The sequence below is a fragment of the Vreelandella subglaciescola genome, from assembly GCF_900142895.1.
In the GTDB taxonomy this organism is placed as follows: Bacteria; Pseudomonadota; Gammaproteobacteria; order Pseudomonadales; family Halomonadaceae; genus Vreelandella; species Vreelandella subglaciescola.
In genome coordinates, this window is sequence record NZ_LT670847.1 from 1,202,234 (window position 1) to 1,314,923 (window position 112,690).

The window sequence follows — 112,690 nt, forward strand, 5'->3', positions numbered from 1 at the left end:
CATCACGATGGGCAGTCTTGCCCCAATGCGGCCAATGCCCAGCGACTGGATCAGCGTCGCCACCCCGGCCACAAACATCGCCGCCTGAATCATCAGCGTGGTCTTGGCCTCGGAAAGATCAGCGGCGTTAGCGATGATAATAGGCACCGTCACGTTGCTGACAAACATTGCCAGCACGTGCTGAATGCCCAGCGGAATGGCCTTGCTCCAGGGCGGCATGGCGTTTACAGCATTGGTGCTGGGAGCCGACGCATTCGCGTCATGGGATAGCGTATTAACTTCAGACATCGAAATGTCTCCTGCCAGTTTCCATTGTTGTTATAGGCGCCGGCGTTGGCCCGGCGCCGTTTGCGTCGTCATCGTGTTGTCGGAGAGAAAAATACCACTAGGCGCGCAGGCGCCGGGCAGCGGCATCATGGCGGTGCAGCAGTGCATCCAGATCAACATCGCAGGGCGCGCCGTCTTGCACTTTCCAGCGCCCAGCAACCATCACGCGATCCGCCCGGTGAGCCCCGCATAACAGCAGCGCGGCCAGCGGGTTTTCAGCGCCGGAAAAGCGCGCCTCATCCAGCGTAAAGAGCGCCAGATCAGCCTGCTGGCCGGGCTCCAGCCCGCCAATGTCGTCACGCCCCAGGCACGCCGCGCTGCCTTGTGTGGCCCAGCGCAGCACCGTTTCGTGAGACAGCTGATCAGCGCCGTAACGCAGCCTTCCGAGCAGCAGCGCCTGACGCATTTCTTCGGCCAAATTGGAGTGATCGTTGGACGCCGAGCCGTCTACGGCCAGCCCCACCGGCGCACCGGCACGCTCCAGATCCAGCGTGCGACACATGCCAGAACCCAGCACCATATTGGAAGACGGGCAGTGGGCAATGCCGGTGCCCGCCTGCCCCAGGCGCTGGATTTCGTCGTCGTTGAAATAAATGCCGTGGGCCAGCCAGGTGCGATCAGACAGCCAGCCGCAGTCTTCCAGATAGTCCAGTGGGCGCATGCCGAACAGTTTCTCGCAATAAGCGGTTTCGTCCTGGGTTTCGGCCAGGTGGGTATGCAGGCGTACGTCTTTATCACGGGCCAGCTGAGCGCTGTCTCGCATCAGCTCGCGGCTAACCGAAAACGGCGAACACGGCGCCAGCGCAACGGTCACCATCGCGCCTTCGCCACGCTGGTGATAGCGCTCGATCAGCCGCTCACTGTCCTTGAGAATGGTCGCTTCGTCCTGCACCACGGACTGCGGTGGCAGCCCGCCCTGATCCTTGCCTACGCTCATGGAACCGCGGGTCAGCGAGGCGCGCACGCCCAGCCGCTCGGCCGCTTCGACCTGACGATCAATGGCGCCGGTCAGCTTGCCCGAAAACACGTAGTGATGGTCGGCCACCGTGGTGCAGCCGGACATCAGCAGCTCGGTCATGGCCAGCTCACTGGCCAGGCTGAGCTGCTCTTCATCCAGCCGTGCCCAGACGTCGTAAAGCGTGGTCAGCCAGGGGAATAGCGCCTTGTTAAGCGCCGGCGAATACGCCCGGGTCAGCGTCTGGTAGAAATGGTGGTGGGTGTTCACCAACCCCGGCAGCAGCACGTGCTGGGAGGCATCAAACACCTCGTCCACCGGTGTTTCAGGGCACATACCGGCGGCCACTTTTTCGATGATGCGCGTGCCGCGTATCACCACGCCACCCCGTGCTTCTTTATCAAGGCAGTCCAGCGGGTTACGCACCCACAAGGTACGAGTGTTATCGGTCATGAAAACTTTCCTCATCAGGAAAGACCGCCCTCCGTAGTGACGAAGGGTTACCCACGGCTGTGGTTCAGGTGCCTTTCAGGTACCGGAGGCAGTCGTTCAACGTTGCGTCGTGTTTCACCACACCTTGTGTATCGCGCGTTAGCGCAGCTTGTTGTGTGCGATGAATCCCGAGTCTCACTCAAAGCTGACCGAAAGGTCAACTACTCATTTTTATTCTTCCCGCGAACGTTAGTTCATGAATTAACAATGGACAGAGATTATTTCGCTACGCGCAGGCCGGCGGATGCGGCCACGTTCTGAAACCAAAAAACCCGCCTGGCGGCGGGTTTTGCATCAACAGCGCAGGCTATTGCACGTCCTGCTACCCTTCGCGCGTATTGCGCCAGTCGGGCGAGCCGTTTTCCAGTAGTACGCGTTCACCGTCAGGCTTGTTCTCAAGGCGAGTAGTGCGCACGCTTTCACCGTCGCGCCATGAGACGTCGTAGCCTTCGGTTTCCTGGTGGGTGTCTACCACCGTGCGGCATTCTTCACGGGTGACCGTGCGCGTCTGCGGCTGAGACTGCCCGGCCTGGGCACGCTGCCGGTTTTCCACCCGATCCTGCACCTCGCGCCCGGCCAGGGCACCGCCGATGGCACCGGCAGCCGTGGCAATTTTCTTGCCGCTGCCGCCGCCCACCTGATTCCCCAGCAGGCCACCAACTACGGCACCGGCGGCCGAGCCCAACAGCTTGTTCGGATCGCTGCTTCTCGCTTGTGGCTGCGACTGCTGCTGAACGGGCTGCTGTACCTGCACGTTTTCGCACACTTCTCGCGGCGTCTCGACGGTGCGGGTCAGCGCCTCCACGTCAACAATCTCGGCGTAACGCGGCCCGTCGGGCTGTTCCTGAATCTGCCACGCGCCAAATGCCAGGCCACCCAGCCCCAGTATCGCAAGCGTTGACCCTACCACGATGGATTTGCTCATCATTACTCTCCCAGGCGCGAGCCTTGTGTCTGTTCGCTAGCGTATGTGCTTAGCGTGATGACCAGAGAATACCCAAGCCCGAGCACACCTTGAAGGCATGCACGCAGATTTCACAAAGTTTGCCGAAGTGAGGCGGAATTAACACAGCATCGCCACGACACGCCCAAAACGCCTGACGCATCCCCCAAGTGCTTGACACCCGGCGCACGACTTTTTATGGTTGATGCTCAACAGATGCAGCAGCACCGCCGATTTAAGCAACCAACTTGCGGGCGGAATACAAATACAGCTAAAGCGGCGTACGGCTTCATTCCCCTGGGTCGGCGCTAGCCGAACTTTTCTGTGCCGCGCCTTAGCCGCAGCACGCAGGGGTAAAGGAGCCGACCATGACCCATCGTACCCAGCCGCATCACAACCGCCCTTCCAGCAGCCTCGCGTATCTTGCCGCGCTTGATCTCTCAAGCGACGATCTCGTGCGCCCAGCGCTTTGCAACGCCGCTATTCTTGCAGGCCGTGCCTGCCGATCCGCGACGAGCGATGAACGGACGGAAAAAAGCCGAGCCGTGCAGTCCGAATAATGGCCACTCCAAGCAGGGAACATGCAATTTCGCCTCCGAGCCGGCCGGAGGCGTCGAGCTACTGCAGAGAGCGGCGTGATGCCTTCTCCTGATACATACTGCGATCTGCCTCGCGAACGGCATGCTGGAGCCCGAGCTGGGGTTGGCGTGTCGCCCAGCCGATAGACGCCATAATGCCGGCATGGGCAAGCGCCTCACGAATACGGTCGACGACGTTATTCAGCTCGAGGCCATTGCACTCCACGCAGAGCACGCCGAATTCATCGCCGCCAAACCGGGCGACAATGTCGCCCTGACGCACGGCACTGTTCAGTACTTGTGCCGTACGGCGCAGCAGGTCGTCCCCCGCGGCATGCCCTTGGGTATCGTTGATTTCCTTGAGGTTATCCAGATCAAGCACCGCAATACCAGTGGGACTGCCGTACCGGCTGGCCCGCGCTTCTTCATGGGCGATCACGGACTCCCAGCCGTGGCGATTAAAAATCCCGGTCAGGCAATCAGTGATGGCATCACGCCGACTGCGCTCCAACATCCTCTCCTGCTCGACCGTTCTGAGCTCGTGAGACAAAATAGTTCCCAACAGCTTGCCACACAGTTCAATCAAGGGCAGCTCGTTTCGAAGCGACTCCGCCTGCTCTTTGGGATCGATCGCACAGAGCGTACCGAACAGGCTGCCGTCGTCCTTACACACGGGAACGCCAATATAGGCCCCGATTTCAGCCTGTTCATTGATCAACGCCTCGACAAACACGGGGATTTCGGCGGAGCTGGGGGCAACTCTTGGCCCGTCACCGCCCACCATGCGCGAGCAGAAGCTGTCCGCCCATTGAAAAACAGCCCCGTCCTGTATGCCATACGACCGGTCATCAGCCTGCAGCACGATCCACTCGGCCCCCTCTGTCCTGGTCATCATCCACAGGCCCATGTCGATGCGACCTCGAAGAAAGCCAAGCACGGCGCGGCTTGCCGACTCGAACCCCTGGAAAGGCAGCATATCCAGCGTCGTTTGTCCCATTGGCTCCCCTCCCGTCGACCAGAAATAAGTGAGACGCGTATTTCGCGACCTGAGTGAGAAAGTCCGCACGGCGGTGTGCCGCCAGCACGGTTCACTTTTATCCTTAAGATACGGATATATGATAGAGAAACCAATTTCTTATTGGCAGCAGGCCGCACAACCGCTGCCTCACGGGTTGCCCTTCTTCATCGGCTCGTCCCACTATGGTAAGCCATAGCCCACTCATCACAGGAGCGCCACATGAGCCACAAGGCCTTGCTGAATATCGACTACACCCACGACTTTGTCGCCGACGACGGCAAGCTTTCCTGCGGCGCGCCGGGGCAAGCACTGGAAGACAGCATCGTCGGGATTACCGAAGCGTTTATCCAGGCCGGCGATGACGTCTTCTTCGCCATTGATGCCCACCTGGACGATGACCCTCATCACCCGGAAGCCAAGCTTTTTCCGCCGCACAACATTATGAACACTGCCGGGCGCGACCTCTACGGCAAGCTCGCCGGCGTCTACGACCAGCACAAACATCTGCCCTACGTGCACTATTTCGACAAAACCCGCTACAGCGCCTTTGTCGGCACGCCGCTTGAACTCAAGCTACGCGAGCGCGGCATTACCCAGCTGCATCTCGTGGGCGTTTGCACCGACATCTGCATCCTGCACACGGCGATGGATGCCTACAACAAGGGCTTTGACATCGTTGTTCATCGCCAAGGCGTTGCCAGCTTCAATCAGGCAGGCCACGACTTTGCGCTTGAGCACGTTAAAAACGTGCTGAGTGGGAAGGTGGTGTAGGAAAGACGACGAATGCAGAGCGGGCCGCATAGCGACATGCTTCAAACACCAAGCGCCTCAATTTCCTCACGGCCACGCACCCGACCATAAAGGCCAATCAGCCCTTTAGGACCGAGCATCGAGAGCCTGACGACGGGCAACTGAGTTTTGGCAAAGCCATCATATATGGCTTTCTGCTACTGTTTCCTGGTAAGCAAACCAATACGGATCGGCGTGTAGTGCTCGCCCAACTCAATCAGCAAAAGCTGGTTCCAGCTTGGCGTCAGGCGCACGCTGCGACCGCGCTGATTCTCTTGGGTGATGGCCTTTACCTGAATAAAAGCATCGCCTTCGATCAGATCATAGCCAGGATTAGACAGCCCCTCGGCTTTACATGGCGCATAGCCCAAGGCCTCCAGAAAACGCATGCCGAGGAACTCGCCGATACGGCCAATGATATTACCGTTGCCGCCAATGCGTTCCGGCACCTCGCGACCCAGCGCCAATAGCGCTTTGCGCGCTTGGAGATAATTCTCAATCGCGGACTTGATGTCGGCGTCCCTACTTTGGATAGGCACGGTAAGTTGATTCATCTCATAACGCTCCATGTCTTTATGATCTGCATCATCAATACGAATGTGACAGTACCTTTTCTATTTGCTTGCTTCTCTGACCGCCTCACTCACCTGCTGGTCCTGCCAGTCGCCGTAGGTCAAACCGCTTTCTTCCGTCTTCCAGGAAGTCCGTCCGTTGGCGCTACGGCCCGACACTACCGCAGCAGCTGCACTGGGGCTGTTAAAACTCTGATCTACGTTGAAGATCTTCGTACCGTTACTTTCCGTCAGCACCCCATCCTCGCAAAGCTGATTATAGAGGCTCTGATAGCCACGCTCAGTACCGGCCCAGGCACCACGGGCCAGGGAGCCTTTGAAGACGTAAAATTCACCGTCAATTTCCTGGCTTGTGGCACGGATGCCGTGCCGCGGCACTTCCAAGGTGAAATGGGGGGACACCTCGGGTTCCGTCGCTAGCGTCGCTTCAGGTTCTCTTGAGGGACGGGCTGTCTCGCGCAGAAAATCCAACCCCAGCACCGGCAGCACGGTGCGGATCTGCTCCGCAAAGAATGCCATATCGGCACGATCCGACTCAGGCAGACTGATGTATTCGTGGGCGGTGCCATTCATCAGCCTGCAGCGGCCGATTTGGCCAGCACTCTGGATCAGCAGGCTTTCCAAATATTTGACGTGTGCCTTGGTGAGGTTCTGGTCTTTACTGGTCACCAGGCACACTTTCTCCCAGAAGTCCTTGCCACCCTTGTCTTCCGGGCGGTTATGCTGCTTGAGCCGCGTGCCGACGTCGTCGCTTTCGCCGATGTAAATCAACGGCCGCAGGCTATTCTCGGGGTCAGGGCCGATAAGGAAGTAAATTCCGGTGCGTCCGCACTCCGGACGCTGCACTAGCTCACTAAGCTTGCTGCGCGGGCTAGTGAGCACGCGGCCAGTCCAGTTCATGATCTCCGCGGTAAGCAGGCCGTTGGGCGTGCCATCCACCAGAAAAAGTCGAATACTGCGTCCCTGAATCATGAGCCTTCCTTCGATTAATCGGTCGCGCGCGGCTCAACGAGCATTAGCACCTCCTGAGAAGTGGCATTCTCGGAGAAGCTTCATTGACGATGCAGCCGCACTCACGTAAATGCTGAAAATGGCAAAAGGGCCACATGATACACAGCGCCGAAGGTAGCTTGCAGGATAAATACCGCTCGCCGTACGCGGAAAGCCGGCGCTGCCAAGCTCACCCCGCTACACTGTTTTTGCGTGACTGTTTGTACGTAACTGATTGAACGTGCGGTTCAGCATCTTCCACGTGCTGAGCCACGCCACCGCCCCACTTCTTCTCGCCAAGTGAGTGAATCATGATCAAACCCTTTTACCCCTGCTGCCTGATAATGCTACTGGCAGCTCCCGTCATTGCGGAAGATGACCTGACGTTCTCACCGTACGAGATCAATGCCTGGCCGACACGCTCCTTCGAGGGAGAAACCGGCTATCGAGTCGTCGAGCGGGAAGGCACCCCACTCCTCCAGGCCAGCGCCCAAAAACAGGCCTCGGCCAAATACCTGGAACGCGAGATCGACCTTGGAAAAACGCCTTACCTGCATTGGTGCTGGCAGGTATCGGGCATCTATAAAGGCCTCGACGAAACGCAAAAATCCGGTGACGATTACCCGGCCAGGGTCTATGTAGCCCGCAAAACGGGGCTGCTGCCCTGGCAAGTGGAATCGGTGAACTACGTGTGGGCCTCAAGCCAGCCGGCCGGCACAAGCTGGCCCAACGCTTTTACCTCACGCGCCCAGCTGCTGGCCCTGCAAAGTGGCAAAGCCCGCGTGGGCGAATGGGTGGCCGAAGTGCGGGATATCCGCGACGACTATCAACGGCTCTTCGGAAGCAGCCCGGACAGCATCGACGGCCTCGCCCTGATGAGCGATGGCGACAATACCGGCGGCAATGCCACGGCATGGTTTACCAAGCTTGGCTTATCCGCCAGCCCCGAACCGCCGGAGTGCCCGTAAGCCGAGAACCGGCTGTCATCAGGGCGTCATGGCACGCAGTTAACGTCTCTCGCCGTACGCTGCCCCCGGCCGCCGGCCTGCTCGCCGCCTCTGCCGCCCACGCCCAGAACGTGTTCGACTACCCCCAGACCGACGACGCCCCGGACACCTTTCACGTGGTCAACGAAATCCCCGCCGGCAGCTTCACCAAGTACGAAATCAACGCCGACAACGGCCAGCTGATCGTCGACCGCTACGTTTCGATGCCGGTGCGCTACCCGGCCAACTACGGCTCAATCACCAGCTCCACCGGCGGCGACAACGACCCGCTGGACGCGCTGGTCATCACCCGGGACGCCATCTACCCCGGTGCGGTCATCAAGGCCCGCGCCATCGGCGTGCTGCGCATGATTGACGACGGCGAAGCCGACGACAAGATCATTGCGGTGCCGGCAAGCGACGTGGACCCGACCTACGCCGACATCAAGGAAATGGCCGACCTGCCGAAGATGGACGCCGAGCGCCTGAACGCCTTTTTCCGCGTCTACAAAAACCTCCCCGACGGCGGCGACATCCAGCTTGACGGCTTTGGCGACGCAAGCGACGCCCGGGAAATTCTCACACAAGCCTTCGACGCCTACGCAAAGGAACACGGCGAGTAAGCACCCGCTTCAGCCCGGCTACAGCCACAGCAGGCGCACCACGGCAATGTTGGCAAAGCTCACCAGCAGCAAAAAGCTTACGTAGGTCAGCACCAGATAGCGGAAATAGTTGCGCCGGCTGTGCTGCACAATGCCGGCTTCTTCCTGGTGGGCGCGGTGCGCCGCGGCAATTTTGGCAAACAGCGTCAGCTCAAAATGCATCAGCGCAAGCGTGATCAAGGCCAGCATGCTGCCCAGCAGCGGCGCGATAAGAATCCAGCCTTTCAACACCTGGGTAATTTCAGGCTTGAGGTACGGCACCGCGCCCAGCACCACCACGGCGATGGTGATCTGAAACAGCTTTTGCCAAATATGATCGTGGCGGTATTTGTACTCGTCCCACAGCAGCGCATCGGGGCCATCTATGTAGTACATACGGTGCTCCTTGCCGAGATGTATGCTGAGTTCAAGAATCCCGCGGCTCGATGAGAGCTCTTGAAGGCAAGCATTGGGACCCTAAACTAGCCCTCCTAGCCGAAAAAACAATCGTTTTCGTCGGCATTCACCACGGCAAAAACCTCCTCAACGGAGCGTGCCTCGGGCTTGGGCGTGTACGAATGCCACTTTAGATCGCTGCGCATCCAGTAGAGTTTCCAGCATTGATGCTTTTTTACGTAGGTGGCTTTTGCCACCGGTAACTCGATAATTCTGGAAGGCTCGCGGATGTCCGGGCGAAGCTCGACAACCTGCACGTTTTGGCCAGCAATGCGAACGTCAATATCTAACTGCGAGCGGATATGCACGGGCGGCCGACACGCTTCCAGAAATACTGCCGCGGCTTTTTGAATTTTCTTCTCTTCGAGTTCGCTGAATACCATGTAGATTCTCTATGGAAACCCCTGTTCAATGTATGATAAAGCGGTAAAAAAACCGCGCAGTGAATTTCACGATCGACCTTAATCGACCTATTAACCCGCCTTATTCATCAGGACGCCGAACGAGCGTTTTACGTCCCGTGGTGACCGGGACCGACCGGCTTTTATGTCATACGGTCGCTGAGTAGCCGATTAGCACATAGCTTTATCGTATCAATGCCGTGATATTTATAACTGAAGTTCATTGGTTTCGAGTGACGGCGCAGCCGTGGTCGTCGGCCTCCATAGTGGCCGTTTTGTCTGCTGGAAAAGGCTGAGTAATGCGACGTGTCAGGTCAATGCCGTCAGCCGCGGCAACCCTTTCAGTAAAGATGGCCACCATTTATCGGCGGCATCGCCGAGGTGCACGGTGATGCGCCGGGCGTGCACTGTCAGCGTGGCGGCCACCTTGAGCACCTGCTCGCGCATCCGCTTCAGGCTCCAGCCCTGCCGGGTCTGTCGTTCCAACAGGCAACGCAGCCCGTGTAGCACCTGATAAGCGCAGAGAGTCAGCAGCAGGTTTACCTCGTTGCGGGCCATGACGTCCTGGACGGTGGAGACACCGCGATCAGTCGAGGAGAGATGCATATCGAGCGACGACTTCACCTCGCCCATGTGGGCTTCGGCGCTGCCGCGCTTGCGATAAAGCGCCAGGACCTTTTCCGGCGGCCAGTCGAACTTGCCGAGATTGGTGACCAAAAAGAAGGCATGCAGCAGCAGATCATCGGGCCGCTCTTGTACCACCAGCACCACGCGCCGCGGCGCCGGCCAGGTACCGGCTTGGTACGCCAGGTCATGGCACCATTCCCGAGGTTGCTCGGGGGGCCGGCCGCGTGGCCGCTTCAGATGTGGCGCTGCCAGTGTCTGCAGGCCCGTATGACTGCGCAACCGGCCCAGATACTCGATGTCGCGATCTTCCAGCGCCTCAAGCGTGTCGTTGTCGGTGAAGCCGGCGTCGATGCGCACCTTGACCTTGGCCCCGGTGCTCTCGTTGAGTCGCCGCACCAGATGTGGGATCCAGGTATCGGCATTCTCGGCTGGGCCGGCGTTACCTTCACGCAGCAGGCCGCCCACCATGTCGCCGGTCTCTGCCAGCGAGGCCACCAAAGGCGAGTAGATTCTGGCCCCGTAAAGTCCATGAAACGCCGAACCGCCCTGGTGGCCGTGAACGTCGATCGGCAAGCCGTCGATGTCCAGCGTCAGATGCTCGGGGCGTTCGCCGCCGTTCAGCGAGGTCAGTCGCCAGACCGCCAGCCGCAGCAGGCCCTCATGCACGGTATCGATATTGTCGTCGCGGCCCAGGCACGTCAGCAGCCGCGACAGCGTCGCTTGAGATGGCCGGTCCTGAGCCAACGGCGTTGTCCCGCGGGCATCACTGCAGGCTAGCTGCCAGAGCGGGTCACGGCGGAGCGTGTCGGTATCGCTGAGGTCGATCCAGCCCATCGAACGCTGCAGCACCAGGGTACGCAGCTGGCTGGCTAACGAGTGGCGGACGCGATCCGGGTCGCGATGATCGACCAGATGGTCGTCCAGCGCATCGATCATGCCGCTGTTGTCGAGGGCTTCACGCAACAGCAAAGCACCGCTGTCGCTGGTGGTGCGATGGCCGCTGAGCTCGACGCGGATGGACCCGTTGCATGACGGGGTCCAGGGGGATAGGCTTTCACCCATGGCGAGTGGTCCTCTTGAGTCAAGTTCGGTTAGGAACATATTGATTCTACAAGAGAAACTGCTCGCCATCTTCTTTTCTGTCTCAGCCCGGTGAATAAGGCGGGATAAGCGGGCGTGCGTGTGAAAAAGTAATAGTATTTGGAGCTATACATTTCCTCTAACGAAACCTGCCATAATCTATCTGGCAGATAAATACCAGCTGGGGCATCAAGCACCAGACCAGCAGACCCAACTAAATCGGGTGTGTTCATCCTGCTAACAATCAGTGTATTTTCACGCACCGGGCAAGAGACCCGTCCTAAGTCCTCTCGATTAACCGTTTTATTTTCACGCCAATCAAACCATCCCTTATAAACGCAACTGGTCTTCAGCACGCCTAACTCACCTTGAGCTGCTGGAACATCAGCCGCGTTGACACTTGTACCCGACTCCACCGAGTTAATAGCTCGCTTCAGCGGCTTCACCTCCCAATGCGCCGGCACGTCACCCAGCCATTCCACGCCGGAGTCTTTCATCGGTGCGTCGGGGTCGAGGCCTTTGGTCACGGCGTGGGAAATCACCGCCTGGCGCTTTTCCTTGAGCAGCTTGATCAGGCGCTGCTGCTCGGCGATCAGCGCGTCGATGCGGGCGGTTTCGTGGTCGAGGAAGGCGGCGATACGCCCTTGCTCTTCTAAGGGAGGCAAAGGGATTGGCAAATTGTCTGACGCATACTGACCGAGGCCTACACGTGTTAAACCGTTTGCAGAAATGTTGAAGTAAAACTTGGCAGAAGCAGAATCAAAATAATGCTTCAAAAACTGACCAAAGATAGAAAAGTGGGGTCTAACAATGGACAAATGATAACCACATACTACCCCAGGAAGCGTTTCGGGGACATGTGCAGCAATAGCTATGTCGTCTGATGATTCAGAGTCTTTAGTGAAAATAACATCGCCTTTCTGAAGGGAAAATTTTTCAATCTGTCCTTCTGAGGCTGTGGCTTTCATGAAGCACATACCTTGGACGATTTCACTATGGTAATATACATCAGTATAGTTACACAGCAGGACTGTCCGTTCCCCTTCTACCGACTTCTTATCAACATTACTCGGCATAACATTGCATTGCCGCTTAAGCGGTTGAACTTGCCAATGCACCGGCACCGCGCCCAGCCACTCGACACCGGAGTCTTTGTACTCGGGGTATCCTGTAAAACTCATATTTTTGCCCCCTCCCTTGCGCTCATTACTGCTTCTCGCCAAAAAAGCTCCGTGTCCCAATGGCCAGGGAAACCCATGTGCGGACGTGAGAACTGAGGATAACGATCCAGAAGTATCACCAGCCGCTCGGCCCACTGGCTAGCAGGCGATACGACTTGCATCAGCGATTCAATCACCACGAGCTGTAGATACAGGCGTCTTTTCGGATTAAGGCGCTGCTTAGGATATTGTTGAGCCCCAGTCTCGATATTGTCTGGAATACTCGGCCAATCGGCCGGGATCTTTCTCGGCATCTCGGGGCGACTACCAAATTCACGGTTCCATACGCGGCCATGATGCGCGCAAACGTTGCGCAGGTCGGACAAGCTTCGAAACCAGGATCTTAGTACCGGCATCTTCCAGCCAAAATGTCCCTCAAGGCGCTGGGTATCCTCGGGCAGCCGCAGTTTCGCCACTAGCGTCGAGACCTCCTTGAAAGTCAATAATTCCACCGCCATCCAGATCGGCGGCTGATTTGGGGCTTCACGGTACTTCTTGCGATAGTGCGCTAGAAAGGTCTCGGTCTCTCGCCCCTTGGCCGCGTTCTCCAGCTTCTCCAACAGCCATCCATGGTTGTATCGGGTGTCAAAGATGTCCGGATTCAGGTAGCCGTGAGGGCCATGGTGCTCCGCTAAAGTATTAGTCAACTGGGCGCGCAGTGCGACCTCAAGCCGTTCGATGGCATCAAGCAGCAGCAAGCGAAGTTCTCGATCAAAGACATAGAGCCTCAGCACATCATCGAAAGAAGTGCCCTCCAAAAAACGATGCTCCTGGAGCCCTGGCTGGTAGAAAGGGCGCGTGTAGGCTGAAAGGCGAAAATAACTGATATTGGCCAAGTAGTGACGCACCCGAGCCTCGTCGGGCATTGCTAGGCCACGGCTGCGTAGCGTCGTGACTTGCTCTTCAATGCTGTGCGCAGGCTTGTGGAAATCGCTCATGCACGACCTCCAGACACAAAAAACCCGCCAAAGTGTGCTTCATCGAGAGGCATGGCGGGTGTGTTAGCCGGGATATTGGGGCACAGCCCTTTCATTGTCAATACGTATTTTACGTGGCCAGTAGACATCATACCGCCATCTCCTCGATCATCTGCTTGATGCGGTCGGTGCAGGCTTTGAGGTCGGCGTCGATAGCTTCCAGCGGGCGCGGGGGCTCGAAGATGTAGAAGTGGCGGTTGAACGGGATCTCGAAGCCGACGATGCCGAGGCGCTCGTCCAACGCGTCGCGCTTGTCTTCGTCGATCCAGGCATCGGGTACGTGGGGCTTCACTTCGCGCTCGAAGTAATCAAACACTGACTCGCCCAGCGGTACGTTTTCGTGGTCGCGCAGGCCGGTGTCGGGTTCGGGGTTGCCCTGTTTGTCGCGGCAGATGTCGGCCTCGGGGTCGCGCTCGCCAAGGGCGGCAAGCACGGCCTTTTGCAGCGGCGCGCCGACTTTCATGCCGGCCGGCAGGTGTTCGGCAAAGGCGGCCTTTAGTGCCTTGAGAAACGCCTCGCGGTTGGTGAACACTTGCGCATCATTCAGGCTTGCACAGGCGGTTAGCGCGTTGCGTTCGGGATCAGCAAGCTTTTGCACGGGCTTTTGCTCGTCAAGCCGCGCCAGGCGCTCGGCGCTTGCCTGAAAGCTCAAGCGCAACGGGCGCTCCACAGTAATGCGGCGGTAGCCGAAGGCTTCCACCGGGAACAGCTTGCTCTCTTCGCTTTCTTGACAGGTGCCGTAGAGGCGCACGATCTCATCGAGGTCGCGCTCGGCGATAAAGTGGCGCTTACTGCCCAGCGACTTGCGCATTTTGCTGCCCCGGGCGGTGGCGTCGATCAGCTGCACCTTGCCCCGGCGCGCGGCAGGTTTGTTATTCGAAAGCACCCAGATGTAGGTGGCAATGCCGGTGTTGTAGAACAGGTCCGTAGGCAGGCCGACAATAGCCTCGACCATATCGTGCTGCAGCAGATAGCGGCGGATTTCTGACTCGCCGCTGCCCGCGCCGCCGGTAAACAGCGGCGAGCCGTTGAGGATGATGCCAATGCGCGAGCCGCCCTCTTGCCGGGGGCGCATCTTGCTCACCAGGTGCATGAGAAACAGCAGCGAGCCGTCGGAGACGCGCGGCAGACCCGGGCCAAAGCGGCCGTCATAGCCTCTATGCTTGTGCTCGTCGACCACGCCTTTCTGGACCTTCTTCCAGTCCACGCCGAACGGCGGGTTGGACAGCATGAAATCAAACGGCTGACCCGCCAGCTGGTCGTCAGACAGCGTGTTGCCCAGCTTGATGCGCTGGACCGCCTGCCCCTTGATCAGCATGTCGGCCTTGCAGATAGCGTAGGACTCGGGGTTAAGCTCCTGGCCGTGGAGCGAGACGCTCATGCCGCCGCTGATCTGCTGCATGTAGGCGTCGCTTTCGGACAAAAAGCCGCCGGTGCCCGCGGTAGGGTCATACACGGTGACGATGCCGCCGCTTTTGAGCTTGTCGTCCTGCCCGGTGAGCACCAGCGAGGTGGTCAGGTGGACCACGTCGCGCGGGGTGAAGTGCTCCCCCGCGGTCTCGTTGGAGCTTTCGGCAAACTTGCGGATCAGCTCTTCAAACACCAGCCCCATGCCGTAGTTGGACAGCCGCTCGGGGCTTAGGTCGGTGGCGGCGAAGCTTTGCACCACCTGATACAGCAGGTTGGCGGCGTCGAGCTGCTGGACGTAGTTGTCGAACTCGAAGTGCTCGAAGATTTCGCGCGCATCCGCACTGAACGAGCGCACGTAGCTCATCAGGTCGTCGGCGGTTTGGGTCGGAGACAGCGTGCCCAGCGTCAGCGGCGAGGCGTTGAAGAAAGGCTGACCGGCCTCGCGCAGCAACAGCTGGTCGCGCACCGTATCGGGTTTGTTTTGATGGGCTTGGGCGGCGCTGAGCACTTTGTCTTTAGAGGGTTCGAGTATGCATTCCAGACGACGCAGCAGCGTCAGCGGAAGAATCACGCGGCCGTATTGGGACTGCTTGAAATCACCGCGCAAAAGGTCCGCCACGGACCAGATAAACGCCGCCAGCTGAGAGTGGTCTTCCGTATTCACCGTGCCTTCCCCTTTACCGTGCCTGCCGCGCGGCCGTGGTGGCCGCGCAAAAATGACAAAAGGGCTACATGATACACAGCGCCGGGGGCGGGTGCAGGGCAAGGGCTCTGCACCCGCCCTGAAGAGTCTGGAGCTGGCTTAGCCGGCAAGCTCCTTTCTGACGATCTCCGCACCGGCACTCAACGCTTGCTGCTTGGCGCGGGCCACGTGGCGCGGCAGCGGGGCCATGCCGCAGTTGGTGGTGGGATAGAGGTTCTCGGCGTCGACAAATTGAAGCGCCTTGCGCAGCGTATTGGCGACTTCTTCCGGCGTTTCGATGTCTTGGGTGGCCACGTCAATCGCGCCGACCATCACCTTCTTGCCGCGGATAAGCTCAATCAGCTCCATGGGCACGTGGGAGTTCTGGCATTCCAGCGAGACGATATCGATGCCGGATTTTTGCAGCTTGGGGAACACTTCTTCGTACTGACGCCACTCGGAGCCGAGGGATTTTTTCCAATCCGTATTGGCCTTGATGCCGTAGCCGTAGCAGATGTGGACGGCGGTTTCGCACTTCAGGCCTTCAATGGCTTTTTCCAGGGTAGCGATCCCCCAGTCGTTCACCTCATCAAAGAAGACGTTAAACGCCGGCTCGTCGAACTGGATAATATCCACGCCCGCCGCTTCCAGCTCGCGGGCTTCTTCGTTGAGCGCCTTGGCAAACTCCCACGCCAGCTTCTCACGGCTTTTATAGTGGCCGTCGTACAGGGTGTCGATCATGGTCATGGGGCCGGGCAGCGCCCATTTGATCGGCTGGTCGGTTTGCCCGCGTAAAACCTTGGCGTCTTCCACAAACACGGACTTTTGCCGGGATACCTCACCCACCACTGACGGGACGCTGGCATCGTAGCGGTTGCGGATTCTGACGGTTTCGCGCTTATCGAAGTCGACGCCGTTGAGATGCTCGATAAAGGTGGTGACAAAGTGCTGGCGCGACTGCTCGCCGTCGCTGACGATGTCGATACCCGCGTGCTGCTGTTCGTGCAGCGCCAGGCGCAGGGCGTCCTGCTTGCCTTCTACCAGCGCTTCATCCTGCAGTTTCCAGGGGGACCACAGCACCTCCGGCTGCGCAAGCCAGGACGGTTTGGGCAGGCTGCCGGCGGTCGACGTGGGTAACAGTTTTGCCATGATGGAAGACCTCGTGATGAATGGGTACTGAACTCAAGGTTCAAAGAGCAACGCTTGCCGACCACTGCTCAAGAACATGCCGATACGGCTTGATGAAGTTTTCTTCAACAAACTTGCCCTGTTCGGTCGCCAGCCGGCTGCGCTCTTCCCGGTCATAAACGATACGAGTCAGCGAATAGTCCGGTGCCTCCAGGCTCGGCTGGTAGACGGCTTCTGCCGCCGAGTTGGCGTTGTAGATTTCCGGACGATAGATCTTCTGGAAGGAATCCATGGTGCTGATGGTGCTGATCAGCTCAAGACTGGTGTAGTCGCTGAGCAGGTCGCCGGTGAAATAGAACGCCAACGGCGCAACGCTGCCCGGCGGCATGAAATACCGCACCCGCATGCCCATCTCGTTGAAGTACGCATCGGTCAGGGAGTCTTCTTCTTGGCGGTACTCCACGCCCAGCACCGGGTGGACATTGTCCGTGCGGTAGTAGGTCTTGGTGCTGGATACGCTGATGCAGATCACCGGCGGCTTGTTAAAGTTCTCCTTGTACGCATCAGAGTTCAAAAAGGCCTTGAACAGACGGCCGTGCAGCACGCCAAAATCACTCGGGACGCTGAAGGAGTCCCGGCCTTCGTTGTGCTCTTTCAGCACCACGCTGAAGTCGTAATCCCGCACGTAGGAAGAAAAATTATTGCCCGTAATCCCCTCGATGCGCTCGCCGTTTTCCCTGTCGAGAATATCGACTTTCAAAATCTCGATCAGCGGCAGGTCGCTGTCTTCGGCGGTTTCGTCCACGGCCATTTCCGCCGAAATGATATTCAGCTCCACGGCGTAGCGGTCGCCGTTGGGGTTATCCCAATTCGCCAGGGCGTTGAAGCGGTTGTCGATCATCTTCAGGGTATTGCGCAAATTTTCTTCACGCACCTCCCCTCTGGCCAGATTGGCAAAATTGGTGGTGATGCGGGTAGCGTCCGCCGGCCGATAGTTTTCATCGAAGCGGATACTCTTGATCGAAAATGCGAAATCTTTGCTCATGGGAAATGACCATCCTGGTGCCTGAAACATGAATCCAGGGCAACTGTCTGTGGAGCAGCCCTGCGGCGCGATGTAGCGGGCCAGCGCTCGGCGGGGTGCGCCACGGCTGTAACAATGGGAAGGAGTATCCAGCCCGGCCGTGCACAAGGCAAACTGGAGATACTCATGGTCAATATTAGTTTCATTCATGGTGAGCGGCAGCGCCCGGCCCCGGCGCCTAAAACACCATATGCGCCACCAGCGCGATCACCGGCAGAGTGACCAGGGTACGCAGCAGAAAAATCACGAACAGCTCAACCACGTTGACCGGCACCTTGCTGCCCAGCAGCAAGGCACCCACTTCCGACATATAGATCAGCTGGGTGACGGAGAGCGCGGCAATCACAAACCGCGTCATCTCGCTTTCGATGGAGCTTGCCAAAATCGCCGGAATAAACATGTCGGCAAAGCCTACCACCATGGTTTGCGAAGCGGCGGCGGCCTCGGGGATGCCCAGCCATTCCAGCAGCGGCACAAACGGCAGCCCAAGCCAGCCAAACAGCGGCGTGGTTTCGGCGATGATCAGCGCCGTGGTGCCAAACGCCATGACCACGGGCAGCACGCCCAGCACCATGTCCAGCGCGTTGTGAACGCCGGTACGCACCACCAGCCCCAGGCTGTCTATCCTGCTGGCCCGGGCAAGCGCCAGGGCGTAGCCGTGGCTTAGCCGCGAATAGCCCGCCGGGGTGGCTTCGCTGCCGGCCGGGCGAGGTTCGCCGTTGATAAAGGTGTCCTTTTTCCAGCGCAGCGGCGGCAGGCGCGGCACCACAATAGCGGCCACCACGCCTGCCAGGCACACCGCAAAGTAGAACGGCAAGAACAGGTGCTCCAGCCTTACCTGAGCGAGCACCACCAGGCTAAAGGTGATCGACACCGCCGAAAACGTGGTGCCAATCACCGCGGCTTCGCGCTGGGTATAATGATGGCTTTCGTACTGCTTGCTGGTGAGCAGTATGCCCACGCTGCCGTCGCCAAGCCACGAGGCCATGCAGTCCACCGCGGAGCGCCCGGGCAGGCGAAATACCGGCCGCATGATGCCGGTGAGCAAGGTGCCAATAAACTCCAGCAGGCCAAAGTCCAGCAGCAGCGGCAGCAGCAGGCCAGCAAACACAAACACCGCAAACAGTACGGGCAACAGGTCATGGAGCACCAGGCCGCCGGTGTCAGCGCCGTACAGAAGCTCGGGCCCCACCTGCGCGTAAACCAACACCACAAACACCGCGCCCACCAGCCGGCTGGCAAGCCACACCGGGCTGATATTGAACAGGGTGTTCAAAAAGGGGTGTTCAAGCACCGATGTTGGCCTGAGCAGCTTAACCAGCAGCGAAAACACCGCCGAGACCACGATCAACGCCGTGACAATGCTCGGCAGCGCGCCGTCCAACAGCGCCTGCAGGCTTTTTGCCAGCACCGCGATCATGATGGTGAGATCGCCCTGGTAGCTCACCGGCGTCATGAACAGGAAAATCCCCAGCAATGAGGGCAACACAAACATCAGCACGTTACGCGCGCCGGGCTTTGGCGGCTTGGCCGGTGACTCTTTCATAACAACTCCCTCAAGCAGGCCCGGCCTCCCCTGCCTGGGTAAAGATCAAGCATGCGATTGATTCAAGGCCTTCGCGACAGCGCATAAAACATCCCGGCAACGAACGACCACCGCCGGAAAATATGCTGGAAAACCGCGCATTTTACGTCAAAAACCTGCTGCCAGAAAGTAAACGCCAAGGCACATCCCCTGCCTGCAAAGGCGGCCGCCGCACGCACCTGCCAATATTTGCCGTGCCGCTTGCAGTCAGCGACTTATGACCTGAAGCTGCCTTGTCAGCAGCATCTGCGTTTTGTCATACCCGGAGACATCCCATGCGCCGCAACCACTCCACTACGCAAGGCCCCTCCGCTGCCGAAGACATGAGCCACGAGACGGCGGACGACATCCAGCAGCACGAGCGGGATTACTCGGAAGAAGGCTTCTGGAAGAAAATCTCTCAGTACGCCAAAAAGGCAGGGGAAGGCACAATTATCCAGGCCTTGAAGCTGTACTACGCGGCCCAGGACCCGGATACGCCCACCTGGGCCAAAACCACCATTTACGGCGCGCTGGGATATTTCATATCGCCCATCGATGCGCTGCCCGACTTCACGCCGGTGCTGGGCTATACGGATGATTTGGGCGTAATGGCAGCCGCCATCGGCATCGTCGCCGTACACATCAAAGAAGAGCATGCCGAACAGGCACGGCAAACCCTGAAGCGCTGGTTTTGGTGAGGGGGTTGGCAGATGGCCGGTGTGTGGCAGTGTCTCACCATGGCCAACTTCCCCGGCAGACCTTGGCTGCCCCAAAAACAACAAAACCCGCACAAGGCGGGTTTTGTCATTGAATATCTGTCATTAAGACAAATGGTGGGCCCAGTAGGACTTGAACCTACGACCAAAGAATTATGAGTTCTCTGCTCTAACCAACTGAGCTATGGGCCCCTCGTGCGGAGGCGTATGATACCGGATGCGGGAAACCGAGGCTAGACTTCAGCTGAAAAGTGTCGGTACTCGTCGATTTTTCAGACAGCATCCGGTGACCGATCCAATTGATAAGGAGCTTGCGTATGTTGAAGAAGACCTGCCATTTGGCCTGTGCGTTAGGCGTAGCGTGCTTGAGCCTGGCATTGCCGGCGCAGGCGAGCTGGACGCTGATACCGTCAGAGTCGCACATGGGTGTGACGATTACCGAGCTGACCGCTAGCGGCGAGACCGCGCATCAGCATCAGCTAAGCGGCCTTTCCGGGCGCGTGGCGGATGACGGTACGCTACGCCTGCCGCTGCGCTTGAACCAGCTCGATACGCTGGAGCGCTTCGAGACGCTGCAGCCCTGGCTTGCAGGGCTGGCCGACACCACGCTTGCCACGCTGACGACAACGGTAGATACCCAGCGCCTGGCGGCGCTGCCCGTAGGCAGCACACTGGTAGACACCCTCGTGTTTCACGCCAAGGGGCAGCAAGCGCCGATCAAGCTGCGCTTTATTCGCCTTGATGAAGCAACCATACGGGTGACTCAGGCCGAGCCGCTCACGCTTGATAGTCAGGAAGTCAGAGCCGACTCGGTGGGCCGCAGCGTGCTCGCGCTGCTGGGCTACGGCGAAATTAAACGCGATATTCCCGTAACGTTTGAGGCGTTTCTGCAGCGCGAGGAGTGAACTTGCTCATGCTGGAAAGATGCGACCAATAAAGTTAATGATAATCAGTATTATTGATTATCACGAATGATCCCGCTACCCTTTGCGCCGACTAACCACTAAACCCGCTCACTGAGCAGAGCATGGTCGTTATCCAGCAAGGGATTCCAGCATGAAAAAACGATTCTCCATCGGCGCAGCGATGCTTGCCGGCACCGCTGCGTTTGGCCTTCAGGCGCAAGAAGCGCAGGACACCATGGTGGTAGTGGGCTCGCGCACACCGTCGCAGATCAGCCAGATTCCCGGCGCGGTGTGGGTCGTGGAAGGTGATGAGATAAAGCAGCAGCTGGAAACCGGCGCCGACCTCAAGACCACGCTTGGCCGGCTGGTGCCGGGTATGGATCTGGCGCCACAAGGGCGCACCAACTTTGGCCAGAACCTCCGCGGGCGCAGCGTGCAGGTGCTGATCAACGGCGTGTCGCTGAACAGCTCCCGGGGCTTGTCGCGCCAGTTTGATGCCATCGACCCGTTCAACATCGAGCGGGTCGAAGTGCTTTCCGGCGCCAGCAGCCTGTACGGCGGCGGCGCTACCGGCGGTATCGTCAACATCATTACCCATAAGGGTGAAGCCGGCCGCCCCAACTGGCATACCCAGATCAGCACCACCAGCGGTTTTAATGCCGGCGATGACCTGAAAACCCGAGTGGCGCAGTCGGTCAGTGCGGGTAACGAGCGGGTGCAGGGGTATCTGGGCGTGGCCTATGAAGACAACGGCCGCACCTATGACGGTAACGGCGACGAGATTTTCCCGGATATCGCCCAGACCGACCTGCAGGACAACCGCCGTATCGACGTTACCGGCAACCTGACCTTTCAGCTGGCCGACGAGCAAACGCTGGAACTGGGCGCGCAGGTGTATCGCTCGGGCTACGAAGGGAATCGCGGCGTGTATTTCCCCAACATCGACAAGGCGCCACAGCCCAGCCTTGGCGATGCCGAGATTCGTGACGGCTACGCCTCGGATCGCGATCCGGCGACGGACCGCAAAATGCTCAACGCCCAGTACCACAACGGCAACTTGCTGGGGCAGAACTTTTATCTGCAAGCGTTTCACCGCGAAGAAGAAGCCAGTTTTCAGGCCTTTCCGTATACGCGCCCGTTGCCCAGCCAAGGGCGTTACGGCATTGAGTTTGCCGCATCCAAGCAAAATACCGACGTCAGCGGCATCAAGGCACTATTTGACGCCGACCTGACCGATAGCGTCAGCCTGACCTACGGCGTGGACGTGGATCGCGAAACTTTCGACGCCGATCAGATGTTTTTCGACCTACCCTCTTCCGATGCCAGCGGCGGGCTGGTGCAGGCCGAGTCGCGTACCGAAGAGCGCTACCCCGGCTATTCGGTCGACGGCCTGTCAGGCTTTGTTCAGGGCGACTGGCAGGCCACCGACGCGCTCAAGCTTGCCGCCGGCGTGCGCCAGCAACACATGGACGTCGACGTGGACGACTTCACCAAGCGCCGCTACAACCCCGCCACCGGTGCGCGAACCGGCGTGCTGATCCCCGGCGGCAAGAACGACTACGATGCCACCCTGCTTAACGCCAGCGCTCTTTACGACTTTGGCGCCACGCAAACCTGGCTGCGCTACAGCCAGGGCTTTGAGCTGCCCGACCCCGCCAAGTATTACGGCAAGGCACCGGGAGTGAGCGTGGGTGCCAACCCGCTGTCGGCCATCAAGACCGATCAGGTAGAGCTGGGCATGCGCTACCGCGACGCCAACTGGACGGGGCAGGCCGCCGTTTACTACGCATGGTCGGACAAAGTCGTGGAAAATGCCGACGACCTGAGCGTTTCCGTCGTCGATGAGAAAAAGCGCGACTATGGTTTTGAAGGCGCGCTCACTCGCTACTTTGATCACGGTTTTGAAGCCGGCGGCACGCTGCATCTGGTGCGCTCGGAGCAAAAAAACAACGGTAGCTGGGACAAACGCGATGCACGCTATGCCTCGCTGTCTTCAGCCACGGCCTTTGTTGGCTGGACCAACTACGAGCGATCGGTGCGCTTGCAGGCCAACCACGCGTTTGATCTGGAAGACGACAGCGACCACGAAATCGACGGCTACACGACTCTTGATCTTGGCATGAGCCAGCAAACCGGACTCGGCAAGTTCAGCCTGGGAGTGGATAACCTGCTGGACGAAAGTTACTCCACCGTATGGGGGCAGCGTGCCGCCATGTTCTATTCGCCCACTTACGGGCCGAAATACCTGTTCGACTATCAGGGGCAGGGCCGCACCTTTACGTTGGGCTGGTCGGCCAGATACTAGGGCGTGTTGACGTTTCATGGCAGGGGTATTGGCAGGATAGGGGCAAGCTCGCAGAATAAAGGTTCCTACGCCAACAAACTGCAAGCCTGCCATGCCCCGACAAATGCTCACGGATGAACACTGGTCGAAGCTGAAACCTATCCTGCTTCAACAAGGTATTTATGACAAGGCTGACTTGCGTACCACGGTGGAAGGCATCCTGTATCGGATGCGCACCGGCTGCCCGTGGCGGGATCTACCGGAGACGTTTGGCCCCTGGAATACGGTCTACAAGCGTTTTAACGCCTGGTCAGCGAGTGGAAAGCTGATGAGGATTTTCAACACGCTGGTGGAAGATCCTGATGTCGAGTGGCTGTTCATTGATGGCTCCTACGTCAAGGCTCATCAGGACAGCACAGGGGCTGCCACGGAAGACGCAGAAGCCATCGGCAAAAGTCGTGCAGGCAATACCAGCAAGATCCACTTGACCGTGGATGCTTATGGGTTACCGATTGCCTTCAGGATAACCGGGGGTGAGGTGCACGACAGCACGGAAGCCCAGGCATTGATTGACGACTTGCCAGCAGGTGATGCGCTGGTGGCTGACAAGGGCTATGACAGTGAACGTATCCGTGAGCAGATCGAGGCCAAAGGCATGGCGGCGGTGATTCCACGCAGGCGTAACTCGAAAAAAGGAAATGCCAATCTGGACAGGGGGTTATATCGCTACCGGCATCTGGTTGAGAATGCCTTTGCTCGACTGAAACCGTATCGCGCCATTGCGACGCGCTACGATAAGCTCAAGCGAAACTACGAAAGCATGGTGGCCTTGGCGTGCTGTTTGTTGTGGCTCCCAATGTGAAACGTCAACAGGCCCTAGGTTCTGTCTGAAAAGTCGACCCTCATACATCGTTCGATGCAGGCCAGCGTGACCATCGCTCTGTAACTGCTGGCAAGCTTGTCGTAGCGAGTATTCAGCCGACGCTTTTCCTTGAGCCAGCCAAACAGACGCTCTACCACGTTGCGCTGACGGTATTTGGGTCTATCAAACTGATGCGGCAGGCCTGGCCTCGGGCGTCGATGCATGCGCCGTCTGGGGATGATCGGGCGCATACCGTAACGTGTGCAGTAATGTCGTAATGCATCGCTGTCGTAGCCCTTGTCCGCCACAAGATAGCGGCTGCGCTTGCGAGGACGACCCGCACGCCCCGGCAATCGAACCTTCTCCAGTAGCTCCGTTAAGTAGGTCGAATCCGCGCGCTGGCCTGCAGACAAAGAAAATGTGATGGGAACGCCCTGGCTGTCACACAGCAGGTGGATCTTCGTGGTCAACCCGCCACGACTGCGGCCGAGTGCATGATCCAGCGGTTCTATTGACCCCCCTTTTTGCCGGCACCGCTGGCCGACCGGGTTGCTCTGATGGACGTCGAATCCACCATCCAAGTATTGAGGTCCATATAGCCATCTTCACGCAGACGCAGATGTAGGCGGGACAGAATGTGGTCGAACGTGCCGTCGTCACGCCACTGTCGGAAGCGCTGATAGACGGTTTTCCACGGACCATAACGCTCCGGCAGGTCGCGCCACTGTGCCCCGGCGCAGAGAATCCACAGAATGCCGTTGAGCATCTGGCGATCATCCCGGCGTGGGCGTCCCATAGCCTGCGGCGGAGAAACAATATCTTCGATCACTTGCCAGCGCTGATCGGAAAGTTCGTAACGGCCTGCCATAGCGGTCTCCTGCTCAATCAACAGGGACAGCATAACAGCCATGACTTTTCAGACAGAACCTAGGTTGTGCCCGCAAAGCCCCTGCGCTTTTCCGCTGTTCTCGATACGTCTTGTGCGCCGCCATTCTGGCGGCGTTTTTGCTGCTATTTTTCTTCTTCCCGTCCTTGTCGCGATATTCTGTCGGCCAAATACCGTTAAATGCGCCTTGTGACACGGTTACGGCATGTATGTATAATAAAGCGTAATACTATTCACGTATCGCATGCTCCTTTTTCTTATGGTTCTCGACAGGATGCGGCTCACCCGGTGCATTCGGGTTGGGTTCGTTGATGTCATGCTTCCTTTCGGGGCGTGTTTTTCTTTCCACTAAAAAGGCATCGCCGATGGACGAGAAACAAAACGTCAAAATTCAGGTACGCGGTTTAAGTAAAGTCTTTGGCAAACATCCAAAAAAGGCATTAGAACTGCGCAATCAAGGCCTGAAGCGCCCGGCAATACTGGAACAGACTGGCCAGACCCTGGGGCTTTCCAACATCGACTTTGACGTCTATGAAGGTGAGCTGCTGGTGATCATGGGGCTTTCCGGATCGGGTAAATCCACGCTGATTCGCTGCCTGAATCGCTTGATTGACACCACCGAGGGGGAAATCGTCATCGATGGCGAAAACATCCCTACCCTGAGCGACAAAGAGCTCCTGGAATGCCGTCGCCGGCATTTCTCAATGGTCTTTCAAAACTTTGCGCTTTTCCCGCACCGCACGGTGCAGAAAAACGCCGAGTTCGGCCTGGAAATCCGCGGCATCAGTCAAAGCGAACGCTATAAAATTGCCCGCGACTCGCTGTCTCAGGTCGGGTTGGACGGCTGGGAAGACGCCTACCCCAACCAGCTTTCCGGCGGCATGCAACAGCGCGTAGGTTTGGCGCGGGCGCTGGCCAACGATGCCAGCGTGTTGCTGCTGGACGAAGCCTTTTCGGCGCTGGATCCGCTGATCCGCAAGGAAATGCAGCAGGAACTGACTCAGCTGCAGGCCGAAACCCAGAAAACCACGGTGTTCATCACCCACGACCTCGACGAAGCGCTCAACATTGGCGATCGCATCGTGCTGCTAAAGGATGGTGAGATTGTCCAGATCGGCACGCCCGAAGACATCCTCACCAACCCCGCTGACGACTACGTGCGCCGCTTTATCGAAGGCGTAGACATGTCGCGTATTCTCACCGCAGAAAGCGCCATGCGCCCGGTGCGCTCTACCGCACGCGAAAGCGACGGCCCGCGCACCGTGATGCACAAGATGCGCGAAAACAGCATCGATTCCATTTATGTGCTCAGCCGCGACCGCAAACTGCTGGGGTTGCTTGAAGTCGACGCTGCAAAAGAGGCCGCTGATCAAGGCGCTACCACTGTCCTTGACTATATGACCCAGGATTTCCGCCGCGTTAAGCCGGATGAGCCACTGCAAAACCTGTTTGCCATGTTCAGCGAAAAAGGCTTCCCCATCGCCGTGGAAGACGACGAACAACGCCTTCTCGGCGTGGTGGTGAAAGGCGCCGTTCTGGATGAACTTGCACGGGCAGGAGATCAATAATGGACATCGTACGCATTCCTCTCGGTGAATGGATCGAAGGCGGCCTTAACTGGCTGACCAGCGAATATTCGGTCGTCACACGGAGCATTTCGCACTTTACCAAAATCGGTATCAACAGCCTCAATGATGGGCTGATGTGGCTACCCCAGTGGGCACTACTCGCCATGATTGTCCTCTTGTGCTGGCGCGTATCGTCCTATCGCCTGGGCATTGGTGCCGCACTGGGGCTGGCGCTGATCTGGAACCTGGGGCTCTGGGATCCGATGATCGAGACGCTGACGCTGGTGGTGATCGCCACCCTGGTGGCTGTGGCCTTCGCCCTGCCGGTGGGTATTGCCGCCGCGCTTTCCGAGCGGCTTTACCGGCTCAGTATGCCGATCTTGGACTTCATGCAGACCATGCCGGCGTTTGTCTATTTGATTCCGGCTATCCCGTTTTTCGGTATCGGTTCGGTATCGGCTATTTTCGCGACGGTGATTTTCTCCATGCCGCCGGCGATTCGCTTCACTACCCTTGGCATTCGCCAGGTGCCGGTAGAACTGATTGAAGCTGCCGACGCCTACGGCGCCACACGCAGCCAAAAGCTGTTTAAAGTGCAGCTGCCGCTTTCGCTGCCGACCCTGATGGCCGGTATTAACCAGACCATTATGCTCGCGCTTTCCATGGTGGTTATCGCCGCGATGATCGGCGCCGACGGCTTGGGTAGCGAAGTATGGCGCGCTATTCAGCGCTTGCGCCCGGGCGATGGCTTTGAAGCCGGCATTGCCGTAGTTATTCTGGCCATGTTGCTCGACCGTTTGACCCAGTCGCTGCGCCGCTCGCGCCGCTAAATTGGCCTGTTTGAATAAACCGCGTGATCAGGCCCGCCTTGATACGCGGTCTATTCATGGCCATGCTGTACTAGTATTCAGCTATATCAGCGTGCAAGACAACACGAGTACAACAAGGCACCGGCCATCTGTACGACTCGGGTACACCGATGCTTTTGGACACTCCTCGTTTGTCACACAAAGCACTCAACGCGTGCGCTCTTCACCAAGCTTCACCGCGCGCGTCATATCCCCAGGGAGCGACAACACTATGACAACATCTCTACTGAGCTATCGCATTCGCGCGGCGTCACTGGCCCTCCTCGCCGGTGCTGGCCTGACGGCGGGCGCTGTTCAAGCCGATGACCAAGACAAGGGCACCGTCAAGCTGTCCTACGTTGAGTGGGCGTCCGCTGTTGCCTCCACCAACGTGATGAAAGCCGTGCTTGAGCAGGCCGGCTACAACGTCGAAACCTCTTCGCTGTCGGCCGCGGTAATGTGGCAATCCGTTGCTAGCGGCGATACCGACGCCTTCCTGGCCGGCTGGCTGCCCACCACCCACGAAGACTACAACGAGAAACTGGGCGACCAGGTCGACGACCTCGGCGCCAACCTTGACGGCACCAAGCTCGGCCTCGTTGTGCCCAGCTACGTGGAAGCCGACAGCATCAGCGATCTCAACGAATACGCCGACGACTTTGACGGCCAGATCGTGGGTATTGACCCGGGTGCCGGCATCATGCGCCTGTCTGAAAACGTCGTCGACGAATACGATCTCGACTTGAACCTGCAGAGCGGCAGCGGTGCCACCATGACCGCAGCGCTGAAATCCGCAATTGCCAATGAAGAAAGCATTGCCGTCACCGGCTGGACGCCGCACTGGATGTTTGCCCGCTGGGATCTCAAGTACCTGGACGACCCGAAAAACGTCTACGGCGGCGCCGAGCATATCAACACCGTCGCGCGTCAGGGCCTTGAAGACGACATGCCCGAAGCCTACGCGATTCTGAATGCTTTCGAGTGGACCGCCGACGACATGGGCGAAGTTATGCTGATGCAGGAAGAAGGCAACGACCCGTACAAGGCGGCCAAGCAGTGGGTGGACGAGCACCCGGACATGGTCAACGAATGGCTTGAAGGCTAACTCACGCAGTAGCCATCCTTTTAGGCCACGCCCTGGTGCGTGGCCTTTTCACTCCCAAGAAATGGCCTAGCAGTCTGTCGGACTTTCCGCCGCACCGTGAGATACTAACCGCTGTCACCCCGAACTGAGAACATCGCCATGAGCCGCTTTATCCCTGTGGACCGTCAGACCGATTACTTACTGCCGCCTTCGGTAGACGAGTGGTTGCCGGATGGCCACTTGGCGCGGTTCGTCGTCGATGTCGTCGAGCAACTGGACCTCTCAGCCCTGACTCGGCGTTACGCGGGCCGGGGCTCCAAGGCCCATCATCCCGCGGTACTGCTGAACCTGTTGGTCTACGGCTACGCTACCGGCGTGGTCTCCAGTCGCAAGATTGAGCGTGCCACCTATGACTCGGTGGCGTTTCGCTATTTGGCCGCCAACACCCACCCCGATCACGACACCCTGGCTACCTTTCGTCGGCGTTTTCTGCCGGAACTGGAGCAGCTGTTCGTTCAAGTTCTGCTGCTGGCCCGAGAAATGAAGCTACTCACGCTCGGCACCATCGCCTTGGACGGCACCAAACTCAACGCCAATGCCAGCAAGCACAAGGCATTGTCATATGGTCATGCCAAGAAACTGGAGGCGCAGTTCAAGGCTGAGGTGAAGGCGCTGACCCAGCGGGCTGCATCGGCGGACAAGGATGACGCGGCCGACGGCATGGATATTCCTGCCGAGATAGCCCGGCGTGAAGCACGCTTGGAAGCGATCGCCGTAGCGAAGACCAAGATCGAGGCTCGGGCCAAGGAGCGTGAGGCCGCTGAAAAAGCGGCCTACCAGGAAAAGGTGGCACGGCGTGATGCGCAGCGGAAGACGGGAAAGAAACCTCGCGGACGTGACCCTGAACCGCCAACAGGTGGCCCGCGTGACAAAGATCAGGTTAACCTTACTGATCCGCAGTCACGCATCATGCCGGTCACAGGCAAGGGCTTCGATCAATGCTATAACGCCCAGGCCGCAGTCGATACTGACAGCATGCTGGTGACTCATACCCATGTCACCCAAGCGACCAACGACAAACAGCAGGTCATGCCGCTACTGACGGCGTTGGCGAGACTCCCCGCACCGTTAGCAAAACCAGACCACTTACTGGCCGATACCGGCTACTTCAGTGCTGCCAATGTTCAAGCCTGCCACGACCACCGTATCAAGCCTCTGATAGCAATGAAGCGCGATGTCCACCATCCCCCGGTCCTTGAGCGCTTTGCCGCTGACCCGCCTACTCCAGCGAGCAAGGAGCCTGTTGAGCAAATGGCACACCACTTGAAGACACAGGCGGGGCGAGCGCTTTACGCGTTGCGTAAACATACCGTGGAACCGGTCTTCGGGATCATTAAACACGTGATGGGGTTCCGGCAGGTCTCGCTGCGAGGGCTGGAGAATGTCAGCGGTGAGTGGCGGCTGGTCACCATGGCATGGAACATTAAACGGATGCACCGGTTGGCAGCGGGCTGAGGCGCGTAGCGCTCAGCCGGTAACGACGGATAATCACCTCGCAGAGTAGAAGCCGAGGGGCAGGTTAAGGGTCATATACCATCACCAACATAAGGGATGGTTGAAAGACCTACGTCTCAATGCCTTTATCAACATCAAGTCCGACAGACTGCTAGAACGATACGTACAAGCAGCCAAGGAGTTACGTATGTTTCAGCACATTATGGTGCCGGTAGATCTTGCTCATATGGAAACACTGGAGCCGGCACTGCAGGTCGTCGCGGACATGGCACGCTACTACGATGCCAGCATTACCTACGTGGGCATTACCTCCAACTCGCCTAATAGCGTAGCCCGCACGCCCGATGAATATCAGCAAAAGCTGGAGGCCTTCGCACAGCAGCGCCATGCGGTACACGGCCGCCCCGTTTCCGCCAAGGTGTATGGCTCAACCGACCCCATTGCCAACCTCAGTGACCTACTGGTTAACGCGATCAACGACGTCAATGCCGACCTGGTTATCATGGCGACCCACTTACCCAAGTCTCTCGACGTTTTTATCCCCGCCCACGGCGACAAGGTAGCGGCACGCGCTTCCAGCTCGGTTTTTTTGGTACGAGCCCCGCAAGACAAATAATTCCACTATGTCGATAACTGCAAGGGAGACAGCTTATGGATAATGAGGATAAGCCAAAAGCACCTCAGGAAGACGCTGGTCAGGGGATACCGGCGCCCACGGGGGCGGCCAACCTGATCGATACCGATTACGTCATCGGCCAGGACAATATTACCTCGAGCAAGTTTGGCATTAACTTTGACCTTCACGGCAAAGTCTTCATGTTTTCCGCGCTCATCATTTTAATTTTTGTGGTGCTGACGCTGGCATTGCCCGAGCAAATGGATCCGTTATTTTCCGGTGCCAAAAGCTGGCTGACCGGAAACCTCAGCTGGGTGTTCTTGTTTGCCGCGAACATTTTTGTGCTCCTAACCATTGGCCTCATTTTTACGCCGTTAGGCAAAGTTCGCCTGGGCGGCGTGGATGCCAAGCCCGATTTTAGCTATGCCGGCTGGTTTGCCATGCTGTTTGCTGCGGGCATGGGTATCGGGCTGATGTTTTATGGCGTGGCCGAGCCCCTGACCCACTTCAGCACCTCGTTGGAAGGAAGCTCATGGGCACCGTTGGGCGGCGCCCAGGGCGATACCGACGGCGCTACCTCGCTGGGGATGGCCGCAACGATCTATCACTGGGGATTTCACCCGTGGGCCACTTACGCCGTGGTTGCGCTGGCTCTCGCGCTGTTTTCGTATAATAAAGGGCTGCCGCTCACCATGCGCTCGGTCTTCTATCCGGTATTAGGCGAGCGCATCTGGGGCTGGCCGGGCCACCTGATTGATATTCTGGCCGTCTTTGCCACACTCTTCGGGCTGGCAACGTCGCTCGGGCTCGGTGCAACGCAGGCGTCTGCAGGGCTTAATTACCTCTTTGGCATTCCCAACAACAACGTGACCATGGTCGTGCTGATTATCGGAATCACCCTGGTGGCACTCGGCTCCGTAGTGGCCGGCGTCGACAAAGGCGTGCAACGGCTTTCCCAGCTCAACATGGGCTTGGCCATCCTGCTGCTGTTCTTTGTTATCGCCGTGGGCCCGACGCTTGCTATCGCGACGGGCTTTTTCGATAACCTGCTGGCCTACTTTCAAAACCTGCCGGCGCTCTCCAACCCCTTTGGACGTGAGGACTCCGACTTCGTCGGCGGCTGGACGGCCTTTTACTGGGCATGGTGGATTTCCTGGTCCCCGTTTGTCGGCATGTTTATCGCCCGCGTCAGCCGTGGCCGTACGGTTCGCGAGTTTTTGATCGCCGTACTGCTCGTGCCCATGCTGGTATCGGTCCTTTGGATGACCGCGTTTGGGAGTACCGCGATCGAGCAGTTGAACTCTGGGTTTGAAGGCGCCAAGAATGCCGCTAACGAACTTCAGCTGTTTGAAATGCTTGGCCAGCTGCCGCTTTCGTCCATTACCTCCTTTGTGGGTATCGTTCTGGTGATGGTGTTCTTTATTACCTCATCGGACTCGGGCTCACTGGTGATTGACTCGATCACCTCCGGTGGCAAAGTTGATGCGCCCAAGCCGCAGCGCATTTTCTGGGCGCTTCTGGAAGGCTTTATCGCCATCGCCCTGCTGCTGGGCGGGGGGCTTGGAGCCTTGCAGGCCGCCGTTCTCTCGACGGGGCTGCCGTTTGCCTTGATTCTGCTGGTAGGCTGCTACTCCATTGTGAAGGGGTTGATGAGCGAACCCCGCGGGTAGCAAGCGCCACCTTCGCGCATGCGAAAACCTCCCATGAGAAAGACATCTCGGGCAGCCCACGGGCTGCCCATTTTTTTGCCTATCACCTGTGTTTTTCAGCATCGTCATTTTTAGCACCACAGCGCACTCAGTGGTGTTTCCGGCCGGTAGTGCGTGGCAATTTGTGCCTGCAACAGCTCAGCGGTGGCCAGCGCATCTACCAGCGCGTGGTGGCCTTGGTAAGCCGGCAGGCCATAGCGTGCGCGGCTGGCGTTAAGCCGGATCGACACCGGCGGGCGCCCCAGCCAGCGCCGAAACCGCGCCCATGGCGTCTGACGATACATTCGTGCTTCAAGCGACATAGTGTCGATCATGGGAAACAACACGCCTTCCCCGCGCCGCACACGCACCGCTGCGTCGAGAAAAGGCCGCTCGATATTACGAAAATGCACCACCACAAGCTTGCCGGCGATGGCCTCGAGCAACTCGTCAATCACCGCATCAAAATCCGGCGCACCGGCAATTTCCGAATGGGTGATGTGATGATAGGCAATAGATGTCGCGGACAGCGGACGCGACGGTTTCACCATCCAGTAGCGCCGTTTGGCGGGAGTGATGCGCTCAAGCGTAAAAGGCACCACACCCAGACTGACAATCGCGTGACGGCGCTCGTCCAGGCCCGTGGTTTCCATATCCAGCGCGACCATCGGCACCTCGGCAATCGGCGTATCGGCTGCCGGCGGCGGCGTCTCAAAAAACCGCCTGACGGCGGGGGTCTGCGCGCCGGCGGCGCGAGCGCGCATGTAGGCTGCCCAGTCGGCCTGGATAATTTTCTGCCGTGGCCGAATGTCCAGCATCAGCGCCGCCCTGACTGGCCGCTGGGCAGCGGATAACGAAACTTCAGAAATTTCTGCGCGTTACTTAGCACCTGAAAGGCATCCTTGAGTGCGTGGCGCTCGCTGCTCTCGACGTTCTCCGGCTCGATGTTGTTATTTGGCGCCCGGTCCTTTTCGATATCAATGGCCTGATGACGCAAGCGCGACATACACAGATACTCAAAGGCATAACGCAGTTTGTCGCTAACGCCCGGCGCCAGCAGCGAGGCCTGATGAATCTCATCCAGCCGCTCGAAGGTATTTTGTGCCTTGGAACCGCAGGCCAGCGCGTGTATGCGGATCATATCCACCATCGGCGCGGTACCACGGCGCTTCAGGTTGATCGAATTATTCTGCTTGCCGTCATTCTCCATCACGAAGGTACGGAAAAAGCCTAGCGGTGGCGTGCGGTTCAGCGCGTTGCGCGCCATGGCGGCCAGAAACCGCGGCGAGTGCGGCGCCTGCTCGGCGATCAGGTCCTGCAGCTTCTCAACCAGGCAGGCGTCACCGTAGGCGCTGTCCAGATCAAAAAAGATCGAGCTGTGCAGCAGCGTCTCGGGCGTCGGCTCGTTCATCCAGCCGCGAAAATAGTCTTTCCATACGCGCAGCGGTTGGCGCCACCGGACGTTGGTGGCCATTATGTCGCCTTTGCAATAGGTGTAGCCGCAGGCGTCCAGCCCATCGCTGATGAATGCTGCCAGCCGCTGAAAATAGTCGTCATGCTGCGCCGGGTCAAAGGTATCATCCAGCACCAGGGCGTTATCCTGATCGGTCACGATGCTTTGTTCATTGCGCGCCATCGAGCCATTGACCATAAACGCGTAGGGTACCGGCGGCGGGCCCAGCGCTTCTTCGGCAAGCTCGGCAAGCCGACGGGTAAAGCTGCGCCCGATAGTGGAAAGCGCGCTGCCGATCATCTGCGAATTGGCGCCCTCCTGCACCATACGCACAAAGGCCGCGCGCACGTCTGGCGCCAGCCGCGCCAGCCCTTCAACGCTCAAACGGCTGAAGATATTGCTGACCAGATACAGCCCGCTGTGGGTTTCATAGCGGATGATATCGGACAGGTGCACAATGCCCATCGGCCGCTGACGATAGAGCACCGGCAGATGATGCACGTTGTTACGCAGCATAGTCAGCATCGCCTCGTAAATCGACACGTCCGACTGCACGGTAATCAGCGTCGGCGAGACGACTTCGCCCACCGGGGTCTGTGCCGACAACCCCTGCGCGACGATACGGGTACGAAAATCGCTGTTGGTCATGATGCCGCAAATCTGGCGCGTCTCGCTCTTGTCGTCGCGAAAGCAGCGCGGCGCGTCGGGTGCACACGGCCGGGTGACCAAAAGCGCCGAAGCCTGATCCTCGCTCATCTGACGGGCGGCATCCTGTACACGAGTCTCGACGCTGACCATGACCGGCGCACGAGACAGCAGGCGACGAATCCGCGTCACCATCATGTCGTTGGACTGCAACTGCTCTTCGGCAATGGTTTCCAGCCGTGGGCGCTCCAGCTCAACAAAATCGGCAAAGTGCTCGTCCTGCTCGCACAGGTGCGCAAACACCGCGTCTGGAATAAAGTAGATCAGCGTGTCTTCAATGGCCTTGGCAGGAAAACGCACCACATGATCACGTAGCAGGTTGAAGTGGCCAAAAATATCGCCCTCGCCCAAGCGGTTATACAAATTGCCCTGCCGGCGATACACCTCAACCGCGCCGCTGCGTATATAGCAAAGCTCGCACGCCTCGGCATTGAGCAGCAGAATATCGTTGCCCGCCTTGAAATAGCGCACCTCAATTTGGTCTGCCATCTCGTCAAGAAGCGCATCGCACAGCGCATCAAAGGGCGAAAACTGGCTCATGTGCTGGCGAATTTCCATCAGCTCGGCGTCCATGCGACCTCCTAAGCGTTATTGACTGGCGTATGGCTGTCATTCTGGAACGCTTGTTCGCGCCGGTAAAGCGCAGCGCTGCCCGCCCATAAAAAAAGCCCGACGCCTGAGCGCCGGGCTTTTATATGCCGCATGTCGGTCTACCAGACGTGAAGATCGGGGTTTCGCCGCTTAATCTTCACGCTTATAGTAGTGGCAAGCTGAGTTTAGCCGGCTAACAGGAGCCGGCCTGACTCATTCAAAAGGGCTTTTCAAGAGAGCTTAGGCTCAAGACTGGCCCGCCATCTTTTGCACACGCTGCATCATTTCCGGATTCTGCTGAATAGCTTGGCCAATGGAGTTGAAGGTATCAACGTCCAAGCCGCTGTTCTCAACGATCTGGATCATTTCTTCGTTGGCTTCAGCGCGGACTTCTTGCTGGGCTTCTTCGCCTTCAGCAGACTGCAGACGCTCGGTATACTCCTGAGATACCACAGCGATCTCTTGAGACGCATCGGCAAACTGCTGCAGCTGGTCATCGCTGAAATCCTGCGCCGGCGCTTGAGCGCTCGGCGACTGGCTCTGGGCGGTATCCGCTGACTGCTGAGCTTGGGCAACGCCCGTCATCAAGCCAGTGGCAAGCAGGGCAGCGGAGAACAAAGCGGTAAAACGTGGCATGAAAATAAACCTCTTCGGCGCATTATGAATGTCCCCGTGTGACGGCCTTGTTCGGCACAGGTTCCCATTTAAATGTATCAAAGTGTAACAACTATATTATAGCCTCTTTTCACTCACCGACTAAACGGCGCACCGCGCCCCCTATTGCGATGCGAGGAACGCGATGACGAAGCTCTCTTCTGCTCTGCGCCACACTCATCCCGGCGCGCTTGGCCTTGCCGCCATGCCGGCCGTGTTTGTGCTGCTATGGAGTACTGGTTTTATCGGCGCCAAATTCGGCCTGCCTTACGCTGAGCCGTTCACCTTCTTGTGGCTACGCTGCGCGTTTACGCTCGCGGTGCTACTGCCGCTGGTGTTTGCCATGCGTATACCGTGGCCGAATTCTGCCGCGCTTTGGGGGCATATCGCCGTTTCCGGCACGTTGGTGCACGGCGCGTATCTGGCCGGCGTGTTTTACAGCATCGAGCTTGGCATGCCGGCCGGGCTCACCGCACTTCTGGTGGGATTGCAGCCGCTGTTGACGGCGGCCTGCGCCGGGCCGCTGCTGGGTGAGCGGCTGGGCAAAACCCAGTGGTTGGGACTGGCGCTGGGGCTTTTGGGTATCGCTCTGGTACTTGGCAGCAAGCTCGACTTCGGCGATTCGCTGTTTGAGGGGTTTGAGCTCGGCGCGCTGATCAGCGTCACCGCTGCGCTACTGGGCATTTCGCTGGGCACGCTCTACCAAAAGCGCTTTTGCACGCGCATGCCGCTGTTATCCGGCGCGGTGATTCAATATCTGGCCGCAGGCGCGCTGTTTACCTTGGGCGCCGGGCTGTTCGAGACGCGCCAAATTGACTGGACACCCACCTTTATACTGACCCTTGGCTGGCTGGTGTTGGTTTTATCCATTGCCGCTATTCTTCTGCTGATGGCGCTGATCAAAAAAGGCGAGGCATCACGCGTTGCCAGCCTGTTTTATCTGGTGCCGCCGGTCACCGCGCTGGAAGCCTGGTGGCTCTTCGATGAGCGCCTGCCTTGGCTCGGCCTTCTGGGCATGGCTGTGGCCATCGGCGGCGTCATCCTTGTGGCCAAAGCCAGACCGCCCTTACGCCATAAACGCTCGTCCTAGTCGGCATCAAGGCGTTTGAGGTAGCTCGTCCCACCAAGGTTGCGCACCTGCTGTTGAATCCAGCGGCTGCGCTGCTCAACGCTGGCTGAAGGTCGGGCCGCGCTGCGCGTTAGCGGGCTGGGTAAAATAGCGGCAAGCAGGCTTGCCTGGCGGGTGCTGAGTGCGCCTGCCGATACGCCAAAGTAGTGCTGCGATGCAGCTTGTAACCCGAATACGCCACGATCCCATTCGGCAATGTTCAAATACACTTCGAGAATGCGCTGTTTACCCCAAAAGAGCTCAATCAACAGGGTAAACCACGCCTCGAACCCTTTGCGTAGCCAGCTGCGCCCACTCCACAAGAAGACGTTTTTAGCGGTTTGCTGGCTCAAGGTGCTGGCGCCACGCAGGCGCCCGCCGTTCCGGCTGGTTTGAAAGGCACGCCGGATCTCGACGAAATCAAAGCCGTGATGCGTGGGAAAACGCTGGTCTTCCGCGGCAATCACGGCCATTTTTGCCGTACCTGAAAGCGCCTCCAAACTGCGCCATTGATAATCAAGGCGCAACGGCTCGCTTGCCATCCAACTTTGTACCTTGCGCTCGACCATGATCATCGAGCCCGGTAGTGGCACCACGCGAAACAGCAGCACCAGTGCGATGGACAGCAGCAAAAAAGCAAGCACGCTGCGCCATATCAGGCGCCGCACAAAGGCCAGCAGGCGTTGCGTTCTTGCGGGCCCCGGCTTTCCCTTACCTTGCTTTGCCTGCCCCTTTTTGGCCTGGGCTCGCGTGGTTTGAGGCGGCTTACGCTTATTTATACAGATGCTCGGCGTGGTAGCGCAGGTGGTCTTCAATGAACGAGGCAACGAAGAAATAGCTGTGATCGTAGCCCGGCTGGCGGCGCAGCGTCAGCGGATGATCGTGCTCTTGGCAGACTTGCTCTAATCGCTCAGGCTTGAGCTGCTCCTCAAGAAACTGGTCAGACTCGCCCTGATCGATAAACAGCCGCTGGCGTGAGGCGCCATTGGCCACCAGCTCGCAGGCGTCGTACTGGCGCCAGCTCGAGACGTCATCACCCAGGTAATGGGTAAACGCCTTTTTCCCCCAGGGGCACTCCATCGGGTTAACCATGGGCGAGAAGGCCGACACCGAACGAAAGCGCCCGGGGTGGCGCAGCGCCAGTATCAAGGCGCCATGCCCGCCCATGGAGTGGCCACTGATGGATTCGCGCCCGTTCACCGGCAAACGCAGGCGCACCACCGACGGCAGCTCTTCTACCAGGTAGTCGTACATCCGGTAGTGGGTTTTCCATGGTGTCTGGGTAGCGTTGACGTAAAACCCTGCCCCCGAGCCCAGGTCATAGCTGCCGTGCTCACCGGGTACCGCCGTGCCTCGCGGGCTGGTATCCGGACAGACGATGGCCACGCCAAGCTCGGCGGCCAGCCGCTGGGCACCGGCCTTCTGCATGAAGTTCTCGTCGTTGCAGGTCAGTCCCGAAAGCCACCATAAAAGCGGCACCCGCCCCTCTTCTGCCTGGGGCGGCAGATAAACGGCAAAGATCATGTCGCAGTCCAGCGCCCGCGAGTAGTGGCGATAGCGTTTGTGCCAGCCGCCAAAGCTACGATTTTCCGACACTAACTCTAGGGTTTCACTCATGCTCATGACAGGCTCCTGTTGATACCCGACGCATTAACGCGCAAAGCGCGGCGTATACGCCGCGCGTATTGATCTGGCACTTGCTCAGGATGTGATGATATCAGTAATGCAATACGGTACGAATGCTCTCGCCGGCGTGTAGCAGGTCAAAGGCCTCGTTGATTTTCTCGAACGGCATATTGTGGGTGATGAAATCATCGATGTTAATTTTACCTTTCATGTACTGATCCACATAGCCGGGAAGCTCGGTGCGCCCCTTGACGCCGCCAAATGCCGAGCCTTTCCAGACTCGCCCGGTCACCAGCTGGAACGGGCGCGTGGCAATTTCTTCGCCGGCGCCGGCCACGCCAATAATGATCGACTCGCCCCAGCCCTTGTGGCAGCACTCCAGCGCCGAACGCATGACGTTGACGTTGCCAATGCACTCGAAGGAGTAGTCCACGCCGCCGTCGGTCAGCTCGACGATAACCTGCTGGATCGAGTCGGCATAGTCCTTGGGATTAACGCATTCGGTAGCACCAAACTGCTTGGCCAGGGCAAACTTCTCCGGGTTTATATCGATGGCGATGATGCGCGACGCCTTGGCCATCACTGCCCCCTGAATCACCGCAAGGCCGATAGCCCCCATGCCGAATACGGCAACCGTCGAGCCCGGCTCAACCTTCGCCGTATTCATCACAGCACCGATACCGGTCGTCACGCCGCAGCCGAGCAGGCAGATCTTGTCCATCGGCGCTTCTTTGGAGACCACCGCCAGCGAGACTTCGGGCAGCACCGTGTACTCGCTGAACGTCGACGTCCCCATATAATGGTGCAGTTTTTTGCCATCCAACGAAAAACGCGAGGTGCCGTCGGGCATCACGCCCTTGCCCTGGGTAGCGCGTACGCTGCCGCACAGGTTGGTCTTGCCCGACAGGCAGAACTTGCACTGGCCGCACTCAGCGGTATATAGCGGAATAACGTGGTCGCCGGGCTTGACGCTGCTCACCCCGGGGCCCACTTCCTGCACCACGCCGGCACCCTCGTGCCCCAGCACCGCAGGAAAGTTGCCTTCCGGATCGGCGCCGGACAGCGTAAACGCGTCGGTGTGACAGACGCTGGTCGCTTCCATTTTGACCAGCACTTCCCCGGCTTTGGGGCCTTCGACGTCGATTTCGACCAGCTCCAGCGGTTTACCCGCTTCCAGCGCTACGGCAGCACGTGATTTCATCCTGTTCTCCCCAGTCTTGTATAAAGGATAATCTTTTATATATTACAGTATCTTGCCCACATGTCAGCCGCCCTTTCCGCTAGCACTCGATGGCGTTAACGGCCAAGCCGCCCTTCGAGGTTTCCTTGTACTTGTCCTGCATGTCGCGGCCGGTATCGCGCATGGTACGAATCACCTTGTCCAGCGAGATAAAGTGCTCGCCGTCGCCGTGCATCGCCATGCGCGCCGCGTTGATCGCCTTGACCGAAGCGATGGCGTTGCGCTCGATGCAGGGCACCTGCACCAGCCCGCCGACCGGATCGCAGGTGAGCCCCAAATTGTGTTCAAGGCCGATTTCCGCGGCGTTTTCCACCTGATCCACGCTGCCGCCCAGCACTTCGGCGAGCCCGGCCGCAGCCATGGCGCAGGCCGAGCCTACTTCGCCCTGGCAGCCCACTTCAGCACCCGAGATCGACGCGTTGGTCTTGCACAGAATACCGATGGCACCGGCGGTCAGCAGAAAATTCACCACGTCGTCGTCACTGGCGTCAGGCTCGAACTTGAAGTAGTAGGCCAATACCGCCGGGACGATACCCGCGGCGCCGTTGGTGGGTGCTGTGACCATGCGCCGGCCGGCGGCGTTTTCCTCGTTGACCGCCAGAGCGAAAAGATTGACCCAGTCCATCAGCGAAAAGCTGGTCACGATCAGGCGCTGATCCTGAGGGTGCAGCAGCTGCTCGTGGAGTTGGCGCGCCCGGCGGCGCACGTTAAGCCCGCCGGGCAGATGCCCACCGGCGGCCAGGCCGTTATCAATGCTTTCACGCATGGCCGACCAGATGTGCAGCAGCGAGCGACGAATCTCGGCCTCATCACGCCACACACGCTCGTTGGCCAGCATCAACTGGCTGATACACATCTCGTGTTCATGGCACAGTGCCAGCAGTTCAGCCGCGCTGGTAAAGGCGTACGGCAGCGCGGTGGCATCTTCATCCACGCCGTCGCGATCGGCGGTGGCCTGATCGACATAAAACCCGCCGCCCAGCGAATAAAACGTGTTGCTTGCCACTTCGCGCTCGCCGCAACACGCCGTAAGCTCCATGGCATTGGGGTGAAACGGCAGGCAACTGTCGTCCCAGCGGATGTCATCACGGCGGGAAAACGCCACGGACTGGCCATGGGGCAAGCGCAGCGGCTCGCCGGCCTCAAGCGCCTCCAGCCGCCCGTCAATGCTGTCAGGGTCGATGGCTTCAGGCGTTTCGCCGGCCAGCCCCATGATCACCGCGCGGTCAGTGCCATGACCCACCCCGGTAGCGGCAAGCGAGCCGCGCAGCGTCACGCGTACGCGATCCACCCCGGGATCGGTCAGAGACAGTGCAAACTCCCGTGCCGCGCGCATTGGCCCCACGGTATGCGAACTTGACGGGCCAATCCCGACGCGAAACAGGTCAAATACGCTAATCGCCATTTGTCCTCCTCATGATGTGCGGGTGATGCGGGTGGATGCCGTTTGGCGTACCAGAGGTGCTACCTTGCCTGTCATGATAGGCTTTGCCTACGATAACCGCTTTTGCGCATCATGTCCGGCGTGCACGTCGGTGCGCAACGCGATATAATCACATACACACTTGAATGTTTAACTTTCTCCCGCGCCCGCTCAAGCGACCGCGTGTTTCAGGACGTGTCATGCCCAACCAAGCTTCTTCGTCGCCGTCAGGCACCGGCGCATTTCTGCTGCGCGCCACACTGTATTTTCTCGCCACCGGCGCGATGGCTCAAGGGGCTTATCTGGAAGTCCTGTATCTGCCTGTCCTGCGTTTTTCCGAGATGGGGTTCACCGAGCTGGCGCAAACGCTGCTGTTGATCAGCGCCTGCAGCATTCTGTTGTATGTACGCCTGGTGCTGAAAGTCTGGCCCCACGTCACGCTGTTGCTGCTCGCCTTCCTCACCGCCTCGCTGATTCGCGAACAGGATTCCTTTCTGGATGACTACGTGGCCGAACACGCCTGGAAAGTGCTGGTGGCCATCGTCATCCTGCCAAGCATTACTTGGGTCGCTATTCACCGACGCCGTTTTGCCGCCGAGCTCGCCGAATACAGCCAGACCTTTTCACTGGGGCTGTTTACCGCCGGCTTCTTTACCACCTACGCCTTTTCCCGGCTGTATGGGCGCAAAGAGTTCTGGCAAGCCATCATGCAAGAGCACTATAGGGACAGAATAAAAAGCATGGCGGAAGAAGTCGTGGAGCTGCTGGGATATAGCCTGATCCTGTTTGCCATGATCGAGCTGTTACTGCTGGCTCGGCGCATGCACCTTGCCCGGCAGCAGCAGGGCCAGCGCTAACACCGCAGCGTTGAACCCTGCATTCAAGGCCACAGCACGAAAAAAAGCCCGCCGTTTATACAAACGACGGGCTTTTTTTGTGACTCTCTTTACTTCACGACGCTTAACTATTCGTCGAGAAACGAGCGCAGCGGTTCCGAGCGACTCGGATGGCGCAGCTTGCGCAGCGCTTTGGCCTCGATCTGACGGATACGCTCGCGGGTGACATCAAACTGCTTGCCGACCTCTTCCAGCGTGTGGTCGGTATTCATGTCGATACCGAAACGCATGCGCAGCACCTTGGCTTCTCTCGCGGTCAGGCCGCCCAGCACGTTGCGCGTCGCCTCGATCAGGCCTTCGCCGGTGGCCAGGTCAATGGGCAGCAGCGTGGTGCTGTCTTCGATGAAATCGCCCAGGTGCGAGTCGTCATCGTCGCCAATCGGCGTCTCCATGGAGATTGGCTCTTTGGCAATCTTCAACACCTTGCGGACCTTGTCCTCGGGCATTTCCAATCGTTCACCCAGCTCTTCGGGGTTCGGCTCGCGGCCCATTTCCTGCAGCATCTGACGCGATACCCGGTTGAGCTTGTTGATCGTTTCGATCATGTGCACGGGGATACGGATGGTGCGCGCCTGATCGGCAATCGAGCGGGTAATCGCCTGACGGATCCACCAGGTGGCGTAGGTCGAGAACTTGTAGCCGCGACGGTATTCGAACTTGTCCACCGCTTTCATCAGACCGATGTTGCCTTCCTGAATCAGATCCAGGAACTGCAGGCCGCGGTTGGTGTACTTCTTGGCGATCGAGATCACCAGACGCAGGTTGGCTTCGACCATTTCCTTTTTGGCCCGGCGCGCCTTGGCTTCGCCGATCGCCAGCTTGCGGTTGACTTCTTTCAGCTCGCCGACGTCGAGCCGCACCATGTTTTCTTCAAAGGCGATCTTGCGCTGCGAACGGGCGATATCCGCACGCAGCGGTTCCAGACGGTCGGCATAGCGCGGCGAGGCTTCCTGGAAGTCATCCAGCCAGCCCTTGCGCGATTCGTTGCCCGGAAACGCCTTGATAAAGGTCTTGCGCGGTACTTTGGCCTTTTTCACGCACAGCTGCATGATGGCCTTTTCCTGCGCGCGCACCTGCTCCACGCTGATGCGTACCTGACCCACCAGGCGCTCAAAATGCTTGGGCACCAGCTTGATCGGCGAGAACAGCTCGGCCAGACGCGCCTGCTCGGCCTTGAGCTCGGGAGAGCCACGGCCGTGCTTTTCAAACACGGCGTCGACCGACGCGTTCTGCTCACGAATCTGCTCGAAACGCGCGCGCGCTTCTTCCGGATTCGGCCCGCTGACTTCTTCTTCCTCTTCGGCGTCCGGGTCGTCGTTGACGACGGGCTCAGGCTCTTCGGCCTCGGCCACGTCGGGGATGCCGCCGTCGGGATCGATAAAGCCGGAAAACAGGTCCGACAGCCGGCCCGGCGCTTCTTCGTCCTGGGTGGCGTCGTAGGCGGTAAGAATCGAGGCCACGGCACCGGGCAGGTACGCCAGCGACGACATCACCTCGCGGGTACCTTCCTCGATGCGCTTGGCGATCTTGATCTCGCCTTCGCGGGTCAGAAGCTCGACCGTGCCCATCTCGCGCATGTACATGCGCACGGGGTCGGTGGTCCGCCCCACGTCGCTTTCCACGGCGGCAAGGGCGGCGACGGCCTCCTCGGCCGCTGACTCGTCCGTGGACTGATCCGACATCATCAAGGTGTCTTCATCAGGCGCGACTTCAACGACACTGATACCCATGTCGTTGATCATGCTGATGATGTCTTCTACTTGATCCGGATCGGCGATATCCTCGGGTAGATGATCGTTGACCTCGGCATAGGTAAGGTAGCCTTGCTCCTTACCCCGCGCGATCAACTCCTTCAGACGTGACTGCTGCTGCGCATTTCCAGCCATAGAAACCCTATCTCGACGAAGAAGAATGAAGCACCTGACGCGCAAACCACGGGCGAGCAGTGCTCGGAAAGCCGAACCGTCCAGCGTTCGTTCCGGGCACGTATCCCGCTCGGTATATTTGCGCGGTCATTCAGGTGTGTTAGCTTGTTTGGTTTAGCCAGCGTCTGGCATCTGGTCAACTATGTGGTGCTTACGGTCGGAAAATTCAACCCCCGCCCGACGCACTATGGCGCCTGGCATCCGGCCGTTAACGCTTGGCGGCAAGCTCCATGATCAGGCCTGCCAGACGCGTTTTCTGTGCCCTGTCCAGCTTCTGCCCGGCACGTTCACGGGCCAGAAGATTTTCGTATTCCTCTCTCGGCGAGCGCGCCTGGTGCGTACGTTCAAGATGCTGCACCAGCCCTTCAAGCTCGGCCTTGCGCGTCGCCACGGGAATCAACAGCTCGCGCCGGGCCAGAGCGGCCAACGTCTGGCCATGCGCGCTACCCTGAAAGTGCGAAAGCACCACCTGCGGGCTGGTATAGCGCCCGGCCTGAAGCAGGTCAATCAGCTCGCGGCACAGCTGCCCCTCGGGGCTTTCCGGCAACCACTCAAGCGTTGGCGGCAATGTCTCGATCAGGCGCGGCTCGTGAAGCAGAAGCTGCAGCACGCGCCCTTCAGGCGAGAGCACTTCCAGCGCCCAACGCCCCGAGGGCGCGCCCTGCTCACCGGATGGCACTGGCAGAACAATACCCGGCGACACGCTTTCCTGCGGCGCCGGCGCCGACACCCGTGCTGGCGTTTTGCGCCGCGCCAGCAGCGCTTCAAGCTGCGCCTGACGCAAACCACTACGCTCGGACAGCTCTTCCAGCAACAGGGATTTGAGCATGCCATCGGGCATTTTGTTCAACGCCGTCAGCACATCGCTGGCAAAACGTTCGCGCCCTTCCACGGCCTGCAGATCGCGCCCACTGGCCGCCTGCTCAAATAGAAACTCCGACAGCGGCATCGCACAGGTCACACGATCCTTGAACGCCTGAGCGCCTTCACGGCGTACCAGATCGTCCGGATCGTCGCCTTCGGGCAAAAACAGAAAGCGCGCTTCGCGGCCATCGAGCATTTGCGGCAGCGCCGTTTCCAGCGCCCGGCTCGCGGCCTGACGTCCGGCGCGGTCACCGTCAAAGCAGAACACTACCCGGCTAACCAGACGAAAGAGCCGCTGCAAATGCTCTTCGGTGGTGGCCGTGCCCAGCGTCGCCACGGCGTTGCGAACGCCGAACTGCGCCAGCGCCACCACGTCCATATAACCTTCGACGATGATCAGCTGCTCCGGTTTTTCCGGCGCTCTGCGCGCTTCGTACAGCCCGTAAAGCTCGCGCCCCTTGTGGAACACCGGCGTTTCCGGCGAGTTCAGGTACTTGGGCTTGGCGTCGCCCAGCACCCGCCCGCCAAACGCAATGGTGCGCCCACGCAGGTCGCGGATGGGAAACATCACGCGGTCGCGGAAGCGATCATAGGTGCGCCCGCTGTCTTCGCGATGAATCAGCAGCCCGTATTCAACCTGCACCGCATCGCTGATGCCACGCTCGCCCAGATGACGCTTGAGCGCCTCCCAGCTGTCCGGGGCATAGCCAATACCGTAGGTGTCAATCACCTCGGGCGACAGGCCGCGCTCGGTCAGGTAACGCTGTGCGCCCTGCCCTTCGGGCATAACGCGCCGCTCGCGATAAAAACTGGCCGCCAGCTCCAGCAGATTGACGCCCTGCTTGCGCTTTTTCTCGCGCTGTCGGGCGTGCGGGTCGTCGGCGCCTTCGCGCATTACCTCAAGGCCGAGGCCGGAAGCCAGCTGCTCCACCGCTTCGGGAAACGCCAGCCGCTCGTATTCCATCAAAAAACGCAGCGCGTTACCGTTGGCGCCACAGCCAAAGCAGTGATAAAACTGCTTGTCGGCGCTTACGGTAAACGACGGCGTTTTTTCCTGATGAAAGGGGCAGAGGCCGGAATGATTGCGTCCGGCTTTTTTCAGCTGGACCCGTGCGCCAACGATTTCGACCACGTCAACGCGGGCAAGCAGGTCATCAATGAAGTGCTGTGGAATCTGACCGGCCATTCTATATCGTCTCCGAGTCAGGTTCTCCCCGAGCCATGGCGCCTCTGCGGACCACGCCTTTCGGCATGTCGTCTGCCACACGGCTTCGCCGGGCTGGTTCTTCGTCGGGCTAGGGTCATGAGAAGGCTATTTTCCCATCACCGTAGCCCGCCGGTTACACGTCAGCTTGATCAGCGCTGCATTCTCAACAGCTCGCCGCTTACGTGTAAAAACAAACGGCCACCGGACGGCGGCCGTTTGGCGTCCTTCTAAGAAGAGTGGCCTAAGCCGCTCTTCCTGTACGGATCAATAGAGCCGTTCGAACCGCTTCTGCTCACGCTGAAGCTTCTTCGCGTGGCGTTTAACCGCTGCGGCAGCCTTACGCTTGCGCTCGGCCGTCGGCTTTTCGTAGCTTTCACGACGACGGACTTCGGACAAAACGCCGGCTTTTTCACAGGAACGCTTGAAACGACGCAGGGCGACGTCAAACGGCTCGTTATCACGTACTTTTACAGAAGGCATTAAGCACTCACCTACCTTAAGGAGTCTTGAGTTCGGTTAGTACGTACACGCTCAAGGCGCATTAAACACCCTCGTGCACGACCCAGTTTTACAGCGCACAGTATTCTAGTAGTGAACCCCGCTTTTTGCAAATAAAGCCGCGCCGTCTTGCTCAACGCCGCCGCGCGAAAATGCTAAACTCGTCGTTTTCCACGACTCTAGACTCATCCAGCCATAGGAAAGCTTTGCTTATGCGCGTACTGGGCATTGAAACGTCCTGCGACGAAACCGGCGTGGCGCTTTACGACACCGCGCTTGACGGCGGAAACGGCCTGCTGGCCGACGCCTTGTACAGCCAGATTGCCATGCACGCCGAATACGGCGGCGTGGTGCCCGAGCTTGCCTCGCGCGACCATACGCGCAAACTGCTGCCACTGGTGGAACAGGTGCTGGCGGAAGCCAACATGACGCGCAGCGAGCTTGACGGCATTGCCTATACCGCAGGCCCGGGGCTGGTCGGTGCGCTCATGGTCGGCGCGGCCACCGCCCACGGCATGGCCCGCGCGCTGGATATCCCCGCCCTCGGCGTGCACCACATGGAAGGCCATTTGCTCGCGCCGATGCTCGAGCGCGACCCGCCCGCGTTTCCGTTTGTGGCGCTGCTGGTCTCCGGCGGGCACACCCAGCTGGTGGAGGTGAAGGGGCTGGGGCGCTACCGGCTGCTGGGCGAATCCGTGGACGACGCCGCCGGCGAAGCCTTCGACAAAGCCGCCAAAATGTTGGGTCTGCCCTACCCCGGCGGCCCCGAGGTGGCGCGTCTGGCCGAGCAGGGCGACCCCCAACGCTTTCGTTTTCCGCGGCCAATGACCGACCGTCCGGGGCTTGATTTCAGCTTTTCGGGGCTGAAAACCCACACCCTGACCGCGATTCGCAAGCTCGACGAGGCCGGCGAGCTGACGCCGCAGGGGCGCGCCGACATTGCCCGCGCCTTTGAAGACGCCGTCGCCGATACGCTGACGATCAAATGCCGCCGCGCGCTCGATGCCACCGGGCTCAAGCGCCTTGTGGTCGCCGGAGGGGTCAGCGCCAACGTGCGGCTGCGCGAGCGCCTGCGTCTTGCGTGCGACAAACGCAGTGCCCGCGCTTACTATCCGCGCGGGCGCTTCTGCACCGACAACGGCGCCATGATTGCCTACGTGGGTGCACAGCGCCTGCAGGCCGGCGAATGCGACACCCTCGGCCAAATGCAGGCCACGCCGCGCTGGCCTCTGTCAGACCTCAGCGCCCCCGACGCGCCGCCAAACGCCGCGACACCGTCCGGCTGAGCCGGCTGACCCCAGGGCCTTTTGACCTAAGGAAAGTTATGATGGATCGCATTCTGATTGAAGCGCTGGAAGTGGACACGGTGATCGGCGCGTACGACTGGGAGCGCCTCATTGAGCAACGGCTAAGCCTTGATCTTCAGCTTGCCACCGACATTCGCCCGGCAGCGGCCACTGACGACCTGACGCTGACCCTGAACTACGCCGCCATCTGCGAGCGCATTCAGCGCTTTGCTCGGGAGCACGATTTCGAGCTGGTCGAGACCTTTGCCGAGCGGCTGGCGCAAACCCTGCGCGACGAGTTCGCCATCGACTGGCTGCGCCTGACGCTGCGCAAGCCCGGTGCCGTTCCCGCCGCGCGCAGCGTAGGGCTTGAGATCACTCGCGGCACGCTGCCCGGAACCCAGCCAGAAAGCCAATGAGCATGCGTCAGGTGATTTTAGGGCTAGGCAGCAATCAGAACCCGCTCGCCAACTTTCGCCGCTGCCTGACAGCGCTTGAAGCACGTTTCGGCGAGATACGCGCATCCACGGTGTACCAAAGCGCTGATGTGACCCAGCCCAACGCGGATACGTTATCTGACGGTCATGCTGCCGTCTTTCCCGGCCCCATCTTCCACAACATGGCCGTGGCGTTTGCAAGCGACGCCGCTCCGGCGGAGATAAAAGCCTGGTGCAAGGCGCAGGAGCGCGTTCAGGGTCGCCTGCCCAAGAGCGCCGGGGCGCGCACCCATCCCATCGATATTGATCTATTGGCCGTGGGCGATCTGTGCGGCGAGTTTGCTGACAACGACGGCCAAGCCATCCCGTTGCCCCACGGCGATATTTTGCGCCATGCCTTTGTGCTTGGGCCGCTGGCGGAGCTTGCTCCCGATGCCCGCCATCCCCGCACCGATGAAACCTACGCCGAGCTTTGGCAAAGCGCTCCGGCCACGGCATCGCGTCGGCTTACGCCGATCTGCTGGCCAAGCTCAGCCCCTTTATAGCCTTCTGCTATCAGCCCCTGCGGGCTGACGGCTGTCGCCGCCTGAAACGCCTGTTCAAGGCGCGGATAACACGCAGGCGCAAGCGCTTCAGCCAACGAAATCTGAGCGCGCGCGCGTTCGGGCCGGCGCCAGCTATCCTGGCCGTCAAGCCAGGCCATTACGGTATCCGTGCTCAGCGGTTGGCTGACCAGCCGCGCGGTTGCCGCGCTGTGACGGGCGAGCTGCTCGACGGCGCGGGGCAGTTTTAGCCGCTCGGCAAGCGCTTGGCGGCTCTCATCGGACAGCGGCGACACCAGCCGCGCGTAGCGCCAATGGGCCAGCGGGATGTCGGGCCATGTGGGCACGCTTGCCATCGCAGCCAAACACGGCGCTAGCGCCTCACCGTTCATCTCCGCCCACCACGTCGCCAGCGCGCCGCAGTCGTCAAGCGCCGTGAAGTAGGCCTCGGGGCTCGATTCTCCCAGCGCTTTTTCGCTTTCGACCCAGACGCGTTCGGCGGCCAGATGCTCAAGCTCGCCGCTGGCGCTAACCTGTGCCATCAGCGCCCGGGTTTCCGGGGCAATGGCAAACCCGAGCTCGGCGTAGCGCGCCAGAAAACGCGCTGTGCGCAGTACGCGTAGCGGGTCTTCGCTAAAAGCCTCAGACACGTGACGCAGCGCGCGCCGCTGAATATCGGCCTGGCCGCCATAAGGATCGACCAGAGTGCCGTCGGGCGCCTCGGCAATGGCGTTGATGGTCAGGTCACGGCGAATCAGGTCTTCTTCCAACGTGACGTCGGGGCTTGCGTGCACCGTAAACCCGCCGTAGCCGTGGCCGGCTTTGCGCTCGGTACGCGCCAGCGCATATTCTTCGGCGGTATCCGGATGCAAAAACACGGGGAAATCCCGCCCCACCGGCTTGAAGCCTCGCTGGCGCATCATCTCGGGGGTGGCGCCGACCACCACCCAGTCGTTATCCCACACCGGCCGGCCCAGCAGCGCATCGCGCACCGCGCCGCCCACGCGGTAGACCTCAAGGCCGGCTTCGGGCTGTCGTGTTGATGTTGGTTTTGGCTTTTGCATCACGTCTTCTGCCGCCGCTGGCTGGGCACCCGAGTGCGGCGGCCGGAATCAAGGTCAAGCGCGGTCAGCGACCCGCCCCAGGCGCAGCCGGTATCCAGCGTCTGGGCGTTGACCGCCGAGTCGGGCGTGCGCCCTTCAAGTGCTGCCCAGTGGCCAAATAACAAGCTGGCATCATCCTGGCGGGGGAACTGGAACCACGGCGCAAAGCCTGCAGGCGCGCTATCCAGACCGCGCTTGGCGGAAAAGTCCAGCTGGCCTTCAGCGTTAATAAAGCGCATTCGCGTCATGGCGTTGACGATAAAGCGTAGCCGGTCCATGCCGTCAAGGTCGTCGCGCCAGCGGCTTGGTTCATCGCCGAACAGGCGCGCCAGAAACGCACCCGCCTGTTCGCCGGCAAGTGCTTCTTCCACCTCGGCGCCTAACCCCTCGGCTTGGTCAAGGCTCCACTGGGGCAACAGCCCGGCATGCGTCATCAGCGTGGTGTCGCGGCGCACCGTTAGTGGCTGCTGCTGTAGCCAATCCAGCAGCGCATCGCCGTCGGCGGCGTTAACGATAGAGCCAAAGGCGCTGTGCGGCTTGACCGTACCGCTGCGGGCGGCAACGAGGCAGTGCAGGTCGTGGTTGCCCAGCACGCAGCGTGCGCTGTCGCCCAGCGCACGGGCTTCGCGCAGGCAGGCGAGTGAGTCTGGCCCACGGTTGACCAGATCGCCCACCAGCCACAGGCGGTCGCGGCGCGGGTCAAAGGAAAGGGCTTCCAGCAGCGCGACAAACTCGGCGTGGCAGCCGTGCAGATCGCCTATTACATAGGTACTCATTCTTAAGTGCTCATTCTTAAGTGCTTGTGCGTAACGTCTCACGCTCAGGTACTCGTGTTCAGGAGCCGATACCAACCGGCTTAATGAATGGCGCTAGGCTGCGCCAGCCGAAACGGCGACACCGGCACGTCAAAAGAGCGCTGGGTCGTGGTGTCGAGCAGCGTATAGGCGCCTTCCATGGTGCCCACAGGCGTTTCTAATACCGCGCGGCTGGTATAGCGAAAGCGCTGACCGGGGCCAATCAAGGGCTGCTGGCCGATCACGCCCTTGCCGCGTACTTCCTGCGCGTCGCCGCTGCCCTGGGTGATTTTCCAGTAGCGCGCCAACAGCTGAACGCTGCAGTCGCTCTGGTTGTGTACGGTCACCGTGTAGCTGAACACGTAGCGCGTCTCAGCGTCGCTGGACTCCTGCTCGCGGTACTGGGGCTTGATGGTGATATGGATCGATGGCTCGCTCATCGACTGTCGTCTCCCTGGGTTGCTTGCGTCTCGTTTTTTGCCACGCAATTGGCCAGACGCACAAACTCTTCCACGCTGAGCGTTTGCGGGCGGCGACGCGGGTCGATCCCGAGGGCCTCCAGAGTCTCGGCGCTGACCCGGCCCTTGAGATTGTTGCGCAGCGTTTTGCGCCGCTGGCCGAACGCCTGCTTGACCAGCTCGAACAGCAGCGTCGGATCGTCTGCCACGTGGGGCAGCTCGGCGTGGGGCGTCAGGCGCACAATCGCGGACTCCACCGCCGGGCTCGGCACAAAGGCTTCGGGCGGCACCGTGAACAGCTGCTCGACCTGGCAATAGTACTGCGCCATGACCGACAGCCGCCCCCAGTCAGAGCCGCCCGGCTCCGCCGCCATGCGCTCGACCACCTCTTTTTGCAGCATGAAGTGCATGTCGGCCACCGCGCTGCCGGCGCCCAGCAGGTGAATGATCAGCGGCGTGGAGATGTTGTACGGCAGGTTGCCGACCACGCGCAGCGGCGCGCCGTCGCCCCGCAGCTCGGCAAAATCGTACTTGAGCGCGTCGCCTTCATGGATGACGAAGCCGGGATAGTTGAAAAACTGCACCCGCAGGCCGGGAATCAGATCACGATCAAGCTCGATCACTTCAAGGCCGTCGGCGGCGTCAAGCAGCGGCTGGGTCAGCGCCCCCTGCCCCGGGCCGATCTCCACGAGGCGCTCGCCCGGACGCGGGTCGATCGCGTGGACGATACGCCCGATCACCCCGACGTCGCGGAGGAAGTTTTGCCCGAAACGTTTACGAGCGCGATGGTGCGTCACTGCTGACATGAAGCGAGATTCCCAGAGTAGCGATAAGAGTAGCGATAAAAGATAGGCAATAAACGGTAACGGACGACCAACACCGGTTAAGCAGCGCGCTGATCGGCAAGCCGGCGCGCCAGCGCAATCGCCACGCCCAGACTGGCCGGCGACGCCAGCCCTTTGCCGGCCAGATCAAGCGCGGTGCCGTGGTCCACCGAGGTGCGCACCAGCGGTAGGCCCAGGGTGATGTTGGCCGCGCTGCCAAAACCGGCGTACTTGAGCACGGCGAGCCCCTGATCGTGATACATGGCGAGCACCGCATCAACATCAACCAGATGGCGCGGGGTAAACAGTGTATCCGCCGGGTAGGGGCCGCGTATATCCCGCCCCTCGGCGCGCAGCGCGGCCAGCGTGGGGATGATGATATCGATTTCCTCGCGCCCCAGATGCCCGTCTTCACCGGCGTGGGGGTTCAGCCCGCACACCGCGATACGCGGTGCGGCAATGCCGAACTGGTCGCGCAGGTCGGCGTCCAGAATCCGTGCAATGCGGGTAATGCGCTCGGCGGTAATGGCGTCGGCCACCTCGCGCAGCGGCAAATGCGTGGTCGCAAGCGCGACGCGCAGGTCGCTGCTGCCGTCAAACCCGGCGCGGGTGGCGTGCAGGGCGTCGTCGGTGGCCAGCATCATGACTACTTCATCGACGCCGCAGGCGTCGCGCAGCCATTCGGTGTGGCCGGTAAAGCCCGTGTGCCCGCCGTCGATAATCACGCCCTTGTGCAGCGGCGCGGTGGTCATCGCCGCCGCGTGGCCGGCCCGGCAAGCTTCTACGGCAACCGTCAGCGTTTCAATCACATAGTCGGCGTTGGCCGGATTGAGCGTGCCCGGCGCACATGGCGCTCTGAGCGCCACCGGCCACACCGGCAGCACGCCGTCACCGTCAGGAAGCGGATCGCCCGGCTGACAGGGCACCAACGTAACCTCAAGCCCAAGCGCCGCGGCGCGCACTGACAGCATGGCCGGATCACCCACGGCGACGCTTGCCGGCGGCAGTTCACCGTTGGCCGCTAGCATCAGCACAAGCTCCGGGCCGATGCCGGCCGGCTCGCCGGTGGTAATCGCCACCGGCAGACGGCTATCGACGCTGTGCTGCGTCACCTTTAACGTCGCCATTTAAAGCCGGATGTCGACAAAGGCCTGGGAGCGAAGTTCGCGCTGCCAAGTGGTCATCTCTTCGTTGGCGCGGCGCTGGAAGATGGCCTGACGCGCCCCTTCGCGCTGCTCTTTTTGGCTGACGTTTTTCTCGCGGCGCTCTTCGACGTCGATGAGATGAAAGCCGAACTGCGAGCGCACGGGCTGAGAAAGCTGGTCAACGGAGAGCGCTTGCATGGCATCTTCAAACGCCGGCACCGTCTGGCCGGGGCGCAGCCAGCCGAGCTCGCCGCCGTTCAGCGCGCTGCCATCGTCATCGCTCAGCTCGCGGGCCACGGCGGCAAAATCTTCGCCCTGAACAATGCGCTGGCGGGCCTTTTGGGCAAGCGCCTGGGCCTCTTCTGCGCTGCGCTCGGGCGTCACTTCAATCAGGATATGACGAGCGCGGTTTTCTTCGATCACGCCGCCGTTAGCGCCGCCCTGCTGCTCAAGCGTACGCTCGACGTCGCGGTTGCTGATCGAGACTCGCTGGCCAATCTGGCGTTGCTGCACCTTACGGATCAGCATTTCGCGGCGCACCTGCTCGCGCACCTGGGTCAGACTGGTGCCGCCCGCTTCCAGCTGGTCGGCAAACGCCTCAAGCGACAGTCCGTTGGACTCGGCGATCCCGCGCAGCTGGCGGTTAAGCCGGGTGTCATCCACGCTCAGCTTGGCGTCGCTGGCCATCTGCAGCTGAATCGTCTCCAGCACCATGCGTTCAAGCACCTGCTGCTCAAACTCGGCGCGCGGGGGCAGCGCACTGCCCTTGGCTTTTGCCTGACCGGCAATACGCACCAGGCGGTCATCAAGTTCGCTTTGCATGATGGCGCCGTCGTTGACCACTGCCACCACGCGGTCCAGCTGCTGACGCTGGCTGCTGTAGGTCTGTTGGCTATTGTTGGCCTGCTGGGCGCTGGCGGTCAGCGGCACCAGCGCAACGCCGGCGCCCAAACACAGCGTCAGCGCGCTGGAAAGCGCCAGCGTTTTAGGCAAAAAAGACTGAGTGCGCATTGTGGCGCGCAAAAGCCAGGGCGTTGTCGTCGTCATAACACGTTGATCTCTTGAGGGGTTCTGCACCGGCTTACAGCGCCGGCGGGCGATAGCCCGGAATGGTACGTTCAAAGTAGCTGTCGGCATCCTGCCCGGCGCCGCCAAGCCCGTGGAGGACAAAGCGCAAAAACAGCCCGCGGTCGTTGAAGTCGTCTCTGACCCACGCGGTATCGTTGTCGTCTACCCACTGGCGCCATACGACCTGCAGGCCATAGCAGCAGCTGTTCCACTGCACGCCGGCCAGCTGCTCAAGCGGGCGATTGTTGGTTTGATCGTGCAGGTAGCGGCCGATCAAATCAATCTCGGGGCTGGCATTCCAGGCAAAGGACAGATCCCACTCCTCGCGGGCATAGTCGCGATAATCATCGTCGCCGGGTACCACACTCGGAGAAAACCCTTCGATTTCCCAGCGATAGCCAAGGTTGACCACATGGCCATCGGGGTGCCGGTAGCGCAGGTCGACGCTGGTGCGTTCGGTCAGGTCGCGGTGGTCATCGTAAAGCCATTCGGCGCCGGTGCTCCAGCGCTGATTGATCTGCCAGTCGAGGTGCGTGACGATCGGCGAACGATCGCGAGTGGCCTGATAGTAGCTTTCCGGGTTGACGTCGGGGTTGAGCTCCGGCCGCGGCGGCAGGGTTTCATCGTTGCCGTCCAGCCCCACGCGGCGGTCGTCGAAGTACGCGCTTTGACCAATGCCGGCAGAGAGTTTTTCACGCCCGCTGTCGTCCTGCAGAAAGCGCGTTTGCAGGCCGTACGACAGGCGGTTCAGATCGCCCACGCGGTCCACCCCGGAAAAGCGGTGCGGCGACCACAGCTGCTCCTTTGAGAACGCCCGCTCGCGGCTGTCGAACTCGGGCAGGTCGCGCTGATCGGTGCGCGGCACAAAGGCGTAGTTCAGGCGCGGTTCCAGCGTCTGGTGGTAGTCCTCGCCGCCCAGCGACAGCTCGCGCTCGAACGTCAGCCCGGCATCTACCGAGCTGATCGCGACGCTGCGCGTCGGCGTGGTATCGCGCGAGGTTTCGCGGCGGCCGTAGTCCAGCGAGTAGGCGGTGTTCCAGAGTTCGGTACGCGGCTCTATGTAGCCCCAGGGGCGCTCAAAGCGCGCGCCCACCGTGGGCGCCAGATGCACGCGGCTACCCGTGGCGGCTTCGCGCTCGGGCACCTGGGTTTCGTCCACGTCGCGCCAGAAATAGGTCGCGTTGGAGCGCCATTCGCTGTAAAAGCCGTGCCCCAGCTGCCAGCGGGCGTTGGCGGTGACGCTTGGCAGGCGGTAAAACGGCTTGTCGCTGTCGCTCAGCGGATCGTCCAGCCGCTGGTAACCCTGGGCGCGGGCGTCGAGTTGCCAGGTGTCGCCGCGATAGTCAATCTGCGCCAGACGCTCCATGCCGTAGCGGTCGCTTTCGCCGAAGTTGCTGCCGAAATCGTCAAAATAGCGCCCGTCGCTCGCTGCCCCGTAGCGCAGCTGATAGCCGCTGCGCGGCCCCGCGCGGCCAGCGTGCTGAGCATCAATGTACCAGCGGTCGAGGTTTTCGTAGCGGTTGGCGTCGCCGCCGGAGCCGCCGCGATCATCGCTGAGCCAGGCGCCTTCAATGCTGCCCCGGCTCTGGTCCAGCAGATAGCGATATTCCCCCCCGAGCAGCAGCCCGCGGTCGCTGATCCAGCGTGGCGTAATAGTGGCATCGTGGTTGGGCGCAATGTTCCAGTAGAACGGCTGCGCGTAGTCCAGCTGATCGCTGGAGAAACCGATGGTGGGCGTCAAAAACCCAGTGTGGCGGCGATCATCGAGCGGAAAACGTAGCCACGGCCAGTAAAAGACCGGTACGTCCTTGATTTCCAGACGGGCATGTTTGGCCGTGCCAAAGCCTTCTTTCTGGTTGAGGCGAATATCGCTCCCCACCAGCTGCCAGGTATTGGCCCCGGGCGCGCAGCTGGTAAAGCTGGCGTCGCGCAGGCGGTATTGCTGGTCGCCGGTTTGCTCAAGCTGATCGGCCCGGCCGCGCAGGCGCTCTTCGTAAAGCACGTAGTGGCTGTTTTTGACGTTGCCGGTGTCGTTCACCAGCGACAGCGACGCCTCGGTGCCGCGTACCAGCGCACGCCCGTCGCGCAGGGCAAGATCACCTTCGGCATCAACCCGCTCGCGGTTGGCCGGCACGAAGATGCGCTCGGCTTCCAGCTGGGTATTGCCGCGGCGCAGCACGACGTCGCCGCGCAGCAGCGCCTCGCCTGCCGCCGAATAGTCCGACTCGCGGGTTTCCACCGACAGCTCGCGGGGGTCCTCGTTTTCCGGCAACCGATACGCCGGCATCACGTAGCGCCCTTTGCAAACGCGGTTAGCGGCCTGCTCGTCACTCCAGGGCTGCCAATCCAGCGCGTCGGCCGGCAGCATCTCACTGTTGGCCTGCGCCGTCAGCGTGGCACCGACCAGTACGGTACCGGCGAGCGTCTGCGTGATTGGCGCAGTGCGCAAAAATCGCTTGCCCATGTTCGTTATCCTTGGCGTCAAGAAGGCGTATTATACAGCCCGCATGATGCCCGACCAGCAAGGAGCTTGCATGTTCTCTTATCGGTTTAATGCCCTATTGGGCTGGGCGGCGCGCCAGTACGGCCTGTCGCCCGAACAAATTAATCTCTCACCTGCCGGCGGCGATGCCAGTTTTCGCCGCTATTTTCGCCTTGTGCTGCCGGATGGTACGACCCGGATTGTCATGGACGCCCCGCCCGAGCAGGAAGACAGCACCCCCTTTGTCGAGATTGCCCGGCGCTTTAAGGCCGCCGGCCTGCCGGTGCCCGTGGTCCACGCCGCCAACCTGGACGACGGCTTTCTGCTGCTCGATGATCTCGGCGATACCCCGCTACAGGCGCTGTTTGACAGCGACGATGCCGTGCTCACCCAGCACCATGCCGCCCTTGAGCTGATCGCCGCGCTGCAAAACCGCACGACGCCCGAGGCGCTGCCCGCCTATGACGCCGCGCTGCTGCGCCGCGAGCTGGCGCTGTTTCCCGAGTGGTGCCTGAGCGCCTGGCTCAACATCGAAGCGCCCGCCGACTTTGCCCCGCTGTGCGAGGCGCTGATTGAACAGGCGCTGGCCCAGCCGACGGTGACCGTGCATCGCGACTTTGACGCCATGAACCTGATGGTGCATCGCGACACGCTGTACATGATCGACTTTCAGGACGCCGTGGCCGGCCCGCTCAGCTACGACTTGATCTCGCTTTTACGCGGGCGCTACTGGCGCTTTACCCCGGATACGTTCAACGCGCTGACCGAGCGTTTTTATCAACAGGCCCGCGCCGACGGCCGGCTGACCAGCCACGTTAGCGCTGACACTTTTCTGCGCCAGACCCACGCCATGGCCGCCCAGCGTTCGCTCAAGGTGCTCGGCATCTTCTGCCGGCTGACGCTGCGCGACGGCAAAAGCGGCTATCTTGAGCGCCTGCCGCACTTCCTTAACCACCTGGAAGACAGCCTGGCGGCGTTGCCCGAGCACGCTGCTTTCGCCCGCTGGCTAAGCGACACCCTGCGCCCCGCGATTACCCAGCGCTTGGCCGCGACGGAGCCTTGCGCATGAAAGCGATGATTCTGGCCGCAGGCTTGGGCACGCGCATGCGCCCGCTCACCGACACCTGCCCCAAGCCGCTGCTGCCGGTGGGCGGCAGGCCGCTGATCGAGCACCATCTGACGCGTCTGGCACAGGCCGGCATCATTGATGTGGTGATCAACGTCAGCTATCGCGCCGAACAGGTTATCGCCGCACTGGGCGACGGCAAGCGCTTCGGGCTAACGCTGCATTACAGCCGCGAAGCCACACCGCTGGAAACCGGCGGCGGCATTCAGGCCGCTCTGCCGTTTTTGGGCGAGGCACCATTTCTGCTGGTCAACGGTGACGTCTGGTGCGAAACGCTGCCCAACATGACCGCCCTTGGCGAGGGGGATCTGGCGCATTTGCTGCTGGTGGATAACCCCGATCATCACCCCCGGGGCGATTTCAGCCTGCACGGTGGCCGTGTGGCGGCGGACGGCGAGCCGCGGCTGACATTTTCCGGCCTGAGCGTGATAAACCCCGCGCTGGTGGCCGACGAGCCGCCCGGCGCCTTTGCGCTGGCGCCGCTGTTAACAGCGGCAATGCAACAGGGGCGCATCAGCGGCGAACACGTAGCCGGCCGCTGGGTGGACGTGGGCACGCCCGCGCGGCTAGCCGAGCTGGATGCCTACCTGTGCCGCCAGAGAACCTGATACGCTCACGAACGAACGTGACTGACTGATACGGAGAAAAACATGAAAGCACGGGTAAAATGGACCGACGGACGCCAGTTTGTCGCGGAATCTGGCAGCGGGCACAGCGTCGTGATTGACGGCCCGCCCGACCACGGCGGACGCAACACCGGCCCGCGCCCCATGGAAATGCTGCTGATGGGCATGGGCGGCTGCACCGCCTTTGATATTTTGAACATTCTCGAGAAAGCCCGCGCCGACGTCACCGACTGCGTCGCCGAAATGGACGCCGAACGCGCCGACGGCGTGCCCTCGGTCTTCACCAAAATCCACGTGCATTTTGTGGTCACCGGCCGCGCGCTCAAGGAAAAGCAGGTGCAGCGCGCCGTCGAGCTTTCCGCCGATAAATACTGCAGCGCCTCGATCATGCTGGGTAACGGCGGCGTCGAAATCACTCATTCGTGCGAGATCGTCGAGGTCTGACGCCCCGCCGCGAGGCGCTCAGTAAACGCCCGCCTCGCCCTCGGGGCGGGTCTTGAAGCGCCGGTGCAGCCACAGGTACTGCTCGGGGTGCCGGCGGATCGCCTGCTCGATAAACGCATTGATGCGCGTGGCATCAACCACGTCGTCACCGCTGGGGAAACCGTCCAGCGCCGGCAGCGCCTCAAAGGTATAGGTGGCGTTATCCGGGTTGCGGTGAAAGACCAGCGGCACCACCGGCGCGCCGGTCATCCGGGCGATCTTGGCGGTTAATTTAATGGTGGCCGCCTGCTGGCCAAAAAACGGCGCAAATACGCTCGCCGCGCGGCCAAAATCCTGATCCGGCGAGTACCAGACCGAATGGCCGGCTTTAATTCTGCGGACAGCGCCGCGCAGATCGTGGCGGTCAATGATCTGGTCGAAAGACCGCAGCCGCGCGCGGGTCATGAAGCGCTCGAACAGCGGATTATCGTGGGGGCGATACACCGCACCGGCAGAGAAAAACAGCGAGTGCAGCGCGCCGCCCATATCCAGGGTGGAAAAATGCACGCCGATAATCAGCACTCCTTTGCCCTGCGCCTGAGCGCGCGCCATATTTTCCTGGCCCACATACACCGCGCGGTGGCGCAACGATTCGGGATCGCGACACCAGGCGGTGGCGGTTTCCACCAGTCCGATGCCGTTGGCAATGAAGGTGTCTTTCACTAATCGGCGCTGGGCCTCAGCGTTTTTTTCCGGAAAGCACAGCGCAACGTTGGTCGTGGTAATACGCCGGCGGCGCTTGGCAAAGCGCCACGCAAGGCGACCAACGCCGCTGCCCACCCACATTTTCAACCGCCACGGCAGCCAGGCGGCAACGTACATGGCGCCGATGGCCAGCCAGGTGGGCCAATAGCGCGGATGAGCAAACGAGCGGGGATAGTGCGATTTTGCCATGAGGAAAAAAGAGCCTGTAAAAAAGTCTAGCGCGTCATACCGTGAGGAAGAATACCAACGCCATGATAGCGCCGGGGAACCCGCGGCAGCACGCCGGTTAACAGGGTGTAGCTGATGGTATCGCAGTGGCTTGCGACCTCATCAATAGAGAGCACCGCGCCGTTTTCGGCCCGCCCCCAGAGCACGACTTCGCTGCCGATGCGCACGTCGTCAATGCCGCTCACGTCAACGGTGAGCATATCCATCGAGACCTTGCCGGCAAGGGCGGCGCGCTGGCCATTGACCAGCACCGGCGTGCCGTCGGCGGCGTGGCGATCGTAGCCGTCGCCGTAGCCGGCGGCCACGACTGCGATACGGGTAGGCGCTGCGGCGCGAAAACGGCCGCCGTAGCCCACCGGCTCGTCGGGGCCGATGTCGCGCAGGGCAATGATTTCTGCACGCAGCGTCATCACCGGCTCAAGCGCGCCGGAGGCCGCGTTGGCCTGCTCCAGCGGGTCGCTGCCGTAAAGCATCACGCCCGGACGGTTGAAGGCGCCATGAGTCTCGGCGTGGGCCAGGGTTGCCGGAGAATTGGCCAGACTCAGCGGCGCATCAAGCCGGCGGGCCAGCTCGCGCACGCAGGCCAGCTGGCGGTCGTAGTGTTCGCTTGCAGCCGCATCGGCGGTGGCAAAGTGACTCATCAAATGCAGCTCGCCCACCTGCGGCGCCGCGCTTAGCGCGTGCCACACGGCGTCAATTTCGGCGGGGGCAAAGCCCAGCCGGTGCATACCCGAGTCAACCTTGAGCCAGATCGGGATCGGCGCTTTGGGAGTAAACGCCAGCAGTGCCTCAAGCTGCCAGCGGCTGTGCACGGCCATCCACAGCCGGTGCGCGTCTACCTGCGCCAGCTCGTCCGCGCTGAAAATGCCTTCCAGCAGCACAATGGGAATATTAATGCCGCCGCGACGCAGCACCAGCGCTTCTTCCAGGCTGGCCACGGCAAACGCCGGCGCATCATCCGCCAGCGCACGGGCGCAGGCCAGCGCCCCGTGGCCATAGGCGTCGGCCTTGATCACGGCAACCGCGCGGCTTTGCGGCGCGCAGCGCTGCGCCAGCTGATAATTATGACGCAGCGCGTCAAGGTCAATATGGGCCACCAGCGGGCGCATGCGTATCTCGCTTCATCTTTTTAACAGGGAGGTGTGTATTACAGGCGGCCAGCGCCCGTCGCTCAGGACGGGCGCTGGCCATTTGCTGCACGATCAGCTTTCAAAAATGGCATCCAGCGACAGGCCCTGTTTTTCCAGCAGGCGGCGCAGTTTTTTCAGGGCTTCTACCTGAATCTGACGCACACGCTCCCGGGTCAGGCCTATTTCAACGCCAACTTCCTCAAGGGTGGCGGCTTCGTGGCCACGCAGGCCGAAGCGGCGCACCACCACTTCGCGCTGCTTGTCACCCAGAGAGCCAAGCCAGTGGTCCACATGCTCTTTGACATCGCCATCCACCAGCGACGCTTCGGGGCCGGCATCGTCATCGTCGGCCAGGGTATCGATCAGCGGCTTGTCGCTATCGCCGCCGACGGGATAATCCACCGACGACACGCGCTCGTTCAGCCCCAGCATTTTCTTGATCGTGGCCACCGGTTTGTCCAGATGCTCGGCGATTTCTTCGGCCGTGGGTTCGTGGTCAAGCCGCTGAGTCAGCTCGCGCGCCGCACGCAAGTAGATGTTGAGCTCTTTGACCACGTGAATCGGCAGGCGAATCGTGCGGGTCTGGTTCATCAGCGCCCGCTCGATGGTCTGGCGAATCCACCAGGTGGCGTAAGTGGAAAAGCGAAAGCCCCGTTCGGGGTCGAACTTCTCGACCGCGCGAATCAGCCCCAGATTGCCCTCTTCGATCAGGTCCAGCAGCGTCAGCCCGCGGTTCAGGTAGCGCCGGGCGATCTTGACTACCAGCCGCAGGTTGGATTCGATCATCCGCGAGCGGCCAAGCGGCTCGCCCTTACGCGCCATGCGGCCGTAATAGACCTCTTCCTCCGGCGTCAACAGTGGCGAAAAGCCGATTTCATTCAGATAAATCTGGGTGGCATCCGAACTCGGCTTCTGCGCCCGACCTTCACGCCCAAGGGCTTTTTCAAAGGTTTCTTCTTCGGCAGCGACTCGTTTGTCATCCAGCTCGCCGAGCGCCTCTTCCACCGCGTTCAGATCCACTTCCTGAATACCTTGCTCCAATATACTCATCGCTACCACTCCCTAATGTCATCAGTCGCTGAGCTGCCAGCGGTGATGCCGGCGGGCTTGATACCCGCCTTTGTTATTGTAATAGGGCGCCGTTAACTGGCGCGTGTTACTAGCGGTGATTGGCGGCGTCGGGGCAGGTTCAGGTGCTATCTGACCCTAGCGTGAAGGCAGATACGTCAGGGGATCCTGGGGCTCGCCGTCCTTGCGTACCTCAAAATGCAGCTTGACGCTGTCTGCATCGCTATTGCCCATCGTAGCAATCACTTCGCCTGCTTTGACCACGTCGTTTTCGCTGACGCTCAGGCTATCGTTATGTGCATAAGCCGATAAAAACTGGTCGTTGTGCTTGAGCAATACCAGATTGCCATAGCCGCGTACACCGCTGCCTGCATAGACCACGATACCGGGGCCGGCGGCTTTGACAGATTGCCCCTTTTCCCCGGCGATATCAATGCCTGCGGTGATGCTGCCATCCTCGTCAAAACGTCCGTCAAGCTTGCCTTCTACCGGCCATTGCCAGGCAATATTCTTGGCCGGCGTATAGCTGCGATCAGCGCGTTTTTCGCGCGTGCTGGCGGCGTCTGGCGTCTTCTTCGCTACGCTTTTGGTTTTCTCCGGCGTTTTCTCTGCGGCGCTCGCGGGTTCTGTCGCCTTGACCACCTGAGTCTTCTCAGCATCCGCCGTACCGGCATCGGGCTTGCTGGCCCCGGCGTTTGATGCTTTCTTCACCACGTCTTTATCGACGTCATTGCCGGCAGCTGCCGGAGAGGTGCCCTGCGTGGCGACCGGCTCATCGGGCAGCAGCCAGTCAACCTGCTGGCTGCCGACCGGCTGAACGCCGGCACCGCTTTGTCCCGCGGCGCTGCTGACTTGCCCAGCCTGGCCCAGACCGGTGGCGACCGCGCCGCCACGGGAGGTATCAGGCTGCGTCTGCGCTACCTGACGGCTACCATCGGCCTGCGCGCCCTTACGCAAACGAATCGCTTGCCCCGGAAAAATGCTATAGGGCGGCGCGATGTTGTTAAGCGCCGCCAGGCGGCGGTAGTCAAGGTTGTGCTCCCAGGCAATCCCGTAGAGCGTATCGCCGGTTTTAACGGTGTATTGCGGCGTGTTTTTCACCGCCTGCTGAGCATCGCTCACATCACGCACCTGGGGGCGGGAATGCTGCTGGTTGACGCAGCCGGTAACGGCCAGGGCCAGCACAGACATCACGAAAATCTTGCGCATGCGACTCTTACTCCTGTTTATCAGCGCTTGTTCGGGTAGCGTTTGACTCCGCTTTACGGGAGCGGAGAGTGCGGCGTTTGGCCTGCTGATTCAATGCCACCACCAGCAGTGCGCCAACGAGCATCAACGCCATCACGCCGGCGGTTTGGGCGGAGGCGCCGGTGAGCGTGGCGTAGTCGCCGGGCAGCAGATAACGGTGCGCCAGCGGAATCAGCTGCCCGTCAGGGCCCAGCTGGTAGCGTATCAGCTCGCGCCACGGCCAGAGAAGCGGCAGCGAGCCAAGGATAAACCCCAGCAGCAGCTGCATGGTGGCCGCGTGATGGCGATGCAACAGCCATGACAACAGCCGCGAAAAAAGCATCAGGCCGATCACGCAGCCGCCGCCAAACAGCGCAATAATACCGACATCCAGCCCGCGAATGGCCTGCATGATCGTGCCGTAAAGCCCCATGGACAGCAGCAAAAAGCTGCCCGACACGCCCGGCAACAGCATGGCGCTAATGGCGATGCTGCCGGCCAGCATCAGCATCAGTGAATCGTTGCCCACGGTGAGCAACAGCGGCATCAGCGACGGCAGCGCACGCGCCAGCCACAGCCCCAGACCCAGCGCAATCAGATGGCGCCATTTAAAGCGTTCGCGCGCGTCGTTAACCACCAGCGTTGATGCCGCCACCAGGCCAAAAAAGAAACCGTCCAGCAGCAGCGGATAAGCCTCCATCAGCCATACGGCAAGGTGGGCAACGCTGAACACAGCGAGCGCTACGCCGGCCAGCAGCGGGATAATAAAGGCCAGATTGAGGTGGCGTACAAGCCCTTGCAGGCCGCCGCGACGCCAGGCGCCAAACGCGCCGGGACCAAACTGGCGAATGGTATGAATCAGCTCGGCATAAAACCCGCTGATAAATGCGATGGTGCCGCCGGATACGCCGGGCACCGCGTCGGCTGCCCCCATGCCGGCACCGGTTAAAAAGACGCGTAACCTGGAACGGTTCACTCCACAACTCCTTCCAGCAGGGGAACAAAGCGCACGGCTTCAAGACGGCGCTGTTCAAAGGCGCGCCCCACGCGGCGCACCCGGGTCAACCACTGCTTGCCATCGGGCGTTTCCAGCGGCGCAATCAGTACGCCGCCGTCGTTTAGCTGCTCAAGCAGCGCCGCCGGCAGCGTACGCGCGCAGGCGGTCAATAAAATAACATCAAAAGGGGCGGCGCAAGGCCAGCCTTGGCTGCCATCCGCCGCTTTAAGCCGCGCTGGGGCGTCCAGCCCTTTCAGGCGTTTGGCCGCACGCTGATGCAGCGCCGAAATGCGCTCGACGGAATACAGCGCGGGCACCAGACGTGACAGGATCAATGTCTGATAGCCCGACCCGGTGCCCAGCTCCAGCACGCGCCGGGGTGCTTCCTGCAGGACAAGCTCGGTCATCCGCGCAACGGTCAGCGGACGCGACAGCGTCTGGCCAAAGCCGATGGGCAGCGAGGTGTCCTCGTAGGCACGGTGGGCCAGCGCTTCGTCGACAAACAGGTGGCGCGGCTCGGCCGCCATGCCCTCGAGCACGCGCGCATCGCGGATCCCCTGACTCGCCAGCCGCTCGACCATGCGATCCCGGGTGCGCTGGGAGGTCATTCCCCGGCCGCGTCGCGCGCGGTGAGAAAGTTCAGGCAAAAGCATCCAGCCAATCCTGTACGTCGTGGCGCGCCGTGTGGCGCGTCAGGTCGGTCTGCAGCGGGGTGATTGACACCCAGCCGGCCTCGATGGCGGCAAAATCGGTGTCCTTGCCGTCATCGGCGTTGGCGCCCACCGGCGCAATCCAGTAGCGCGTCTGCCCGCGTGGGTCCTGCGTAGCGACGGGTTTAGCGGCGGGGCCGCGATAGCCCAGCCGCGTGACCTTGACGCCCTGAATCGCGTCCCAGGGTAAGTCCGGCACGTTGACGTTGAGCAGCGTACGCGGCGGTAGCGACAAGTTGGACGCCGCACCGATCAGCGTGGCGGCCACCCGGACAGCGGTGTCGAAGTGGCGCTTGCCACACAGCGACATGGCAATGGCCGACATGCCCAGATTGCGCCCTTCCATGGCCGCGGCCACGGTGCCGGAATACAGCACGTCGTCACCCAGGTTGCTACCGTGATTGATGCCGGCAATGACCAGATCAGGCCGTTCATCCCAAACGCCGTTAACGCCCAGATACACGCAGTCGGCGGGCGTGCCGTCAACGCTGTAAAAGCCGTTTTCCAGCGCGGTGAGCGACAGCGGGCGCGACAGCGTCAGCGAATGGCTGGCGCCGCTGCGGTCACGGTCGGGCGCCACCACGCGCACCTTGGCATGGGCTATCAGCCCGTCGTGCAGCGCACGCAGCCCCGGCGCGTGAACGCCATCATCATTGGAAAGCAGCAGTCGCCGCATGGTCTTTCTCTCCTTGTTTCAAGCGATCCGTTTCAACCGGCAGGCAGCGGGGCAAAGTCCGGGTGGGCGATCAGCTCGCGCAGCACGGCGGTGGCAAAACTGCCTTTCGGCAGCGAAAACGTCAGCCGGATGCCGGCGTCAAGCGGCGTCAGTTCGGGATCGCCCAGCCGCAGCCGCAGCGCACGGCGAGCGCACTTGGCGCCGGCCTGCTCGATACCGGCACACAGCGCCGGGTGGTCATGTTTCAGTTGCGCCTCAAAACGCTGCGCCGGCGCGGTGGGCTCGGCCTCCGCCGACATGCCCGTGCCCCACAGCGGACCGGCCGGGTGCAGGTCAAGCTCGGCGGCGCGGCGGCGCAGCTCGTCGTCTGCCTGCTCGGCGGTAAACACGCTCTGGGTGCCCTCCAGCATCAGCGTATCGCCATCCAGCGGCGTCGCCCAGCAGCCGGCCTCCACTCGTGCGCCCAGCAGCTCATTAAACAGAAAGCTGCGCGCGCTGGAAAGCAGCATACCCTGACGGTCGTCGCGTTTACGCCAGCCCCGGGCAAACAGCGCCTGCACGCGATCAAGGTTGCGCCCGCCGGCGCCAAACCGCTGGGGGCCAAAATAGTTGGGCACGCCAAATTCGCACAGCGCCTGCCAGCGCGCGCCAAAATCCTCGGTCTCAACGGCGTCGCCGCTAATCCGCAGGCTGAAGCGATTGGTCCGGTGAACACCGCGCTTGAGCTTGCGCGGGTGACGGGCACGCTCAAGCACCGTGGTACCCAGCGCCGCCAACCGCTCTTCAAGCTGTTCTGGCGCATCCCGGCCGGGCAGGTGCACGCTGAGCCACTGGCGAGTCACCGCGAGGCGGTCTTTCATGCCCGAATAGCCGATGCCTCTGGGCGTTACCTCGCACAGTCGCGCCAGCATATTGACGACGTCGAGCGTGGTCTGGCGTCGCTTTTCGATGCGCAGCCAGAGGTGTTCGCCGTGGCCTTCCGGCGCGAAATCGAGCGCCTCATCGACGAGAAAATCTTCCGGCGTGGCGCGATAGTCACCGGGCTTGGGCGGGCCAAACGTCGCGTCCAGGCAGCGCGCCCAGTCAAGCGTCAGGCTCATACGCCGCTGCGCCGGGTTAATAGCACCACCGCCTCGGCGGCGATGCCTTCGCCACGGCCGGTAAAGCCCAGCCGCTCGGTCGTCGTGGCCTTGACGTTGACCTGACCCAGCGAGAGCTTGAGATCAGTGGCGATGGTCTCGCACATGGTGTCGATGTGCCCGGCCATTTTCGGCGCCTGCGCCATCAGCGTGGCGTCCAGATTCACCGGGGTGAAGCCTTCGCCCTCGACCAGCTTGAGCACCCGGCGCAGCAGCTCGCGGCTGTCGGCGCCTTTATAGGCGGGGTCGGTATCGGGAAAGTGGCGGCCAATATCGCCCAGCGCGCAGGCGCCCAGCAGCGCATCGCACAGCGCGTGCAGCAGCACGTCGCCATCCGAGTGGGCCACAAAGCCCTGCTCAAACGGCAGCTTGACGCCGCCGATCATCAAATGATCGCCGGGCCCAAAACGGTGGACATCAAAGCCGTGGCCGATGCGCATGGAAAACTCCTGATAGCAAACGTGTCCTGAGCGCAAACGCGTACAGGGAAACTTATAACCGGTCGTCCTGCGCCGCCAGAATGGCCGTGGCTAGCGCCAGATCGTCCGGATGGGTCACCTTGAGGTTATCCCGCCGCCCGCTGACCAGCCGCGGCCGGCCGCCCAGCGCTTCAACCGCCGAGGCTTCGTCAGTGACTCGCGCCCCGCTCGCCTGCGCCTTTTCCAGTGCACGGCGCAGCCGGCCGTAGGGAAACCCCTGAGGCGTCAGCGCGTGCCACAGCCCTTCGCGGGGCTCGGTGCGCGCGCAGCTGCCGTCGGACGTGGCGCGTTTCATGGTGTCGGCCACCGGCATCGCCAGCAGCGCACCGTCCGCGTTGTTAGCGGCTGCGCTGGCCAGCGCGCGCACGTCCTGTGGCGTGACGCAGGGTCGCGCCACGTCGTGCACCAGCACTACGTCATGCTCATTGGCGGGCATGGCGCGCAGGGCGTTCAGCACGCTATCCATTCGCTCGGCGCCGCCGGCCACGCGTTGCCAGCGGGTAAACGGCACCTGCCCGGGGGCAAACCAGGCGTCATCATCGTCCAGGCACAGCACCAGCTTCGCCTCGGGCAACGCGGCGTGCAGGCGCGCAAGCGTGCAGGCCAGAATGGTCTCGCCCGCCAGCGGCAGGTACTGCTTGGGGCGGTCAGCGCTCATTCGCCGGCCCTGCCCCGCCGCGGGCACGATCAGCCAGACAGGCACGTTCACAAGCCCGCCTCGCCGGAAGATGCCGCAGCGCGCGCATCAGGATTTTGCGGCGCGGGCGTGTCGTAAGCGCTCACGCCCGGCACCCAGAAAAACTGCTCGTCGGCACGCACCATGCCCATATCGCTGCGGGCGCGCTCTTCCACGGCGTCAAGGCCGGTTTTCAGGTCTCTGACCTCGGCGGCCAGCCGGGCGTTGCGCTCGCGCATCGGCGCGTTGGCCGCTTCCTGAGCGTCAACCCGGGTTTGCACCTGCTGCAAATCCTGCCAGCCGCCGCGCCCCAGCCACAGCTTGTATTGCAGCAGCGCCAGCAGAGCTAACAGCCCCAGTACGAGCCACTTGCGAAAAGGCCAAGCCTTGGTTTTGCTACTCACCGCATACGCCTGTGTAAAGCCTGTTGAAAGGATGAAGAAAACAAGGCGCCCGACCCACTGGCCGGACCCGCGTAAAATCGGCGCATTATGCCATCAAGGACGGGCAAGCGGCCACGGCCGGCCAGATAATTTCCCCGTTCGTGGACGAACGTTCAAGTTGTCGGGCATTGTGCCGTTATAGTAGTGACGCCATTTAACCGACTTCTGGAGCGCCCATGCAAGCGCCTGATATCCCCACGAATGAAGCCCGGCGCTTGCAGGCACTGCGCGACCTTGAGGTGCTGGATACCCCCGCGGAAGAAAGTTTTGACCGCCTGACCGAGCTGGCCCGGGAAATTTTCGGCGTTCCCGTCGCGCTGATTTCATTGATTGATACCCAGCGTCAGTGGTTTAAATCGCACCCCGGAGTCGATGCCTGCGAAACCGGCCTCGACGTGTCGTTCTGCGCCCACGCCGTCGCTGACGACGACACTTTGGTGGTTACCGATCTGACCGACAGCCGCTTTGCCGACAACCCGCTGGTGGCCGGCGCGCCACACATCCGCTTTTATGCTGGCCACCCGCTGCGCCCGCTGGACGACATGCCAGTGGGCACGCTATGTCTGCTTGACTATCACCCGCGGACGTTTTCTGCCCACGAGCGTCGTCTGCTGGCGGGACTTGCCGGCCAGGCGGAAGCGCTGTTGCGCCAGAACAAGCTAAGCGCCGACCTGGCGCACACGGCCAAGCGCTTCGAGACGATCTTTTTCACCAGCGCCACCGCCAAGGTGCGTATCGATCGCAATGGTCGGATGATTGCCATCAACCCGTTTGCGCTCAACCTGCTGGGCTACGTCGAGAGTGACGTGGTCGGGCAAAACGTCGCCATGCTGGCGCCGCCGGACATCCACCCCCATCACGACGGCTACATCCAACGCTACTTGGACGGCCATGAGCCCCGGGTCATCGGCAAGGGCCGCGAGGTAGAGGCGATGCACAAAGACGGCCACCGGGTGCCGGTACATCTGGCCATCAATGCCATTCACGACGAGCACGGTCAGGTGGAGGAATTTCTCGGCGTGCTCACCGACCTGCGCGACATTCAGGCGGCCAACCGGCGCATCCAGAAAGAGCAGGCGCTGCTCAGCGTGCTGCATCAGGGGATTACCGATTATCAGGCGCTGATGTCGGGTAAAAAACTCTGGACGTTTTTAATGGAAGCCCTGCGCGAGCTGACCGACAGCGACTACGCCCTGATCGGCGAAGTGCTGCCAGGCGATAACGGCAACGCCTTGAAGGTTCACGCCATTACCGATCTGGCCTGGAGCCCCTCGTCGCGCCAACTGATGGAACAGCTGCGCAGCGGCAACATGATGTTTACCCGGGCAGACACCCTGCTTGGCCGGGTTTACGCCCAAGGCGAAGTCGTCATGACCGACGATCTGTATCAGCACCCCCAGCGCGGCGGCCTGCCGCCGGGCCATCCGGTGCTGGATAACTACCTCGGCGTACCCATTTACAGCGGCAGCGAGCTGATCGGTATGTACGCGATTTCCAACAGCCGGCAAACCCTCGATCAGTCGCTTTTACACTGGCTTGAGCCGTTTACCGCCACCTGCGCGCTGCTGATCAACCTGTACCGGCAAATGGCCGAGCGCGATCAGGTCTTGCAGGATCTGGCCCACGCCCACGACCAGGCCCAGCGCGCCAATCAGGCCAAAAGCGAGTTTCTTTCGTCCATGAGCCACGAGCTGCGCACCCCGCTCAACGCCATTCTCGGCTTTGCCCAGCTGCTGGCCAGCGGCCGACGCGAACCGCTGAGTGACAAGCAGACACGCCAGGTCAACCAGATTGAAAAAAGCGGCCAGCACCTGTTGAGCCTGATCAACGAGGTGCTGGATCTGGCCAAGATCGAGTCCGGCCACATGCCGCTGTCGCTTGAAACCATCACCCTCGCCCACGTGATTGAGGATGTCTGCCAGACCCTGGAGCCCAGCGCCGAGGCGTCGGGTATCCGTCTGGCCTGCACCCCGCCGCCGGCTGAATCGCAAGTATGCGCTGACTACACCCGCGTCAAGCAGGTGCTGTTCAACCTGATCTCCAACGCCATCAAATACAATAGTCCCAACGGCAGCATTCAGATAACGGCCGCGCCCCGCGACGACGCCTTGAGCGTCAGCGTGACCGACACCGGCCCGGGCATTGCCGCGCATCGCCGGCACGAGCTTTTCGAACCGTTCAACCGGCTTGACGCCGAAAACGGCCCGGTGGAAGGCACCGGCATCGGGCTGGCCATTACCCGCGAGCTGGTCGAACGCATGGGCGGCATCATCGACGTGGACAGCGCACCCGGCGAAGGTTCGACGTTCTGGTTTACCCTGCCCCGCAGCAACGAAGACGCCGCAGCCCGTGCTCACGGCGAGGCCACGCGCCCGGCCAGCGAGTTTCAGCAGCAGACGCTTATCTACGTGGAAGATAACCCCGCCAACCAGCGGCTGATGGAAGATATCATCGACGACGTGGACGGGCTGGTGCTGCGTACCGCCCCCAGCGCCGAGATGGGGCTTGAGCTGTTACGCATCACGCCGGCGGCACTGGTGATGATGGATATCCACCTGCCCGGCATGGACGGCTATCAGGCGCTGGCGGCCATTCGCCGGGACCCGCACCTCCAGGCATTGCCGGTGGTGGCGCTTTCGGCCAGCGCCATGCAGCGCGATATCAACAAGGCGCTGGACGCCGGATTTGATGCCTATCTCACCAAGCCGCTGGAAATTGCTAAACTAATGGCCACGTTAAAACGCTACGTTATTACTTAAGCTCGGCCGTCAATACGCGCCGCGCCGTCAGCAGACAGGGAAGACACCATGACGCTCGCCACCCAACACCTCCTCGTTGTCGACGATAACCCCGTCAACGTGGAGATGATGCTGGACCTGCTGGATGATCACGACTTTGATCACGCCCACGGCCTGAGCGACCCCCGCGAAGTGCTGGGCTACTGCCAGGCAGCCCGCCCCGATCTGCTGCTGCTCGATATCCGCATGCCCCACCTTGACGGCTACGGCGTCATCGAACAGCTGCGCCAGCATTTTGGCAGTGACATGCCGCCGATTATCGTGCTGACCGCACAGGTCGACGATGCCACCCGCCACCGCGCGCTGGAACTGGGCGTGCGCGACTTTCTCACCAAGCCCTTCAAGCACGACGAAGTCCTGCAGCGCATACGCAACATTCTTGACGTGGAAAAGCGCTTCAGCATACGCGACCAGCAGGCCGCCACGCTTGAACAGATGGTCGCCAAACGCACCCGTGAGCTGGACCGTCAGTCGCGCACCGACCCCATCACCCGGCTGGCCAACCGCCGCGGGTTGACCAAGGCGCTACGCAAAGCCGCCATGAGCGCTAGCGGCGCGGGACTGCTGTTCATCGCCGTTGAGGGTATCGACGACGTCATTCGCCTGCACGGCTACAGCGTAGCCGAGCGGCTGCTCAAGCGGCTCGGCGAAGCGCTCGGCGAAGCGCTGGATGATTCCCGGCAGCTCGGGCTCTGGGGCGGCAGCGAATTTCTGGTCATCGGCCACGAGCACACCGCTGAGGCGCTTAGCGCGCTGGGGGCGACGCTGCTGCGCATCTTCGATCAGGATCAGCCGGTAGATGACTTGCTGCTCAGCGTCAACGCGCGCATCGGCATCAGCGAAGCCACCGGGCATTTCGACCCCGACCGGCTGGTGCAAATGGCCGCCCTGGCGTTACCCCAGGGCAACGGCGCCCGCATACAGCGCTACACCCAGGACCTGGAAGACCAGCAGCGCCAGCGCCTGCACATCCAGCGCGCCCTGCGTGGCGCAACGGAGCGCCACGAGATGTCGTTGGCGTTTCAGCCCAAAATCTGTGCGCAGCACAACCGCGTGCTTGGCGCCGAGGCGCTGCTACGCTGGCATCATCCCGAACTCGGGCACGTCTCGCCGGGGCTGTTCATTCCCCTTGCCGAAGCCAGCGGCGATATTTTCGCCATCGGCAGCTGGGTGATCGAACAAACGCTTGGCTATATCGCCGCGTGGCAGGATGCCGCCTGGATGTCGGCCGATTTCAACATCGCGGTCAACGTCTCGGCGCGTCAGCTAAGCCGCCGCGACTTTGCGGATACGCTGCTCGCCCAGGTCAAACGCCACGGAGTCGAACTTGCACACCTGAGCCTCGAGGTCACCGAGTCCGGCCTGATGAACGATATTCACAACGCTCGCCAACAGCTGGAACAGCTGCACGCCGCCGGCATTGCCGTGGCGGTAGACGATTTCGGCACCGGGCATTCTTCCCTTGCCTACCTGAAAACCCTGCCGCTTTCGACGCTTAAAATCGACCGCGCCTTTGTCATGGACCTGGAAGACAGCCCCGTTGACCGCCAGCTGGCACGCACCATTACCCAGCTGGCTCACGGGGTCGGCTGCGACGTGGTGGCCGAAGGCATCGAAACGCCCGCGCAGGCCGACTACCTGCGTTCCATCGGCTGCGAAATCATGCAGGGCTATTTTTATTCACGGCCGCTGCCCGCCTCCGCCTTTACCGAGCTGTGTACCCGCTGGGAAAATGCCCCCCGGCCCGCCTGACGCCAATCGTTTATGGAGACCCAGATGGCCCACGACCTGCTCGACCGCTTACGCCAGCGTCAGGAAGACCTCAACCGCTCGGAGCGCAAGGTAGCCTGCGTGATTCTTGACGACCCCGCCGCCGCTACCAGCCTGAGCATCGCCAACCTTGCCCAGGCCGCCGGTGTCAGCGAGCCCACGGTCAATCGCTTTTGCCGCAACTTCAATGCCAAGGGATACCCGGATTTCAAGATCAAGCTGGCGCAGAGCCTGGCCGGCGGCACGCCCTACGTCACCCGCGCGGTAGAGCCCGACGACAACGCCAGCCAGTACACCAACAAGATTTTCGGCGCCACCATTGCCGCGCTGGACGAGGCGCGCCGCGACATCAACGTGGACGCCGTCGAACGCATGGTGGACTACCTCACCCAGGCCAAGCAGATCCACTTTTTTGGCCTGGGTGCCTCCGGCGCCGTGGCGCAGGATGCCCAGCACAAGTTTTTCCGCTTTAACCTACCGGTCATGGCCTACGTCGATATCCTCATGCAGCGCATGGTCGCCGCGTCCTGCCACACCGGCGACGTCATCGTGGTGATTTCCTACACCGGGCGCACCCGCGAGCTGGTCGACATCGCCCGGGTGGCCCGCGAAGCCGGCGCCGTGGTGCTAGGCATTACCGCGCCCAATTCGCCGCTGACCCACGAATGCAGCGCCATTCTGGAAGTCGCCACCCCCGAAGACACCGACCACTACATGCCCATGACCTCGCGCATGATCCAGCTGGCACTGGTCGACACCCTGGCCACCGGCGTCACCCTGCGCCGCGGCGAAGCCTTCCTCCCCCACCTGAAAAAGATCAAGGACAGCCTGCGCGACACCCGCTTTCCCGTGGATAACACTCGCAGCGGCAACGGTCGCAGCGATAAAAAACCCGCGTCCTGAATCCGATCACACCTCGCTCATCCATGCCCGAAACACAAAAAAAGGGCCTGACGAAAACGTCAGGCCCTTGATATCCATGCCTACGACCGCCTCAAGAAGCCTGCTGCGTCAAATCATGGAAGTGGATGCCAGTCGCCTTGATGACGGCCGTCATGGTGCGCAGGGTCGGATTTCCTTTGGGCGATAATGCACGGTACAGGCTTTCACGCGACACCTTGGCACGCTCGGCGACGGCAGCCATGCCGCCCTGCGCTTCCACCACATGACGCAACGCCATAAGGAAAGCCGATTCACCACCCTCTTTATCAAGCTCGTCAAAGGCGGCGCGCAGATAATCCAGCGCCATATCAGGGTCATCGCGCAGCATTTCGATAACAGCAGTATCGTGGCTTTTCATGTCCGTGCTCTCCTTCGGTGATCCACCAAAAATGCCTGGGCCTGTTCAATGTCGTTCTGCTGGCGCTTTTTGGTGCCCCCGATCAACAGCATCACCAAACGTCTGCCCACCTTGGCGTAATACACGCGGTAGCCAGGCCCATAATCAATGCGCAGCTCCAGCACACCGTCACCAACGGCTTTGACATCACCGGCATTGCCAGCAGCCAATCGGTTGAGGCGAGTCAACACGCGCATAACAGCCCGACGATCCTTGATCTTGGTAGTATCCAGCCAAGCCTGGAACGGGTCGTGACCGTCAGCCGTGAGGTAGTGTGTCAGCTCTATCATCGGGAACACTGTAGCTCAAAAGCTACAAAAAGACAGGTAGCATACGCTCGAGACGCATGCATTTTCCACGTTTGGCGCGACCAAGCACTGATAGGGGCAAAATGCAGGCACAAAAAAAGACGCCTAAGCGTCTGATTTTAAAGTGGTGCCGGTGGCCGGACTCGAACCGGCACGCCCGAAGGCGGCGGATTTTGAATCCACTGCGTCTACCAATTCCACCACACCGGCAACAGGCGCGCATTATACGCCATCATCCTTTTACGTCAATTGTAACGCCTGACTTTATCGCGCCGAGGCGCTATCCTAGGCGCCCGGTTTTTTACCCGATCTTGCTCTTTTATCCTTTTGCCCACTGACTGAATCACGAGCCTTGCCATGCAGCGTGCCGACTTTGCCTACGAGCTACCCGAAGAGCTGATTGCCCGCTACCCGTCGGAGCAGCGCAGCGACTGCCGCCTGCTGTGCGTTGACGGCGAGGACGGGCAGATTGCTCACCGCCGCTTTCCCGACCTGCTGGAGCTGCTTGAACCCGGCGACCTGCTGGTATTCAACGACACCCGCGTGATTCCCGCCCGGCTTCACGGCCACAAGGCCAGCGGCGGCCGCGTGGAAATGCTGCTGGAGCGCCCGTTGGACACCCACCGTGGTTTAGCCCATCTGCGCGCCAGCAAGTCGCCCAAGCCCGGCACCGAGATTATCTTCGAAGGCGATATTCACGCCGTGGTAGAGGCCCGCCACGACGCGCTGTTCGAGCTGCGCTTTCTCGGCGAGACGCCGATGATTGCCCTGCTGGAGCGCCACGGCCACATGCCGCTGCCGCCTTACATCACCCGGGACGACGAGCTCAGCGACCGCGAGCGCTACCAGACCGTCTACGCCCGCCGCGACGGCGCCGTGGCCGCCCCCACCGCCGGGCTGCACTTTGACCAGCCGCTGCTTGATGCGCTGGCCGACAAAGGCGTCGACAGCGCCTTTGTTACCCTGCACGTTGGCGCCGGCACCTTTCAGCCGGTCCGCGCGGACGACATTCGCGACCACCACATGCACAGCGAATGGGTCGACGTTGACGACGCTGCCTGCCAGAAAGTGCGCGCCGCCAAGGCCGCCGGCAAGCGCGTTATTGCCGTAGGCACCACCGCCGTGCGCTGTCTGGAAAGCGCCTGCGGACAGCATGATCAGGGCAGCGCCGACGGCGGTATCGCCCCGTATCGCGGCGACACCGATATTTTCATTTATCCGGGCTACGAATGGCGCTGCGTTGACGCGCTGGTGACCAACTTTCACCTGCCCGAATCCACGCTGCTGATGCTGGTGTCGGCCTTTATCGGCTATGACACCACGCTACGCGCCTACCACACCGCCGTCGTCGAGCGTTACGCCTTTTTCAGCTACGGCGATGCCATGCTGCTAACGCGCGCCACGCCAGATACCTGTGCGACGGCTGAACTGAACGACCAACGGGATTAACGAGCTTCCCCATGCGAAACGAATGCTTTATGCGCTTTGAGCGCCTGGCCGAAGACGGCCGTGCACGCCGCGGCCGGCTGCACTTCCCCCGTGGCACGGTAGAAACCCCGGCGTTCATGCCGGTGGGCACCTACGGCACGGTAAAGGGGATGACGCCCGACTCGGTCGAGGAGATCGGCGCGGAGATTATTCTGGGCAACACCTTTCACCTGTGGCTGCGCCCCGGCGTCAAGGTGATCGAAGCCCACGGTGATCTGCACGACTTTGCCCAGTGGGACAAGCCGATTCTGACCGACTCCGGCGGTTTTCAGGTGTTCTCACTCGGCAAGACGCGCAAAATCACCGAAGAGGGCGTGCATTTTCGCTCGCCGGTAGACGGCGACAAAGTGTTCATGGGCCCGGAAGAGTCCATGGCGGTGCAGCGCTCGCTGGGCTCGGACGTGGTCATGATCTTTGACGAGTGCACGCCCTACCCGGCCACCTTTAGCGAAGCCGAACACTCCATGGAGCGCTCGCTGCGCTGGGCCCAGCGCTCGCGCGACGCCCATGGCGACTCGCCTTCGGCACTGTTCGGCATTATTCAGGGCGGGATGCATGAAGGCCTGCGCGAACGCTCGCTCAAAGGCCTGATGGATATCGGTTTTGACGGGCTGGCGGTCGGCGGGCTGTCCGTGGGCGAGCCCAAGGAAGACATGCTCAAGGTACTCGACTACCTGCCCGGCTGGATGCCCGACGATACCCCGCGTTACCTGATGGGTGTGGGCAAGCCGGAGGATCTGGTGGAAGGCGTGCGCCGCGGCGTGGACATGTTTGACTGCGTAATGCCCACCCGCAACGCACGCAACGGCCATTTGTTCAGCGCCGGAGGTACGGTCAAGATCCGCAATGCCAAACACCGCTTTGATACTCGCCCGCTGGAAGACGACTGCGACTGCCACACCTGCCAGCATTTTTCGCGGGGCTATCTGCACCATCTTGACCGCTGCAACGAAATGCTCGGCTCGATGCTCAATACCATCCATAATTTGCGCCATTACCAGCGACTTATGGCCGATTTGCGCGCGGCAATCGAAGCGGGTACATTGACGAGCTTCGTGGAGACTTTCTACGCCAAGCGTGGCCTGCCCGTGCCCCCGGCACCGAATTAACCGCTGCCCGGCCGGCACGTCGTTCTCGAAAAACAGCCCCATCTGCCTGTTTTCAGGCCAATTTAGACGCTATTTATCCGTCAACCCAGGAGTGTTTTGAATGCTGGACTTTTTCATTTCCCAGGCTCACGCCCAGGACGCCGGCGGCGCTGCCGGCGGCGGTATCGCCCAGATTGTCATGCTGGTCGGCTTTGTCGTGATTTTCTACTTCCTGCTGTGGCGCCCCCAGGCCAAGCGCGCCAAGCAGCACAAGCAGCTGATCGGCAATCTGGACAAAGGCGATGAAATCGTCATCGGCGGCGGCCTTGTCGGGCGCATCACCAAGGTCAGCGATGAATTTCTCAGCATCGAAATCGCCGACGGCACGACCGTGAACGTGCAGAAAAGCGCCGTTGCCTCCGTGCTGCCCAAGGGCACCATCAAGTCCATCTGACCATCGCGTCACCCCTGCCGGACGCCGCCTGTACACCGGCAGGGATGCCACGGTGAACGATGGCAAGCCTTGCTGCGCGCTGTGTTACAGCGCGCAGCATTCCGTTCGTTATTGAAGGCAGGGCTTACATGCTCAACCGTTACCCCCTGTGGAAGTATCTGATTATTCTGGTCGCTTTGCTGGCCGGCCTGATTTATTCACTTCCCAACCTGTTCCCCGAAGATCCCGCCATTCAGATCAGCACCCAGGACAGCGGCGCGCTAAGCGAGCGCAAGCTTGAGCGCGTGACCGATGCCCTGGACGACAGCGACATCGCCATAAAGGGCATCGAGCCACAAAACGATCAGTGGCTGCTACGGCTGACCAATGCTGACGACCAGCTGCGCGCCCGCGACATCATCAGCGAAACCCTTGACGACGAGGACGCCACCGTAGCGCTCAACCTCGCCGAGGCTACGCCGGGCTGGCTCAAGGCGTTCAACGCCTCGCCCATGACGCTGGGGCTTGATCTGCGCGGTGGCGTTCACTTTCTGCTCGAAGTGGATATGGAGGCAGCGCTCACCCAGCGCCTCGAAGTCAACGCCAGCGCCATGCGCGAACTGCTGCGCGAAGAGCGCATCCGCTACCGTAACACCGAGATCGACGATCGCTCGCTGTCGCTTGAGTTTGCCAGCGCCGATGACCGCGATGCGGCCCGCCGCCTGATCACGCGTGACTTCCCCGAGTTTGATTATCAAAGCGAAGGCGAAGACCGTGGTGCACGTCTGGTCATGTCGCTGACCGATCAGAAAGTCAACGAGATCCAGGACTACGCCATCAACCAGAACCTCACGACGCTGCGTAACCGCGTCAACGAGCTGGGCGTATCTGAACCCAAGGTGCAGCGCCAGGGGCCCAACCGCATCGTCGTGGAACTGCCCGGCGTGCAGGACACCACCGCGGCCAAGCGCATCGTCGGCGCCACGGCCAACCTGGAGTTTCGCCTGGAAGCGCGCCCCGATACACCCGAGCGTGAAACCGAAACCATCGCGTTTCGCAATGCGCCGGAGCGCGAGGGCACCGTACTTCGCGATGTCATCATCACCGGTGACAGCGTTTCCAGTGCCAGCCAGAGCTTTGATGAAAACGGCGGCGCCCAGGTCAGCATCAACCTGGACGGCACCGGCGGCACGCTGATGAACCGCGCCACACGCACCAATATCGGCCGCAACATGGCCGTGGTCTTCATTGAGCACAAAAGCGAAGACCGCGTGGTCACCGACCCGGACACCGGCGAGAAAACCACCGTCCGCGATCCCTACGTGGAACGTGGCATCATCAGCATGGCCACCATCCAGAGCGCTTTTGGCAACAGCTTCCGCATCACCGGGCTGGACTCTTCCTCCGAGTCGTCGGAGCTCGCCCTGCTGCTGCGTTCGGGCTCGCTTGCCGCGCCGATCTACTTCGTGCAGGAGCGCACCATCGGCCCCAGCCTGGGGCAGAAAAACATCGAGCGCGGCCTGCTTTCGGTACAGATTGGCCTGCTGCTCGTCGTCATTTTCATGCTGGTGCGCTACAAGGTGTTCGGCATCTTCGCCAACATCGCGCTGGCGTTTAACCTGACGCTGCTGGTCGCCGTCATGTCGCTGCTGGGCGCGACGCTGACGCTGCCCGGGATTGCCGGTATCGTCTTGACGCTGGGGATGGCGGTCGATGCCAACGTGCTGATATTCGAGCGTATCCGTGAAGAATTGCGCAACGGGCTTTCCGTCCAGCAGGCGATCCACGCCGGCTATGAGCGCGCCTTCACCTCGATCATCGATGCCAACATCACCACGCTGCTGGTCGCGGTGATCCTCTTCTCGATTGGTACCGGGCCGGTCAAGGGCTTTGCCGTTACGCTTTCCATCGGCATCCTGACCTCCATGTTCACAGCGCTTCTGGTCTCGCGCGCCATGGTCAATCTGACCTACGGCGGCAAGCCGGTGAAAAAGCTCTGGATTTGATTCCCGGCGCACAGCACAGACTTAAAGAGGTGGTAATGAAATCCCTGACAAACCGGCAAATCGACTTTATGGGGCGGCGCACGCTGGCGCTGATCCTTTCGGGCATTATGCTGCTGGTATCGATTGGCGCCCTTCTGTTTCAGCAGCTCAACCTGGGGCTGGACTTTACCGGCGGCACCCTGATTGAGGTGCGCTACGCCACGGCACCGGCGCTTGACGGCATTCGCCAGACCCTTGAACAAAGCGGCTTTCAAGACGTGGCCGTGCAGACGTTCGGCGCCACAACCGAGGTGCTGATCCGACTGCAGCAGGCCTTTGATGCCGACGTGGGCGACAGCGTCGTTACGCTGCTGCGCGACTCCGGTGCCAGCGTTGAACTGGTACGCGCCGAATTCGTCGGCGCTCAGGTGGGTGACCAGCTGCGCGACCAGAGCGGCCTGGGCATGCTGGTGGCACTGGGCGTGGTCATGCTCTACGTAGCGTTCCGCTTTCAGTACAAGTTTGCCATTGGCGCGCTGTTCGCTCTGCTGCACGACGTGATCATCGTGATTGGCCTCTTCGCGCTGTTCGGGCTTGAGTTTGACCTGACGGTGCTGGCCGCGATTCTGGCGGTCATCGGCTACTCGCTGAACGACACGATTGTCGTCTATGACCGCATTCGCGAGACCATTCGCACCTCGCAGCTCACCGACATGCCCCAGATCTTCAACGAGGCGATCAACGCCACGCTGTCGCGCACGCTGGCCACCTCGGGCACCACGCTGCTGGTACTGCTGGCGCTGCTGGTGCTCGGCGGCGACATGATCGAGAACTTCGCCATTGCCCTGTTGATCGGCATCGTGGTGGGCACGTTCTCGTCGATCTACATCTCCGGCGCGCTGCTGATTCCGCTGAAGCTAAGCCGCGAAGACCTGATCCCGCCGCAAAAAACCCACGACGAAGAAGAGGAAGAGCTGCCTTAGCCGTTTTTCCCCAGCATCTTCTGCGCACCACAGCAAAAAGCCCCTGCCGATTGAATCGGCAGGGGCTTTTTTTTATGACACGTTGTCGTCGCTGGTTAAAAGTGCGGCGTCAGCTGCTTGACCAGCGCCTTGTAAAGCCTTGGGCCAGCGGCCATCAGCAGGCCATCCGCCTTGATCGAAGGCCGCCCGTCCGGGGAGCCGGTCAGCGCGCCGGCTTCCTTGAGCAGCAGCATGCCGACGTGCATGTCCTGTTCTTCAAGCCCCAGCACAAAGGCGCTACTCACGCGCCCGGTGGCCACTTCACAAATATCCAGCAGGCCACTGCCGGTGGCAATCAGCGTATCGACGCTCGGGGCGAGCTGCTGGGTCAGCGTGAGGTAAGCGGGTAAATGGCGGCTGCGCAGATCAAGGGGCGGCAGGCTCAGTGCGATGCGCGTACCGGCAAGCGCAGTGGGCTTGCTGACGCGCATGCGCTTATCGTTATACTGCGCGCCGCTGCCGCGGCTGGCGATGTATTCATCGTCCGAGAAAGGACAGACAATCACCGCATGTTCAGGCCGGCCTTTAACCAGACACACCACCGACAGCGCGAAGTCCGCGCCGGCCACCGACAGGCTGGAATAGCCGTGGATCGGTTCAATTTTCCAGACGATATCGCGGCCGTCGCCTTCGCCCGCCTTGTGCGAGGTGAAGCGGCCGGCAACGCCGTGCTGGGGGTAGCCGCGCTCAAGCTGCTGGACGATAGTGGCCTCGGCCTTGCTGGCGGTTTCTGCCAACAGGTGCTCAAGGTTGGCTGCATCGTGAGCGTTTTCAATGCGCTCGCGGATACGTAAAAATTGATCAGCGGCCTTGCGCGTTGCGCGCAGCGTGAACTGGACCATCGGATTCATGGGCGAGCCTTGTGACGATAAGGTTAAAGACAGGACTGTTAAAGAACGAAACGGCGGCGCTAGCGGTAGCCGCGTTGGGCGGCGATTCTAGCAGAGCACGTGCAAGGGTGCCATGTAGTCATGCTAAACTTATGCACCTTGAAAAACCGCGTCCACTCAACTTGCACCACATTCACTTGCACCCCCGTCATTTGAACCCAACGACCGAGTCACCCAATGCTTGAGCGCCTTCGTACTGTCCTTATCGGCACCAGCCATCCCGGCAATATCGGCGGTGTCGCCCGCGCCATGCACAACATGGGGCTTGCCGATCTTGCGCTGGTGGCCCCGCGCGGCGAGATCATCACCCAGGACAGCATTTCCCGCGCCTCGGGCGCCGATCATCTGCTGCACAGCGCCCGCGTCAGCCCGACGCTGGACGAGGCCGTCGCCGACTGCACCTTTGTGGTCGGCGCCAGCGCCCGCTCGCGCACCCTGCCCTGGCCGATGCTCTCCCCCCGCGAGCTTGCTCACCGCCTGCCAGAGGAGTGCCGCCAGGACAACGCCCGGGTCGCGCTGGTATTCGGCCGCGAAGACAGCGGGCTGACCAACGATGAGCTGCACCGCTGCCACGCCCATGTGCATATCCCCACCAACACCGATTTCAGCTCGCTCAACCTGGCCGCGGCGGTGCAGGTGATAGCTTATGAATGCCGCGTGGCGTGGCTTGAGCAGCAGGCAGCAACCGGCGGCGACGACAATGCAAGCGCAAACGACGAGCACCTGGTCTCTCACGCCGATCTGGAACGCTATTTTGCGCACCTCGAGCAAACCCTGACGGCGATCGAGTTTCACGATCCGGACAAGCCCCGCCAGCTGATGGCCCGCCTGCGCCGGCTGTACATGCGCGCCCGCCCGGAACAGATCGAACTCAACATCCTGCGCGGCATACTGACTGCGACAGACAAGGCCGCCACCGACAAAACCATCCAGCCGCCGCGCTGATGGCTCCTGTGCCCGGACGCCCACACACTGAAGGAAGGCCGCATGTTTGAACGCCTGCGCGAAGACATCAATAGCGTGTTTGTCCGCGACCCGGCCGCACGCAATTTTTTTGAAGTACTGACCAATTACCCCGGCCTGCACGCGCTGCTGCTACACCGCTTCAACCACTGGCTGTGGAAAAAGAACGCCAAGTGGCTGGCGCGCACGCTGTCCACGTTTTCGCGGTTTTTGACCGGTATCGAAATTCATCCCGGCGCCACCATCGGCCGACGCTTTTTCATCGATCACGGCATGGGCGTAGTGATTGGCGAAACCGCGCTGATCGGCGACGACGTAACGCTCTACCACGGCGTTACGCTGGGCGGCACCAGTTGGAATAAAGGCAAGCGCCACCCGACCCTGGGCGATGGCGTGATTGTCGGCGCCGGCGCCAAGATACTCGGCCCGCTCACTCTGGAAGCCGGCGTCAAGGTCGGCTCCAACGCCGTGGTCACCAAGGATGTGCCGGCCGATGCCACGGTCGTCGGCATTCCCGGCAAGATCGTCAAACGCGCCGAGCCGGACGAACAGCAGTCGCTGGATATCGATCCCGACCGGCGCGAAGCCATCCGCCAGAAATTCGGCTTTGACGCCTACGGCGTCAGCCAGGACATGCCCGACCCGGTGGCCCGCTCGATGCAGGCCATGCTCGATCACATGCACGCCGTCGACGGGCGCATCGAGCAGATGTGCGCCACGCTGACCCGGCTCGACGCCAGCTACCGCAACGGCCATTTGCCCGAGCTGCGCGACGAGGACTTCGCCAGCGTCCTCGATGAAGCCGCCAGCGACTGCGCCAAAAGCCAGGCTCGGCACACAGCCAAAGGCGCCAACACGCCAGACAAGGACGACAAATCCGGCCATAGCGACGATTGACCTCAACGGCCGGTCAGGGAAAGGTTGACCACAATGCTCGGGCTTTCCCATAATGGGGAAACATTTGTCGTCAATACGCTCCGCCGAGCGTTGAGGTGTCTGTCATGCGCGTGACCACGCTATGCGTTTAACCACCAAAGGGCGCTACGCCGTGACCGCCATGCTCGACCTGGCGATCAACGCCGACGCCGCCCCCACAAGCCTTGGCGATATCGCCCAGCGCCAGGGGATTTCGCTATCCTACCTGGAGCAGCTGTTTGCAAGGCTGCGCCGGGCGGGGCTGGTGCGCAGCGTACGCGGCCCGGGCGGCGGCTACCTGCTGGTGCAAATACCCGCCGACATCAACGTCGCGAACATCGTCGATGCGGTGGACGAAAGCGTGGACGCTACGCGCTGTCAGGGGCTGTCCGACTGCCAGCAGGGTGATACCTGCCTGACACATCACCTCTGGTGCGAGCTTTCCGACCAGATTCGCCACTTTCTGGACGGCGTGACCCTTGAGCAACTGCGCCAGCGCCCCGATATACAGCAGATCGCCACCCGCCAGCAGACTCGGCTGGACGCCGGCATTCTCGCGTCTGCGCCCTAGCGCCGGCCCGCCTGCGCCCCACTGACTTGATGTGAAACCCCATGCCGCACACTACGCCTTCGCTACCCATTTACCTTGACTACGCCGCCACCACGCCGGTGGATGATCGCGTCGCGGCCGTCATGCAGCGCTATCTGACGGTTGATCAGCTTTACGCCAATCCCGCCTCGCGCAGCCACATGCTTGGCTGGCAGGCCGAGCAAGTTGTCGAGCAGGCGCGACGCCAGGTGGCCGACGGCATTAACGCCGACCCGCGCGAAATCGTCTGGACCAGCGGCGCCACCGAGGCCGACAACCTCGCGCTGACCGGCTTTATGCGCGCCAACCGCGAGCGCGGCATGCACCTGGTCACCTCGATTATCGAGCACAAGGCGGTGGTGGATACCGCCCGCGCGCTTGAAACCGAAGGCTTCGAGGTCACCTGGCTGACGCCCGGCCACGACGGGTGCATAACGCCCGGGCAGCTGCGCGAGGCCATGCGCGACGACACCTCACTGGTCTCGCTAATGGCCGTGAATAACGAGCTGGGCAGCGTCAACGACATCGCCGCACTGGCGGATGTGGCCCACGAATTCGGCGCGGCGTTTCACACCGATGCCGCCCAGGCCATCGGCCGCATCCCGCTCGACGTGGCCGCCCAACACATTGACCTGATGTCGCTGTCGGGGCACAAGGCTTACGGGCCCAAGGGTGTCGGCGCGCTGTACGTCAAACGCCACCCCGATATCCGCGTGGAAGCGCTGATCCACGGTGGCGGCCACGAGCATGGCATGCGCTCGGGCACGCTGCCCACGCACCAGATCGCCGGCATGGGCGAAGCCTTTGCCCTGCTTGACCAGCAAGGCGAGGCTGACCAAGCGCACATTAAAGCGCTGGCCGAACGTTTTCTCGCAGAGCTTGCCCAACTGGGTGACGTGCACCGCAATGCGCCCGGCAAGCACAGCGTGCCTAATATTATCAACGTGGCCTTTGGCGGCGTTGACGGCGAATCGTTACTCATGGCACTGCGCGATATCGCGGTGTCCACCGGGTCAGCATGCAACTCGGCAAGCGTTGACCCGTCTTACGTGCTGCTCGGCGTCGGCGTGCCGCGCCGGCTGGCGCTGTCATCGCTGCGTTTCAGCTTCGGGCGCTTTACCACCGACGCCGACATCGACTACGCCCTGCGCGTGCTGCACCATGCGGTTACCGGCCTACGCGCTTAAACTGTCAAGAACGCAAGAGAGTAAGAACGTAGGGTGCGAAGAACCAAACGTTAAGAACGTAAGATTTTACCCGCGACGGTTTCAACAGGAGGTCATTCATGGCCACACTAAATATTACGCCCACTGCCGCCGAGCAGATCCAGCACGTCCTTGCCGAGCGCGGCGAAGGGCTTGGCCTGCGCGTGTCGATCAAACCTTCCGGCTGCTCCGGCTATAGCTACGTGCTCAACTTTGCCGACGAGGCCGCCCCGGACGACATCAGTTTTGAAGACCACGGCGCCCGTGTCTTTGTCGCGCCCGACGCGCTGGACATGCTCGACGGCAGCGAAGTCGACTACGTCAACGAGGGGCTGAACCGCTTCTTTCGCTTCAACAACCCCAACGTCCAGGACGAGTGCGGCTGCGGCGAAAGCTTTACCGTTTAGCGGCACTCCGGCACTGGCAGTATTCACGGCCTTGATGAAGCGCTATAATCGCGCCCACCCCGCCGCCGGCCCGGTTTTCTCAACGCTTCTGGCGGCGGCGTCTTTCATTTGCCGCCCTGCCCGCCAGAGCGGCACTTTGTGTTACGCCCTATCCAGGAGATTTACATGGCGAACGAACGTACGCTTTCTATCATCAAGCCCGATGCCGTCGCGAAAAATGCCATCGGCGATATCATCGCTCGCTTTGAAAAGGCCGGCCTCAAGGTCGTCGCCGCCAAGATGCTGCACCTCTCCGAAGAAAAAGCCGGCGGTTTTTACGCCGAGCACAAAGAGCGTTCGTTTTTCAACGACTTGGTCGGCTTCATGATCTCAGGCCCGGTTGTGGTACAGGTTCTTGAAGGCGACAACGCCATCGCCACCAACCGCGACCTGATGGGCGCAACCAATCCCAAGGAAGCGGCTGCCGGCACTATCCGCGCCGACTTCGCGGAAACTATCGACGCCAACGCTGTTCACGGGTCAGACTCCGTGGAAAGTGCTGAGCGCGAAATCGCCTACTTCTTCGGCAACGACGAAATCTGCCCGCGCTAAACGCGCAGCAAGGCCGCTTTTGTCACGTTGCCGGCCATTTTCGCGGGAGCTTTGGCTCCCGCCTTTTCCGACGCTGACCGCCATGACCACCACCGCTGCTCAAGACGCTCCCAACGACGCTTCCTCCGCCTCGCCCGCGCCCGACGCCAAAAACGCGGCGCCAAAGCCGCCCGAACGGGCCAACCTGCTCGGCATGTCGCGCGCGCAACTCGAAGCGTTTTTTCTCTCCATTGACGAAAAGAAGTTTCGCGCCGCCCAGGTGATGAAATGGATTCATCACGAAGGCTGCGACGACTTCGCCGCGATGACCAACCTGTCCAAGGCACTGCGCGAGAAGCTTGAACGCCTCGCGGAAGTCCGCGGTCCGAGCGTGGTTTACGAAGGCGCCTCCCAAGACGGCACGCGCAAGTGGGTGCTGGAAGTCGAGGATGGCAGCTACGTGGAAACGGTGCTGATCCCCGCCGACAACGGCAAGCGGCGCACGCTTTGCGTGTCGTCTCAGGTCGGCTGTTCGCTTGACTGCAGCTTTTGCTCCACCGGCAAACAGGGCTTTCAGCGCAACCTCACCGCCGCCGAGATCATCGGCCAGCTGTGGGTGGCCAGCCGCCGTGACGACTCGCGCCGCGAGGGCGGCCCGCGCGCGGTAACCAACGTGGTGATGATGGGCATGGGCGAGCCACTGATGAACTATGCCAACGTCGTCCCAGCCATGAAGCTAATGCTTGAAGACGACGGCTACGGCTTGTCCAAGCGCCGCGTTACGCTCTCCACCTCGGGCGTGGTGCCGATGATCGACAAGCTGGGCGACGACATCGACGTCAGTCTGGCCATCTCACTGCACGCCGCCAACGACGAGCTGCGCAACACGCTGGTGCCGCTTAATCGCAAATACAACATCCAGACGCTGCTGGATGCATGCCGGCGCTACCTGGATAAAAGCCCGGACAACCGTCAGGTGACCATCGAATATACGCTGATGAAAGGCGTCAACGATCAGCAGGAACACGCCGAGCAGCTTGCCGACGTCCTCAAGGATCTACCGTGCAAGATCAACCTGATTCCGTTTAATCCGTTCCCTCACTCCGGTTACGAAACGCCCTCGCGCAACCAGTCCGTACGTTTTCAGCGCTGGCTGGACGAGCTGGGCTATACCGCACCGATTCGTACCGCTCGCGGGGATGATATCGACGCCGCCTGCGGCCAGCTGGTCGGCCGGGTGAAAGACCGTACCAAGCGCCATGCTCGCCACATTCAATCGATACAGCTTGACGCCAACTAGGGCCACCTTGACTTGTGCCGGGCACAGCGCTTTGATGAACACCCGCTGTGCTCAAGGCAGCGAGCCCAACGTACGGTATCAGCCATGAGGATAACGATGCTTTTTCGCCGACCGCTGACGCGCACTTGCCGTATGCCAGTAACATGGGTACTCGTCAGCACGCTTTGGTTAACCGGCTGCGCATCGTCTTCCACGCTGTCCACCACCGTCAGGCCCGATGCCGGTAGCGCCTACACCCGGCTTGGCGTGGCGTACCTTGAACAGAATAATTTACCCCGAGCGCTCAACGCACTCGATCGGGCGCAAGAGCTTGACGCCAACAATCCCGAAACGCTGCAGGCGCTGGCGCTTGTTTACCAGCGTCAGGGCGAAAACGCACTGGCGGCCGAATATTTTCAGAAAGCGCTCGATGCCGACGCCGACTTTACTCGCGCACGCAACAATTACGCGGCCTTTTTATATCAGCGGGGCGACTATAAAAGCGCCTGTGCGCAGCTTGAGACGGCCTCCAAAGACGCTCAATACGATCATCGCGCCAAGCTTTTTACCAACTTGGGCCAGTGTTATGCCGCACTTGACGAGACCCAGCGCGCCCGCGAGAGTCTGGTGCGGGCGAGCAAGATCGACCCGCGCCACGCGTCCAGTTATTTTTACCTGGCCAAACTGGAATTGTCCCAGGGCAACAACGCCCGGGCCTGGCCGCCGCTACAGCGGTTTTTCAAGCTTTCCAGGCCCACGCGCGATGCACTTGAGATGGCCGTAACGCTGGCTCGCGCCCGTGGTGATAACGCGCTGGCCGCCGACTACCAACAGCAGCTTGCGCGCATGAACGGCACCCAGCCCTGACCACCGTTTTGATGAAGGATGCTCAGCCATGAGCGACATACACACTTCCGAATACGCTGACGAGCCGCGTAGCGCCTCTCCCGGCCAGCTTTTGCAACACGAGCGGGAACGCCAGGCGATTTCCCTTGAGGACGCCGCGCTGGCCCTGCACTTGCGCCCGGCGGTGGTAGCGGGGCTTGAGCAGGATCATTACGCGGAAATCCCCGTGGCTACCTATCGCCGCGGCTATCTACGCACCTATGCCAAATACCTGGGCATGGACGATAAGCCCGTGCTCGAGGCTTACCGCGCGCGCTACGGTAATGCCGATACAGAAAGCGAGATCAAGCCGGTCTCCGTCACCCGGCCGCCCTCAAAGCTGGGCGGGCTGTTATTCAAACTGGTGACGCTTTTAGTGATTGCCGGCCTGATCGGCGTCACCGTTACCTGGTGGCAAAGTCGCGGCGGCAATACGCCGCCGGGACTTGACGACACCACCGCCGCTGAAACTGCTCCGGAAACGGCCAACGCACCGGATATGCCCTCGACCAGCGATGCCCCGGCCGCCAGCACGGAGCCCCGCGATGAGGCCAAGCCGTCTGACACCGGCAGCAGCACCGAGGCCAACCCGCGCGCCGCCTCCACGGCAGAGCCGGAAGCCGCCACGCTGTCGAAAACCGCACTGGCCGCGGCCACCGCGGTGGCGCGCGCTGCCCAAGAACGCGCCGACGCCGCCACTGCCAATACCCTGGCGCTAACCTTCAATCAGCAATCGTGGACGGAAATTTTCGATGCCCGCGATCAGCGCGTCTTTGTCGGCCTGCAACAGCCCGGCACCGACGCAAGCGTAGAAGGCCAGCCGCCGTTTCGTTTAACCGTCGGTAACGCTACCGGCGTCGAGCTGCGCTATCAGGGCAAGGTCGTTGATCTTGCCCGGCACGCCGGCGCCAATAACGTCGCCCGCTTTACCCTGGGAGAGTGACCCGCCGTATGCACGCCCCATCCCCTATTCAACGTCGCGTTTCGCGCCAGATTCACGTGGGCAATGTTCCGGTCGGCGGCGATGCGCCGATTTCCGTCCAGAGCATGACCAACACCGACACCCTTGACGTCGAGGCCACGGTTGGCCAGATCCGTCAGCTGGAAGCCGCCGGTGCCGATATCGTTCGCGTCTCGGTGCCCAGCATGGAGGCCGCCGAAACCTTTGGCCGGATTCGCCAGAAGGTTAACGTGCCGCTGGTGGCCGATATCCACTTCGACCACAAGATCGCCCTGCGCGTCGCCGAACTGGGCGTGGACTGCCTGCGCATCAACCCCGGCAATATCGGCCGCGAAGACCGCGTGCGCGCGGTGGTCAGCGCCGCCCGCGATAACGGCGTGCCCATTCGCATCGGCGTCAACGCCGGTTCGCTGGAAAAATCGCTGCAGCGCAAATACGGCGAACCCACGCCCGCCGCGCTGGTGGAATCGGCCCTGCGCCATATCGACCACCTGGACCGGCTCGACTTCCCCGACTTCAAGGTCAGCGTCAAGGCCAGCGACGTGTTCATGGCCGTCGCTGCCTACCGCGACCTGGCCGCGCGCATCGAACAGCCGCTACATTTGGGGATCACCGAAGCCGGCGGGCTGCGTTCGGGCACGGTCAAGTCGTCCATCGGCTTAGGCATGCTGCTGATGGACGGCATCGGCGACACCATTCGCGTATCGCTTGCCGCCGACCCGGTGGAAGAGGTCAAAGTCGGCTTTGACATGCTCAAAAGCCTCAAGCTGCGCTCCAAGGGCATCAATTTCATTGCCTGCCCCAGCTGCTCGCGGCAGAACTTTGACGTCATCGACACCATGAACCAGCTCGAAGAACGCCTCGACGACGTGCGCACGCCGCTGGATGTGTCGATCATCGGCTGCATCGTCAACGGTCCGGGTGAGGCAAAAGAAAGTGATCTGGGCCTCACCGGCGGCAGCCCGGCCAACCTTGTCTACCTCGACGGCAAGCCGGCGCAAAAGCTGCGCAATGACAACCTGGTCGACGACCTTGAGCGCTTGATCCGCGACAAAGTGCGCGAAAAACAACAGCGCGAACAAGATACTATCGCCCGCAGCGTGTAGCCTGCCGCCGGCGTAACACAAGGAGTTTTCATTGAGCCAGTCCGCTGCCCAATCCGTTAAAAAAATCCAGGCAATTCGCGGCATGAATGATCTGCTGCCTGGCGACAGCCCGCGCTGGCAGTTTTTTGAAGCCAAGGTACGCCAGCTGATGGCGCGCTACGGCTTTGCCGAAATCCGCATGCCGATCGTCGAACAGACCGCCCTTTTCGCCCGCTCCATCGGCGAAGTAACCGATATCGTCGAAAAGGAAATGTATACCTTTGACGATCGCAACGGCGACAGCCTGACACTGCGCCCCGAAGGCACCGCCGGCTGCGTGCGCGCGGCAATGCAACACGGTCTGCTCTATAACCAGACCCAGCGGCTCTGGTATCAAGGCCCGATGTTTCGCCACGAGCGCCCGCAAAAAGGCCGCTACCGCCAGTTTCATCAGGTCGGCGTGGAAACCTACGGCTTTGACGGCCCGGACATCGACGCCGAAGTCATCCTGCTGTCAGCGCGGCTGTGGCAAGAGCTGGGACTGACCGATCACGTCACGCTTGAGCTCAACTCGCTGGGCTCGTCAGACGCCCGCGCGGCCTACCGCGAGACGCTGGTGGCCTATTTCGAGCGCCATATTGAGGTGCTCGACGACGACTCCAAGCGCCGGCTGACCAGCAACCCGCTGCGCATTCTGGACTCCAAGAACCCGGCCATGGTTGATGTGCTCGGCGGTGCACCGCAGCTCATCGATCACCTTGACGACGAGTCTCGGGAGCACTTTGAACGCCTCAAAGTGATGCTCGACGCCGCCGGCATCGACTATGTGATCAACCCGCGGCTGGTCCGCGGGCTGGATTACTATTCGCGTACCGTGTTCGAATGGACCACCGATGCGCTGGGCAGCCAGGGCACCGTCTGCGCCGGCGGGCGTTACGACGGCCTGGTCGAGCAGCTGGGCGGCAAGCCCACGCCGGCCGTCGGCTTTGCCATGGGCATCGAGCGACTGATTTTGCTGCTCGACACCCTGGACCTGGTGCCCGATGAAGCGCTTTTCGGCTGCGACGTGTACCTGGTGCCCATGGACGACGCCTCCAGCCCCGCCGCTCTCACGCTGGCCGAACAGCTGCGCGAAGCACTGCCCGAGCTGCGCCTGACGCTGCACTGCGGCGGCGGCAGCTTTAAAAGCCGGATGAAAAAAGCCGACAAGAGCGGCGCCACACTGGCCCTGCTACTTGGCGAAAACGAACGCCGCGAGCAGGCCGTGACGCTGAAGTTTTTACGCGACGCGCGCGACCAGCAACAGCTGTCGCAGCGCGAGCTTGCCGACGCGCTTAACACTCTGTTAAGCAACGTCGCGGACACCCCCTAAGCCGCTCATCGGCTCGTACAGATTCAAGGAGGCCGCCCGTGGCGGAGCTGAAAACCGAAGAAGAACAGATCGACGCGATCAAGCGCTGGTGGAAAGAAAACGGCACCTCACTGGTCGCCGGCGTGGTGCTGGCCGGTGCCGGCATATTTGGCTTCAACGCCTGGCAAGACTATCAGGATGGCCAGGCCGAAGCGGCCTCACTGGGCTACCAGCAGCTGGTGGCGCTGAGCGCCAGCCAGGACGCGGCGGAAAAAACCGATGAGCAGGCGCTGTCCAGCGCCCGCGACACCGCCGACCAGCTGATCGAGAACCACGACGGCTCGCTCTACGCCGAGCTCGCGCTACTGATTGACGCGCGCCTGGCGGTACAGCAGGACGATCTGGAGGGCGCCCGAAAAGCCCTTGAGAAAGCGCTAGAGGACTCGCCCCGGCGCTATGTACAAAGCCTGGCACGGCTGCGTTTGGCACGCCTCGACGTGGCCGCCGGAGACGCCCAGGCAGCGCTTGAGCGGCTGGATGACAGTATTGTCGAGCCGCTCGCCGCCCAGCGCCACAACGTGCGCGGCGACGCCTACTTCGCTCTCGACCAGACAGACGAGGCCCGCGCCGCCTGGCAGCAGGCACAGACGCTGGCCGACGAACAGGATCGCCCCCTTTACGGCGTCACGCTGAAACTTGATGATCTGGGCACCGATGAGGCCACCCTATGATAGCCACCCGTTTTCCCCACACGCTGCGCCTGACGCTGGGCGCCGGCGTGCTGGCCCTGCTTGCCGGCTGTGCGAGCAAGGGCGAACCGCTGTATACGCCCAAAGAACTCACCGACATTGACGCGACCTCAAGCCTCGACACCCGCTGGGATACCGGCATTGGCGACGGGCTGGGCCGGGCGCGCTACCCCATTACGCCGGCGCGTGACGGCGCGCGGCTCTTCGCCGCCGATGCCGAAGGCCTGGTGGTCGCACTGAACGCCAAAAGCGGCGAACGAAACTGGGAAATCGATCTGGAAAGCCCCGTTTCCAGCGGGCTTTCCGCCATCGACGGCCAGGTCTATCTGGGTACCCGCAACGGCGAAGTCGTTGCGCTTGATCAGCAAGACGGCAGCGAACAGTGGCGCGCGCGCGTCTCCAGCGAAGTGCTGGCCGCGCCTCAGGCCAACCGCGAATTGCTGATCGTGCAAAGTACCGACGGCCAGATTACCGCGCTTGACCGCCAGAGTGGCGATGCGCGCTGGACGTACAAAAGCTCGCTGCCCTCGCTCACCCTGCGCGGCACCGGCACGCCCCAGACCATTGATCCCGTCACCTTCGCCGGCTTTGCCAACGGCCGTCTGGTGACGCTGGATAACCGCACCGGTCAGCCACTGTGGCAACAGCAGGTCGCCATTCCCCAGGGGCGCAGCGAAGTCGACCGGCTGGTAGATCTTACCGGTCAGCCGTTGCTGACTCAGGACGGCCGACTCTACGTCACCAGTTATAACGGCCGCCTGCTCGCGCTGGAAGCGACCCGCGGCAAGCTGATGTGGGAACGCGAGCTCTCCAGCCGTCACACGCCGCTCTTGGTGGGCGACTACCTGTTTGTGGTCGCCGATGACAGCCACGTGGTCGCGCTTGATGCTCAGAGCGGCGATCCCCTGTGGCAGAACGACAAGCTGGAAGGCCGCTGGCTGACCGCCCCGGCCTTTGCCGATGGGCGCATTGTGGTCGGCGACTTCGAAGGCTACCTGCATTTACTCGACGCTCGTGACGGCCAGCTGGTAGGACGCACCCGCGTTGACCGCTCAGGTCTCAGCGTCACCCCCGTCACCGAGGGCGGCACGATTCACGTGCTGGCCAACGATGGCACCCTGGAAACTCTGGACGTTTCTCCATGACACCGGTTATCGCCTTAGTCGGCCGCCCCAACGTGGGCAAATCCACCCTGTTCAACCATATGACGCGTTCTCGCGATGCGCTGGTGGCCGATTTTCCCGGCCTCACCCGTGACCGCAAGTACGGCAACGGCATGCTCGGCGGCAAGGCCTATACGGTGATCGACACCGGCGGCATCAACGGTGACGAGCAGGGCATCAACGCCGCCATGGCCGAGCAGTCGCTCGCCGCCATTGACGAGGCTGACATTGTCCTGTTCATGGTTGACGCCCGTGCCGGCCGCAACGTCGCCGATGAAGCCATTGCCAACCACCTGCGGGTCAACCAGAAAAAGACCTGGCTGGTGGTCAACAAGACCGACGGGCTGGAAGAGCATTCGGCCATGGCCGATTTCTGGGCGCTGGGACTGGGTGATCCCCACGCCATTGCCGCCGCCCACGGACGCAACGTGGTCTCGCTGGTCGACCTGGTGCTTGAGCCGTTTCCCGAGCGCGACGAATCGATCCCCGCCGACACCGGCACCAAGGGCGTGCGTATCGGCGTCATTGGCCGGCCCAACGTGGGCAAGTCAACGCTGGTCAACCGCCTGCTCGGCGAAGACCGCGTGGTGGTGTTTGACGAAGCCGGCACCACCCGTGACGCCATCGAGATTCCCTTCGAGCGGCGCGGCAAGCCCTATGTGCTGATCGATACCGCCGGCGTGCGCCGGCGCAAAAACGTGCGCGAGGTGACCGAGAAATTTTCGATCATCAAGGCGCTCGAAGCGATCAAGGAATGTCACGTCGCAGTGATGGTGCTCGACGCCCGCACCGGCCTTGTGGAGCAGGATCTGCACCTGCTCGACTACGTGCTCACCACCGGTCGCGCGCTGGTGTTGGCGATCAACAAGTGGGACGGGCTGGAAAGCGAAGCCAAGGACAAGATGCGCACCGAGATCAAACGCCGGCTGGGCTTTGCCGACTACGCCGAGATGCACTTTATCTCGGCGTTGCACGGCACCGCGGTGGGCGACCTGTATCCGTCGATCGACCGCGCCTTCGAAGCGGCCAACGCGCACTGGTCGACCAACCGGCTGACCACGCTGCTGCAGGATGCCGTCAGCCAGCATGCGCCGCCGATGGTTCACGGGCGGCGGATCAAGCTGCGCATGGCGCACCAGGGCGGCAGCAACCCGCCGATCATCGTGGTTCACGGCAACCAGACCGACTCACTGCCCGAGGCGTACCGCCGCTATCTGACCAACACCTTCCGCAAGGTGCTGAAGGTGCGCGGCACGCCCATGCGCTTCGAGTTTCGTTCGGGGGATAACCCCTACGACAACATGGCCGGCGCCAGCGACAAGGACAAGGCCAAAAAGCGCGAGCTCAACCGCACCAAGGAGGCGCGCAAGGCGCGCCGCTAGCGCCCTGCGTTCAGGCTACCGCTGACGTCTCAGGCGTCAGCGGCGTGCAGCCGTCTTGTACCAATCCACTGATTGGCAAACTGATACGCCACGCGTCCGCTGCGCCCGCCGCGCAGCGTGGCGTAACGCACCGCTTCGGCACGCGCCGAGGCGTCCCAATCGGCCGGCGTACCCAGCTGCGACACCCAGTGGGCGCAGGCCTGCAGATACACGTCCTGATTGAACGGATGAAACCCCAGCCACAGGCCAAAGCGGTCTGACAGCGAAATCTTCTCCTCCACCGCGTCGCCGTGGTGCAGTTCATCGCCCACGAGATGTGAGGCGCGGTTGTCGTCCATGGATTCGGGCAGCAGGTGGCGGCGATTCGAGGTGGCGTACAGCAGCACGTTTTCCGGCGGGCCGGTGAGCGCGCCGTCAAGCACGCTTTTCAGCGCCTTGTAGGCATCGTCGTGGCCTTCAAACGACAAGTCATCGCAGTACACCACAAAGCGATGTGGCACGCGCCTGAGCTCTTCTACCAGCGTGGGCAGGCGGCTCAGGTCGTGGCGGTCGATCTGGATCATGCGCAGCCCGTCGGCGGCCAACGAGTTGAGCAGCGCGCGCATGAGCGACGATTTACCGCTGCCCCGGGCGCCCCATACCAGCGCGTGGTTAGCCGGCAGCCCCTGCAAAAAAGCGCGGGTATTATCCACCAGCGCAAGTTTCTGGCGTTCGATACCCAGAAGATCATCCAGCATTACGCCGTCGCGTACCGGTACCGGCACCAGCCGCCCACCCAGCGGGTGACGCTGCCACAAAGCGGCCACGTGGGTGTCCCAGTCGACCTGCTCGGGCGCCGGCGGCAGCCAGTGCTCAACGCGGTCCAGAAGCTGCGTCAATCGATGCGTCAGCTCGGCATCCATCAAATTTCCTCCGTTGTAGATTATGCTCGCGTTACGCTTATTGCTTGTTATCCTGCGAGTCTGAACCCTCACCTATTGATAAGGAAACGTTTATGCGCTGGTTTCGTCCCCTTGCCGTAACCGCTCTTTGCACCACGATGCTGACGGCGCTTGCCGCCTGCACCACCTCACCGACCGGGCGCTCCCAGCTGTTGCTGATGTCGGACGACCAGCTCAATCAGATGGGCGCTCAGGCGTTTGACCAGTATCAACAGAAGCTGCCCGCCGCCGACGCGTCCAGCCAGCGCTACGTGCAGTGCGTGGCCCAGGCGATCGTGGCCGAACTGCCCGGCGAACAGCGCCAGCAAAACTGGGAAGTGGAAGTGTTCAAGGCCGACGAGCCCAACGCCTTCGCGCTGCCCGGCGGCTACATGGGCGTTAACAGCGGCATGCTAGACGTCGCCGACAACCAGGCCCAGCTGGCAACGGTGCTGGGCCATGAAGTGGGCCACGTGCTGGCCAACCACGCCAACGAACGCGCCTCGACCGAAAGCGCCACCCAGCTGGGCCTGTCGGTGCTGTCCAGCTCTGCCGGAATCGAGGGTGCAGGCGGCGAACAGCTGATGGGGCTTTTGGGCATGGGCGCGCAGTACGGTATCCTGCTGCCCTTTTCCCGCCGTCACGAAAGCGAAGCCGATATGATCGGGCTGCGGCTGATGGCCAAGGCCGGTTTTGACCCGCGTGAAAGCGTCACGCTATGGCAAAACATGCAGCGCGCCGGCGGCGGTGCTCCACCCGCGTGGATGTCGACTCACCCAAGCCAGGGCCAGCGCATCAGCGGGCTTGAAGCCGGCATGCAGCAGGCGCTGAACGACTACCAAAGCGCCCGCAACGCCGGCCGTCAGCCCAACTGCCAGCGCCCCTAGGCCCTGACACTCAACAGAGAACACCATGATACGTTTAGGTTTACTGCTATTGATCCTGCCGCCCCTGCTGCTGCTCGGCCTGTATTTCTGGGAGCTTGCCGACGTGCGCGCCTGCCAGCTTGACGGCGGCCACTGGGACTACGTGGCCAGCGTGTGCCGCGACTCGGCTCAGGACTTTGCGTCGTTTTTCGAACGCGCTCCGTTCATCGTCAACGGCAGCATGATGACCTCGGTGGTCGGCCTGCTGCTGTGCATGATGGGGCTTGTCCAACGGCGGCAACAGGCCTAAAGGGCCGTTCTCAAGGATCGTTCTCAAAGGCTGGTTTCAAGGGCCTGGCGCAGCGTAGCGCGTACGGCGGCGGTATCCGGGCGCACGCTGCGCCACAGAAAGAACGATTCCGCTGCCTGCTCGACCAGCATGCCCAGCCCGTCGATAGGGCTTGCGCCCTGAGTCTTTGCCCAGCGTAAAAATACCGTGGGTTCGGCACCGTACATCATGTCGTAGGCCGTGGCGCCGGGGGCAAAGAGCGTCTCGGGCAGCGGCGGTAAATCGCCGGCCAGGCTCGCGCTTGAGCCGTTGATCACCACGTCAAACGCGCCGCTGATCGCCTCAAAGCCGCCGCCGCTAACGCGTCCGGCATCGCTGAACGCCTCCGCCAGCGCGACGGCCTTTTCAGCGGTGCGGTTGGCGATGAACAGCTCGCCCGGCGCTTCGTCCAACAGCGGCGCCAACACGCCGCGCACCGCGCCGCCGGCGCCCACGACCAGCACCCGCTTACTCTTTAATGCCACGCCGTGGTGGGCCAGATCCCGCGCCAGCCCGACGCCGTCGGTATTGTCGCCGTAGGTGCGCCCGTTGCCGCCCACAATCAGGGTGTTCACCGCCTGCGCGCGCCGCGCACGGTGGCTCAGGGTGGCGCTTAACGCATACGCCTCGCCCTTGAACGGCACGGTGACGTTGGCGCCGCGGCCGCCCTCGTGCACAAAGCGCTGCCAGGCACCGGTGAAATCATCTTTGGGCGCCTCGACGGTGGCGTATTCCAGCGTCTGGCCGGTTTGTTCGGCAAAGGCTGAGTGAATCAGCGGCGACTTTGAGTGCGCCACCGGGTTGCCGAATACGGCGTAGCGGTCTGCCATGGTTTACTCCTTTTCGTCGAGCCAGTCGCGGGGGGTTAAAAACGCCGCCAGCCGCGCCTCGGCGCTTTCCTCTTCGGGCAGGTAGGCGTATTCCCAGCGCGCCAGCGGCGGCATCGACATCAGGATCGACTCGGTGCGCCCGCCGCTTTGCAGGCCGAACAGCGTGCCGCGGTCCCACACCAGATTGAACTCGACGTAGCGCCCGCGGCGGTAAAGCTGAAAATCGCGCTCGCGCTTGCCAAACGGCGTATCCCGGCGGCGCTCGACGATGGGCAGGTAGGCATCCAGAAAGCTGTCGCCGACCGCGCGCTGAAAGGCAAAGCACTCGTCAAAGCCGTCCTGGTTCACGTCGTCGAAGAACAGCCCGCCAACGCCGCGGGTTTCATCGCGGTGCTTGAGGTAGAAATAGTCGTCACACCACGCCTTGTAGCGCGGATAAACGTCCTTGCCGAACGGCTCGCAGGCGGCCTTGGCCACGCGATGCCAGTGGCGCACGTCGTCCAATACCGGATAAAACGGCGTCAGGTCAAAGCCGCCACCGAACCACCACACCGGCGCTTCGCCGGGTTTGTCGGCAATGAAAAAGCGCACGTTGCCGTGGCTGGTGGGCACGTGGGGGTTGTGCGGGTGCAGCACCCAGGACACCCCCACCGCGTGAAAGCTGCGCCCGGCAAGCTCGGGGCGTGCGGCCGTGGCTGACGGCGGCAGCGTGGTGCCGTAAACGTGGGAATAGTTGACGCCGCCTTTCTCGAACACGACGCCGTTTTCAATCACCCGCGAACGGCCGCCGCCGCCTTCTTCGCGCGTCCAGCTGTCTTCCCTGAAGCCGTCTGCATGCCCGTCGGCGCGGGCAAGCCCTGCGCACAGGCGTTCCTGAAGGTCGAGAAGGTAGCGTTTTACGTCATCAAGATGCTCATGCGCCACGGTTGGCTCCTGGGGGGCTAAAACAGAATAAAACGAAGGAAATTCGGGACTTCAGGCGCGCAGCATGCGGCCGCTGGCCAGGTCGCGGATCTGGCTGGGGCGCGTGCGCCCGCCAAGCGGGCCGGCAACGACAGCGCCCAGCTCGGCGCCCGATTGAGTGCCGAAGATAGCGCGCGCCTCGGCCGCACTCATCGCCGGCGGCTCGCCGGCGCGGTTGGCCGAGGTAGACACCAGCGGACCGCCAAACGCCTCGCACAGCGCCTGCATGCCCGGATGGTCGGTGACGCGAAGTGCCACGCAGTCATGATCGCCGCGCACCAGCGCCGGGGCGGTGCCGTTATCCGGCACCAGCCACGTCACCGGTCCCGGCCAGCTGGTTAGCAGCGGCGCATACAACGCATACGGCAGGTCTTTCAGCCACGGCTCAAACTGAGCGATGCTGGCTGCCACCACAATCACGCCCTTGGCCGGATCGCGGGCCTTCATGCGCATCAGCTGCGCCAGGGCGGCATCGCTGTGCGGGTCACAGCTAAGCCCCCACACGGCCTCGGTGGGGCAGGCAATCACCTGGCCATTGCGCAGCGCACGCACGGCGCTAGCCAGCGCGGCGTTGTCATGTTGGGAGAACTCAGGGTCAGCCGTCGGCATGGGGCCTCCTCGCGGCGTCAATCAAGCGGCCACAATCGTAACATAGCCGCGCAGACCACAGGCATAGGGCTAGAGACGCGCCCGACGCACCCAGCCGCCGGGCTGCTGGGCAACGTGCCCGTCAAGTTCGAGCATCAGCAAGCGCTGCTGGCACTCGCCCACGGTCAGGCCGGCCTGCTGCACCAGCGCGTCAATTGGCGTGGGCGTGGCACTCAACGCGGCCAGCAATTCGTCCGCCGGCTCGTCGACTTGCGCGTCCAGCGGCTCTGCCGGCGCGTGGGCGGCCGGCGGCTGACAGGCGGGGTGGTGACCGGCCCACTGAGTCAGCTCGGCGACGATATCATCACTTTCGCACACCAGCGTGGCACCGGTGCGCAGCAGCTGTAACGAGCCCCGCGCCTGTACGTTATGCAAGGAGGCCGGCAGGGCAAACAGCTCGCGCCCCTGCTCAAGGGTCAGCCGGGCGCTGACCAGCGAGCCGCTTTTTTCGGCGGCTTCCACCACCAGCGTGCCCAACGACAAGCCGGTAACGATGCGGTTGCGACGCGGAAAAAAAGCCGGATGCGCCCGGGTGCCGGGCGGGTGTTCCGCCAGCAACAGTCCGCCGGGCGTGCTGCCCAGCCGCTGGTACAGCTCGCGGTGGCGAGCGGGGTAGATGACGTCGATACCGGTGGCAAGAACGGCGATGCTCGCGCCGCCAGCGTCCAGCGCGGCGCGCTGAGCCTCGGCGTCAACGCCCAGTGCCATGCCGCTGGTAATGCAAAAACCGCGTTGGACAAGCTCCCGCGCAAACGCCCGAGCGTTGGCCGCGCCTTCCGCCGTGGGACGACGACTGCCCACCACGGCAAGCCCGGGCCGAGTCAGTGCGTGCAGGTCGCCCTGCGCCCAAAGCACGGCCGGCGGGTCGGGGATCTCGCTCAGCAGCGCGGGGAAATCGGGGTGATCGCGGTGTAAAACCGTGTGTTCGGGGGCTGCCTGCTCCCAGGCAAGGCTTGAGTCGATGGCGGGCGTGAGCGGGCTTCTGGCCGGATGCTCAAGCCACAAACGCAGCGCCGTGGCCGCCTGGCGGGGCAATAGCACCAGCCAGCCTTCCGGCCATTCGGGCGCCTGCGCAACAATTCTGGCCAGCCGCTGGGGCCCAAGCCCCGGCAGCGCAAAGACTGCCAGCCACTCCCTGGCGTTCATGCCTCTCTCCTTGCAGCCGTTATCGCCGCGTTATCACCGTCCCGGCGCTTAGCGCGGCGGGCGTACCGCATCACCGACGGCCAGCGTGTTGGTGGCCTCCATGACGATAGCGTAGCTGATTTTGTCGTAAGGCCGGAACACCACCAGCGTGCCGGCCGTCTCGTCGGGCAGTTTGACCAGTTCTTCGGTGCGCGGATCAACCACCCGCTCGCCCTGCTGATCGATACGCAGCACGTGGCCGGGCTGAAGGCCATCTTCGGTGCCCAGATCAATCGCGATCACCTGCAGGCGGCCGATAAAACGTACGCCGCCGGGCACGCCGACAATATGGCCGGCAACATCATGCTGCGGCACGCGTGGCCTCATATCCTGTGGCTGCAGGCGGGTTTCAAGCGGCAGCAGGATGTCGTTATTGCGCACCTCCTGAGCGGCTTTTTGTACGCTCAGTTTGACCACGTCGCCATCGCGGCTGATCAGCGCAGCCTCGCCGATGCCAATAAGCTCACGGCCCAGCGGTTGGCCGGCGACGTCCTGGTAGCGCTCACCGGGGCGAAAAATGCCCAGCGGCGCGCCTGACGTCAACGCGGCAACATCCGCTGAATCCGCCACGCGGGCAAAAATCGGGTCGCCCGCCCCGCTGATAAGGCGCTTGTTATCCCCGGCAATAACATACGCCAGCTCGTTCAGCGGCTCGGCGTCAGCCACAATGCGATGCTCGCGTAAAAACGCCTCAAGCACGCTCATCGGCAGCGGCGTAATCACCTCGCGGCGCGGCAGCGCACGCATCTCGGGCGAGATTTTTACCACGTTGCGGCCACGCTCAAGGCTGATGCACGGTCGACCATCGCAGTCGCGCAGGGTGAGAACGTCACCGGGGTAAATAAGGTGCGGGTTATCGATCTGCGGATTTTTCCGCCACACGCTGGGCCAACGCCAGGGCGAGTGTAAAAAATGCCCTGAAATATCCCACAGGGTATCGCCGGCTTTGACCGTATAGCGTTGCGGTGCGTCATCGCGTATTCGTACGCCGTCTGCCCCCGCTGTCTGGCTGAAAACCGGGCTTGAAATCGAGCTTAAAAACGAGCATAGAAACAGTATGGCGAACATGCCCGCCGCCATCCGCCCAACACCTCGCCTGCTACGCTGCCTGTCATGTACTGCCATGTACCTGTTCGCCCTGTGATGAGTCGTACACGTTATCTCAACCGCTGAAACGGCTTTTGGCACCTGATCGCGTCTCTGACGTCCGCTGTCGGCATGCCCAGACGAGCATGATATAATGATCGGTAACCAAGCACACAAGCCGGCCCTTCCTTTTACACACGGCTTGGGTGCCTCACGGAATCAGCATAACGGTACAGATAACGCTATGGCTAAACTACCTATATTAACCTTCCCTGACGACCGGTTGCGAAAAACCGCCGCCCCGGTTGAAACGGTTGACGATGAGGTGCGCACGCTGGTCGATAACATGATTGAAACCATGTACGACGCCCGCGGCATCGGCCTTGCGGCCACCCAGGTGGATGTTCATCGCCGCGTGGTGGTGATGGACGTCAGCGAAACCGGCAACGAGCCGCTCGTGCTCATCAACCCGAGCTACGAAGCACTTGGCGATGACAAGGAGCCGCTCTCGGAAGGCTGCCTTTCCATTCCCGAATACTACGCCGAAGTGCCGCGTTACCTGCGCATCAAGCTCAGCGCGCTTGACCGCGAAGGCACGCCCTACGAGCTTGAGGCCGATGACCTGCTCGCGCACTGCATCCAGCACGAGCTCGACCACCTGGAGGGCGTGCTGTTTGTGGACTACCTCTCGCCGCTCAAGCGCGAGCGCGTGCGCAAGAAAATGCAAAAACACTACAAGCCGATGCAGGACGCCTAGCGCGCCGCTGACCGCTTTCAAGGCCGGATTATCCCGCAGCAGCGCCCGGGTTTTCCGGCCTTTCGCCGTTGGGCTATCCTAGTCACCACCTTTTCGTTTCAGGGTTGCGTTGTTCATGTCACCACTGCGCGTTGTTTTCGCCGGCACGCCGGATTTTGCCGCGGCAAGCCTCAAGGCTCTATTACACAGCCATCACGAGGTGGTCGCTGTGTATACCCAGCCCGATCGCCCCGCCGGCCGCGGCCGCAAGTTGACGCCGGGCCCGGTCAAAACGCTGGCGCTTGAGCATTCGCTTGACGTCTTTCAGCCCGCCACGCTAAAAGACGCCGACGCCCAGGCGGCGCTGGCCGCGCTCAACGCCGATGTGCTGGTGGTGGTGGCCTACGGCCTGCTGCTGCCCCAGGCAGTGCTGGATATTCCACGGCTGGGATGCGTCAACGTGCACGCCTCGTTGCTGCCGCGCTGGCGCGGTGCCGCGCCGCTGCAACGCGCGATTGAAGCCCGGGACACCGAATCCGGCGTCGCCATCATGCAGATGGATGCCGGGCTTGATACCGGCGGCGTGCTCAGCGAGGCGCGCGCGCCGATCACCGCGACCACCACCGGCGGCGAACTGCACGACACGCTGGCAGCGCTGGGCGCCGACACGCTCACCGGCACGCTTGACGCGATAGCCGAAGGCCGCGCCCACACCACGCCGCAGCCCGCCAACGGCGCGACCTACGCCGCCAAGCTTTCCAAGGCCGAGGCCGAGCTGGATTTCACCCGTCCCGCCGCCGAGCTTGCCGCCAGGGTGCGCGCCTTCAACCCCTGGCCGGTGGCCTGGTGTACGCTGGGCGAAGAACGCCTGCGGCTGTTTATGGCCAGCGCCGAAGCAGTGAGAGCCAGCGCCGAGGAAGGCCAGCAAGAAGCCGCCCAGCTGCCCGGCACTTTACTCGCGCCGGATAACGACGGCTTGCGCATCGCCTGCGGCGAAGACGGCAATGAGGTACTACACGTGACTCACGCGCAGCTGCCCGGCGGCAAAGCCCTGCCCGTACGCGAACTGTTGAATGCCCGTCAGCCACGCCTGGCCGCCGGTAACCGCCTGGGCCGCCCCAGCGAAGGAACCCCACAATGACCTCGCCCCGCGATACGAAACCCGGCTCGACCGGCCTTGACGTCCGCGCTGCTGCCGCCCGCGCCCTGACGCCAGTGCTCAAGGATCAGGGCTCGCTTGCCGGCCTTGATGAACACAGCGTCATCCCCCGCGACCGCGGCTTGCTCAAGGAGCTGTGCTTTGGCACCTGCCGTCGCCTGCCGCGTCTTGAAGCGCTGGCCGGCGTGCTGCTGCGCCAGCCGTTCAAAAAGCGCGACCAGGACGTACAGGCCTTGCTGCTGCTGGGGATTTATCAGCTGCTGTACATGCGCATTCCCGCCCACGCGGCGGTGGGTGAAACCGCCGGTGCCGCACGGCTGTTGGACAAGGCCTGGGCCACGCGGGTGCTTAACGGCTGCCTGCGCCGCCTACAGCGCGAATCCGCTGCGCTACAGACGCAGGTTGACCGCGACCCCAGCGTCGCGCTGGCCCACCCCGCCTGGCTGTTGAACGCGCTGAAAAAGGCCTGGCCCGACCAGTGGCGGGAGCTGGCGGAAGCCAATAACCAGCCCGGCCCCATGACGCTGCGCGTTAATGCCCGCCACGGCCATCGCGAAGCCTACCTTGCCGCTTTGACCGAGTGCGGTCTGGAAGGCCGGCCATGCCCGCACGCCCCGGATGCCATTACGCTGGAAACCCCCTGCGACGTCACTACCCTGCCCGGCTTCAAGGAAGGCCACGTCAGCGTGCAGGACGAAGCCGCCCAGCTCAGCGCCGTGCTGCTGGGCCCGGTGCTCGCGCCGCGCCCCGGCGCCCGCGTGCTGGATGCCTGCAGCGCTCCCGGCGGCAAGACCGCGCACCTGCTCGAGCAGTTCGACATCGCCATGACCGCGCTGGACAGCGACAGCGGACGGCTGGGGCGGGTCGAAGGCACGCTTGAGCGCCTCGGCCTGCATGCTGAGCTGCACCACGCCGACGCCAGCCAGCGCGGCGACTGGAGCCAGGGCGAGTTCGACGCCATTCTGCTCGACGCGCCCTGCTCGGGAAGCGGCGTTATTCGCCGCCACCCGGATATCAAGCGCCTGCGCCGCCCCTCGGACATCACCAAGCTGGCCGCGCTGCAGGGGCGCATCCTGGACAACCTCTGGCCGCTGCTGGTCGAAGGCGGCACCCTGCTCTACGCCACCTGCTCGGTACTGCCGGAAGAAAACGCCGAGCAGGTCAGTGCCTTTCTCGCACGCACCCCGAACGCTCGCGTCACCACGCCCGACGACGTCGCCTGGGGGCAGGTCAGCGGCGACGGCCGGCAACTGTTCCCGCAGCTTGAAAGCCACGACGGCTTTTTCTATGCGCGGCTAGAGAAGCGCTCGACGACGGACGCCCACTAACGCGATGAAAATCATTATTCTCGGCGCCGGCCAGGTCGGCGGCACGCTGGCGGAACATCTGGCGCGCGAAGAAAACGACATCACCGTGGTGGATACCGACGGCGATCGGCTGCGCGAGCTGCATACCAAGCTGGATATCCGCACTATTACCGGCCCCGGCTCGTACCCGATCACGCTGCGCGAAGCCGGCTGCGAAGACGCCGACATGCTGATCGCGGTGACCAACACCGACGAAATCAACATGATTGCCTGTCAGGTGGCGCACACGCTGTTTCGCACGCCGACCAAAATTGCCCGGGTGCGTACCACCGCCTACCTGACGCGCAAGGGGCTTTTCGCTCACGAGGCGATTCCCATCGACGTGCTGATCAGCCCCGAGCAGGTGGTCACCGACCACGTACGCCGCCTGATCGAACACCCCGGCGCGCTGCAGGTGCTCGAGTTTGCCGGCGGGCTGGTACAGCTGGTGGCGGTCAAGGCCTTCTACGGCGGCCCGCTGGTGGGCCAGGATCTGGCGTTCCTGCGCCGCCACATGCCCAACGTGGATACCCGCGTGGCGGCCATTTACCGCCGCAACCGGCCGATCATCCCGCGTGGCGACACCGTGATCGAAGCCGACGACGAAGTGTTCTTCCTCGCCGCCCGGCGCGATATCCGTGCGGTCATGAGCGAGCTGCGGCGTATCGAGCGCACCTTTCGCCGTATCGTCATTGCCGGCGGCGGCCACATCGGCGAGCGTCTGGCCGAACATCTGGAACACAGCCATCAGGTCAAGATCATCGAGCACAGCCTGAAACGCTGTACCCAGCTGTCCGAACGCCTTGACCGCACCGTGGTGCTGCACGGCAGCGCGACCAGCAAGCGCCTGCTGGAAGAAGAAAACATCGAAGACTGCGATATTTTCTGCGCGCTGACCAACGACGACGAGGTCAACATCATGTCGTCGCTGCTCGCCAAGCGTCTCGGGGCCAAAAAGGTGCTGACCCTGATCAACAACGCCGCCTACGTCGACCTGGTGCAGGGCGGCGAAATCGACATCGCCATCTCGCCCCAGCAGGCCACCATCGGCAGCCTGCTTACCCACGTGCGCCGCGGTGATATCGTCAACGTGCACTCGCTGCGCCGCGGCGCGGCCGAGGCCATCGAGGCCATCGCCCACGGCGACAAGCAGTCGTCCAAGGTGGTCGGGCGCAGCATTAGTGACATCGACCTGCCTCAGGGCACCACCATTGGCGCCATTGTGCGCGGCAAGAAAGTGATGATCGCGCGGAGCGACGTAATGGTAGAGTCAGGCGACCACGTGATTCTGTTCGTCATCGACAAGCGGCGCATCCGCGACGTCGAGCGCCTGTTTCAGGTCGGGCTGAGCTTTTTCTGATATGCCGCACCTCCTGCGCCCACCCTGCGTGACCAACCACAAGGAGCCACGCCGACCATGAGCCTGCGGGTGATTCTGCGTATACTGGGGCTTTTGCTGATGCTGTTCAGCCTCACCATGCTGCCGCCAATGCTGGTGTCGCTATGGTTTCGCGACGGCGCATGGAACGCGTTTGCCATCGGTATCGCCATTACGGCGATCACCGGCCTGATGCTTTACCTGCCCAACCGCCGCGAGCACAAGGAGCTGCGCATCCGCGACGGCTTTCTCATCGCGGCGATGTTCTGGACGGTGCTGGCGCTGTTCGGCTCGCTGCCGCTGATGCTTTTCGGCGAAGCGGCGCTGTCGCTGACCGATGCCGTGTTCGAGTCGTTCTCCGGGCTTACCACCACCGGTGCCACGGTCATCACCGGAATCGACTTTCTGCCCGAGTCCATCCGCTACTATCGCCAGCAGCTACAGTGGCTTGGCGGCATGGGGATCGTGGTGCTGGCCGTAGCCATTCTGCCCACGCTGGGCGTCGGCGGCATGGCGCTGTATCGCACCGAAATCCCCGGCCCGCTGAAAGATTCCAAGCTCACCCCGCGCATCACCGAAACCGCCAAGGCGCTCTGGTACATTTACGTCACGCTGACCATCGCCTGCACGCTCGCCTACATGGCCGCGGGCATGGACTGGTTTGATGCCATCGGGCACAGTTTTTCCACCGTGGCCATCGGCGGGTTTTCCACCCACGACGCCAGCATCGGCTTTTTTGACAGCGCCGCCATCGAGTTGATCTGTGCCGGGTTCATGCTGATTTCAGCGTTCAGCTTCAGCCTGCACTTTATTGCCTGGCGCGAAAAACGCCTGCTGCACTACTTTCAGGACCCCGAAGCGCGGTTTCTGATGCTCTTCCTGCTCGGGCTGGTCAGCATCACGACGATTACCCTGTGGCTGACGAATACCTACGACACCAGCCTGGGGCTGCGCCACGCGTTGTTCGAGGTGGTATCCGTTGCCACCACGTCGGGGTTTTCCGTGGCGGACTTTTCCACCTGGCCGGGCGCCCTGCCGTTTCTGCTGTTTGTCGCGGCCTTTGTCGGCGGCTGTTCCGGCTCCACCGCCGGCGGGATGAAGGTCATCCGCATTATCCTGATCCTGAAGCAGGGCATGCGCGAGGTCATGCGGCTGATCCACCCCAACGCGGTGATCGCGGTCAAAGTGGGCAAGGTCAGCGTGCCCGACAGCATCGCCCAGGCGGTGTGGGGCTTTTTCTCGGTCTACGTGATGCTGTTTTTCCTGATGATGGTCGGCGTCATGGCCACCGGCGTCGATCAGATCACCGCCTGGTCGGCCGTGGGCTCAGCGCTCAACAACCTGGGGCCGGCGCTGGGCGAAGCCAGCACCCACTACGGCAACATGCCCGCCTTTGCCAAATGGGTGCTGGTGGTTGCCATGCTGCTCGGACGCCTGGAAATCTTTACCGTACTGGTGCTGTTTACTCCCGCTTTCTGGCGCCGCTAGCGGCGCCTTTCATTTGCCGACGATCGAGACTCCTGCATGAGCGAAGATGAAGTGCTGTCACCCGCGCCCAATGCGCTACCTGCGACCAGCGGGCCGTTAAAAACCGTCACCGTAGGCGCCACGCAATACACCCTGCTGGGCACCGCCCACGTGTCCCGGGAAAGCGCCGACGATGTCGACGCGCTGCTGGCCACCGGTGAGTTCGACGCCGTGGCCATCGAGCTGTGCGCCGCGCGCCACCACAGCATGACCCAGCCCGACGCCATGGGCGAACAGGACCTGTTTCAGGTATTCAAGCAAGGGAAAGCCGGCATGGTCGCGGCCAGCCTGGCGCTGGGGGCCTTTCAGCAGCGCATCGCCGAGCAGTCGGGCATTCAGCCGGGCGCAGAAATGCGCGCCGCGGTAGAGCAGTCGGAGCGGCTCAAGCTGCCCTTGTTGCTCATCGACCGCGACGTCGGCACCACCCTCAAACGGGTCTATCACAGCGTGCCCTGGTGGCAGCGTTTCGGGCTGCTGTCGGGGCTTCTGGGCAGCGTGCTCTCGCGGCAGAAAATTTCCTCCGAGGACATCGAAAAGCTCAAGGAAGGCGACGTGCTGGAAGCCACCTTCAGCGAGTTTGCCGCCGAATCCGAAGCCCTGTATACGCCGCTGATCCGCGAACGCGACCGCTACATGGCGCTGCGTCTGGCCGAAACCGCGCCGCCCGGGCGCTATCGCCACGTGCTGGTGGTGATCGGTGCCGGGCATCTGCAGGGCACCGGCGAGCACCTTGATGCACCGCTGCCGCAGGCGCCTGCCGAAGAGCGGGAAACCCTTGAGGCCACGCCGGCGCCGTCGAAAATCTGGAAGGCACTGCCCTGGGTGGTATCCGCGCTGGTGTTGATCGGGTTTGCCATCGGCTTTTCGCGCAATACCGATCTGGGCTGGCAGCTGGTCAGCGAGTGGTTTTTGATCAACGGCGTGCTTTCCGCCGGCGCTACCATTATCGCCCTGGCACACCCGGTAACGGTGCTGGCGACGTTTGTCGCCGCCCCGCTGACTTCCTTGAACCCGACCATCGGTGCGGGCTTTGTCGCTGCCGGCGTCGAGCTTTACATGCGCCGGCCCAAGGTGCGCGACTTCGCCACGCTGCGCCACGACGTCACCCAGCTGAAAGGCTGGTGGAAAAACCGCGTTTCGCGCACGCTGCTGGTGTTTTTATTCGCTACCCTCGGCTCGGCCGCCGGCACCTGGATCGCCGGCTTTCGCATCGCCGGCGCGCTGTTTGGCGGGGAGGCGTGAACCACGCGCGTGCCTCCTGGCAGGCTGATGCCCTGCTGCTGCTCGTCACGCTGATTGCCGCCGCCGGCTGGATTTTCTCCAAGGAAACCCTGGCCGGCATGCCGCCCATCGGCTTTATCGGCACGCGATTTCTGCTCGCCGGCGTCCTGCTCGCAGGCTTTGCCTGGCCGGGGCTGCGCCGACTATCTGCGGCGGCACTGCGGCGCGGGCTGCTGGTCGGCCTGCTGTTCAGCGCCGCCATTGCCTTTTGGGTGCTGGGGTTGGCGCATTCGCACCACCTGGGCGAAAGCGCTTTTATCAACAGCCTGGGCATTCTGATGGTGCCGGTCGTGGCGCGCCTGCTGTTCGGCGAGCAACCGCCGCGCACCACCTGGGTCGCCATGCCGGTGGCGCTACTGGGCTTTGCCCTGCTGTCGTTAAATACCGGCTTTCGGCTCGAAGCGGGGCAGCTGTTCATGCTCTGCTCGGCGGCGTGCTTTGCGCTGCTGATCAACGTCAACATCCGCGTGGTGCGCCACCTGCCGGCGCTGCCGCTCACCGCCTTGCAGCTGCTGGTGGTTGGCCTTGTGCTCACGCCGGCCTCGTTTGCTTTTGAGCACGGCGCCTATGCCCTCACCCCGGCGATTTGGGGCTGGTTTCTGTCCAGCGCCATTCTCGCCAGCGCGCTGCGGTTTTTCCTGCAGATCAAGGGCCAAAGCCTGACCACGCCCAGCCACGCCTCGGTGATCCTGATGCTCGAAGCGGTCTGGACGGCGCTGTTCGCCGCCCTCTGGTATGGCGAAACCATGACCGCTCTGCAGCTGGGCGGCTGCGGGCTGATCTTTCTCGCCCTGCTGATCAACCGCTGGCAGTGGATTGCCACCGCCCTGCGCCGCAGGCGGCCATAGCCCGTTCTAGCGAGTCACAGGACGCGACGTTTCTCCCGCCAACTCGCCTTCTCCTGACAAGGGGCGGCGCTTCCACCACCCGGCGAGCAAAGAGCCGGAAACGTTATGCCAGACCGAGAAAAGCGCTCCCGGCAAGGCCGCGCCGGCGGTGAAAAACTGGTTGGCAAGCGCGACGGCCAGGCCAGAGTTTTGCAACCCGACCTCAAAGGCAATCGTGCGGGCGGTACGCTCATCAAAGCGCATGGCTTTCGCCAACGCATAGCCGCCCGCCAGCCCCACGCCGTTGTGGGCAATGACAGCCAGCGCCACAATCGGGCCCAGCGTGGCCAAACGATCTGCATTCAAAGCCACCACAATGGCAATAATCAACACGATGGAGAGCATCGCCAAACTCGCTAGCGCAGGCTCTACCGCCTTGATGCGCTTGCCCAGCAGATGATGCACCACAACGCCCATCACAATGGGGCCGACCACCAGCTGCGCGATACTCAAAAGCATCCCCGCGGCCGGCACATCCACACTTTTCCCGACCAGTAGCAGGGTTAAAAGCGGCGTGGCCACCACGGAAATCAGCGTCGAGACCATCGTCATCGAGACCGACAGCGCGACCCGCCCGCCGGCAAGCCAGGTCATGACGTTGGACGATGTGCCGCCGGCGGTAGCCCCCACCAGCACCATTCCCACGGTCAGTTCCGGCGACAAGGAAAGCACGCGGGAGATGGCCAATGCCGCCAGCGGCATGATCAAAAACTGCAAGACCACGCCAACCGCAATCGGCGCGGGAGATTTCACCACGCGGGCAAAATCACTGCCCGAGAGCGTCAGTCCCATCGCGAACATGATCACCATCAGCAGCAGCTTGATCTGCCCCGCCAACCCTGTAAACCAATCGGGCACCACTGCGGCCACCACGGCCAACAGCACCGCCCACACGGGGAAAAGTCGATTAAAACGCTCGAAATACCGCATTATTTTTCACTCCTGAACAAGATGTTGCCGCGCCAGCAGCCGCTGCATGGCGGGGCTTGGCGTTTCGATCTTACGGTGGCCACGGCTGGCCGCGTAGCTTTGGTTGAAGGCATCAAAGTAGTCGTCGAGCACGTCGGCGGCATTGGCGTCGCCGCCCTGGCGTAGAAGCTCTGCGGCCACTTCCGCCGTGCACAGGTGATCGATGGAGGCCGGTTTGCGCAGCCGATAGCGGGTTTCGCGTGTGGTGCGCAGCGGCAGTACCGGCAATCGATCCAGATAGGGGCTTTTGCGAAAAATCCGCCGCGCCTGACGCCAGGTGCCATCCAGCAGGATATACACCGCCACTTTACCCGCCGCCTGCGCGCCTGTTACCGCGTCAATGCCCACCACGCGCCCGCTATCGTAGTCGGGCTGGTCGTCGGGAAACACCACAAAGGGCGCGTAGCGCGAATCATCCAGCAACGCCAGAAGCGTTGGGTCGGGATCGGTGCGGTGCCAGGTAAACACCCGCGTCTCCTCCAGCACATCGCCAATCAGCCGGCCGGTATTGGTCGGCTTGTAGTGCTCCATGCGGTGGGTAATCAACCATATCTGAGCACGGCTTTTGGCACTGACTCGATACGGGCACAGGCAGTTCAGCGCCGGCAGGTTGCACTCATCACAGCGCACCACAAAGCTGCCCCGCGCCTTGAACTCGCCGCGTACCGGCTGAGGATGTTCCTCACGCTGCATGTGCGCTCCCGCTGCTTGTCATAAAGCGTGCAGTATAAAGCAGCCGCCGCCGCGTGACGACGCCGCGCCCTTGTTGACGCCCACCATGTAAACCATTTTATTTTTTCGGGTTGACATGAAATACGTCGCATCGCTAAAGTCCCGTCAACTTAAAAAACATATAAGGTTGACACATGACCGAGACCGCCGCGCCACGCAATGACTGGACCCTTGAACAGATCAATGCCCTGTTCACCCTGCCGTTCAACGACCTGCTGTTTGACGCTCAGAAGATACACCGCGAACACTTCGAGCCCAACGCGGTGCAAATCTCCACGCTGCTGTCGATCAAGACCGGCGCCTGCCCCGAAGACTGCAAATACTGCCCCCAGTCCGGCCACTACAATACCCAGCTGGAAAAGGAAAAACTGATGGCGGTGGACAAGGTGGTGACCCAGGCGCGCGCCGCCAAGGAAGCCGGCGCGAGCCGCTTCTGCATGGGGGCGGCTTGGAAAAGCCCCCGCGAGCGCGATATGCCGGCGGTCGAGGAAATGGTCCGCCAGGTGAAGACGCTGGGGCTTGAAACCTGCATGACGCTGGGCAGCGTGGACAACGCTCAGGCTGGCCGGCTGGCCGAGGCCGGGCTTGACTACTACAACCACAACCTCGACACCTCGCCGGAGTACTACGGCGAGATCATCACCACCCGCACCTTCGGCGAACGGCTGGAAACCCTCGACCACGTGCGCGGCGCGGGTATGAAGGTGTGCACCGGCGGGATTCTGGGCATGGGCGAAAGCGATCGCGACCGCAGCGCGCTGCTGCAACAGCTGGCCAGCCTCTCCCCGCACCCGGAGTCGGTGCCCATCAATATGCTGGTCAAGGTGCCGGGCACGCCGCTGGAAAACGTCGAAGACATGGACCCGCTGGAGTTTGTCCGCGCCATTGCTGTAGCGCGCATCATGATGCCGAAAAGCCATGTGCGCCTTTCCGCCGGGCGCGAGAACATGAGCGAGCCCACTCAGGCGCTGGCCTTCATGGCCGGGGCCAACTCGATCTTTTACGGCGACAAACTGCTGACCACCGACAACCCCCAGGCCGACCTCGACCGCGCGCTGTTTGCCAAACTCGGGCTGCACCCCGAAACCCGCGAGACCTGCGAAAGCGAAGCGCTTCACGACGAACGCCTTGCTCGGCAGGCGCATGCGGCCAAAGCCGACGCCTTAGCGGTGGATGCCAGTGCCTGAGCCCGTCTCTGCAACAGCGTCCGAATCAGTAGCGAACACAACGCCCTGGCCCGAACGCCTGGCCACCGCGCGCCATGAGCGCGAAGGCGCCCAGCGCTGG

110 protein-coding genes and 2 tRNA genes (2 of these 112 cut by a window edge) are annotated in these 112,690 nt (G+C 61.8%); 55 read left to right on the plus strand and 57 right to left on the minus strand.

The genetic code is table 11. The features are described 5' to 3' along the window. From B5495_RS05550 to B5495_RS05560, 3 genes are all read right to left on the minus strand, one after another. Positions 1–288 carry the beginning of a uracil-xanthine permease family protein gene (locus tag B5495_RS05550; RefSeq protein ID WP_079551997.1) on the minus strand. The gene continues 1,056 nt to the left of window position 1, outside the view, so the window shows 288 of its 1,344 coding nt (coding positions 1–288); it begins with the start codon at positions 286–288; its stop codon lies off the left edge, out of view. A 97-nt stretch (positions 289–385) separates the two neighbouring features. Further along, complete coding sequence (locus tag B5495_RS05555) at positions 386–1,735, minus strand: 8-oxoguanine deaminase (RefSeq protein ID WP_079551999.1); 1,350 nt, start codon at positions 1,733–1,735, stop codon at positions 386–388. Positions 1,736–2,096: 361 nt separating this feature from the next. Beyond that, positions 2,097–2,699 carry a glycine zipper 2TM domain-containing protein gene (locus B5495_RS05560; RefSeq protein WP_079552001.1) on the minus strand — a complete coding sequence of 201 codons (603 nt, stop codon included), beginning with the start codon at positions 2,697–2,699 and terminating at the stop codon, positions 2,097–2,099. A gap of 386 nt (positions 2,700–3,085) precedes the next feature. On the opposite strand from B5495_RS05560, the gene B5495_RS05565 reads away from it, so the two are divergent. Then, positions 3,086–3,277 (plus strand): hypothetical protein, encoded by a 192-nt coding sequence (locus B5495_RS05565; protein WP_079552002.1) that lies wholly within the window; start codon positions 3,086–3,088, stop codon positions 3,275–3,277. 58 nt (positions 3,278–3,335) lie between these two features. On the opposite strand, the gene B5495_RS05570 is transcribed toward B5495_RS05565, so the two are convergent. Then, complete coding sequence (locus B5495_RS05570) at positions 3,336–4,292, minus strand: GGDEF domain-containing protein (protein WP_172824529.1); 957 nt, start codon at positions 4,290–4,292, stop codon at positions 3,336–3,338. 240 nt (positions 4,293–4,532) lie between these two features. Here B5495_RS05570 and B5495_RS05575 point away from each other — a divergent pair, with 240 nt between their 5' ends. Then, the gene (locus B5495_RS05575; RefSeq protein WP_079552004.1) at positions 4,533–5,084 is read left to right on the plus strand and encodes a cysteine hydrolase family protein; all 552 of its coding nucleotides are present in this window, start codon (positions 4,533–4,535) and stop codon (positions 5,082–5,084) included. Positions 5,085–5,260: 176 nt separating this feature from the next. On the opposite strand, the gene B5495_RS05580 is transcribed toward B5495_RS05575, so the two are convergent. Together B5495_RS05580 and B5495_RS05585 are read right to left on the minus strand one after the other, a co-directional pair. Continuing rightward, on the minus strand, positions 5,261–5,656 hold the full coding sequence (locus B5495_RS05580; protein ID WP_079552006.1) for a hypothetical protein: 396 nt from the start codon (positions 5,654–5,656) through the stop codon (positions 5,261–5,263). Between the two features lie 60 nt (positions 5,657–5,716). Next, positions 5,717–6,646, minus strand: coding sequence for a GIY-YIG nuclease family protein (locus B5495_RS05585; RefSeq protein WP_079552008.1), 930 nt, complete (start codon positions 6,644–6,646; stop codon positions 5,717–5,719). Positions 6,647–6,975: 329 nt separating this feature from the next. On the opposite strand from B5495_RS05585, the gene B5495_RS05590 reads away from it, so the two are divergent. Further along, a complete protein-coding gene (locus tag B5495_RS05590) occupies positions 6,976–7,632 on the plus strand; it encodes a DUF3047 domain-containing protein (protein WP_079552009.1) in 657 nt (218 codons plus the stop codon). Next, entirely contained in the window at positions 7,623–8,273 is a 651-nt protein-coding gene (locus tag B5495_RS05595; protein WP_231897235.1) for an inorganic diphosphatase, read from the plus strand. The genes B5495_RS05590 and B5495_RS05595 overlap by 10 nt, the downstream gene beginning before the upstream one ends. An 18-nt stretch (positions 8,274–8,291) precedes the next feature. Here the strand turns inward: B5495_RS05595 and B5495_RS05600 are convergent, their stop codons facing one another. The 9 genes from B5495_RS05600 to B5495_RS05640 form a co-directional block, all read right to left on the minus strand. Beyond that, positions 8,292–8,687, minus strand: a complete 396-nt coding sequence (locus B5495_RS05600) for a hypothetical protein (protein ID WP_079552013.1) — start codon at positions 8,685–8,687, stop codon at positions 8,292–8,294. Positions 8,688–8,782: 95 nt separating this feature from the next. Beyond that, positions 8,783–9,130 carry a DUF3024 domain-containing protein gene (locus B5495_RS05605; RefSeq protein ID WP_079552014.1) on the minus strand — a complete coding sequence of 116 codons (348 nt, stop codon included), beginning with the start codon at positions 9,128–9,130 and terminating at the stop codon, positions 8,783–8,785. 327 nt (positions 9,131–9,457) lie between these two features. Further along, entirely contained in the window at positions 9,458–10,876 is a 1,419-nt protein-coding gene (locus tag B5495_RS05610) for an IS1380 family transposase (RefSeq protein WP_079550466.1), read from the minus strand. Further along, positions 10,867–12,036, minus strand: coding sequence for a restriction endonuclease subunit S (locus B5495_RS05615; RefSeq protein WP_079552016.1), 1,170 nt, complete (start codon positions 12,034–12,036; stop codon positions 10,867–10,869). Before B5495_RS05615 ends, B5495_RS05610 begins: the two co-directional genes overlap by 10 nt. Then, positions 12,033–13,013 carry an Abi family protein gene (locus B5495_RS05620; protein WP_197685643.1) on the minus strand — a complete coding sequence of 327 codons (981 nt, stop codon included), beginning with the start codon at positions 13,011–13,013 and terminating at the stop codon, positions 12,033–12,035. The genes B5495_RS05615 and B5495_RS05620 overlap by 4 nt, the downstream gene beginning before the upstream one ends. A gap of 127 nt (positions 13,014–13,140) precedes the next feature. After that, a complete protein-coding gene (locus tag B5495_RS05625; RefSeq protein ID WP_079552018.1) occupies positions 13,141–15,126 on the minus strand; it encodes a type I restriction-modification system subunit M in 1,986 nt (661 codons plus the stop codon). 138 nt (positions 15,127–15,264) lie between these two features. Beyond that, positions 15,265–16,293: a methionine synthase gene (locus tag B5495_RS05630; protein ID WP_079552020.1), complete on the minus strand. Its 1,029-nt coding sequence runs from the start codon at positions 16,291–16,293 to the stop codon at positions 15,265–15,267. Between the two features lie 40 nt (positions 16,294–16,333). Then, a complete protein-coding gene (locus B5495_RS05635) occupies positions 16,334–17,317 on the minus strand; it encodes a DUF1852 domain-containing protein (RefSeq protein WP_079552022.1) in 984 nt (327 codons plus the stop codon). 217 nt (positions 17,318–17,534) lie between these two features. Then, positions 17,535–18,902, minus strand: a complete 1,368-nt coding sequence (locus tag B5495_RS05640; RefSeq protein WP_079552024.1) for a YjiH family protein — start codon at positions 18,900–18,902, stop codon at positions 17,535–17,537. A 314-nt stretch (positions 18,903–19,216) separates the two neighbouring features. Here B5495_RS05640 and B5495_RS05645 point away from each other — a divergent pair, with 314 nt between their 5' ends. Next, positions 19,217–19,621, plus strand: a complete 405-nt coding sequence (locus B5495_RS05645) for a YkvA family protein (protein ID WP_231897236.1) — start codon at positions 19,217–19,219, stop codon at positions 19,619–19,621. Positions 19,622–19,754: 133 nt separating this feature from the next. Here the strand turns inward: B5495_RS05645 and B5495_RS05650 are convergent. Continuing rightward, a tRNA-Ile gene (locus B5495_RS05650) sits at positions 19,755–19,831 on the minus strand. 125 nt (positions 19,832–19,956) lie between these two features. Here B5495_RS05650 and B5495_RS05655 point away from each other — a divergent pair. From B5495_RS05655 to B5495_RS05665, 3 genes are all read left to right on the plus strand, one after another. Then, positions 19,957–20,544, plus strand: a complete 588-nt coding sequence (locus B5495_RS05655; RefSeq protein WP_079552025.1) for a hypothetical protein — start codon at positions 19,957–19,959, stop codon at positions 20,542–20,544. Positions 20,545–20,695: 151 nt separating this feature from the next. Next, positions 20,696–22,849: a TonB-dependent receptor gene (locus B5495_RS05660; RefSeq protein WP_079552027.1), complete on the plus strand. Its 2,154-nt coding sequence runs from the start codon at positions 20,696–20,698 to the stop codon at positions 22,847–22,849. A gap of 91 nt (positions 22,850–22,940) precedes the next feature. Continuing rightward, positions 22,941–23,690 carry an IS5 family transposase gene (locus B5495_RS05665; RefSeq protein WP_079550575.1) on the plus strand — a complete coding sequence of 250 codons (750 nt, stop codon included), beginning with the start codon at positions 22,941–22,943 and terminating at the stop codon, positions 23,688–23,690. 14 nt (positions 23,691–23,704) lie between these two features. Here the strand turns inward: B5495_RS05665 and B5495_RS05670 are convergent. After that, positions 23,705–24,558 (minus strand): IS5 family transposase gene (locus tag B5495_RS05670; RefSeq protein ID WP_154045165.1). Its coding sequence is split into 2 segments (ribosomal slippage): positions 23,705–24,201 and positions 24,201–24,558, totalling 855 coding nucleotides; the frame shifts between segments, so codons are not numbered across the junction. A 383-nt stretch (positions 24,559–24,941) separates the two neighbouring features. Between B5495_RS05670 and B5495_RS05675 the strand changes: the two genes are divergently transcribed. From B5495_RS05675 to B5495_RS05700, 6 genes are all read left to right on the plus strand, one after another. Beyond that, the gene (locus B5495_RS05675) at positions 24,942–26,144 is read left to right on the plus strand and encodes a quaternary amine ABC transporter ATP-binding protein (RefSeq protein WP_079552029.1); all 1,203 of its coding nucleotides are present in this window, start codon (positions 24,942–24,944) and stop codon (positions 26,142–26,144) included. Continuing rightward, positions 26,144–26,974 carry an ABC transporter permease gene (locus tag B5495_RS05680; protein ID WP_079552031.1) on the plus strand — a complete coding sequence of 277 codons (831 nt, stop codon included), beginning with the start codon at positions 26,144–26,146 and terminating at the stop codon, positions 26,972–26,974. Before B5495_RS05675 ends, B5495_RS05680 begins: the two co-directional genes overlap by 1 nt. 250 nt (positions 26,975–27,224) lie before the next feature. Next, positions 27,225–28,097, plus strand: a complete 873-nt coding sequence (locus B5495_RS05685) for a glycine betaine ABC transporter substrate-binding protein (RefSeq protein ID WP_079552033.1) — start codon at positions 27,225–27,227, stop codon at positions 28,095–28,097. 138 nt (positions 28,098–28,235) lie between these two features. After that, positions 28,236–29,591: an IS1182 family transposase gene (locus B5495_RS05690; protein WP_079551616.1), complete on the plus strand. Its 1,356-nt coding sequence runs from the start codon at positions 28,236–28,238 to the stop codon at positions 29,589–29,591. Positions 29,592–29,778: 187 nt separating this feature from the next. Further along, positions 29,779–30,207 carry a universal stress protein gene (locus B5495_RS05695; protein ID WP_079552035.1) on the plus strand — a complete coding sequence of 143 codons (429 nt, stop codon included), beginning with the start codon at positions 29,779–29,781 and terminating at the stop codon, positions 30,205–30,207. Positions 30,208–30,242: 35 nt separating this feature from the next. Continuing rightward, on the plus strand, positions 30,243–31,877 hold the full coding sequence (locus tag B5495_RS05700; RefSeq protein ID WP_079552037.1) for a BCCT family transporter: 1,635 nt from the start codon (positions 30,243–30,245) through the stop codon (positions 31,875–31,877). A 110-nt stretch (positions 31,878–31,987) separates the two neighbouring features. On the opposite strand, the gene B5495_RS05705 is transcribed toward B5495_RS05700, so the two are convergent. From B5495_RS05705 to B5495_RS05715, 3 genes are all read right to left on the minus strand, one after another. Continuing rightward, positions 31,988–32,713 (minus strand): 3'-5' exonuclease, encoded by a 726-nt coding sequence (locus B5495_RS05705; protein ID WP_079552039.1) that lies wholly within the window; start codon positions 32,711–32,713, stop codon positions 31,988–31,990. Continuing rightward, complete coding sequence (locus B5495_RS05710) at positions 32,713–34,626, minus strand: DUF294 nucleotidyltransferase-like domain-containing protein (protein WP_079552041.1); 1,914 nt, start codon at positions 34,624–34,626, stop codon at positions 32,713–32,715. Before B5495_RS05710 ends, B5495_RS05705 begins: the two co-directional genes overlap by 1 nt. Before the next feature lie 264 nt (positions 34,627–34,890). Then, entirely contained in the window at positions 34,891–35,280 is a 390-nt protein-coding gene (locus tag B5495_RS05715; protein ID WP_079552043.1) for a DUF4168 domain-containing protein, read from the minus strand. A gap of 163 nt (positions 35,281–35,443) precedes the next feature. Here B5495_RS05715 and B5495_RS05720 point away from each other — a divergent pair, with 163 nt between their 5' ends. Beyond that, positions 35,444–36,388 (plus strand): DMT family transporter, encoded by a 945-nt coding sequence (locus tag B5495_RS05720; RefSeq protein ID WP_079552045.1) that lies wholly within the window; start codon positions 35,444–35,446, stop codon positions 36,386–36,388. Here B5495_RS05720 and mtgA read toward each other — a convergent pair. The 4 genes from mtgA to B5495_RS05740 all read right to left on the minus strand — a co-directional run bounded on the left by mtgA (position 36,385) and on the right by B5495_RS05740 (position 40,677). Further along, positions 36,385–37,086, minus strand: coding sequence for a monofunctional biosynthetic peptidoglycan transglycosylase (gene mtgA, locus B5495_RS05725; protein ID WP_172824594.1), 702 nt, complete (start codon positions 37,084–37,086; stop codon positions 36,385–36,387). The two genes, B5495_RS05720 and mtgA, sit on opposite strands and share 4 nt — an antisense overlap. Before the next feature lie 91 nt (positions 37,087–37,177). Further along, positions 37,178–38,029: an S-formylglutathione hydrolase gene (gene fghA / locus B5495_RS05730; RefSeq protein ID WP_079552047.1), complete on the minus strand. Its 852-nt coding sequence runs from the start codon at positions 38,027–38,029 to the stop codon at positions 37,178–37,180. Positions 38,030–38,123: 94 nt separating this feature from the next. Further along, the gene (locus tag B5495_RS05735) at positions 38,124–39,233 is read right to left on the minus strand and encodes an S-(hydroxymethyl)glutathione dehydrogenase/class III alcohol dehydrogenase (protein WP_079552049.1); all 1,110 of its coding nucleotides are present in this window, start codon (positions 39,231–39,233) and stop codon (positions 38,124–38,126) included. 79 nt (positions 39,234–39,312) lie between these two features. After that, positions 39,313–40,677 (minus strand): L-serine ammonia-lyase, encoded by a 1,365-nt coding sequence (locus B5495_RS05740; RefSeq protein WP_079552050.1) that lies wholly within the window; start codon positions 40,675–40,677, stop codon positions 39,313–39,315. A 218-nt stretch (positions 40,678–40,895) separates the two neighbouring features. Between B5495_RS05740 and B5495_RS05745 the strand changes: the two genes are divergently transcribed. Further along, positions 40,896–41,552, plus strand: a complete 657-nt coding sequence (locus tag B5495_RS05745; protein WP_079552052.1) for a hypothetical protein — start codon at positions 40,896–40,898, stop codon at positions 41,550–41,552. A 107-nt stretch (positions 41,553–41,659) separates the two neighbouring features. On the opposite strand, the gene rpoD is transcribed toward B5495_RS05745, so the two are convergent. The 3 genes from rpoD to rpsU form a co-directional block, all read right to left on the minus strand. Beyond that, complete coding sequence (gene rpoD, locus B5495_RS05750; RefSeq protein WP_079552054.1) at positions 41,660–43,477, minus strand: RNA polymerase sigma factor RpoD; 1,818 nt, start codon at positions 43,475–43,477, stop codon at positions 41,660–41,662. A gap of 247 nt (positions 43,478–43,724) precedes the next feature. Next, entirely contained in the window at positions 43,725–45,566 is a 1,842-nt protein-coding gene (dnaG, locus tag B5495_RS05755) for a DNA primase (RefSeq protein ID WP_079552055.1), read from the minus strand. Between the two features lie 285 nt (positions 45,567–45,851). After that, complete coding sequence (gene rpsU, locus B5495_RS05760) at positions 45,852–46,067, minus strand: 30S ribosomal protein S21 (RefSeq protein WP_079552057.1); 216 nt, start codon at positions 46,065–46,067, stop codon at positions 45,852–45,854. Positions 46,068–46,297: 230 nt separating this feature from the next. Here rpsU and tsaD point away from each other — a divergent pair, with 230 nt between their 5' ends. The 3 genes from tsaD to B5495_RS05775 are packed head-to-tail and all read left to right on the plus strand — an operon-like array spanning position 46,298 to position 48,353. Continuing rightward, positions 46,298–47,371 (plus strand): tRNA (adenosine(37)-N6)-threonylcarbamoyltransferase complex transferase subunit TsaD, encoded by a 1,074-nt coding sequence (tsaD, locus tag B5495_RS05765; RefSeq protein ID WP_079552059.1) that lies wholly within the window; start codon positions 46,298–46,300, stop codon positions 47,369–47,371. A gap of 41 nt (positions 47,372–47,412) precedes the next feature. Beyond that, positions 47,413–47,790, plus strand: a complete 378-nt coding sequence (gene folB, locus B5495_RS05770; RefSeq protein ID WP_079552061.1) for a dihydroneopterin aldolase — start codon at positions 47,413–47,415, stop codon at positions 47,788–47,790. Then, a complete protein-coding gene (locus B5495_RS05775) occupies positions 47,787–48,353 on the plus strand; it encodes a 2-amino-4-hydroxy-6-hydroxymethyldihydropteridine diphosphokinase (RefSeq protein WP_079552062.1) in 567 nt (188 codons plus the stop codon). The genes folB and B5495_RS05775 overlap by 4 nt, the downstream gene beginning before the upstream one ends. Here the strand turns inward: B5495_RS05775 and B5495_RS05780 are convergent. The 7 genes from B5495_RS05780 to B5495_RS05810 all read right to left on the minus strand — a co-directional run bounded on the left by B5495_RS05780 (position 48,269) and on the right by B5495_RS05810 (position 56,206). Beyond that, positions 48,269–49,414, minus strand: coding sequence for a tRNA nucleotidyltransferase/poly(A) polymerase-related protein (locus B5495_RS05780; protein WP_079552064.1), 1,146 nt, complete (start codon positions 49,412–49,414; stop codon positions 48,269–48,271). The two genes, B5495_RS05775 and B5495_RS05780, sit on opposite strands and share 85 nt — an antisense overlap. Further along, positions 49,414–50,229, minus strand: coding sequence for a symmetrical bis(5'-nucleosyl)-tetraphosphatase (locus B5495_RS05785; protein ID WP_079552066.1), 816 nt, complete (start codon positions 50,227–50,229; stop codon positions 49,414–49,416). The genes B5495_RS05780 and B5495_RS05785 overlap by 1 nt, the downstream gene beginning before the upstream one ends. A gap of 80 nt (positions 50,230–50,309) precedes the next feature. Further along, positions 50,310–50,687, minus strand: a complete 378-nt coding sequence (gene apaG, locus B5495_RS05790; RefSeq protein WP_079552068.1) for a Co2+/Mg2+ efflux protein ApaG — start codon at positions 50,685–50,687, stop codon at positions 50,310–50,312. Next, entirely contained in the window at positions 50,684–51,511 is an 828-nt protein-coding gene (rsmA, locus tag B5495_RS05795) for a 16S rRNA (adenine(1518)-N(6)/adenine(1519)-N(6))-dimethyltransferase RsmA (RefSeq protein ID WP_079552070.1), read from the minus strand. Before rsmA ends, apaG begins: the two co-directional genes overlap by 4 nt. A gap of 77 nt (positions 51,512–51,588) precedes the next feature. Beyond that, on the minus strand, positions 51,589–52,641 hold the full coding sequence (gene pdxA, locus B5495_RS05800) for a 4-hydroxythreonine-4-phosphate dehydrogenase PdxA (RefSeq protein ID WP_231897238.1): 1,053 nt from the start codon (positions 52,639–52,641) through the stop codon (positions 51,589–51,591). Between the two features lie 15 nt (positions 52,642–52,656). Further along, positions 52,657–53,721, minus strand: coding sequence for a peptidylprolyl isomerase (locus B5495_RS05805; protein ID WP_231897239.1), 1,065 nt, complete (start codon positions 53,719–53,721; stop codon positions 52,657–52,659). 34 nt (positions 53,722–53,755) lie between these two features. Continuing rightward, positions 53,756–56,206: an LPS-assembly protein LptD gene (locus B5495_RS05810; protein WP_079552074.1), complete on the minus strand. Its 2,451-nt coding sequence runs from the start codon at positions 56,204–56,206 to the stop codon at positions 53,756–53,758. Positions 56,207–56,276: 70 nt separating this feature from the next. Between B5495_RS05810 and B5495_RS05815 the strand changes: the two genes are divergently transcribed. Genes B5495_RS05815 through B5495_RS05825 form a run of 3 tightly spaced genes read left to right on the plus strand, consistent with a single transcriptional unit; the run spans position 56,277 to position 58,420 of the window. After that, on the plus strand, positions 56,277–57,293 hold the full coding sequence (locus B5495_RS05815) for an aminoglycoside phosphotransferase family protein (protein WP_079552076.1): 1,017 nt from the start codon (positions 56,277–56,279) through the stop codon (positions 57,291–57,293). Next, positions 57,290–57,958: an N-acetylmuramate alpha-1-phosphate uridylyltransferase MurU gene (murU, locus tag B5495_RS05820; protein ID WP_079552078.1), complete on the plus strand. Its 669-nt coding sequence runs from the start codon at positions 57,290–57,292 to the stop codon at positions 57,956–57,958. The genes B5495_RS05815 and murU overlap by 4 nt, the downstream gene beginning before the upstream one ends. Positions 57,959–58,000: 42 nt before the next feature. Next, entirely contained in the window at positions 58,001–58,420 is a 420-nt protein-coding gene (locus B5495_RS05825; RefSeq protein ID WP_079552080.1) for an OsmC family protein, read from the plus strand. Between the two features lie 18 nt (positions 58,421–58,438). Here B5495_RS05825 and lpxL read toward each other — a convergent pair whose 3' ends face one another. The 11 genes from lpxL to ftsB form a co-directional block, all read right to left on the minus strand. Then, on the minus strand, positions 58,439–59,353 hold the full coding sequence (gene lpxL / locus B5495_RS05830; RefSeq protein WP_079552082.1) for an LpxL/LpxP family Kdo(2)-lipid IV(A) lauroyl/palmitoleoyl acyltransferase: 915 nt from the start codon (positions 59,351–59,353) through the stop codon (positions 58,439–58,441). 26 nt (positions 59,354–59,379) lie between these two features. Beyond that, positions 59,380–60,501: an alanine racemase gene (alr, locus tag B5495_RS05835; protein WP_079552084.1), complete on the minus strand. Its 1,122-nt coding sequence runs from the start codon at positions 60,499–60,501 to the stop codon at positions 59,380–59,382. Between the two features lie 93 nt (positions 60,502–60,594). After that, the gene (gene rpoS, locus B5495_RS05840; RefSeq protein WP_079552086.1) at positions 60,595–61,572 is read right to left on the minus strand and encodes an RNA polymerase sigma factor RpoS; all 978 of its coding nucleotides are present in this window, start codon (positions 61,570–61,572) and stop codon (positions 60,595–60,597) included. Positions 61,573–61,728: 156 nt separating this feature from the next. Then, complete coding sequence (locus B5495_RS05845) at positions 61,729–62,799, minus strand: peptidoglycan DD-metalloendopeptidase family protein (RefSeq protein ID WP_079552087.1); 1,071 nt, start codon at positions 62,797–62,799, stop codon at positions 61,729–61,731. Between the two features lie 7 nt (positions 62,800–62,806). Then, positions 62,807–63,751, minus strand: a complete 945-nt coding sequence (locus B5495_RS05850) for a DUF368 domain-containing protein (protein WP_154045293.1) — start codon at positions 63,749–63,751, stop codon at positions 62,807–62,809. Positions 63,752–63,789: 38 nt separating this feature from the next. Beyond that, on the minus strand, positions 63,790–64,467 hold the full coding sequence (locus tag B5495_RS05855; protein ID WP_079552091.1) for a protein-L-isoaspartate(D-aspartate) O-methyltransferase: 678 nt from the start codon (positions 64,465–64,467) through the stop codon (positions 63,790–63,792). After that, a complete protein-coding gene (surE, locus tag B5495_RS05860) occupies positions 64,454–65,200 on the minus strand; it encodes a 5'/3'-nucleotidase SurE (RefSeq protein ID WP_079552093.1) in 747 nt (248 codons plus the stop codon). Before surE ends, B5495_RS05855 begins: the two co-directional genes overlap by 14 nt. A 32-nt stretch (positions 65,201–65,232) precedes the next feature. Continuing rightward, on the minus strand, positions 65,233–66,300 hold the full coding sequence (gene truD / locus B5495_RS05865) for a tRNA pseudouridine(13) synthase TruD (RefSeq protein WP_079552095.1): 1,068 nt from the start codon (positions 66,298–66,300) through the stop codon (positions 65,233–65,235). Beyond that, positions 66,297–66,779, minus strand: coding sequence for a 2-C-methyl-D-erythritol 2,4-cyclodiphosphate synthase (gene ispF, locus B5495_RS05870; RefSeq protein WP_079552097.1), 483 nt, complete (start codon positions 66,777–66,779; stop codon positions 66,297–66,299). Before ispF ends, truD begins: the two co-directional genes overlap by 4 nt. Before the next feature lie 52 nt (positions 66,780–66,831). Continuing rightward, the gene (gene ispD / locus B5495_RS05875) at positions 66,832–67,527 is read right to left on the minus strand and encodes a 2-C-methyl-D-erythritol 4-phosphate cytidylyltransferase (protein WP_079552098.1); all 696 of its coding nucleotides are present in this window, start codon (positions 67,525–67,527) and stop codon (positions 66,832–66,834) included. After that, a complete protein-coding gene (ftsB, locus tag B5495_RS05880; RefSeq protein WP_079552100.1) occupies positions 67,524–67,898 on the minus strand; it encodes a cell division protein FtsB in 375 nt (124 codons plus the stop codon). The genes ispD and ftsB overlap by 4 nt, the downstream gene beginning before the upstream one ends. Positions 67,899–68,113: 215 nt before the next feature. On the opposite strand from ftsB, the gene B5495_RS05885 reads away from it, so the two are divergent. From B5495_RS05885 to hexR, 3 genes are read left to right on the plus strand one after another with little or no spacing between them, the layout of a single operon-like run. Further along, the gene (locus B5495_RS05885; protein WP_079552102.1) at positions 68,114–70,696 is read left to right on the plus strand and encodes an ATP-binding protein; all 2,583 of its coding nucleotides are present in this window, start codon (positions 68,114–68,116) and stop codon (positions 70,694–70,696) included. 48 nt (positions 70,697–70,744) lie between these two features. Beyond that, complete coding sequence (locus B5495_RS05890) at positions 70,745–72,487, plus strand: EAL domain-containing response regulator (protein WP_079552104.1); 1,743 nt, start codon at positions 70,745–70,747, stop codon at positions 72,485–72,487. 24 nt (positions 72,488–72,511) lie between these two features. Then, positions 72,512–73,408, plus strand: a complete 897-nt coding sequence (gene hexR / locus B5495_RS05895; protein ID WP_079552106.1) for a transcriptional regulator HexR — start codon at positions 72,512–72,514, stop codon at positions 73,406–73,408. Positions 73,409–73,499: 91 nt separating this feature from the next. On the opposite strand, the gene B5495_RS05900 is transcribed toward hexR, so the two are convergent. The 3 genes from B5495_RS05900 to B5495_RS05910 form a co-directional block, all read right to left on the minus strand. Next, positions 73,500–73,805, minus strand: a complete 306-nt coding sequence (locus B5495_RS05900; protein WP_079552107.1) for an addiction module antidote protein — start codon at positions 73,803–73,805, stop codon at positions 73,500–73,502. Further along, on the minus strand, positions 73,802–74,134 hold the full coding sequence (locus tag B5495_RS05905; RefSeq protein ID WP_079552109.1) for a type II toxin-antitoxin system RelE/ParE family toxin: 333 nt from the start codon (positions 74,132–74,134) through the stop codon (positions 73,802–73,804). The genes B5495_RS05900 and B5495_RS05905 overlap by 4 nt, the downstream gene beginning before the upstream one ends. 143 nt (positions 74,135–74,277) lie before the next feature. Next, positions 74,278–74,362, minus strand: a tRNA-Leu gene (locus B5495_RS05910). Positions 74,363–74,509: 147 nt separating this feature from the next. On the opposite strand from B5495_RS05910, the gene queA reads away from it, so the two are divergent. The 5 genes from queA (at position 74,510) to secF (ending at position 80,129) form a co-directional block, all read left to right on the plus strand. Then, positions 74,510–75,601, plus strand: coding sequence for a tRNA preQ1(34) S-adenosylmethionine ribosyltransferase-isomerase QueA (gene queA, locus B5495_RS05915; protein WP_079552111.1), 1,092 nt, complete (start codon positions 74,510–74,512; stop codon positions 75,599–75,601). Between the two features lie 29 nt (positions 75,602–75,630). After that, positions 75,631–76,749: a tRNA guanosine(34) transglycosylase Tgt gene (tgt, locus tag B5495_RS05920; RefSeq protein WP_079554932.1), complete on the plus strand. Its 1,119-nt coding sequence runs from the start codon at positions 75,631–75,633 to the stop codon at positions 76,747–76,749. A 100-nt stretch (positions 76,750–76,849) separates the two neighbouring features. Beyond that, complete coding sequence (gene yajC / locus B5495_RS05925; protein WP_079552113.1) at positions 76,850–77,182, plus strand: preprotein translocase subunit YajC; 333 nt, start codon at positions 76,850–76,852, stop codon at positions 77,180–77,182. Positions 77,183–77,310: 128 nt separating this feature from the next. Further along, entirely contained in the window at positions 77,311–79,167 is a 1,857-nt protein-coding gene (gene secD, locus B5495_RS05930) for a protein translocase subunit SecD (protein WP_079552115.1), read from the plus strand. A 35-nt stretch (positions 79,168–79,202) separates the two neighbouring features. Continuing rightward, a complete protein-coding gene (secF, locus tag B5495_RS05935; protein ID WP_079552116.1) occupies positions 79,203–80,129 on the plus strand; it encodes a protein translocase subunit SecF in 927 nt (308 codons plus the stop codon). Positions 80,130–80,224: 95 nt separating this feature from the next. Here the strand turns inward: secF and B5495_RS05940 are convergent, their stop codons facing one another. After that, on the minus strand, positions 80,225–81,019 hold the full coding sequence (locus tag B5495_RS05940) for an inositol monophosphatase family protein (RefSeq protein WP_079552117.1): 795 nt from the start codon (positions 81,017–81,019) through the stop codon (positions 80,225–80,227). 216 nt (positions 81,020–81,235) lie between these two features. On the opposite strand from B5495_RS05940, the gene trmJ reads away from it, so the two are divergent. The 14 genes from trmJ to der all read left to right on the plus strand — a co-directional run bounded on the left by trmJ (position 81,236) and on the right by der (position 94,562). Beyond that, entirely contained in the window at positions 81,236–82,003 is a 768-nt protein-coding gene (gene trmJ, locus B5495_RS05945) for a tRNA (cytosine(32)/uridine(32)-2'-O)-methyltransferase TrmJ (RefSeq protein WP_079552118.1), read from the plus strand. Positions 82,004–82,045: 42 nt separating this feature from the next. After that, entirely contained in the window at positions 82,046–82,918 is an 873-nt protein-coding gene (gene cysE / locus B5495_RS05950; protein ID WP_079552120.1) for a serine O-acetyltransferase, read from the plus strand. A gap of 121 nt (positions 82,919–83,039) precedes the next feature. Continuing rightward, positions 83,040–83,507 carry an Rrf2 family transcriptional regulator gene (locus B5495_RS05955; protein ID WP_079552122.1) on the plus strand — a complete coding sequence of 156 codons (468 nt, stop codon included), beginning with the start codon at positions 83,040–83,042 and terminating at the stop codon, positions 83,505–83,507. A 41-nt stretch (positions 83,508–83,548) separates the two neighbouring features. After that, on the plus strand, positions 83,549–84,712 hold the full coding sequence (locus B5495_RS05960) for an aminotransferase class V-fold PLP-dependent enzyme (protein ID WP_079552124.1): 1,164 nt from the start codon (positions 83,549–83,551) through the stop codon (positions 84,710–84,712). Between the two features lie 98 nt (positions 84,713–84,810). Next, positions 84,811–85,137 (plus strand): HesB/IscA family protein, encoded by a 327-nt coding sequence (locus tag B5495_RS05965; protein WP_079552126.1) that lies wholly within the window; start codon positions 84,811–84,813, stop codon positions 85,135–85,137. Positions 85,138–85,302: 165 nt separating this feature from the next. Then, entirely contained in the window at positions 85,303–85,728 is a 426-nt protein-coding gene (gene ndk, locus B5495_RS05970; RefSeq protein WP_079552127.1) for a nucleoside-diphosphate kinase, read from the plus strand. An 82-nt stretch (positions 85,729–85,810) separates the two neighbouring features. Beyond that, the gene (rlmN, locus tag B5495_RS05975) at positions 85,811–87,007 is read left to right on the plus strand and encodes a dual-specificity RNA methyltransferase RlmN (RefSeq protein WP_079552129.1); all 1,197 of its coding nucleotides are present in this window, start codon (positions 85,811–85,813) and stop codon (positions 87,005–87,007) included. 132 nt (positions 87,008–87,139) lie between these two features. Beyond that, the gene (gene pilW, locus B5495_RS05980; RefSeq protein WP_231897240.1) at positions 87,140–87,853 is read left to right on the plus strand and encodes a type IV pilus biogenesis/stability protein PilW; all 714 of its coding nucleotides are present in this window, start codon (positions 87,140–87,142) and stop codon (positions 87,851–87,853) included. Between the two features lie 28 nt (positions 87,854–87,881). Next, complete coding sequence (locus tag B5495_RS05985) at positions 87,882–88,814, plus strand: RodZ domain-containing protein (protein ID WP_079552133.1); 933 nt, start codon at positions 87,882–87,884, stop codon at positions 88,812–88,814. An 8-nt stretch (positions 88,815–88,822) separates the two neighbouring features. After that, on the plus strand, positions 88,823–89,938 hold the full coding sequence (ispG, locus tag B5495_RS05990) for a flavodoxin-dependent (E)-4-hydroxy-3-methylbut-2-enyl-diphosphate synthase (protein ID WP_079552134.1): 1,116 nt from the start codon (positions 88,823–88,825) through the stop codon (positions 89,936–89,938). Positions 89,939–89,969: 31 nt separating this feature from the next. Beyond that, positions 89,970–91,289, plus strand: a complete 1,320-nt coding sequence (hisS, locus tag B5495_RS05995; RefSeq protein ID WP_079552136.1) for a histidine--tRNA ligase — start codon at positions 89,970–89,972, stop codon at positions 91,287–91,289. A 38-nt stretch (positions 91,290–91,327) separates the two neighbouring features. After that, positions 91,328–91,999, plus strand: coding sequence for a YfgM family protein (locus B5495_RS06000; RefSeq protein WP_079552138.1), 672 nt, complete (start codon positions 91,328–91,330; stop codon positions 91,997–91,999). Further along, positions 91,996–93,162: an outer membrane protein assembly factor BamB gene (gene bamB, locus B5495_RS06005; RefSeq protein ID WP_079552140.1), complete on the plus strand. Its 1,167-nt coding sequence runs from the start codon at positions 91,996–91,998 to the stop codon at positions 93,160–93,162. The genes B5495_RS06000 and bamB overlap by 4 nt, the downstream gene beginning before the upstream one ends. Next, the gene (gene der, locus B5495_RS06010; protein ID WP_079552142.1) at positions 93,159–94,562 is read left to right on the plus strand and encodes a ribosome biogenesis GTPase Der; all 1,404 of its coding nucleotides are present in this window, start codon (positions 93,159–93,161) and stop codon (positions 94,560–94,562) included. Before bamB ends, der begins: the two co-directional genes overlap by 4 nt. A 29-nt stretch (positions 94,563–94,591) precedes the next feature. On the opposite strand, the gene B5495_RS06015 is transcribed toward der, so the two are convergent. Continuing rightward, positions 94,592–95,464, minus strand: coding sequence for an ATP-binding protein (locus B5495_RS06015; RefSeq protein ID WP_079552143.1), 873 nt, complete (start codon positions 95,462–95,464; stop codon positions 94,592–94,594). 92 nt (positions 95,465–95,556) lie between these two features. Here B5495_RS06015 and B5495_RS06020 point away from each other — a divergent pair, with 92 nt between their 5' ends. Together B5495_RS06020 and B5495_RS06025 are read left to right on the plus strand one after the other, a co-directional pair. Further along, entirely contained in the window at positions 95,557–96,369 is an 813-nt protein-coding gene (locus B5495_RS06020) for a M48 family metallopeptidase (RefSeq protein ID WP_079552145.1), read from the plus strand. 25 nt (positions 96,370–96,394) lie between these two features. Then, positions 96,395–96,658: a hypothetical protein gene (locus tag B5495_RS06025; RefSeq protein ID WP_079552146.1), complete on the plus strand. Its 264-nt coding sequence runs from the start codon at positions 96,395–96,397 to the stop codon at positions 96,656–96,658. Between the two features lie 23 nt (positions 96,659–96,681). On the opposite strand, the gene aroE is transcribed toward B5495_RS06025, so the two are convergent. The 5 genes from aroE to B5495_RS06050 all read right to left on the minus strand — a co-directional run bounded on the left by aroE (position 96,682) and on the right by B5495_RS06050 (position 101,370). Further along, positions 96,682–97,506 carry a shikimate dehydrogenase gene (gene aroE / locus B5495_RS06030; RefSeq protein WP_079552148.1) on the minus strand — a complete coding sequence of 275 codons (825 nt, stop codon included), beginning with the start codon at positions 97,504–97,506 and terminating at the stop codon, positions 96,682–96,684. A 3-nt stretch (positions 97,507–97,509) separates the two neighbouring features. Next, positions 97,510–98,430 (minus strand): oxygen-dependent coproporphyrinogen oxidase, encoded by a 921-nt coding sequence (gene hemF, locus B5495_RS06035; RefSeq protein WP_079552150.1) that lies wholly within the window; start codon positions 98,428–98,430, stop codon positions 97,510–97,512. Positions 98,431–98,481: 51 nt separating this feature from the next. Continuing rightward, positions 98,482–99,078, minus strand: coding sequence for an L-threonylcarbamoyladenylate synthase type 1 TsaC (tsaC, locus tag B5495_RS06040; RefSeq protein WP_079552152.1), 597 nt, complete (start codon positions 99,076–99,078; stop codon positions 98,482–98,484). A gap of 69 nt (positions 99,079–99,147) precedes the next feature. After that, positions 99,148–100,263 (minus strand): DNA-processing protein DprA, encoded by a 1,116-nt coding sequence (dprA, locus tag B5495_RS06045; protein ID WP_079552153.1) that lies wholly within the window; start codon positions 100,261–100,263, stop codon positions 99,148–99,150. 48 nt (positions 100,264–100,311) lie between these two features. Beyond that, positions 100,312–101,370 (minus strand): LysM peptidoglycan-binding domain-containing protein, encoded by a 1,059-nt coding sequence (locus B5495_RS06050; protein WP_231897241.1) that lies wholly within the window; start codon positions 101,368–101,370, stop codon positions 100,312–100,314. 262 nt (positions 101,371–101,632) lie between these two features. Here B5495_RS06050 and def point away from each other — a divergent pair, with 262 nt between their 5' ends. From def to B5495_RS06085, 7 genes are all read left to right on the plus strand, one after another. Further along, the gene (gene def, locus B5495_RS06055; protein ID WP_079552157.1) at positions 101,633–102,145 is read left to right on the plus strand and encodes a peptide deformylase; all 513 of its coding nucleotides are present in this window, start codon (positions 101,633–101,635) and stop codon (positions 102,143–102,145) included. Positions 102,146–102,260: 115 nt separating this feature from the next. Continuing rightward, positions 102,261–103,265 (plus strand): methionyl-tRNA formyltransferase, encoded by a 1,005-nt coding sequence (fmt, locus tag B5495_RS06060; protein ID WP_079552159.1) that lies wholly within the window; start codon positions 102,261–102,263, stop codon positions 103,263–103,265. Next, positions 103,262–104,611, plus strand: a complete 1,350-nt coding sequence (rsmB, locus tag B5495_RS06065) for a 16S rRNA (cytosine(967)-C(5))-methyltransferase RsmB (protein ID WP_079552160.1) — start codon at positions 103,262–103,264, stop codon at positions 104,609–104,611. Before fmt ends, rsmB begins: the two co-directional genes overlap by 4 nt. Positions 104,612–104,615: 4 nt before the next feature. Then, positions 104,616–105,989, plus strand: coding sequence for a Trk system potassium transporter TrkA (gene trkA / locus B5495_RS06070; protein WP_079552162.1), 1,374 nt, complete (start codon positions 104,616–104,618; stop codon positions 105,987–105,989). Between the two features lie 57 nt (positions 105,990–106,046). Continuing rightward, on the plus strand, positions 106,047–107,495 hold the full coding sequence (locus B5495_RS06075; RefSeq protein ID WP_079552164.1) for a TrkH family potassium uptake protein: 1,449 nt from the start codon (positions 106,047–106,049) through the stop codon (positions 107,493–107,495). Between the two features lie 36 nt (positions 107,496–107,531). Beyond that, the gene (locus B5495_RS06080; RefSeq protein WP_079552166.1) at positions 107,532–108,776 is read left to right on the plus strand and encodes a TraB/GumN family protein; all 1,245 of its coding nucleotides are present in this window, start codon (positions 107,532–107,534) and stop codon (positions 108,774–108,776) included. Beyond that, positions 108,773–109,663, plus strand: a complete 891-nt coding sequence (locus tag B5495_RS06085; protein ID WP_079552168.1) for a DMT family transporter — start codon at positions 108,773–108,775, stop codon at positions 109,661–109,663. Before B5495_RS06080 ends, B5495_RS06085 begins: the two co-directional genes overlap by 4 nt. A gap of 6 nt (positions 109,664–109,669) precedes the next feature. Here the strand turns inward: B5495_RS06085 and B5495_RS06090 are convergent, their stop codons facing one another. Further along, on the minus strand, positions 109,670–110,632 hold the full coding sequence (locus B5495_RS06090; RefSeq protein ID WP_079552170.1) for a bile acid:sodium symporter family protein: 963 nt from the start codon (positions 110,630–110,632) through the stop codon (positions 109,670–109,672). A 6-nt stretch (positions 110,633–110,638) separates the two neighbouring features. Further along, positions 110,639–111,364 (minus strand): tRNA-uridine aminocarboxypropyltransferase, encoded by a 726-nt coding sequence (locus B5495_RS06095; protein WP_079552171.1) that lies wholly within the window; start codon positions 111,362–111,364, stop codon positions 110,639–110,641. Between the two features lie 173 nt (positions 111,365–111,537). Here B5495_RS06095 and bioB point away from each other — a divergent pair, with 173 nt between their 5' ends. Further along, the gene (bioB, locus tag B5495_RS06100) at positions 111,538–112,590 is read left to right on the plus strand and encodes a biotin synthase BioB (protein WP_079552173.1); all 1,053 of its coding nucleotides are present in this window, start codon (positions 111,538–111,540) and stop codon (positions 112,588–112,590) included. Beyond that, positions 112,583–112,690, plus strand: partial view of an 8-amino-7-oxononanoate synthase gene (gene bioF, locus B5495_RS06105; RefSeq protein WP_231897242.1) — the 5' portion only. Its footprint extends 1,074 nt past the window's final position; 108 of the gene's 1,182 nt are visible here — the first part of the coding sequence; its start codon is at positions 112,583–112,585; its stop codon lies beyond the right edge, outside the window. The genes bioB and bioF overlap by 8 nt, the downstream gene beginning before the upstream one ends.

Bases quoted from the DNA above. Each gene is read 5' to 3' on its own strand.
- B5495_RS05555 (WP_079551999.1), bottom strand. From the start codon at position 1,735: ATGACCGATAACACTCGTACCTTGTGGGTGCGTAACCCGCTGGACTGC.
- B5495_RS05560 (WP_079552001.1), bottom strand. From the start codon at position 2,699: ATGAGCAAATCCATCGTGGTAGGGTCAACGCTTGCGATACTGGGGCTG.
- B5495_RS05565 (WP_079552002.1), top strand. From the start codon at position 3,086: ATGACCCATCGTACCCAGCCGCATCACAACCGCCCTTCCAGCAGCCTC.
- B5495_RS05570 (WP_172824529.1), bottom strand. From the start codon at position 4,292: ATGGGACAAACGACGCTGGATATGCTGCCTTTCCAGGGGTTCGAGTCG.
- B5495_RS05575 (WP_079552004.1), top strand. From the start codon at position 4,533: ATGAGCCACAAGGCCTTGCTGAATATCGACTACACCCACGACTTTGTC.
- B5495_RS05580 (WP_079552006.1), bottom strand. From the start codon at position 5,656: ATGAATCAACTTACCGTGCCTATCCAAAGTAGGGACGCCGACATCAAG.
- B5495_RS05585 (WP_079552008.1), bottom strand. From the start codon at position 6,646: ATGATTCAGGGACGCAGTATTCGACTTTTTCTGGTGGATGGCACGCCC.
- B5495_RS05590 (WP_079552009.1), top strand. From the start codon at position 6,976: ATGATCAAACCCTTTTACCCCTGCTGCCTGATAATGCTACTGGCAGCT.
- B5495_RS05600 (WP_079552013.1), bottom strand. From the start codon at position 8,687: ATGTACTACATAGATGGCCCCGATGCGCTGCTGTGGGACGAGTACAAA.
- B5495_RS05605 (WP_079552014.1), bottom strand. From the start codon at position 9,130: ATGGTATTCAGCGAACTCGAAGAGAAGAAAATTCAAAAAGCCGCGGCA.
- B5495_RS05610 (WP_079550466.1), bottom strand. From the start codon at position 10,876: ATGTTCCTAACCGAACTTGACTCAAGAGGACCACTCGCCATGGGTGAA.
- B5495_RS05615 (WP_079552016.1), bottom strand. From the start codon at position 12,036: ATGAGTTTTACAGGATACCCCGAGTACAAAGACTCCGGTGTCGAGTGG.
- B5495_RS05620 (WP_197685643.1), bottom strand. From the start codon at position 13,013: ATGAGCGATTTCCACAAGCCTGCGCACAGCATTGAAGAGCAAGTCACG.
- B5495_RS05630 (WP_079552020.1), bottom strand. From the start codon at position 16,293: ATGGCAAAACTGTTACCCACGTCGACCGCCGGCAGCCTGCCCAAACCG.
- B5495_RS05635 (WP_079552022.1), bottom strand. From the start codon at position 17,317: ATGAGCAAAGATTTCGCATTTTCGATCAAGAGTATCCGCTTCGATGAA.
- B5495_RS05640 (WP_079552024.1), bottom strand. From the start codon at position 18,902: ATGAAAGAGTCACCGGCCAAGCCGCCAAAGCCCGGCGCGCGTAACGTG.
- B5495_RS05645 (WP_231897236.1), top strand. From the start codon at position 19,217: ATGCGCCGCAACCACTCCACTACGCAAGGCCCCTCCGCTGCCGAAGAC.
- B5495_RS05655 (WP_079552025.1), top strand. From the start codon at position 19,957: ATGTTGAAGAAGACCTGCCATTTGGCCTGTGCGTTAGGCGTAGCGTGC.
- B5495_RS05660 (WP_079552027.1), top strand. From the start codon at position 20,696: ATGAAAAAACGATTCTCCATCGGCGCAGCGATGCTTGCCGGCACCGCT.
- B5495_RS05665 (WP_079550575.1), top strand. From the start codon at position 22,941: ATGCCCCGACAAATGCTCACGGATGAACACTGGTCGAAGCTGAAACCT.
- B5495_RS05675 (WP_079552029.1), top strand. From the start codon at position 24,942: ATGGACGAGAAACAAAACGTCAAAATTCAGGTACGCGGTTTAAGTAAA.
- B5495_RS05680 (WP_079552031.1), top strand. From the start codon at position 26,144: ATGGACATCGTACGCATTCCTCTCGGTGAATGGATCGAAGGCGGCCTT.
- B5495_RS05685 (WP_079552033.1), top strand. From the start codon at position 27,225: ATGACAACATCTCTACTGAGCTATCGCATTCGCGCGGCGTCACTGGCC.
- B5495_RS05690 (WP_079551616.1), top strand. From the start codon at position 28,236: ATGAGCCGCTTTATCCCTGTGGACCGTCAGACCGATTACTTACTGCCG.
- B5495_RS05695 (WP_079552035.1), top strand. From the start codon at position 29,779: ATGTTTCAGCACATTATGGTGCCGGTAGATCTTGCTCATATGGAAACA.
- B5495_RS05700 (WP_079552037.1), top strand. From the start codon at position 30,243: ATGGATAATGAGGATAAGCCAAAAGCACCTCAGGAAGACGCTGGTCAG.
- B5495_RS05705 (WP_079552039.1), bottom strand. From the start codon at position 32,713: ATGCTGGACATTCGGCCACGGCAGAAAATTATCCAGGCCGACTGGGCA.
- B5495_RS05710 (WP_079552041.1), bottom strand. From the start codon at position 34,626: ATGGACGCCGAGCTGATGGAAATTCGCCAGCACATGAGCCAGTTTTCG.
- B5495_RS05715 (WP_079552043.1), bottom strand. From the start codon at position 35,280: ATGCCACGTTTTACCGCTTTGTTCTCCGCTGCCCTGCTTGCCACTGGC.
- B5495_RS05720 (WP_079552045.1), top strand. From the start codon at position 35,444: ATGACGAAGCTCTCTTCTGCTCTGCGCCACACTCATCCCGGCGCGCTT.
- fghA (WP_079552047.1), bottom strand. From the start codon at position 38,029: ATGAGCATGAGTGAAACCCTAGAGTTAGTGTCGGAAAATCGTAGCTTT.
- B5495_RS05735 (WP_079552049.1), bottom strand. From the start codon at position 39,233: ATGAAATCACGTGCTGCCGTAGCGCTGGAAGCGGGTAAACCGCTGGAG.
- B5495_RS05740 (WP_079552050.1), bottom strand. From the start codon at position 40,677: ATGGCGATTAGCGTATTTGACCTGTTTCGCGTCGGGATTGGCCCGTCA.
- B5495_RS05745 (WP_079552052.1), top strand. From the start codon at position 40,896: ATGCCCAACCAAGCTTCTTCGTCGCCGTCAGGCACCGGCGCATTTCTG.
- rpoD (WP_079552054.1), bottom strand. From the start codon at position 43,477: ATGGCTGGAAATGCGCAGCAGCAGTCACGTCTGAAGGAGTTGATCGCG.
- dnaG (WP_079552055.1), bottom strand. From the start codon at position 45,566: ATGGCCGGTCAGATTCCACAGCACTTCATTGATGACCTGCTTGCCCGC.
- rpsU (WP_079552057.1), bottom strand. From the start codon at position 46,067: ATGCCTTCTGTAAAAGTACGTGATAACGAGCCGTTTGACGTCGCCCTG.
- tsaD (WP_079552059.1), top strand. From the start codon at position 46,298: ATGCGCGTACTGGGCATTGAAACGTCCTGCGACGAAACCGGCGTGGCG.
- folB (WP_079552061.1), top strand. From the start codon at position 47,413: ATGGATCGCATTCTGATTGAAGCGCTGGAAGTGGACACGGTGATCGGC.
- B5495_RS05775 (WP_079552062.1), top strand. From the start codon at position 47,787: ATGAGCATGCGTCAGGTGATTTTAGGGCTAGGCAGCAATCAGAACCCG.
- B5495_RS05780 (WP_079552064.1), bottom strand. From the start codon at position 49,414: ATGCAAAAGCCAAAACCAACATCAACACGACAGCCCGAAGCCGGCCTT.
- B5495_RS05785 (WP_079552066.1), bottom strand. From the start codon at position 50,229: ATGAGTACCTATGTAATAGGCGATCTGCACGGCTGCCACGCCGAGTTT.
- apaG (WP_079552068.1), bottom strand. From the start codon at position 50,687: ATGAGCGAGCCATCGATCCATATCACCATCAAGCCCCAGTACCGCGAG.
- rsmA (WP_079552070.1), bottom strand. From the start codon at position 51,511: ATGTCAGCAGTGACGCACCATCGCGCTCGTAAACGTTTCGGGCAAAAC.
- B5495_RS05805 (WP_231897239.1), bottom strand. From the start codon at position 53,721: ATGACGACGACAACGCCCTGGCTTTTGCGCGCCACAATGCGCACTCAG.
- B5495_RS05810 (WP_079552074.1), bottom strand. From the start codon at position 56,206: ATGGGCAAGCGATTTTTGCGCACTGCGCCAATCACGCAGACGCTCGCC.
- B5495_RS05815 (WP_079552076.1), top strand. From the start codon at position 56,277: ATGTTCTCTTATCGGTTTAATGCCCTATTGGGCTGGGCGGCGCGCCAG.
- murU (WP_079552078.1), top strand. From the start codon at position 57,290: ATGAAAGCGATGATTCTGGCCGCAGGCTTGGGCACGCGCATGCGCCCG.
- B5495_RS05825 (WP_079552080.1), top strand. From the start codon at position 58,001: ATGAAAGCACGGGTAAAATGGACCGACGGACGCCAGTTTGTCGCGGAA.
- lpxL (WP_079552082.1), bottom strand. From the start codon at position 59,353: ATGGCAAAATCGCACTATCCCCGCTCGTTTGCTCATCCGCGCTATTGG.
- alr (WP_079552084.1), bottom strand. From the start codon at position 60,501: ATGCGCCCGCTGGTGGCCCATATTGACCTTGACGCGCTGCGTCATAAT.
- rpoS (WP_079552086.1), bottom strand. From the start codon at position 61,572: ATGAGTATATTGGAGCAAGGTATTCAGGAAGTGGATCTGAACGCGGTG.
- B5495_RS05845 (WP_079552087.1), bottom strand. From the start codon at position 62,799: ATGCGCAAGATTTTCGTGATGTCTGTGCTGGCCCTGGCCGTTACCGGC.
- B5495_RS05850 (WP_154045293.1), bottom strand. From the start codon at position 63,751: ATGGGGGCAGCCGACGCGGTGCCCGGCGTATCCGGCGGCACCATCGCA.
- B5495_RS05855 (WP_079552091.1), bottom strand. From the start codon at position 64,467: ATGCTTTTGCCTGAACTTTCTCACCGCGCGCGACGCGGCCGGGGAATG.
- surE (WP_079552093.1), bottom strand. From the start codon at position 65,200: ATGCGGCGACTGCTGCTTTCCAATGATGATGGCGTTCACGCGCCGGGG.
- truD (WP_079552095.1), bottom strand. From the start codon at position 66,300: ATGAGCCTGACGCTTGACTGGGCGCGCTGCCTGGACGCGACGTTTGGC.
- ispF (WP_079552097.1), bottom strand. From the start codon at position 66,779: ATGCGCATCGGCCACGGCTTTGATGTCCACCGTTTTGGGCCCGGCGAT.
- B5495_RS05885 (WP_079552102.1), top strand. From the start codon at position 68,114: ATGCAAGCGCCTGATATCCCCACGAATGAAGCCCGGCGCTTGCAGGCA.
- B5495_RS05890 (WP_079552104.1), top strand. From the start codon at position 70,745: ATGACGCTCGCCACCCAACACCTCCTCGTTGTCGACGATAACCCCGTC.
- hexR (WP_079552106.1), top strand. From the start codon at position 72,512: ATGGCCCACGACCTGCTCGACCGCTTACGCCAGCGTCAGGAAGACCTC.
- B5495_RS05900 (WP_079552107.1), bottom strand. From the start codon at position 73,805: ATGAAAAGCCACGATACTGCTGTTATCGAAATGCTGCGCGATGACCCT.
- B5495_RS05905 (WP_079552109.1), bottom strand. From the start codon at position 74,134: ATGATAGAGCTGACACACTACCTCACGGCTGACGGTCACGACCCGTTC.
- queA (WP_079552111.1), top strand. From the start codon at position 74,510: ATGCAGCGTGCCGACTTTGCCTACGAGCTACCCGAAGAGCTGATTGCC.
- tgt (WP_079554932.1), top strand. From the start codon at position 75,631: ATGCGCTTTGAGCGCCTGGCCGAAGACGGCCGTGCACGCCGCGGCCGG.
- yajC (WP_079552113.1), top strand. From the start codon at position 76,850: ATGCTGGACTTTTTCATTTCCCAGGCTCACGCCCAGGACGCCGGCGGC.
- secD (WP_079552115.1), top strand. From the start codon at position 77,311: ATGCTCAACCGTTACCCCCTGTGGAAGTATCTGATTATTCTGGTCGCT.
- secF (WP_079552116.1), top strand. From the start codon at position 79,203: ATGAAATCCCTGACAAACCGGCAAATCGACTTTATGGGGCGGCGCACG.
- B5495_RS05940 (WP_079552117.1), bottom strand. From the start codon at position 81,019: ATGAATCCGATGGTCCAGTTCACGCTGCGCGCAACGCGCAAGGCCGCT.
- trmJ (WP_079552118.1), top strand. From the start codon at position 81,236: ATGCTTGAGCGCCTTCGTACTGTCCTTATCGGCACCAGCCATCCCGGC.
- cysE (WP_079552120.1), top strand. From the start codon at position 82,046: ATGTTTGAACGCCTGCGCGAAGACATCAATAGCGTGTTTGTCCGCGAC.
- B5495_RS05955 (WP_079552122.1), top strand. From the start codon at position 83,040: ATGCGTTTAACCACCAAAGGGCGCTACGCCGTGACCGCCATGCTCGAC.
- B5495_RS05960 (WP_079552124.1), top strand. From the start codon at position 83,549: ATGCCGCACACTACGCCTTCGCTACCCATTTACCTTGACTACGCCGCC.
- B5495_RS05965 (WP_079552126.1), top strand. From the start codon at position 84,811: ATGGCCACACTAAATATTACGCCCACTGCCGCCGAGCAGATCCAGCAC.
- ndk (WP_079552127.1), top strand. From the start codon at position 85,303: ATGGCGAACGAACGTACGCTTTCTATCATCAAGCCCGATGCCGTCGCG.
- rlmN (WP_079552129.1), top strand. From the start codon at position 85,811: ATGACCACCACCGCTGCTCAAGACGCTCCCAACGACGCTTCCTCCGCC.
- pilW (WP_231897240.1), top strand. From the start codon at position 87,140: ATGCCAGTAACATGGGTACTCGTCAGCACGCTTTGGTTAACCGGCTGC.
- B5495_RS05985 (WP_079552133.1), top strand. From the start codon at position 87,882: ATGAGCGACATACACACTTCCGAATACGCTGACGAGCCGCGTAGCGCC.
- ispG (WP_079552134.1), top strand. From the start codon at position 88,823: ATGCACGCCCCATCCCCTATTCAACGTCGCGTTTCGCGCCAGATTCAC.
- bamB (WP_079552140.1), top strand. From the start codon at position 91,996: ATGATAGCCACCCGTTTTCCCCACACGCTGCGCCTGACGCTGGGCGCC.
- der (WP_079552142.1), top strand. From the start codon at position 93,159: ATGACACCGGTTATCGCCTTAGTCGGCCGCCCCAACGTGGGCAAATCC.
- B5495_RS06015 (WP_079552143.1), bottom strand. From the start codon at position 95,464: ATGGATGCCGAGCTGACGCATCGATTGACGCAGCTTCTGGACCGCGTT.
- B5495_RS06020 (WP_079552145.1), top strand. From the start codon at position 95,557: ATGCGCTGGTTTCGTCCCCTTGCCGTAACCGCTCTTTGCACCACGATG.
- B5495_RS06025 (WP_079552146.1), top strand. From the start codon at position 96,395: ATGATACGTTTAGGTTTACTGCTATTGATCCTGCCGCCCCTGCTGCTG.
- aroE (WP_079552148.1), bottom strand. From the start codon at position 97,506: ATGGCAGACCGCTACGCCGTATTCGGCAACCCGGTGGCGCACTCAAAG.
- tsaC (WP_079552152.1), bottom strand. From the start codon at position 99,078: ATGCCGACGGCTGACCCTGAGTTCTCCCAACATGACAACGCCGCGCTG.
- dprA (WP_079552153.1), bottom strand. From the start codon at position 100,263: ATGAACGCCAGGGAGTGGCTGGCAGTCTTTGCGCTGCCGGGGCTTGGG.
- B5495_RS06050 (WP_231897241.1), bottom strand. From the start codon at position 101,370: ATGTTCGCCATACTGTTTCTATGCTCGTTTTTAAGCTCGATTTCAAGC.
- def (WP_079552157.1), top strand. From the start codon at position 101,633: ATGGCTAAACTACCTATATTAACCTTCCCTGACGACCGGTTGCGAAAA.
- fmt (WP_079552159.1), top strand. From the start codon at position 102,261: ATGTCACCACTGCGCGTTGTTTTCGCCGGCACGCCGGATTTTGCCGCG.
- rsmB (WP_079552160.1), top strand. From the start codon at position 103,262: ATGACCTCGCCCCGCGATACGAAACCCGGCTCGACCGGCCTTGACGTC.
- trkA (WP_079552162.1), top strand. From the start codon at position 104,616: ATGAAAATCATTATTCTCGGCGCCGGCCAGGTCGGCGGCACGCTGGCG.
- B5495_RS06075 (WP_079552164.1), top strand. From the start codon at position 106,047: ATGAGCCTGCGGGTGATTCTGCGTATACTGGGGCTTTTGCTGATGCTG.
- B5495_RS06080 (WP_079552166.1), top strand. From the start codon at position 107,532: ATGAGCGAAGATGAAGTGCTGTCACCCGCGCCCAATGCGCTACCTGCG.
- B5495_RS06090 (WP_079552170.1), bottom strand. From the start codon at position 110,632: ATGCGGTATTTCGAGCGTTTTAATCGACTTTTCCCCGTGTGGGCGGTG.
- B5495_RS06095 (WP_079552171.1), bottom strand. From the start codon at position 111,364: ATGCAGCGTGAGGAACATCCTCAGCCGGTACGCGGCGAGTTCAAGGCG.
- bioB (WP_079552173.1), top strand. From the start codon at position 111,538: ATGACCGAGACCGCCGCGCCACGCAATGACTGGACCCTTGAACAGATC.